The organism is Baia soyae, from assembly GCF_004341445.1.
Lineage (GTDB): Bacteria > Bacillota > Bacilli > Thermoactinomycetales > Thermoactinomycetaceae > Baia > Baia soyae.
In genome coordinates, this window is sequence record NZ_SLXV01000007.1 from 1 (window position 1) to 95,972 (window position 95,972).

86 protein-coding genes, 2 tRNA genes, 1 other RNA gene, 1 pseudogene and 1 other annotated feature are annotated in these 95,972 nt (G+C 42.4%); of the genes and pseudogenes, 24 read left to right on the plus strand and 66 right to left on the minus strand.

What is annotated here, in order from left to right:
- Nucleotides 1-119: 119 nt before the first annotated feature.
- On the minus strand, nt 120-1,745 hold the full coding sequence (locus tag EDD57_RS03645) for a long-chain fatty acid--CoA ligase (protein ID WP_207896797.1): 1,626 nt from the start codon (nt 1,743-1,745) through the stop codon (nt 120-122).
- 348 nt (nt 1,746-2,093) lie between these two features.
- Between EDD57_RS03645 and EDD57_RS03650 the strand changes: the two genes are divergently transcribed.
- Together EDD57_RS03650 and EDD57_RS03655 are read left to right on the plus strand one after the other, a co-directional pair.
- Complete coding sequence (locus EDD57_RS03650; RefSeq protein WP_131848133.1) at nt 2,094-2,849, plus strand: ABC transporter ATP-binding protein; 756 nt, start codon at nt 2,094-2,096, stop codon at nt 2,847-2,849.
- Nucleotides 2,839-4,797 (plus strand): ABC transporter permease, encoded by a 1,959-nt coding sequence (locus EDD57_RS03655; RefSeq protein WP_131848134.1) that lies wholly within the window; start codon nt 2,839-2,841, stop codon nt 4,795-4,797. Before EDD57_RS03650 ends, EDD57_RS03655 begins: the two co-directional genes overlap by 11 nt.
- A gap of 7 nt (nt 4,798-4,804) precedes the next feature.
- On the opposite strand, the gene EDD57_RS03660 is transcribed toward EDD57_RS03655, so the two are convergent.
- From EDD57_RS03660 to EDD57_RS03675, 4 genes are all read right to left on the minus strand, one after another.
- Nucleotides 4,805-5,788 carry a sensor histidine kinase gene (locus tag EDD57_RS03660; RefSeq protein WP_131848135.1) on the minus strand — a complete coding sequence of 328 codons (984 nt, stop codon included), beginning with the start codon at nt 5,786-5,788 and terminating at the stop codon, nt 4,805-4,807.
- Complete coding sequence (locus EDD57_RS03665) at nt 5,785-6,498, minus strand: response regulator transcription factor (protein WP_131848136.1); 714 nt, start codon at nt 6,496-6,498, stop codon at nt 5,785-5,787. The genes EDD57_RS03660 and EDD57_RS03665 overlap by 4 nt, the downstream gene beginning before the upstream one ends.
- A 95-nt stretch (nt 6,499-6,593) precedes the next feature.
- Nucleotides 6,594-7,355, minus strand: a complete 762-nt coding sequence (locus EDD57_RS03670; RefSeq protein ID WP_165873655.1) for an alpha/beta hydrolase — start codon at nt 7,353-7,355, stop codon at nt 6,594-6,596.
- A gap of 63 nt (nt 7,356-7,418) precedes the next feature.
- On the minus strand, nt 7,419-7,841 hold the full coding sequence (locus EDD57_RS03675; RefSeq protein ID WP_131848138.1) for a GNAT family N-acetyltransferase: 423 nt from the start codon (nt 7,839-7,841) through the stop codon (nt 7,419-7,421).
- A 163-nt stretch (nt 7,842-8,004) separates the two neighbouring features.
- Between EDD57_RS03675 and EDD57_RS03680 the strand changes: the two genes are divergently transcribed.
- Nucleotides 8,005-8,613, plus strand: a complete 609-nt coding sequence (locus EDD57_RS03680; protein WP_131848139.1) for a hypothetical protein — start codon at nt 8,005-8,007, stop codon at nt 8,611-8,613.
- A gap of 129 nt (nt 8,614-8,742) precedes the next feature.
- Here the strand turns inward: EDD57_RS03680 and EDD57_RS03685 are convergent.
- The 5 genes from EDD57_RS03685 to EDD57_RS03705 all read right to left on the minus strand — a co-directional run bounded on the left by EDD57_RS03685 (nt 8,743) and on the right by EDD57_RS03705 (nt 13,634).
- Nucleotides 8,743-8,818, minus strand: a tRNA-Thr gene (locus EDD57_RS03685).
- Between the two features lie 109 nt (nt 8,819-8,927).
- Nucleotides 8,928-9,291, minus strand: a transfer-messenger RNA (tmRNA) gene (gene ssrA, locus EDD57_RS03690).
- A gap of 82 nt (nt 9,292-9,373) precedes the next feature.
- Entirely contained in the window at nt 9,374-9,838 is a 465-nt protein-coding gene (gene smpB, locus EDD57_RS03695; protein WP_131848140.1) for an SsrA-binding protein SmpB, read from the minus strand.
- Nucleotides 9,839-10,015: 177 nt separating this feature from the next.
- Nucleotides 10,016-12,436: a ribonuclease R gene (rnr, locus tag EDD57_RS03700; RefSeq protein WP_131848141.1), complete on the minus strand. Its 2,421-nt coding sequence runs from the start codon at nt 12,434-12,436 to the stop codon at nt 10,016-10,018.
- A gap of 169 nt (nt 12,437-12,605) precedes the next feature.
- Entirely contained in the window at nt 12,606-13,634 is a 1,029-nt protein-coding gene (locus tag EDD57_RS03705) for a serine hydrolase domain-containing protein (RefSeq protein WP_165873656.1), read from the minus strand.
- Between the two features lie 280 nt (nt 13,635-13,914).
- Between EDD57_RS03705 and EDD57_RS03710 the strand changes: the two genes are divergently transcribed.
- Complete coding sequence (locus EDD57_RS03710) at nt 13,915-14,742, plus strand: DUF6612 family protein (protein ID WP_131848143.1); 828 nt, start codon at nt 13,915-13,917, stop codon at nt 14,740-14,742.
- 61 nt (nt 14,743-14,803) lie between these two features.
- Here EDD57_RS03710 and secG read toward each other — a convergent pair whose 3' ends face one another.
- The 8 genes from secG to rpoN all read right to left on the minus strand — a co-directional run bounded on the left by secG (nt 14,804) and on the right by rpoN (nt 24,085).
- Nucleotides 14,804-15,037 carry a preprotein translocase subunit SecG gene (gene secG / locus EDD57_RS03715; RefSeq protein WP_131848144.1) on the minus strand — a complete coding sequence of 78 codons (234 nt, stop codon included), beginning with the start codon at nt 15,035-15,037 and terminating at the stop codon, nt 14,804-14,806.
- A 185-nt stretch (nt 15,038-15,222) separates the two neighbouring features.
- On the minus strand, nt 15,223-16,512 hold the full coding sequence (gene eno / locus EDD57_RS03720; RefSeq protein WP_131848145.1) for a phosphopyruvate hydratase: 1,290 nt from the start codon (nt 16,510-16,512) through the stop codon (nt 15,223-15,225).
- A 24-nt stretch (nt 16,513-16,536) separates the two neighbouring features.
- The gene (gene gpmI, locus EDD57_RS03725; protein WP_131848146.1) at nt 16,537-18,075 is read right to left on the minus strand and encodes a 2,3-bisphosphoglycerate-independent phosphoglycerate mutase; all 1,539 of its coding nucleotides are present in this window, start codon (nt 18,073-18,075) and stop codon (nt 16,537-16,539) included.
- Nucleotides 18,072-18,842, minus strand: coding sequence for a triose-phosphate isomerase (gene tpiA, locus EDD57_RS03730; RefSeq protein ID WP_131848147.1), 771 nt, complete (start codon nt 18,840-18,842; stop codon nt 18,072-18,074). Before tpiA ends, gpmI begins: the two co-directional genes overlap by 4 nt.
- A gap of 8 nt (nt 18,843-18,850) precedes the next feature.
- Nucleotides 18,851-20,044 carry a phosphoglycerate kinase gene (locus tag EDD57_RS03735; protein ID WP_131848148.1) on the minus strand — a complete coding sequence of 398 codons (1,194 nt, stop codon included), beginning with the start codon at nt 20,042-20,044 and terminating at the stop codon, nt 18,851-18,853.
- A 78-nt stretch (nt 20,045-20,122) separates the two neighbouring features.
- Nucleotides 20,123-21,133, minus strand: coding sequence for a type I glyceraldehyde-3-phosphate dehydrogenase (gene gap / locus EDD57_RS03740; protein WP_131848149.1), 1,011 nt, complete (start codon nt 21,131-21,133; stop codon nt 20,123-20,125).
- 62 nt (nt 21,134-21,195) lie between these two features.
- Nucleotides 21,196-22,227, minus strand: coding sequence for a sugar-binding transcriptional regulator (locus EDD57_RS03745; protein ID WP_131848150.1), 1,032 nt, complete (start codon nt 22,225-22,227; stop codon nt 21,196-21,198).
- Nucleotides 22,228-22,759: 532 nt separating this feature from the next.
- Nucleotides 22,760-24,085: an RNA polymerase factor sigma-54 gene (rpoN, locus tag EDD57_RS03750; protein ID WP_131848151.1), complete on the minus strand. Its 1,326-nt coding sequence runs from the start codon at nt 24,083-24,085 to the stop codon at nt 22,760-22,762.
- 244 nt (nt 24,086-24,329) lie between these two features.
- Here rpoN and EDD57_RS03755 point away from each other — a divergent pair.
- The 4 genes from EDD57_RS03755 to EDD57_RS03770 all read left to right on the plus strand — a co-directional run bounded on the left by EDD57_RS03755 (nt 24,330) and on the right by EDD57_RS03770 (nt 30,223).
- Nucleotides 24,330-24,401, plus strand: a tRNA-Arg gene (locus EDD57_RS03755).
- A 225-nt stretch (nt 24,402-24,626) separates the two neighbouring features.
- Nucleotides 24,627-24,837, plus strand: a binding site (T-box leader).
- A gap of 41 nt (nt 24,838-24,878) precedes the next feature.
- Nucleotides 24,879-26,558, plus strand: a complete 1,680-nt coding sequence (argS, locus tag EDD57_RS03760) for an arginine--tRNA ligase (RefSeq protein ID WP_131848152.1) — start codon at nt 24,879-24,881, stop codon at nt 26,556-26,558.
- 382 nt (nt 26,559-26,940) lie between these two features.
- A complete protein-coding gene (locus tag EDD57_RS03765; protein ID WP_131848153.1) occupies nt 26,941-29,523 on the plus strand; it encodes a transglycosylase domain-containing protein in 2,583 nt (860 codons plus the stop codon).
- Between the two features lie 103 nt (nt 29,524-29,626).
- Nucleotides 29,627-30,223: a prolyl hydroxylase family protein gene (locus tag EDD57_RS03770; RefSeq protein WP_243649430.1), complete on the plus strand. Its 597-nt coding sequence runs from the start codon at nt 29,627-29,629 to the stop codon at nt 30,221-30,223.
- A 92-nt stretch (nt 30,224-30,315) separates the two neighbouring features.
- On the opposite strand, the gene EDD57_RS03775 is transcribed toward EDD57_RS03770, so the two are convergent.
- Complete coding sequence (locus EDD57_RS03775; RefSeq protein WP_131848154.1) at nt 30,316-31,029, minus strand: polysaccharide deacetylase family protein; 714 nt, start codon at nt 31,027-31,029, stop codon at nt 30,316-30,318.
- 235 nt (nt 31,030-31,264) lie between these two features.
- Here EDD57_RS03775 and clpP point away from each other — a divergent pair, with 235 nt between their 5' ends.
- Nucleotides 31,265-31,855: an ATP-dependent Clp endopeptidase proteolytic subunit ClpP gene (gene clpP, locus EDD57_RS03780; RefSeq protein WP_131848155.1), complete on the plus strand. Its 591-nt coding sequence runs from the start codon at nt 31,265-31,267 to the stop codon at nt 31,853-31,855.
- A 54-nt stretch (nt 31,856-31,909) separates the two neighbouring features.
- On the opposite strand, the gene EDD57_RS03785 is transcribed toward clpP, so the two are convergent.
- The 7 genes from EDD57_RS03785 to EDD57_RS03815 form a co-directional block, all read right to left on the minus strand.
- Nucleotides 31,910-32,170 carry an HPr family phosphocarrier protein gene (locus EDD57_RS03785; RefSeq protein ID WP_131848156.1) on the minus strand — a complete coding sequence of 87 codons (261 nt, stop codon included), beginning with the start codon at nt 32,168-32,170 and terminating at the stop codon, nt 31,910-31,912.
- 22 nt (nt 32,171-32,192) lie between these two features.
- A complete protein-coding gene (gene whiA, locus EDD57_RS03790; RefSeq protein ID WP_131848157.1) occupies nt 32,193-33,125 on the minus strand; it encodes a DNA-binding protein WhiA in 933 nt (310 codons plus the stop codon).
- Between the two features lie 15 nt (nt 33,126-33,140).
- Entirely contained in the window at nt 33,141-34,082 is a 942-nt protein-coding gene (locus EDD57_RS03795) for a gluconeogenesis factor YvcK family protein (protein ID WP_131848212.1), read from the minus strand.
- Nucleotides 34,083-34,113: 31 nt separating this feature from the next.
- Nucleotides 34,114-34,989 (minus strand): RNase adapter RapZ, encoded by an 876-nt coding sequence (gene rapZ / locus EDD57_RS03800; protein ID WP_131848158.1) that lies wholly within the window; start codon nt 34,987-34,989, stop codon nt 34,114-34,116.
- Nucleotides 34,990-35,074: 85 nt separating this feature from the next.
- Nucleotides 35,075-35,389, minus strand: a complete 315-nt coding sequence (locus tag EDD57_RS03805; protein WP_131848159.1) for a thioredoxin family protein — start codon at nt 35,387-35,389, stop codon at nt 35,075-35,077.
- Between the two features lie 15 nt (nt 35,390-35,404).
- Nucleotides 35,405-37,075: a tetratricopeptide repeat protein gene (locus EDD57_RS03810; RefSeq protein ID WP_131848160.1), complete on the minus strand. Its 1,671-nt coding sequence runs from the start codon at nt 37,073-37,075 to the stop codon at nt 35,405-35,407.
- 81 nt (nt 37,076-37,156) lie between these two features.
- Nucleotides 37,157-38,101, minus strand: coding sequence for a ribose-phosphate diphosphokinase (locus tag EDD57_RS03815; protein ID WP_131848161.1), 945 nt, complete (start codon nt 38,099-38,101; stop codon nt 37,157-37,159).
- Between the two features lie 97 nt (nt 38,102-38,198).
- Here EDD57_RS03815 and yknW point away from each other — a divergent pair, with 97 nt between their 5' ends.
- The gene (gene yknW, locus EDD57_RS03820; RefSeq protein WP_131848162.1) at nt 38,199-38,906 is read left to right on the plus strand and encodes a YknW family membrane protein; all 708 of its coding nucleotides are present in this window, start codon (nt 38,199-38,201) and stop codon (nt 38,904-38,906) included.
- Between the two features lie 54 nt (nt 38,907-38,960).
- Here yknW and hisH read toward each other — a convergent pair whose 3' ends face one another.
- Nucleotides 38,961-39,584 (minus strand): imidazole glycerol phosphate synthase subunit HisH, encoded by a 624-nt coding sequence (hisH, locus tag EDD57_RS03825; protein WP_131848163.1) that lies wholly within the window; start codon nt 39,582-39,584, stop codon nt 38,961-38,963.
- A 32-nt stretch (nt 39,585-39,616) separates the two neighbouring features.
- Nucleotides 39,617-40,195 carry a non-canonical purine NTP pyrophosphatase gene (locus tag EDD57_RS03830; protein WP_131848164.1) on the minus strand — a complete coding sequence of 193 codons (579 nt, stop codon included), beginning with the start codon at nt 40,193-40,195 and terminating at the stop codon, nt 39,617-39,619.
- Between the two features lie 163 nt (nt 40,196-40,358).
- On the opposite strand from EDD57_RS03830, the gene EDD57_RS03835 reads away from it, so the two are divergent.
- Complete coding sequence (locus EDD57_RS03835; protein WP_131848165.1) at nt 40,359-41,450, plus strand: quinone-dependent dihydroorotate dehydrogenase; 1,092 nt, start codon at nt 40,359-40,361, stop codon at nt 41,448-41,450.
- Here the strand turns inward: EDD57_RS03835 and EDD57_RS03840 are convergent.
- From EDD57_RS03840 to EDD57_RS03860, 5 genes are all read right to left on the minus strand, one after another.
- Nucleotides 41,443-41,934 (minus strand): acyltransferase, encoded by a 492-nt coding sequence (locus tag EDD57_RS03840; protein WP_131848166.1) that lies wholly within the window; start codon nt 41,932-41,934, stop codon nt 41,443-41,445. The two genes, EDD57_RS03835 and EDD57_RS03840, sit on opposite strands and share 8 nt — an antisense overlap.
- A gap of 54 nt (nt 41,935-41,988) precedes the next feature.
- Nucleotides 41,989-42,909, minus strand: coding sequence for a prolipoprotein diacylglyceryl transferase (gene lgt / locus EDD57_RS03845; RefSeq protein ID WP_131848167.1), 921 nt, complete (start codon nt 42,907-42,909; stop codon nt 41,989-41,991).
- Nucleotides 42,910-43,012: 103 nt separating this feature from the next.
- A complete protein-coding gene (gene hprK, locus EDD57_RS03850; RefSeq protein ID WP_131848168.1) occupies nt 43,013-43,960 on the minus strand; it encodes an HPr(Ser) kinase/phosphatase in 948 nt (315 codons plus the stop codon).
- A 63-nt stretch (nt 43,961-44,023) separates the two neighbouring features.
- Nucleotides 44,024-45,133, minus strand: coding sequence for an ABC transporter ATP-binding protein (locus EDD57_RS03855; RefSeq protein ID WP_131848169.1), 1,110 nt, complete (start codon nt 45,131-45,133; stop codon nt 44,024-44,026).
- Between the two features lie 85 nt (nt 45,134-45,218).
- On the minus strand, nt 45,219-45,893 hold the full coding sequence (locus EDD57_RS03860; RefSeq protein WP_165873657.1) for a PucR family transcriptional regulator: 675 nt from the start codon (nt 45,891-45,893) through the stop codon (nt 45,219-45,221).
- A gap of 470 nt (nt 45,894-46,363) precedes the next feature.
- Here EDD57_RS03860 and EDD57_RS03865 point away from each other — a divergent pair, with 470 nt between their 5' ends.
- The 5 genes from EDD57_RS03865 (at nt 46,364) to EDD57_RS03885 (ending at nt 51,860) form a co-directional block, all read left to right on the plus strand.
- On the plus strand, nt 46,364-47,473 hold the full coding sequence (locus tag EDD57_RS03865) for an LPXTG cell wall anchor domain-containing protein (protein WP_131848171.1): 1,110 nt from the start codon (nt 46,364-46,366) through the stop codon (nt 47,471-47,473).
- Between the two features lie 168 nt (nt 47,474-47,641).
- A complete protein-coding gene (locus tag EDD57_RS03870) occupies nt 47,642-48,715 on the plus strand; it encodes an LPXTG cell wall anchor domain-containing protein (RefSeq protein ID WP_131848172.1) in 1,074 nt (357 codons plus the stop codon).
- 224 nt (nt 48,716-48,939) lie between these two features.
- Complete coding sequence (locus EDD57_RS03875; protein ID WP_131848173.1) at nt 48,940-49,455, plus strand: sortase; 516 nt, start codon at nt 48,940-48,942, stop codon at nt 49,453-49,455.
- A 270-nt stretch (nt 49,456-49,725) separates the two neighbouring features.
- Nucleotides 49,726-50,661, plus strand: a complete 936-nt coding sequence (locus EDD57_RS03880; protein WP_131848174.1) for an LPXTG cell wall anchor domain-containing protein — start codon at nt 49,726-49,728, stop codon at nt 50,659-50,661.
- Between the two features lie 257 nt (nt 50,662-50,918).
- A complete protein-coding gene (locus tag EDD57_RS03885; RefSeq protein WP_131848175.1) occupies nt 50,919-51,860 on the plus strand; it encodes an LPXTG cell wall anchor domain-containing protein in 942 nt (313 codons plus the stop codon).
- Nucleotides 51,861-51,911: 51 nt separating this feature from the next.
- Here the strand turns inward: EDD57_RS03885 and EDD57_RS03890 are convergent, their stop codons facing one another.
- On the minus strand, nt 51,912-52,247 hold the full coding sequence (locus tag EDD57_RS03890; protein WP_131848176.1) for a phage holin family protein: 336 nt from the start codon (nt 52,245-52,247) through the stop codon (nt 51,912-51,914).
- Nucleotides 52,248-52,394: 147 nt separating this feature from the next.
- On the opposite strand from EDD57_RS03890, the gene gnd reads away from it, so the two are divergent.
- Nucleotides 52,395-53,294, plus strand: a complete 900-nt coding sequence (gene gnd / locus EDD57_RS03895; protein WP_131848177.1) for a phosphogluconate dehydrogenase (NAD(+)-dependent, decarboxylating) — start codon at nt 52,395-52,397, stop codon at nt 53,292-53,294.
- 116 nt (nt 53,295-53,410) lie between these two features.
- On the opposite strand, the gene uvrA is transcribed toward gnd, so the two are convergent.
- The 11 genes and pseudogenes from uvrA to ftsE form a co-directional block, all read right to left on the minus strand.
- The gene (gene uvrA, locus EDD57_RS03900; protein ID WP_131848178.1) at nt 53,411-56,299 is read right to left on the minus strand and encodes an excinuclease ABC subunit UvrA; all 2,889 of its coding nucleotides are present in this window, start codon (nt 56,297-56,299) and stop codon (nt 53,411-53,413) included.
- Between the two features lie 7 nt (nt 56,300-56,306).
- Nucleotides 56,307-58,292, minus strand: coding sequence for an excinuclease ABC subunit UvrB (uvrB, locus tag EDD57_RS03905; RefSeq protein ID WP_131848179.1), 1,986 nt, complete (start codon nt 58,290-58,292; stop codon nt 56,307-56,309).
- Nucleotides 58,293-58,466: 174 nt separating this feature from the next.
- Complete coding sequence (locus EDD57_RS03910) at nt 58,467-59,672, minus strand: PDZ domain-containing protein (protein ID WP_131848180.1); 1,206 nt, start codon at nt 59,670-59,672, stop codon at nt 58,467-58,469.
- A gap of 98 nt (nt 59,673-59,770) precedes the next feature.
- On the minus strand, nt 59,771-61,177 hold the full coding sequence (locus EDD57_RS03915; protein WP_481170250.1) for a S41 family peptidase: 1,407 nt from the start codon (nt 61,175-61,177) through the stop codon (nt 59,771-59,773).
- Nucleotides 61,178-61,404: 227 nt separating this feature from the next.
- Nucleotides 61,405-62,116: pseudogene (locus tag EDD57_RS03920) on the minus strand (LLM class flavin-dependent oxidoreductase); the annotation flags it as partial.
- Nucleotides 62,117-62,394: 278 nt separating this feature from the next.
- Complete coding sequence (locus EDD57_RS03925; RefSeq protein ID WP_131848182.1) at nt 62,395-63,504, minus strand: murein hydrolase activator EnvC family protein; 1,110 nt, start codon at nt 63,502-63,504, stop codon at nt 62,395-62,397.
- 139 nt (nt 63,505-63,643) lie between these two features.
- Nucleotides 63,644-64,702 carry a murein hydrolase activator EnvC family protein gene (locus EDD57_RS03930; protein ID WP_165873658.1) on the minus strand — a complete coding sequence of 353 codons (1,059 nt, stop codon included), beginning with the start codon at nt 64,700-64,702 and terminating at the stop codon, nt 63,644-63,646.
- Between the two features lie 69 nt (nt 64,703-64,771).
- Nucleotides 64,772-65,857, minus strand: a complete 1,086-nt coding sequence (locus tag EDD57_RS03935) for a M23 family metallopeptidase (protein WP_165873659.1) — start codon at nt 65,855-65,857, stop codon at nt 64,772-64,774.
- A gap of 69 nt (nt 65,858-65,926) precedes the next feature.
- Nucleotides 65,927-66,958, minus strand: a complete 1,032-nt coding sequence (locus EDD57_RS03940; RefSeq protein ID WP_131848185.1) for a murein hydrolase activator EnvC family protein — start codon at nt 66,956-66,958, stop codon at nt 65,927-65,929.
- Nucleotides 66,959-66,978: 20 nt separating this feature from the next.
- Complete coding sequence (gene ftsX / locus EDD57_RS03945; RefSeq protein WP_131848186.1) at nt 66,979-67,875, minus strand: permease-like cell division protein FtsX; 897 nt, start codon at nt 67,873-67,875, stop codon at nt 66,979-66,981.
- Nucleotides 67,865-68,551: a cell division ATP-binding protein FtsE gene (ftsE, locus tag EDD57_RS03950; RefSeq protein WP_093292740.1), complete on the minus strand. Its 687-nt coding sequence runs from the start codon at nt 68,549-68,551 to the stop codon at nt 67,865-67,867. Before ftsE ends, ftsX begins: the two co-directional genes overlap by 11 nt.
- Nucleotides 68,552-68,980: 429 nt before the next feature.
- Between ftsE and corA the strand changes: the two genes are divergently transcribed.
- Complete coding sequence (gene corA / locus EDD57_RS03955) at nt 68,981-69,937, plus strand: magnesium/cobalt transporter CorA (RefSeq protein ID WP_131848187.1); 957 nt, start codon at nt 68,981-68,983, stop codon at nt 69,935-69,937.
- On the plus strand, nt 69,930-70,808 hold the full coding sequence (locus tag EDD57_RS03960; RefSeq protein ID WP_131848188.1) for a polysaccharide deacetylase family protein: 879 nt from the start codon (nt 69,930-69,932) through the stop codon (nt 70,806-70,808). Before corA ends, EDD57_RS03960 begins: the two co-directional genes overlap by 8 nt.
- Here EDD57_RS03960 and EDD57_RS03965 read toward each other — a convergent pair.
- From EDD57_RS03965 to metK, 20 genes are all read right to left on the minus strand, one after another.
- On the minus strand, nt 70,796-71,248 hold the full coding sequence (locus tag EDD57_RS03965) for a hypothetical protein (protein ID WP_131848189.1): 453 nt from the start codon (nt 71,246-71,248) through the stop codon (nt 70,796-70,798). The two genes, EDD57_RS03960 and EDD57_RS03965, sit on opposite strands and share 13 nt — an antisense overlap.
- 13 nt (nt 71,249-71,261) lie before the next feature.
- On the minus strand, nt 71,262-71,696 hold the full coding sequence (locus tag EDD57_RS03970; protein ID WP_131848190.1) for a DUF350 domain-containing protein: 435 nt from the start codon (nt 71,694-71,696) through the stop codon (nt 71,262-71,264).
- A gap of 15 nt (nt 71,697-71,711) precedes the next feature.
- Nucleotides 71,712-72,953, minus strand: a complete 1,242-nt coding sequence (locus tag EDD57_RS03975) for a glutathionylspermidine synthase family protein (RefSeq protein ID WP_131848191.1) — start codon at nt 72,951-72,953, stop codon at nt 71,712-71,714.
- 14 nt (nt 72,954-72,967) lie between these two features.
- The gene (locus tag EDD57_RS03980; RefSeq protein WP_131848192.1) at nt 72,968-73,201 is read right to left on the minus strand and encodes a hypothetical protein; all 234 of its coding nucleotides are present in this window, start codon (nt 73,199-73,201) and stop codon (nt 72,968-72,970) included.
- A 49-nt stretch (nt 73,202-73,250) separates the two neighbouring features.
- On the minus strand, nt 73,251-73,940 hold the full coding sequence (locus EDD57_RS03985; RefSeq protein ID WP_131848193.1) for a TerC family protein: 690 nt from the start codon (nt 73,938-73,940) through the stop codon (nt 73,251-73,253).
- A gap of 268 nt (nt 73,941-74,208) precedes the next feature.
- A complete protein-coding gene (locus tag EDD57_RS03990; protein WP_131848194.1) occupies nt 74,209-75,036 on the minus strand; it encodes a hypothetical protein in 828 nt (275 codons plus the stop codon).
- A 20-nt stretch (nt 75,037-75,056) separates the two neighbouring features.
- On the minus strand, nt 75,057-75,845 hold the full coding sequence (locus EDD57_RS03995; protein WP_131848195.1) for an enoyl-CoA hydratase/isomerase family protein: 789 nt from the start codon (nt 75,843-75,845) through the stop codon (nt 75,057-75,059).
- 262 nt (nt 75,846-76,107) lie between these two features.
- A protein-coding gene (gene prfB, locus EDD57_RS04000) for a peptide chain release factor 2 (protein ID WP_131848196.1) occupies nt 76,108-77,209 on the minus strand; the annotation gives its coding sequence in 2 pieces (ribosomal slippage) (nt 76,108-77,136 and nt 77,138-77,209; 1,101 coding nt in all).
- 149 nt (nt 77,210-77,358) lie between these two features.
- A complete protein-coding gene (gene secA, locus EDD57_RS04005) occupies nt 77,359-79,899 on the minus strand; it encodes a preprotein translocase subunit SecA (RefSeq protein ID WP_131848197.1) in 2,541 nt (846 codons plus the stop codon).
- Nucleotides 79,900-80,112: 213 nt separating this feature from the next.
- The gene (locus EDD57_RS04010; protein ID WP_131848198.1) at nt 80,113-81,339 is read right to left on the minus strand and encodes a glycosyltransferase family 4 protein; all 1,227 of its coding nucleotides are present in this window, start codon (nt 81,337-81,339) and stop codon (nt 80,113-80,115) included.
- Between the two features lie 46 nt (nt 81,340-81,385).
- A complete protein-coding gene (wecB, locus tag EDD57_RS04015; protein ID WP_131848199.1) occupies nt 81,386-82,450 on the minus strand; it encodes a non-hydrolyzing UDP-N-acetylglucosamine 2-epimerase in 1,065 nt (354 codons plus the stop codon).
- Between the two features lie 184 nt (nt 82,451-82,634).
- Nucleotides 82,635-83,222, minus strand: coding sequence for a ribosome hibernation-promoting factor, HPF/YfiA family (gene hpf / locus EDD57_RS04020; protein WP_131848200.1), 588 nt, complete (start codon nt 83,220-83,222; stop codon nt 82,635-82,637).
- 89 nt (nt 83,223-83,311) lie between these two features.
- Nucleotides 83,312-84,232, minus strand: coding sequence for a GNAT family N-acetyltransferase (locus EDD57_RS04025; protein WP_131848201.1), 921 nt, complete (start codon nt 84,230-84,232; stop codon nt 83,312-83,314).
- Between the two features lie 103 nt (nt 84,233-84,335).
- Nucleotides 84,336-84,533: a cold shock domain-containing protein gene (locus tag EDD57_RS04030; RefSeq protein ID WP_072331382.1), complete on the minus strand. Its 198-nt coding sequence runs from the start codon at nt 84,531-84,533 to the stop codon at nt 84,336-84,338.
- A 197-nt stretch (nt 84,534-84,730) separates the two neighbouring features.
- Nucleotides 84,731-85,006 (minus strand): HU family DNA-binding protein, encoded by a 276-nt coding sequence (locus tag EDD57_RS04035; RefSeq protein WP_072331384.1) that lies wholly within the window; start codon nt 85,004-85,006, stop codon nt 84,731-84,733.
- Nucleotides 85,007-85,062: 56 nt separating this feature from the next.
- On the minus strand, nt 85,063-85,800 hold the full coding sequence (locus EDD57_RS04040; RefSeq protein ID WP_131848202.1) for a ComF family protein: 738 nt from the start codon (nt 85,798-85,800) through the stop codon (nt 85,063-85,065).
- Nucleotides 85,797-87,230, minus strand: a complete 1,434-nt coding sequence (locus EDD57_RS04045) for a helicase-related protein (RefSeq protein WP_243649432.1) — start codon at nt 87,228-87,230, stop codon at nt 85,797-85,799. The genes EDD57_RS04040 and EDD57_RS04045 overlap by 4 nt, the downstream gene beginning before the upstream one ends.
- A 65-nt stretch (nt 87,231-87,295) precedes the next feature.
- Nucleotides 87,296-87,724, minus strand: coding sequence for a hypothetical protein (locus EDD57_RS04050; protein ID WP_131848204.1), 429 nt, complete (start codon nt 87,722-87,724; stop codon nt 87,296-87,298).
- Nucleotides 87,725-87,757: 33 nt separating this feature from the next.
- Nucleotides 87,758-88,498 carry a LuxR C-terminal-related transcriptional regulator gene (locus EDD57_RS04055; RefSeq protein ID WP_131848205.1) on the minus strand — a complete coding sequence of 247 codons (741 nt, stop codon included), beginning with the start codon at nt 88,496-88,498 and terminating at the stop codon, nt 87,758-87,760.
- A 127-nt stretch (nt 88,499-88,625) separates the two neighbouring features.
- Nucleotides 88,626-89,825, minus strand: a complete 1,200-nt coding sequence (gene metK / locus EDD57_RS04060; RefSeq protein ID WP_131848206.1) for a methionine adenosyltransferase — start codon at nt 89,823-89,825, stop codon at nt 88,626-88,628.
- Between the two features lie 371 nt (nt 89,826-90,196).
- Here metK and EDD57_RS04065 point away from each other — a divergent pair, with 371 nt between their 5' ends.
- From EDD57_RS04065 to EDD57_RS04080, 4 genes are all read left to right on the plus strand, one after another.
- A complete protein-coding gene (locus tag EDD57_RS04065) occupies nt 90,197-91,306 on the plus strand; it encodes an LCP family protein (RefSeq protein ID WP_131848207.1) in 1,110 nt (369 codons plus the stop codon).
- 4 nt (nt 91,307-91,310) lie between these two features.
- Nucleotides 91,311-92,531, plus strand: coding sequence for an LCP family protein (locus EDD57_RS04070; protein ID WP_165873660.1), 1,221 nt, complete (start codon nt 91,311-91,313; stop codon nt 92,529-92,531).
- Between the two features lie 134 nt (nt 92,532-92,665).
- On the plus strand, nt 92,666-93,688 hold the full coding sequence (locus EDD57_RS04075) for an LCP family protein (protein ID WP_165873661.1): 1,023 nt from the start codon (nt 92,666-92,668) through the stop codon (nt 93,686-93,688).
- 61 nt (nt 93,689-93,749) lie between these two features.
- Nucleotides 93,750-94,376, plus strand: a complete 627-nt coding sequence (locus EDD57_RS04080) for a YigZ family protein (RefSeq protein ID WP_131848210.1) — start codon at nt 93,750-93,752, stop codon at nt 94,374-94,376.
- Nucleotides 94,377-95,253: 877 nt separating this feature from the next.
- Here EDD57_RS04080 and EDD57_RS14905 read toward each other — a convergent pair.
- Entirely contained in the window at nt 95,254-95,388 is a 135-nt protein-coding gene (locus EDD57_RS14905; RefSeq protein ID WP_279388932.1) for a hypothetical protein, read from the minus strand.
- A gap of 468 nt (nt 95,389-95,856) precedes the next feature.
- Here EDD57_RS14905 and EDD57_RS15285 point away from each other — a divergent pair.
- Nucleotides 95,857-95,972: alpha-helical endospore appendage domain-containing protein (locus EDD57_RS15285; RefSeq protein ID WP_481170251.1), on the plus strand; the 116-nt coding region annotated here is incomplete at its 3' end.

Sequence of the window (95,972 nt, forward strand, 5' to 3'; positions counted from 1 at the left end):
AAGATAAAACTAAAAGGTATGAGTCCAGTTCAATACCGAACACATACCCTGCAGGTTATTTAAACTTTTGTGTCTAACTTTTTGGGTTCACTTCAATGTCTCTGCCATGTCTTTTCACATTAATCAATAACAGTTGTGCTCCCTACATAGTAATCCTGCCACTGCTCACGAAGCTCTCGCTTGAGGAACTTTCCTACTCCTGATTTAGGAATCTCATCTACAAACACGATATCGTCTGGAATCCACCACTTAGCAAACTGAGTGTGTAAAAATTCGAGAATCTCTAATTTGAGATTTTGCCCCTTGTACAAATCCTTTAAGACGATACATGCTAATGGACGTTCTTCCCATTTTTCATGGGGAATCCCCACCACACAAGCTTCAAATACTGCCTCATGTGTCATAAGCGTATTCTCTAAATCAACGGATGAAATCCACTCCCCACCACTCTTAATTAAATCTTTCGTTCGATCCACTATTTTGATAGAACCTTCCTCATCAACGGTTACAACATCACCAGTGTGAAGCCATCCGTCTTTAAACGTGTCATCGCTTCGTTCATCACGATAATATTCGCTTGCAATCCACGGGCCGCGAAGTAACAACTCCCCCATCTCTTTGTCATCCCATTTTACTTCACCCTCTGCTCCCACTACTTTCATCTCGGTTCCCTGTACCATATACCCTTGTCTCGTCAATGATTGGATGCGATCTTCCTCAGAACCATCTTGATAGCTTTTTAACCTCGCAAATGATACCAGAGGGCTTGTCTCAGTCATACCATACGCATGATAAAAAGGAACTTTCCACTTTTCTTCAAAGGCTCGTACCATCGCAAGTGGGGCAGCTGAGCCACCGCATAACAAACCACGCAAGCTAGAGAGGTCATACACCTTCTGCTCCAATTCCTTTAGTAACCCTAACCAGATGGTCGGGACACCACCTGTGACGGTAACCTGCTCCGTTTCCATAAATTCAGCCAGTAATTGAGGAGTGAAATAAGGCCCCGGCAAGACTTGAGTACTCCCAAACCATACACATGCAAATGGTAAGCCCCACGCATTTACATGGAACATCGGTACGACGGTTAAAACCGTATCCCTTTCCGAAACGGCTGTACTATCTGCCAAACCAAGGGCCATCGCATGAAGGACGATACTACGATGGGTATAAACCACACCTTTGGGATTTCCTGTGGTAGCAGATGTATAGCACATGCCCGCCGCTTGATTCTCGTCTTCTATAGACGGAAACGAAAAAGCAGGGTCCGATTCGGCTAGAAGGGTCTCATAGGAATAGAGTGGCTTTAAGGGAGAATCCGGGAGATCCGTATTAGACATGAGCACAAACGCTTTTACAGTAGAAAGATAGGGTGCAATCGCCTCCACAAGGGGGAGAATATCTGGATCAATCAAGAGGACTTTATCTTCCGCATGATTAATGATATAAGCAATCTGCTGAGGAGACAGCCGAATATTAATGGTATGCAAAACAGCTCCCATGCTGGGAATCGCAAAGTATGCCTCCAGATGGCGATGATGATTCCAAGCGAGCGTCCCCACCCGCTCCCCTTTTTGAACTCCTAACTTTTCTAATGCATGAGCAAGACGACGTGTTCTTTGTGCAATTTCTCCATACGTAAAGCGATGAACCCCTCCAGCAGTTCGAGAAATTACTACCTTCTTAGAGAAATAACGCTCTGCATGTTCAAACATCATAGGTATTGTAAGTGGAACATTCATCATCATGTGCATCTGCTCCTTTGATTGGTTGTTAAAAGTCAGTTTAATCGGAAAATTAATGTCATATGAGAAAATACCCATAGAATTCGTACAAAAATGTATTTCTAATTCATTCCTGATTTGATACTCATGCAATAGTATTAATTCTATTCTTTAAATAAAAATTCCTCTTTGCAACGCGTATTTGAATGACAAGCTTACAAATGTGTAATCGATCTGTTATCGATTTCGATAGAAATGAGCTCCTGAATCCCTTACAGTGTATCTATATTTTGTGTTCCAGTGTAAAAATAGAAGAAAATGAGAAAAAATAAGATAGACACAGGTTCACAAGGAGAGTAGGGGACGAGCATGAATATACTAGAACTGAAAAAAGTATGCAAAATTTACGAAGGAACCGTCTCCTATCAAGCCCTCGACGATATGGACTTTACTGTGAAAAGTGGCGAATTCATAGGTGTGATGGGTCCCTCTGGGAGCGGAAAGTCAACCTTGCTTAATGTGATCTCCACCAACGATTTCCCGACTTCTGGACAAGTTTTCTTGTTAAATCAAGACCTTCACCGTCTATCAGAGGATTCGTTAGCCCAATTTCGCCGGTCCAATTTAGGATTCGTATTCCAAGATTTTAACTTGATGGACTCACTCACGATACGCGAAAATATCCTTCTACCCCTAGCACTGGAAGGAACCCGATTCTCTACTATGAATCAAGCGTTACAGAAAATAGCCATGCAATTAGGATTAACTGAGATCCTCGAACGATTTCCGTATGAGATTTCAGGTGGCCAGGCCCAACGGGTAGCCATCGCACGTGCCATTATTCATCGCCCTTCCCTGTTACTAGCAGATGAGCCTACAGGAAATCTAGATTCCCGTGCATCTCACGATGTATTAAACGTCCTAGAGCAGATGAATCAAGATTTCGGTGTAACGATTTTAATGGTTACGCATGATCCGATCGTAGCTAGCCATTGTCACCGAGTCATCTTTATTAAAGATGGGCGCATTTATAACGAAATGTACCGTGGCGCAAATCAACAAGCGTTTTACCAAGAAATTTTAAATGTACTTTCATTACTAGGAGGAGCCAGATATGACTTTTAAACAGTTTGCCCTGCGCAATGTACAACGAAATCTCTCCTCCTATTTGGCTTTTTTTATGGCAAGTACCATTTCCGTGATGGTCTTTTTTATCTTTTCAGTCGCTTATTTTCATCCCGATATGAATCTATCAAAAGATTCAGGACACTTAACCGTCATATTAACGGCTATCCTACCTTATCAATATGGATGTTCGTTAGTATTTATTCTGTACTCATTAGGAACGTTTCTCCATAGACGGTGGGGAGAATTTGGTGTACTTCGTCTGCTGGGCATTACAGATAGACAGTTCATCAAACTCATGTTTTTCGAAAATATCCTGATTGGTCTCATTTCGATTATCTCTGGAATTCTACTAGGGCTACTCTTTTCGAAGTACTTCTTTTTCGTCATATCCATGATCTTTCAGTTCCCTTTGGGATTCAGTTTATCTGCTTTTCCAATCGTGCTCACCTTTATCGCGTTCATCAGTTTATTTATGTTGGTGTCAATCCTATCGCCTTTTTTTGTTCGCTCCCAAAATATCTACTTCTTATTAACAAAAAGCCGAAAACAGAATCGTCAACCGAAAGCGCCTCTCCTAAAAGCAGTATGTGGTATAGGCATCATTTTGTTCCTATATGGGTTATTACTCAATGCCCTCCGAAATCCAGATGGACTAGATGACCTATTACTTGCAAAAATGGTGACATACTTAGAGTACGACAACATCCTCGCTGTATTTATCATACTTACCATTATTACGTACCTCATATTCTCTCACGCCAGCACTTTAGGTGTTACATTATTAAAACGAAATCTGCGCTTTTATTTTCATAGAACGAACTTACTCTGGATCTCCAGCCTAGCCCATCAAGCCAAACAAAATGCCCGAAACTTGTTTATCTCTACACTGCTAATCACGATTTCGATCGCGATTACAGCTAGTTTATACACAAGCTACCTGTATACAGCAGAAGGGATCATAAAAGACTTCGTCGGCCCTATCTCCTATGTATCGTATCCTCAAGACAAACAGCTTAAAGAAAATATAAATTATATTGATACGTATCTAAAAAAGAATGGATATGAATATAAGAAAGTCCAGATTCCTGTACTCGCTCTGAGCAAAATCGAAGATCATACAGGACAAAGGCCTGCCATAGCGCTTATATCTAACTCCCATTTTAATCAACTGGCTCGTTTTCTAGGTAGGGAAACGATTTCTCTAGAGGGAAATAATTCTCTTGTGCTGGTATGGAAAGGTTATGGAACGAAGATGGATCCCCTTGATGAGATTGAGTATCAAGAGATGGTACTAGGGGGCAGGAAGATAAATGTAATCGAAGTAACGTATAAACCCTTTTTAAATTTTGGAGCACTAATTTACTATGTAATTAGCGATTCATTGTATCATCAAGTGAAAACAAACTATCCAACATACACCTTTGTGGAGTATCAAATTCCAAATTGGACTCGTCTGGGAGACTTTAGTGCACAAATCACAGAACGATTTAATTATAATGAAGGACCTAGGCAAGTACACACGGCAGCGAATTATTTTCAATCCGATTTAATACACAATAAAACCTATTTCTTTCTTGGTTCCTTTATTAGTATGGTCTTCTTCATCGCGGCGATCAGCTTCCTCTACTTCCGCTTATTCGCAGACATCCAAGGAGAGAGGGAGAAGTATCACAACTTAACCAAAATTGGGCTCAAAAGGAGAGAAATCAAGCGGATTATCACCGGCCAATTAGCTATTTTCTTCTTTTCTCCTTTTGCAATCGCTTCTATCCATACTTACATGGTTCTCATTCTCTGGAACCATGAAAACGCAGAATCGGCACCATTTGATAAAATTCTTCAGGTCATTATCATCTTCGGCGTGATCCAAATTCTCTATTTCATATGGATTCGATCTAAGTACATTCGTACAATCTTTCACTACTTGGATCAAGGGAAAAGCTGACTTTGCTTTATTGCTGGAATACAATCGTTACCTGTGTCCCTTGGTTTAACTCCGAATGAATGTGTACTTCATGTGTTAATTCATCACAAATCTTTTTCACAAGAAATAGTCCAATACCCGTCGATTCACCAAATACACGTCCGTTTTTACCAGTAAAATATAAGTCAAATACGCGGGGAATGTCCTCAGGAGCAATCCCCACCCCCTGATCTGTTACAGATAAATAAACTTCCCTTCCCCTTTGCCCCATTCGAATCTTAATCCTTTTATTCTCACCCGACGTATAGCGAATCGCATTGGTCAACAATTGAAAGAGAACAAACTTCAACCATTTGCGATCTGTCGGAACCGTAAACTCTCCCTCTGCTTCGATCACAGGAAAAATTTCCTTTCGAATAAAGAGGCGTTTCATTTCATTGATCGTTTCCGTTGCAATTTGATTTAAAGAAACTTGTTCCACATAAAAATCATTCAGGAATGACTTGATGCGCGATAGATATAAAACCATATTTAAACTATGCTCGATCCGATCAATCTCCTCTTGCATATCATCAGCGCTGTCCAAGCCTTCTTCTGCTTGGACAGTTAGCTTCAATGCCGATAATGGCGTTTTTAATTGGTGTACCCAGTGATAGATAAAATCGATATGTTCCTGCTTCTTCTTAAGTTCCTCTTGCGAGGCTAGGCGAAGAAGACGGTGCTGTTTGGAAAATGTTTTTTTCACCTCATCTGTAAGGGGAGTTCGGTTCTGAATCCCTAAGAACTCATCCCCTTGCTCCCACTCCTTCTCTAACCTCTGATAAAACGATCTCTCCATCCCCAAGCGCACAAGCAGAAACATAGCAAATGGAAATAAGCTCACCAAAAATATATAAAGGACGTTTCCTGTGATCGTCACTTCATCTAAATACCGAAGCGTATAGTATAAGAGCAAAAACTGAATCACATAGATCAGGATAAAAGGGCTGTATACCTTAAAAAACAACCTCATTCAACGTCTTCCTCCCACGTAACATGGATTCGATAGCCAACTCCCTTTACCGTCTCGATCGCATGATCGATCTCTAATTCTTGTAGCTTCTTACGTAGCCTTGCTATGTATACATTTAATGTGTTTTCACCAATAAATATTTGTTCATCCCACACATGCTCAAGCAGTTTATTCCTTTTCACAGAGCGAGGATACACACTTATGAGAAGATCTAACATATCCATCTCTTTCTTCACTAGGAACAATTTCTGATCACGAAAATGTAACTCAAGCCGTTCTGGATACAAAATTAATCCGTGAAAACGAATTTCTCGCTCCTTATCCGAAGATGGGGTCACAGAGAATTCACCGTAGCTACGGCGAACTTGACTCTTAATCTTGGCCATGACGATATCATAGGAAAAAGGCTTCGTAATAAAGTCATCCGCTCCATATTCAATCGCCATCACCTGATCCATCTCCCCAATCCGTGCCGAAACAAAGATAATCGGGCATGAAGAAAGCTGTCGAATCTTTTTGCACCAATAATAGCCATCATACTTAGGAAGATTAATATCCAGTAAAACAACATGCGGAGAGTGCTTTAGAAATAGATCATCTATCTGGTCAAAGTCATCTACTAAAATCGGTTCATAACCAAATTTAAGCAAGTGATTGGATAAAAGTTGAGCAATTTTCTGATCGTCTTCTACGATAAGGATCTTATACAACTGCCGATCTCTCCCTCCCACAATATACGTTTATCGTTTATAAACAAAAAAATCCTTTACTCGTCCTAAAGAATTTCTTCTGATAAAAATGCCCCTTATTCCTTTTCAGTTCGTTTGATGAAATCCTCAACCTCATGGAATAAAGCTTTTCGCTCTCGATCCAGCGTAATAATATGACAAGATTTCTCAAACCAAGATAACGTTTTATCTTCGGATTTTATATGTGCATAAATATAGTCCGCGCTCTCAGGCCGAACAGTCTCATCGTTTGTAGATTGAACAACGTAAGCAGGTATCTTCACTTCATGAAGCTTACGCCTTACTTCTCGGATCAGCTTTAGAAGCTGGGCAATGCTACCTAATGGTGTTCGATTAAACGGAACCATCGCATTTTGAATTTGTGCGCTTCGCTTGCTTCTCTTCTGTGATGTATGGTATAAGTTCGGAGCAAAAAAATGAACGATCTCTACATATTTCGTCCGCTTGTCTTGTATCCAGATAGGCGAACACATCGTAATCACTCCAGCAAGTGAGCGATTCATGGCTAATTTTAAAGCCAATACTCCGCCCATAGATAGGCCAGCAACATATATCTTCTCTACGCCTGATTGCTTTAAATGATCGTACGCATTTAGAACATCTTGAAACCAGTCATGTCGATCCGACTTTTGTAAATCCTCTGGAGTTGTTCCATGCCCTTTTAAAAGGGGAGCACACACAGAATACCCTAACTCCTGGAAATATTGACCCATTGGTCGCATTTCTGATGCAGAACCTGTAAATCCATGTATAAGTAGAATGCCCGTTTTTCCACCTGGATAATAAAATGGCTCTGGAGAACGCTGAATCGTTTCCATCGTTGTTATCTTCCTCCATTTCCCGTAAACCTTTATCATTAGGATAACACAAAAATTTTTCCTTTAAACCTCATACACCATTACCCAGTACTTCTCTTCCAAATTACCTTCTTCCACCACTTTTCTCCAACCATGATCTTGATAGAACTTCATTGCTTTAAGATTTTTCGATACACATTTTAATCGTATCGGTTGTGTCATTTTTTCTATAGAAGCCTTAAGCAACTTAGTACCGACCCCTTTTCCGGAGAACTCGGGGTGGACAAATAGATTATGGATAAAGTTATCTGGTAAATACAATGAAGCAAATCCAAGAATGCTCTGATTCTCTTCTGCTACAATAATATGTTCTTCTAAAGTATGTTGGTCAAAATCCTCTAAAGTCATCTGTTCCACATTCGCCCAATAGAAGCTTTTGCAACGGGATTCTAGATATAAGTGCCTTAATTCAGGGAAGTCAGCCTTATTTGCTTCTCTAATGTTCAAACTCTCACTCTCACTTTCTTTCGTAAATAATTGGTTATAAAGTTAAAAACACTGCCACAAACCAAGTAAACCCAGTCACAACTTTAAATCTAGCATATAAATATTACACAACACTATAACTGTACATCATTTACTGTCTGCATAATCCATAGGGAGGGAAAACATGCAATTAAATGACTGTGCTAGGCCTCAGCCATGTCCTCCTTCTCCACCCCGTCTACGCCGAAACTTTCGATGGAGAGGTCGCTATATTGTTCCCGATCTAAACATCAATGTGCCTTTTACATGGCACGCAAACAATGGCAATGTCCAGATGATTGCTGGGAGCGAAAATCATCGTATTCACTTCACAAACCTCATCTACAACCATCATCTCTATACCTACACATATAAGTGGCCCGGACTTCAACCAGAATTCTTACCACCGCTGGAGAGTTGCGCCCCTCTCTTACGATTTAGTTTAAGAGACCTAAACGCCTTCTTTGCCACGTCACAGTATGTAGGACCAGAGATCTTATTAGGGAAAACAAACAGGCATGTCCATCATTTTCGAGCTACTGTAGTCATACCAGAGCTTCCCTCCGGATTCTATCCCCGTCTCCCAGTATCGTCGGCCGACATCTATGTAGATCAATCAGACTCCACTCAATTTGTACAAGTACTCCATTTCGGCCTTCAAAATATCTACGACCCATCACTCGACGAATGGATCGTCATCAACCAATTCTCCAACCGCCCAGGCAGAGTCGTTCTTCCTCCTGTTTGTACCTAAATGTAGCTTATTCATTTAAGGGCAACAACTGGACAACAAATACAATCTAATTATTAGTAAGCAAGTTTCCTATTACTTTAAACACAACGAAAAAATCCTGTAACATCAACACATACAGGATTTCTATCTTGGTGCTGATGACAGGATTCGAACCTGCGACCCCTTCATTACGAGTGAAGTGCGCTACCGACTGTGCCACATCAGCGTATGGAATTTTTGACAACATCATCATTATAGTAAGCGGTATCTTGTCCTGTCAATATAAAAAATGGCTCTGTTTGGTAGCAGAGCCATTTACTTGTCTTACATAAAGTTGGTGGAGGCGAGCGGAGTTGAACCGCTGTCCGAAGACCTCGCCACATAAGCTTCTCCGAGTGCAGTCGTCGTATTGGGTTGTTTCATCATTTGAACTGCCCAACGACAGGCCTCCCAAATGACTAGCTACTAATGCTTCGCCTTTTAGACAGTAGCCGTCTAAAACGCTAGCCTACTAAGTTATGAGACCCATCTACGCCACATAGGCGATGGAGCAGTGGATCCTAGCTGCAATTAAGCAGCTAGAGCAAAATTGTTTTGTTTGCCAGTTATAATTGGCGTCCGCGTGATTAACGAGAAACGCAGCCCCTCGACTCGCTACTTATGCTCGAACAATCCCCGTCGAATCCCATAAACGCCCCCATAATAGAAGGGTTTAGAGATGATATTCTAACAAGTTTCATCTTAACATGTAAGAATACGTCTACTCAATACCAAATGATACCTACTGATTTTGTTCTTTTAAACGACGTTGAATCTCACGCTGTGCATCGCGCTTAGCGGCGGTATGACGCTTGTCGTACAGCTTCTTACCACGTGCTAATCCTAAATCGACTTTGGCAAAACCACTACGCAGATGGACGTTAAGCGGAATCAAGGTAAGACCTTTCATCTTCGTTTGTCCAATCAATTTACTGATCTCTTTCTTGTGCAATAGTAGCTTCCGTGTACGTGTTGGATCCACATTAAAGCGATTCCCTTGCTCAAACGGGCTAATATGCATTCCAACGATCCATACTTCTCCTCTATCCACACGAGCATAGGCATCTTGCAGATTGACGCGGCCTTGGCGAATCGACTTGATCTCTGTACCAGTGAGCACAATGCCAGCTTCAAAAGTCTCTTCAATATGGTAATCATGTGTTGCTTTTTTATTGCGGGCAATCACTTTTGTCCCTTTGGAGCTCATTGTACCACCACCTACAGAAAAATATCCATTTAACATTTTACCAGATTTCTACTTCTAACGTCAAATGAGAAAGTTAGCATTATTTTTAAAAAAGATTACTCCACATTAAAATATACCCGCTCTTTGAGAATCGAAACCCAAGAGCAGGGGTGGGGAATCCCCGCTCTTATAAAGTTTTTATCGATTTCTCTTTCTACGAGTGTCCTGCTTCGGTCCTTTAGATGCAAATGATTGATCTGGACTCGTAGTACTAATTCGACCTTTTTTAGAACTAGAGCTTCTTTTTTCAGAACGCTTACCCTTTGAGCCTCTATTGCCAGTTGATGATTTTGGATCGGAAGATTTTGGTCTCCGTTTTCCTTGGCTTTTACCACGACGGCGATCTCCACCACGATCTTTTTCGCCCGGCTTCGATCTTCTCGCTTTTGACTTCTCTCGATGGAAGAAGCTCTCATCCAATTCATGTTGGGTGATGTGCTCCACTAATTCAAAGTCCACTTTTCGTTCCTCTAAACTAGCTCCACTTACCCGAATTTTGATCGGATCTCCCATTCGGAATATATGCTTCGTACGTTCACCAATCAAGAGATACGCCCGTTCATGGAAGTTGTAATAATCATCCGTTAGATTACTAACATGAATCAAGCCTTCCACGGTATTGGGCAGCTCTACAAAAATCCCGAAATTCGTGATACTGCTAATTACACCTTCAAACTCTTCTCCCACATGTGACTTCATATACTCTGCCATCTTCAGCGCATTCGTCTCACGTTCTGCATCAACCGCTACTCGCTCACGAATGGATGACTGCTCAGCCGCATCTGTTAAATAGGCTTGTAGATGCTCCATTCTCTCCAGTGAGATATGTCCATTCTCCAATACTTCACGAATGACGCGATGAATGAGTAAATCGGGATATCGGCGGATTGGCGAGGTGAAGTGAGAGTAAAATGTTGCCGCTAAGCCGAAGTGTCCAACGGATTCAGTAGAGTATTTCGCTTGCTTCATCGAACGTAGCAAAATCGTACTGATCACCATCTCTTCAGGACTACCTTCCACTCTACCTAATAAGCTTTGCAGAGCTCTCGGCTTTACTTTATCCGCTTTCCCTTTGACGTTATAACCAAAATTATTTACTAACTCGTAGAATGACATTAGCTTTTCCGGATCCGGATTTTCGTGAATCCGATAAACAAACGGGACATCTAGCCGATAAAAGTGTTCCGCTACTGTCTCGTTGGCTGCTAGCATGAATTCCTCGATCAATTGCTCAGCCGCTGTACGTGGTCGTTTAACAATATCAGTTGGCTTTCCGTGTTCATCCACCAAAATCTTCGCTTCCGAAAAGTTAAAATCAATCGCTCCACGGTTCATTCGTTTCTTCCGCAATGTATCTGCTAGGCTCGCCATCAAACGGAAATCTTCTACTAGATGCTGATATTTCGCGATCAATTCTGCGTCTTCATCAATCACAATTTTCTTTACGTCTCCATATGTCATCCGTTCATTCGTACAGATAACAGAGGCATAAATATCATGATTCACAACCTGACCTTCCGAGTTAATCTCCATATCACATGTCATCGTAAGCCGATCTACTTTCGGGTTCAAACTGCAAATCCCGTTGGATAAACGCTTAGGAAGCATCGGAATGACACGATCTACCAGATAAACACTACACCCGCGTTCATACGCTTCTCGATCTAGTGCGCTTCCTTCTCTAACATAATAGCTCACATCGGCAATATGGACTCCTAAGCGAACATTACCGTTTGGAAGGCGCTCTACCGAGACTGCATCGTCCAAATCCTTCGCATCTTCTCCATCGATCGTTACCATGACACGCTCTCGCAAATCACGACGATGTTTGATTTCTTCTTCACTGATCTGATCTGGAACGCCTTCTGCTTCTTGCTCCACTGCTTCCGGAAACTGCTCTGGCAAACCATGCTTACGAATAATGGACAGAATATCAATCCCAGGAGCATCTTTATCTCCCAAGATCTCTACAATCTCCCCTTCAATCGTAAATTTATCCGAAGTGTTAGGAACAATCCGTACTACGACGATCTGGCCATCCTGAGCATCTAACTGCTTTTCGGATGGAACAAAGATGTCTACATTCAGCCTTGATTCTTCGGGTAAGACAACTCCAAACAAAGGAGACGAGGCCTTAAAGCGTCCTACAATTTTTTCCCGCCCACGTTTCAAAACATCGATAATAATACCTTCTGGACGACGATCCCCTTTGCGAGGCTTATTTAGCCGAACTAATACGGTATCGCCATCAATCGCACCATTCATATCACTTCCATGGATGTAGATATCATTGATCTCTTCTGATTTTGGAAGCACAAATCCAAATCCTTTTGCACTTCCTTGCAACTTCCCTACAACCATGTTGTAATGTTTGGGGAGACCAAATTTTCCTCCTCGCGTCTGGACAATCTCACCTTCCGTCTCCAACCGGTTTAGTATGGAGACGAACTCTGCTTTGTCCTCTCCTGACACCTGAAGTTTGCGCATTAATTCCTCTGAACCAATTGGTTTATAGAGCGGATTTTTCAACATCTCTATTACTTGTTTTGCTGTGACCAAACTTTTAGCTCCTTTCAAAGCTACTTCCTTTTATCCAACCTATGGGATACATTTCAGAGGCTAAATTGATAATCATACATGAGTAGAATACCCGTTTTTCGATAAAGCTACTTAAATCAATCCTCAGAACCTAGCATATCACAATTTTTTCCTTTCCAACCTAAGTTAATCAATTTCGAATCAGCAGTTTCTGAAATGGCGATAACCGGTTTTCAAATAAAATTTCACCTAGTTCCGCTGCGATTAATTCAGCTCCATTCCATTTGGAATCAAACCAATTATATGGAACCACATTGTTGCTTAAAATAATGATCTCCGTGTCATGATTCATATTTAATTCCCATCTTGAAATGAAGCCAGATGGATGAGCCCCTGAATATCCAATACTCATCCCATGGATAAATTGATAAAACCATCCGCTCGCAATCAGCGATACATCCAACCACTTTTTACGCCGGAACGAAACCGTCTCCATTCTGTTTTTGCTATCACGATTTAGAAGCTCACATCTCTTGTAGCATTGCAAAAATTGATACAGATCCATCGCTGTAGAAACGATATCTCCACAACCATATCCCTTGTTAGCATTCCGCAAGTTCTGCTTTTTTCCTTTTATATGTCCTTGAGCTAATAGCGACAAATGCTCACCCTCAAATCCCGAACTCCCCATACCCGCCGGGGCAAATATCTTTTCTCTTACATAATCGCGATAAGGCCTACCGGTTACCTTTTCTAAAATCGTTGCTAACAAAAAAGTATTGGTATCATTGTAGGAAAACTTGCTTCCTGGTATAAAAGACAGATTTCGATCTTGAAACTGTCCCCAGATTTCATCCGGTTTCCGGCACCCTCTATCTGAGGTTTCATCCGAACCATTTTGATCATCTACGATTCCAGAGGTATGGTTAAGTAAATGTTGAATGGTTACTCCATCTAAAGGAGAACGGGAGAAAAATTTATCCAAAGAGTCAGATAAACATAGCTTTTTTTGCTCCATTAATTGAAAAATCGCCAGAGAAGTGAACGTTTCCGTAAGCGATGAAATTGGAAAACGAGTAACAAGGGTATTCTGAATCTCTGTATCAAAATCAGATTTACCAAAGGCTTCATGAAAAACAACTTTCCCTTTCTTTGCAATCAAAACCGTTCCAGAGAAATTAGTCCTTTTCTCTCGGAAATAGGTAGCAAGTCTTTCCATCTTAATCCCCCTCATGTAATTAGTTTACCGTATTTTCTTGTATTATATTCTAATTTAGATAAACATTGAACTAATTTTGAATATAATAACAACAATTCATTCTACATATAACAACTGCTCAATTAAATTAGATATCTTGTTTTAAGTAATTGTAATAATTTTACGATTATTTTTTCTAAAAAGTATGGTTTAAAATAAGCAGAAAAGTTAATATATAGTTGTTGCATCTTTCGATGCCTTCCGGAAACGGATGAAAAATTATCAAAGGAGAGTACATAACATGAAAACGTTGATTCGTTCTACTTCTATACTTATGTTAACCACAACATTGCTGATTGGGTGTCAACCCAAAGAAGCAGCAAAACCTGAGAAAGCGAAGGATACCCAAGCTACTGTTGAAACGAAAAAAGAAGAACTTACTACCGATGAGCTTATGGCCAAAATTGAAGCAAATAAAAAGGCCCACACTTATCAGCTAATGGTTAAAGGAGCTTTGTCAATTGCAGGTACACAAGTCCAATTTGAAGAGAATTCGATAGTTGAAGAAGCTGTAAATCCAAAAATCAAACACCAAGTAGGGACTTCAAAAACACTTGGATCAAGCGAGAAAGTAGAATCCTATGAAAAAGATGGCTTGACCTATTCTTATCAGGATAAAAAGAAAACATGGACCAAAACAAAATCAGCTAAGAAAGCAGATCCATTTTCCAATATGGATACTTCTCTTCAATCGTTCAAGTCGATGAAAGAGGCAGTATCTTCTTCACACGAAGGGAACCAATATAAAATTGTATTCGATATCTCAAAAGCAAAGAATCGCTCGGCACTGGAGAAAGAGTTAACAAGTAGCTTTACTCAAGATGCTGACTCTCAAATGAGGGCCGCATTTAAAGGAATCAAACTTAAAAGCTACACCCTAACTTTCACATTTGATGACAAAACGTTTGCTCAAACATCTCTAGAGGGTTCGCTGGAACTTTCAACTGATAGCAAGACAAAACCTACTTCTGTAAAAGCAACTGTTAAACAAAATCAGTTTGCACCGTTCAATGGAACAATTACGATTCCAGCTGATGTAGTGAAAAAGGCAAAACAAGTTAGCGAGTAAAGAAGGAAATTTTAATGAATATAAAAAAAGAACAAAGCCATTATGCCTTGTTCTTTTTTTACTATTTTAGAAAGAAAGCAACTACGATTGCCATGATCATAAACAATGTTGCGAAGACGGCTGTCAGTTTGTTTAGCAAGGCATCGATACCACGTGCTTTTGCTTTCCCCATTACTTGTTCAGCACCGCCACCGATTACACCAGAGAGACCTGGGCTTTTGCTGGACTGAAGCAAGACGACTACGATCAGTAAGACGCTAATAACTGCAAGGAATACTTTTGCAGCAAGTGCCATAATGTTGACCTCCCTTGCGCATAACTATCTAACCCTACTTTATCATAGAGTAGAATCGTGATCAATGAAGGAAAAGAAGGATCGTGCTTAGTAGAGAAGGAACCTGATGGAAATGTAGGAGTAGACGAAAAAAAAGCAATGCATAGGACTATCTCCATACATTGCTTTTTCCTTCCATTCGTTCCTTACTTGTTACGTAAGTTATAAAAAGCAGTCAATCCTGGATATTGAGAGGTGTAACCTAGTTCATCTTCGATACGGATTAATTGATTGTACTTCGCTACACGATCGGTACGGGATGGAGCACCTGTTTTGATTTGTCCAGCACCGGTTGCCACGGCGATGTCAGCAATCGTGGTATCTTCGGATTCTCCAGAACGATGGGAGATAACCGCTGTATAACCAGCACGTTTTGCCATCTCAATAGCATCAAATGTTTCCGTAAGTGTACCGATTTGGTTCACTTTTACAAGGATGGAGTTCCCGATCCCTTTCGTGATCCCTTCATGCAGACGTTCTGTGTTGGTTACGAAGAGGTCGTCGCCAACTAATTGAACTTTGCTACCTAGTCGCTCGGTAAGCAATTTCCAACCATCCCAATCGTCTTCAGCAAGGCCGTCTTCAATGGAGATAATCGGATATTTAGAGATCAATTCTTCGTAGTAGTCTACCATCTCAGCGGAAGTACGGGAAACACCTTCTGCTTCAAAGTGGTATTTACCATCTTTATAGATCTCTGTGGAGGCAACGTCAAGAGCAAGCTTAATTTCCTCGCCTACTTTGTAACCAGCATGTCCAATCGCTTCAACGATGGTGCTAAGAGCTTCTTCGTTAGAGGAAAGGTTTGGTGCAAATCCACCTTCGTCGCCTACTGCTGTATTTAGCCCTTTTGATTTTAATACTGATTTCAGGCTATGGAAAATTTCAGAACCCATGCGAACCGCTTCGGTAAAGGTTGGAGCTCCTACTGGCATTACCATAAACTCTTGAATATCCACGTTGTTATCCGCGTGAGCTCCTCCGTTTAAGATGTTCATCATCGGAACAGGAAGTGCTTTCGCATTAAACCCACCTAGATAGGTGTAGAGTGGAACACTAAGTGCTTCTGCTGCTGCACGAGCTACTGCCATGGATACACCTAAGATAGCGTTAGCGCCTAATTTACCTTTATTATGCATACCATCTAGTTGAATCATGAGCTGATCAATCTCCACTTGCTCCAATGCGTCCATGCCCTCGACCGCTTCTGCGATGACTGTATTCACGTTTTCTACTGCTTTCTTAACACCTTTACCGAGGTAGCGGCTTTTATCACCATCACGAAGTTCTACTGCTTCGTGAGCACCAGTCGATGCGCCAGATGGAACAATCGCACGACCTACTGCGCCACTTTCGAGTGTTACTTCCACTTCTACGGTGGGATTTCCTCTAGAATCGAGAACTTCGCGAGCGTATACATCCATAATGATCGTCATAGTTTCATTCTCCTCTGGTATTCCTTATTTTTGAACGAGAGACGTACCCGTCATCTCTGTTGGTTTCGATACTTGTAATAGATCCAAAAGGGTTGGAGTAAGATCGGCCAAGATTCCATCCTCACGTAGGGTTACTCCCTCTTTCGTAATAATACAAGGAACTGGGTTGGTGGTATGAGCGGTAAATGGCCTTTCGTTATCATCAATGACCATGTCGGCATTGCCGTGGTCCGCTGTGATGATGGCTACGCCGCCTTTCGCGATAACGAGGTCCACAATTTTACCTAGACACTCATCAACCGCTTCTACCGCTTTAATCGTTGGCTCTAGCTTGCCGGAATGCCCAACCATATCGGGATTGGCAAAGTTTAAGATGATCGTATCGTAGACATCTTTGTTGATCGCTTCGAGCAAGGAATCCGTCAGTTCGTAAGCACTCATCTCAGGCTTTAAATCATAAGTAGCTACGTTAGGAGATTTGATCAGGATACGATCCTCGCCTGGGTACGGCTCTTCCCGTCCACCGCTAAAGAAGAACGTAACGTGTGGGAATTTCTCTGTCTCCGCAATTCGAAGCTGACGCAGACCTTGTTGCGAAATCACTTCACCATACGTGTTATCTAAGTTCGTAGACTTATACGCCACATAGCCGCCTACTGTCTCGCTAAAATGAGTGAGACACACATAGTAGAGATCTTTCGGAGCACGCTCTCCCCGATCAAATCCACGAAAGTCAGTATTGGTGAAAGCGAGTGAGATCTGAATCGCACGATCAGGACGGAAGTTGTAAAAGATAACGGAATCGTGGTCTTTGATCGTACCGACTGGCTTTTGATCCTCATCTACAATCACAGTTGGCATCACAAACTCATCATAGACCGACTTATGATAGGATTCCTCAACCGCTTTAATCGGGTCAGTATAGGAAGGCCCCTCGCCGTATACCATCGCACGATACGATTTCTCCGTACGCTCCCAACGTTTATCACGATCCATCGCATAATAACGACCTTGCACAGTCGCAATTTGCCCGACACCCAGCTCTTTGATTTTATCTTCTAGGCGCTTGATATAGGACACAGCGCTATCAGGTGCCACATCCCGACCGTCCAAAAACGCGTGAATATAAACTTCTTTCACTTGTTCTTTAGCCGCTAGTTCGAGCAAGGCAAACAAGTGCTCAATGTGACTATGAACGCCGCCATCTGATAATAATCCGTACAAATGAAGGCGAGTATTATGCTCTTTTACGTGACGAATCGCTCCTAAGAAAGTTTCGTTTTCAAAAAAGCCTCCTTCGGAAATAGACTTCGTTACACGGGTAAGCTCCTGATACACAACACGACCTGCCCCGATGTTTAAATGCCCTACTTCCGAATTCCCCATCTGCCCATCAGGAAGCCCTACGGACAAGCCGCTTGCTCCTAGAGTAGTATGCGGATATTGATCCCAATAGCGATCAAAATTAGGTTTCTTTGCCTGAGCCACTGCATTGCCATGCTCCGAAGAACGTAAGCCAAATCCGTCTAAGATACATAATAACGCTGGTTTGGGATGGCTCATGCTAGGTCACCTTCCCCACTCGCAGCCTTCACAAGTCCTGCAAATGATTCTGGACTTAATGCAGCACCACCAACAAGCGCTCCATCAATATTGGGCTCTGCCATATAAGTAGCAATATTTTCAGGCTTCACGCTACCGCCATACTGAATCCTTACTTTCTCAGCGATCTCTCTACCAAACTCATGTGTCAACGTTTGGCGGATATAAGCGATCACTTCTTCCGCATCATTTGCTGAGGAAGCACGACCTGTTCCGATAGCCCACACAGGCTCATAAGCGAGAACCACTTTATTCAATTCGCTCGCATCGATTCCTTTTAACGCTTTCTTCACTTGAGAAGCAACCACGTCAAAAGTACGACCACTCTCACGTTCTTGAATGGTTTCACCTACACAAACAATCGGAGTGATTCCCGCGTTTAGGGACGCTATCGTTTTCTTGTTCACTTGTTCACACGTTTCCGCAAAGTAGGTACGACGTTCGGAGTGACCCAAGATCACATAGCCAACTCCGAGGTCTTGAAGCATATGAACACTTACTTCTCCTGTATATGCCCCTTCTTTTTCCCAATGGGCATTTTGTGCTCCAAGTCCAATCGAACTACCCGCTAGTTTGTCTTGCAAAGTAGGTAGAGTGAGAAACGGCGCACAAATTACCGCTTCTACATCTTGTGGAAGATGATTGGATTGGATAGTTTCTATAAATTGAATGGCTTCGCTTGCCGTTTTATACATTTTCCAATTTCCTGCTATGATTGGAGTGCGCATGAGCGTCATCACCTAACTTCTTTATCATTTAACACTGCTACACCAGGTAGTATTTTTCCTTCTAATAATTCTAGAGAGGCCCCACCACCTGTGGAAATATGATCTACTTCGTCCGCAAGTCCTGCCTTCTCAATCGCAGCTGCGGAATCCCCACCGCCAACGATGGATAATGCTTCAGAATCTGCGAGCGCCTTGGCAACGGTATTCGTCCCTAGTGCAAACTGATCAAATTCAAATACACCCATCGGGCCATTCCAGATGACAAGCTGAGAAGAACGAATAACATCGGCATATAACTCACGTGTTTTCGGACCAATATCAAGTGCCTCTAAATCAGCTGGAATTTGGTCAATATCCACTATCTTCACAATAGGTGGATGCGGAGAAAATTCATCGACTACCACAACATCGACAGGCAAATAGATGCGGACTCCTGCTTCCTCTGCTTGCCGTAGATATGAAGCAGCCAATTCAATCTTATCTTCTTCTAAAAGAGACTTTCCTATTTCAAGACCTTTTGCTTTGATGAAGGTATACGCAAGCCCTCCGCCAATGATTAAGTTATCCACTTTGGTCAATAAATTTTCGATCACACCGATTTTATCTTTAACCTTGGCTCCACCCACAATAGCGGTAAAGGGCCGTTTAGGAGTCTGGAGAGCACTGCCTAAAATCTCTAACTCTTTTTGTAATAAGAACCCTGCCACTGCTGGGATATAATCCGCAATTCCCGCAGTAGAAGCATGAGCACGATGAGAGGTGCCAAATGCATCATTTACAAATAAATCCGCTAAAGCGGCAAATTGACGAGATAGTTCAGCATCATTTTTTTCTTCGCGCGCATCAAAACGAACGTTTTCCAAGAGGAGAACGTCACCATTATGTAATCCAGCTACTTTTTGTATGACTTCTGGACCAATCACTTCATTTGTCTTCGTCACTTCTTTCTCTAGCAGTTGGCTTAAACGCTCAGCCACAGCCGTTAAACGCATCTCTTCTACTACTTTTCCCTTTGGTCGTCCCAAGTGGCTTGCTAGGATCAGCTTAGCCCCTTGATCTATCAGGTACTGAATCGTAGGTACTGCTGCTCGAATTCGCGTATCATCTGTAATCTTACCTTGCTCCATCGGAACATTAAAGTCTACCCGACAAAACACTCGCTTTCCATGAACATCAACATCTTTGATTGATTTTTTGTTCAAGGATGCCCCTCCTTATTTAAGAAGAAAGAGGAGAATTATTCTCCTCTTTCCAAATTTCCTACTCATTCATTCTAATTCTTAGATCCCACGTTTGGCAATATATACAGCCAAGTCAACAACGCGGCTCGAGTAGCCCCACTCATTGTCATACCAAGAAACGACTTTTACCATGTTTCCTTCTAAAACCATAGTAGAAAGGCCATCTACGATCGAGGAATGAGGATTACCGTTATAGTCAGAAGATACGAGAGGCTCGTCCGAGAATGCTAGGATTCCGCTTAGCTCATTATCTGCTGCATTTTTTAATACTTCGTTTACTTCTTCAATTGTTACAGACTTATCTAGCTCTGCTACTAAATCCACAACGGATACATTTGGTGTTGGAACACGCATGGAGAAACCGTTTAGTTTCCCAGCAAGCTCTGGAAGTACCAAGGAAACAGCCTTAGCCGCACCTGTAGAAGTAGGGATAATGTTTTCAGCTGCTGCACGCGCACGGCGTAAGTCTTTATGTGGCAAATCGAGAATTTGTTGGTCGTTGGTGTAGGAATGAACGGTTGTCATCAAACCACGACGGATCCCAAATGTATCATGTAGCACTTTTGCAAATGGTGCTAAACAGTTGGTGGTACAGGAAGCGTTGGAAATCACATCATGTTTGGTTGGGTCATAACTTTCGTGGTTCACACCCATTACAACAGTGATATCTTCGTTATTTGCTGGAGCAGAAATGATTACTTTCTTCGCTCCACCTACCATATGTTTCGCAGCGTCTTCACGTTTGGTAAAGCGGCCTGTCGACTCAACTACGATATCCACACCGTAGTCTGCCCATTTTAACTCCGCAGGGTCACGCTCTGCTAGTACTTTGATTTCGCGGCCGTTCACCACGATACTACCTTCGTTCGCTTCTACTTTTGCATCTAATTTTCCATGAACAGAGTCATATTTCAAAAGATGAGCAAGTGTTTTAGAATCGGTTAAATCGTTTACTGCGACTACTTCTAGTTCCGAATGATTCAACATCGCACGGAATACGTTACGTCCAATACGTCCAAAGCCGTTAATACCTATTTTTGTTTTTGCCATTTGAGTTTCCTCCTATGTTTCCTATTGTGTAGTATGACCCGGTAAGTTTTGTCTTATTTATTTCATAGCGGGTGATTTTGCGATAAAATTTTGCGTGCCGCAGCTTCGTCTGTAACCAGTGTGTCCTGCGGAAATACAGAACAAATCGCTGCGATCGCTTCCGCTTTACTAGCTCCACCTGCTACAGCAATCTTACGACCCACTTTCGGAAGATCGCGAAGACGTAATCCTGCTGTCTTAGTACGATGGACAATCGTTCCGTTTCGATCGAAATAATATCCGAAGCTTTCTCCAACTGCTTGTTTCTCTTCAAGTAGTTGCATAAACTCACGGCCATATTTTCTCCGGCCTGCCATCGTTTTTGCATCCCCAATACTATAAACCAACACGCTGGCTTCTTGAATCATGTGAAGCACATCTGAAATCTGTGTTTCCTGCGTTAATAGCTGGTATGCCTCTTCACTAATTTGGTCTGGAACGTGTAACATTCGATAGCGACCACCTGAGTTTTTCGCCATGCGGGAAGCGATGTAATTCGCTTCGTGTTCCACTGCATCGCCTACTCCTCCACGTGCTGGTACAAAGGTAGTCCGTTTGAACGTTGGAGTAGGACTCATCGATTCAGCAACAGCTTGCATGGTTGATCCACCTGCTACTGCTACCACTTGATCCTCTCGGACCCAGGATTTAATCAATTGAGCTCCAGCCCGTGCCAATTCTTTCTTGGCCCACTCATCATGTTCTGAGTCCCCTGGAACAATCCAAACTTCTTGGATATTGAGTCGCTCCTTTAGTTCCCCGGAAAGCTGTGAGTAGCCCAGATACTCTTCGATAAATGGCTGGAGTTTCTGCAAAACCTCCAACCCTTGCTCTGTTAGTGTCATCCCTGCTTGAGCGATATTCACCAATCCTTGCTCACGTAAAAAATCAACTTCTGAGCGGAGAATTCGTTCGGTCATCTGAAGGGATGAGGTAAGGGAACGCCTTCCAACGGGCTGAAGATAATAGATTCGTCTTAGAACCGTATATCTCTTATGCATGATGGAAAGTAAATCGGGACATAACTGACTTTGAAGAGTTAAAAGGGTTCGCATATTTTTTCCTCCAAGGGACTTATTATGTCCCTGTAATACAAATTAAGTCCCACATAGAGCAAAAAAATAGATCCAAGCTTTTCTCCTTCATTTTAACGGAAAGTCTGTTGAATGCAAAGGGTTTTTTTGTTTCTTTTTTTGCAAGCGGTTACAGTTGGGATAGGGCCTGCGGTAGATATTTTGTGGATTTATAATAGCAGGTTTGTTGATTAGCTATTGGGTGATCGAGAGCAGGAGAGTCTGGTCGATACCTGCTCAAATACCGATCCAAGCAGAGAAGTGGGAACTGTCCGCTTCGCTATTCTCCGCTAGGGCAGGTGCAAAACTCGCAAAGTACGCTCAGACATGTTGCACCAAAAGCGCCCTACACTACGGATTGCTACGCTAGGTAGGATCGCTAACATCGCAAGGATCGAACAGACCCTCCCTTCCCTCTGAACTTAATTTCTCGTAATCAACAGACTTGTTCATGTGTTGTGAGGATAGATAGATAGATATATGGCATAATTTATTCCCCATTACTCATCCATCTTTACACCCTACGTCTCTTAGTAGAAGAGGGAATCCCTAGCTCTTCGCGGTATTTGGTAACGGTTCTGCGGGAGATAACGATACCGATTTGCCGGAGCAAGTTAGAAATGAGTTGATCGGATAGGGGCTGGGCCCGATTTTCGTCTGTGATGAGTTCGGCTATTTGATTCTTCACCTTTGTTGTTGTCATCTCGACTCCATGTTGGTTGGTAATACCGTTGGGGAAGAAGTAACGAAATGGGAAGACACCTCGGTCTGTTTCAATAAATTTGTTTTGTGTGACACGACTTACTGTCGATTCGTGAACACCAATCTCCTCTGCCACTTCGCGTAGGTTAAGAGGGCGGAGATGGGATTCTCCTTGCTCAAAAAAGGCACGTTGATGCTCCATTACGGTTTGAGTAACAGATAAAATCGTTTTCCGGCGCTGTTCAATTGCTTTGCTTAACCAGATTGCACGTTGAATGGCACTCCGTACATACTCCTTAGATGAGTCATCCATTAGATGATAGGTGGCTTCGTCGTATCCGGAGTGAATCTCGATCTGCGGAATTAATCGCTCGTTTAGCTGAACTGTATATTCCTCTTGCTCCCAATGAATTCGAATATCGGGTTCAATATATCGTGGAGATTCCGTACTATAATTGGCTACAGGCCTAGGATTGCAACGTTTAATTTCGCTTACTGCGGATACGATCTCGTCCAATGTGCATTGATATCGTATCGAGAGCTCCTGGTACCGCTCTTCGGCCAATTCGATTAATTGATAAACTAATTGACAAGCAAGTTCAGTCGCCTTCATTCTCCGAAGCTGAAGTTCTAGGCACTCAGATACATTTCTGGCTCCGATTCCCGCCGGATCTAAAGACTGGATCGTATGTAGCGCGCGGGAAACAAGTGATTCAGAATTTTGTAAGCGCTTACATTCTTCTATGGAAAGGGAATCGATCATCCCACGTTCATCAAGTGAATGTATCAGAAACAGACAAGCATCTCGCTCTACAGCAGTCAAAGGAAGCAATCGAATCTGCTCCTCTAGTTCTTGTGTGAGAGACGGACTCGTTTCTACCTGATACAGTTCCTGATTGTGATGGTCGTAACGTTGCTTTTTAGATGTGTAGCGGGCTCCAAAAAGACCCACTGACTCCTCATTCTTTGGTTTTTCTTTAAGAGAAATAAGCGGATTTTCCTGTATTTGCTCATGAATATACAACGCTAATTCAGAAGCTGAGTATTGAAGGAGTTGAATGGATTGACGTAGTTCAGGGGTCATCGTCAATTGTAAACGCTGTTCTTGCTGTAAGTGAAACCCAAGTTCAAGAGCCAATTCTCCACCTCCGAGCCATAAATGAGTTCGAGTTCGTAATATATTTGTATTCAGATTATCTAGCAATGGGAATCATTACACTTCAGACAAAATGGAAAGCTATTTTCGTTATATTCATCTTATCATAAAGGGGACTTACTCGTATGTAACAAAAGTTAACAGCAAAACGATCTCCTGTCACTCAAACGAAAATATTCTTGTTTCTCAATAGATAGATATGATATAATTTCATTTGATTTGATGTGCGCCTATAGCTCAGGGGATAGAGCGTTGGTCTCCGGAACCAAGCGCCCAGGTTCGAATCCTGGTAGGCGCGTAAAATAGAATACCCTCAAACATGATATCACCAAGTGTGCCAACATGTTTGAGGGTATTTTTGTTATGAGGAAAATGTGGGATTTCTAACGAGTTTCTAACATCAAACTAGTCTCTATTTCCAAAAAAATCATCCTCAATTTCTAATTCATCGTACAATATTCACATAAAAAACTCCTTTACTTCCTAATTGTGATTTGATAAGATGCTTTTAAAATTTGATACAAAAAAATCAATGACCGAGAGAATAGATGTAGGGGTAGTTTTCCAGCAAGCTAGGGACGTTGCGAGCCTAGTAAACACCTTTCATTGAAGCGCACTCATGAGTTGTTACGTTGAAACAAAGTAGGCGTATCCGGGGCAATCCCGTTATCATAAATGAAAGTGGCAATTTATATTGCAACTGGAGTGGTACCACGGGAAAACTCGTCTCCTTTATGGAGATGGGTTTTTTATTTTTTACTTAGGAGGAATGAAATTGGACATTAAAACGATGGTAGTTCAAGCACTCGAACAAACGTTAAAAGATCATCTAACTGGCATAGAAATCACGGTGGAAAGGCCTAAAAATCCTACTTTTGGCGATTATGCAATCCCTTGTTTCAGTTGGGCTAAATCACTTAAGAAGTCTCCACAGGATATTGCACAGAATTTAGCTACAGTGATTAAACATTCTCTTTTTTCGAAGGTCACGGCAGTTGGTCCATATATCAATGTTTTTCTAGATAAGACGTACGTTAGCAAGAAAATTACCAATCAAATTATCTCATCGAAAGAAAAATTCGGTTCTAATTCGGATGGTCAAAAGAGCAATGTAACGATTGATTTATCTGCCCCGAATATAGCAAAGCCGTTTTCTATGGGGCATCTTCGCTCTACAGTTATCGGAAATGCCATCGCAAACCTTGCAGAAAAGAACGGTTATACTCCGATCCGTATTAACCATCTAGGCGATTGGGGTACACAGTTCGGAAAGTTGATTGTTGCCTATCTGAAATGGGGTAATGAAGAACGTGTAAAGGAACAGCCGATTTCAAAGCTTCTAAGCCTGTACATTAAATTCCATGATGAAGTTGAAAATCATCCCGAGTTAGCCGATGAGGGTCGTCGTTTCTTCAAAATGCTCGAAGATGGAGATCCTCAAGCTCGCCACCTATGGAACTGGTTTCGGGAAGAATCCTTGAAAGAGTTCTTTCGGATCTACAATCTACTAGGAGTCTCCTTCGACCATATACAAGGTGAAGCATTTTACAACGATAAAATGGATGAAGTTATCGAGATCCTTAACAGTAAAGGACTACTTGAATTAAGTGATGGCGCACTAGTAGTAACTTTAGATGAGTACGACTCTCCACCTTGCCTCATTCAAAAATCGGATGGAGCAACCATCTATGCGACTCGTGATCTTGCCACTGCATTATTCCGTAAGAGAAACTATGATTTTGCACGATCTTTGTATGTGGTAGGAAGTGAACAATCTCTACATTTCAAACAAGTAAAGCTAACTCTCCAGAAAGCAGGCTTTGAGTGGGAACGGGATATGGTTCATATCCCCTTTGGGATGATGTTGCAAGATGGCAAGAAAATGTCTACTAGAAAAGGTAGAGTTGTGTTGCTAGAAGAAGTTCTAAACGAAGCAACCGATCTCGCACATCAAATCATCAGCGAGAAGAATCCTAACCTCGAAAATAAAGAAGAAGTTGCCAAGCAAATCGGTATCGGAGCAGTTATCTTCCAAGACTTGAAAAACTTCCGAACCAACGATATTGACTTTTCTTTTGAGCAGATGCTTAATTTTGATGGGGAAACGGGACCCTATCTGCAATATACTCATGCTCGTTGCCACTCATTATTGCGTAAAGCTGGATGCTTCATCCCCAAAACAGGTTACTCTATTCGCGAGGAGGAAGCATGGCATACCATCTCCCACCTTACTCGCTTTTATGAAGTCGTAAAGCAAGCTTGGGAGGATTATGATCCGTCGAAAATTGCTCGGTATGCATTAGATCTAGCCCGTTACTTTAACAGTTACTATGCAAAGGTGCGAATTCTCGATTCAGAAGATCAAGATGCTCGTTTGTGCCTAGTGTACTCTGTTGCGATTGTAATCGAGGAGTGTCTAAGAATCTTAGGTATTCAATCCCCAAAATCAATGTAATAGAAGGATGCGGGCGGGATGCGTCTAGCACTTCCGAACAATAGAAGGTTATACAATCTAGATAATATACCTATGGGGAACGGAAGAAGTACTTGGAACGATGAAGCTTCTTCAACGATTGTTACGTTAGATTAATAGGACTAACTTCAGATCGAAAATCAAGACGAACCAATACGCCTCCTAATGTGTTTCGTGCTATTACCAACGAAATTTCACATTAGGGGGGCATATTTTTTTGTCTAGAAAAGGCAACACAATCTTTATGTGAAATCGATTCCTCCTTCATCTAATCTTTATCCCCCTCTTTTAAAATATTCAACAAAAAAGAAATCTCCACCATTTTTTGGGCAATACGATGTTGAGTTAAGGGGCTGGATACACTATGAAGAAACCAAAGCTATTAACTACTATGAAGAAGGGCAAGACAAGGACCCTAGAAGCACCTGTTACTCTTCCGCCTAACTCCGAACGTTTCCCTAAAAGAAAAGATCGGAGCCATTCGCGTTCTAAAGTTATAAAGAAACATGATGGTGGAAGCCGCAGTAAACATAAATGGAAAAAGATTTTGAATTGGAAGGTCATGCTAGCTGTAGTATGCCTTCCTGTTTTATGTGGTTCGATTTACCTTGCGTATCTTGTTTCTAAAGTACCTGATAATGCAAACGCGGAACTTCAAAAGCCAGACTCCCCCTCTACACTAGTAGATCGAAAAGATAACATCATAACGAAAATTGGTGCACAGAAGATTGAACCTATCAAACTAGATGAGCTTATGAAGGTGAATCCTAAACTGCCTGCTGCCTTAGTAAAAGTAGAAGATCAACGCTTCTGGAAGCATGATGGAGTCGATTTCTGGGGTCTTACTCGGGCCGTCTTCGATAACTTGCAAGGCCGTTCGGGGGGTGGAGGAACCATTCCCATGCAGGTCTCCCGGAACATGGTATTAGACTCGAAACAAAAAACCTTACAACGGAAGGTAAATGAAATCGCATCAGCCCGAAAGTTAATAAAGACGCATAAGCATGAAGGGGTGTTAGAAGCATATCTAAACTATATTGACTTTGGCCCGACCATCCAAGGGGTACAAGCGGCTTCGAAATTCTACTTTGGTAAAGATTTAACCAAGACTCCATTAACAGACGAAGAGGTTGCTTTGCTTGTGGCTATTCCAAACAATCCTACTCGACTTAATCCGAAGGGAAACGAAGAACAGAAGGTAAATGCCAAGGAGCGCCGTGATTGGGTTCTGAAGAAAAAGATGACTAGTAGCGAGGATACACCAGCGGTCATCTCGATGGAAGATGCGGATAAGGCTATTACAAAACCTCTTCAAGTTGCGAAAGACGAGCAAAATACATTCCTAAATGAATTTAAGCTAAAGAGCCATGCAGCTTATATTGATTTAGTGCGGACTGAATTAAAAGAACGATATGGAATTTCGAAAGAAGACTTACGTACCAAAGCGTATCAGATTAAAATTGCGATTGATCCCGAGATAGATAAAACGATAGAAAATGAGACAAAGAACACTACTGGAGGAGACTCTAAGACAGGGAAAAATAATGATTTAAATAGTAGCTTTACTGTACTGGAACGTAAAACAGGGCTCGTTCTCGCTTTATCTGGTGGGAAGGATTACATATCGGGAGGTCTGAATTGGGGAGTTACAAAACAACAGCCTGGCTCCGCGATTACGCCACTTGTTGTTTATAGCCCTTATGTGGAACTACATAAAGATGAAAAACCGGACCAAAATGAATATTCTCCTTTAGGGAACGTTACTCTTTCCCAAGCATTAGCTACTTCGTCTGGTTATGTAGCAACTAAGCTTTTCGTAGATGAAGTAAAAGTAGATCGAGGAGTTAAGTTCTTGCAAGATAAATTCCAGTTGCCTCTTGAAAAGAAAGATTTGGAATCACCGGATGCCATTGCGATCGGTGATGTAACCAAAGGCTTCTCCCCCATACAGATGGCTCAAGCTTATTCCACATTTCCTAATAACGGAAAATTTATAAAAACATACACTGTTCTAGAGGTGAAAGATAACAAACAAAATAAAATAGAACCATTGCCTAATCAGGAGATGGAAACAAATCAGAGTGGCGATCAAGCATTTTCTGCTAAAACTGCATACTATATGACACGAATGTTGAAAGAAGCAGTAGAAAGTCCTAAGGGAGATGATAAGGGAGCGAAAATACCAGAATTTGATGTAGCTGGTATAACAGGAACCACTCAGAATAAGAGATCAGGTTGGTTTGTAGGTTTTACACCCGATTATGTAGCATCTGCTGTAGTCTTTAATGAATATAAAGATGGGAAACAGGGCGATACAAAAGTTAGCGGTGACTCAGTAGCTGAAATGTGGGGTAAGGTCATGAAGAAAGTGGTGAAAAGTAGTGATACACGCCGCTTTGAAAAACCGTCTGGTGTCCCAGAACCGGTTCCTCCACCACGGTTAGAAAATTTTGATATCACTATCTCAACAGAAGGAGAGAGTAAAGATATCAAGATCAACATTATCGGTGGTTCTCGTGACCCTAATGTCACTTATAGAGTAGAAAGATTGGATTCAAAAGGTCAATACGTACTGGTCACAGAAGGGACAGCAGACTCGCTAAAAGATACATTTGCACCTGTGGATTCAAACACTCCAAACCAGAAGTTTACTTATAAGATTATTGCTAAATCAAAAGATAAATCCATTCTCCCAGCAGTCGTAGAGAAAGAGTTGACTCTTCAAAAATCGAAAGTACAATCGTCCGACAAACAGCAGAAACAACCAGATAGTCCACCAAATCCTAAGCCAAGCAAGCCAGATAATGATCAAAGTAAACCAGAACCTAATCCAAGTAAACCAGATAAAGAACCAGACTTAGGAGATCAAAATCAAGGAAAACCGGAGCCAGAAAACAAACGTCCAGAAGGGACAAAAGAGATAAGGCCTACAAACCCGACAAATTAGAAGGTACATTTTCTTCTCATTATAAGTTGTACACAGAATCAAAATTACATTGATCGAATACTTATGATGAGAATGATCAAAATCATGTATGGAGGCGATTTTATTGACAGGATTGACTACAAATCCGACCGTTCTACATGACGACCCTTTGGTGTCCTATTATGAACAAGTTATAACCCCAGAGGAATGTAATCATATTATTGAAGTCGCAAAGAAACATATTATTCCTGCCCAATCTTACGGTCATGGACCAGAGCGTACATCGGATTATACTTGGCTTAATCATTACTATGATGCCGTTTTCTCGAATGTATGTGTACGTGTAGCTGTTCTTGTAAATCAGCAGCTCAACCATTCGGAACCCCTGCAAGTAGCCACCTACCAGCCCGGGGGAGAGTTCCATTTTCATCATGATACTTATAATGTTCATACTGAATATGGAAAGGGTCAAGTAGAAAGAGGCGGGCAACGGATGTTTACAGCAATCCTCTACCTAAACGATGTTATCGAAGGGGGAGAAACTACTTTTGACTATCTAGATCTCAAATTTACTCCTCGCCAAGGTAATTTTCTATTCTTTGAAAATTGCATAAGAGGCACCAACGTTCCAAATGAACGTGCGATGCACGCAGGGCGCCCAGTGGTACAGGGCGATAAATGGATTGCCACACTATGGTTCCGTGAGAAACAGCAATATTAAGTAGAGTGAAGATATCCTATTCAAAATCAAAAACACTACCTAGTTAACAGTTCTTAGTTAGCTCTAGGTAGTGCTTTTTCGTATGATTTATCTTACTTTTTCTCAGCTAGTAGTTCGGAGACCGTCTTAAATGTGTAACCTTGCTTCCGCAAAGACTCTACGACTCCTTTTATCGATTTCAGGGATTCCTCCCTGTTCTTATACATAACATGCAGAAGGATAATCGATCCTGGCTTTACATTCTCTTTTACATGTTGAACTATTTTATCTGAATTTGAACCGATATCTGCATAGGAATCTGGTTCGATATCCCACATAATCGTTTTCCGGTTATGTTGGCTTAGATAGTAAGGTAGCAAGATCAGCTTTTTTCCATTTGGAGGTCTAAATAGGATCTCTTCTTGGTAACCTGCATCTCGAATGAGTTGATCTGTTTTCTCAATTTCATTCTTAATAAAACTAGGGGACTTTAATACCATTCGAGTGTGTGAGTATGAATGATTGCCTAATTCATGACCCGCTTGAACAATCTTTTTCCCTTCCTCTGGGTGTTGTTGTAACTCTGCTCCCGTCACAAAAAAAGTAGCTTTCACATCGGCCTCTTTGAGTACTTTTAATACTTCGTCGGTCTGCTCGGTCGGTCCATCGTCTAAGGTAAGGGCGATCACTTTCTGATTGGTATCAACCCGATCTGTTAGATCTCCAAATAGTTGGTAAGTTCTAGACTTAGAAAGCTGAAAGAGTGCATACATGATGATCAACAAAACAGCAAGGGTGAGCGTAACTCGAGTCGTCCATTTCTTCATAAAGTCCTCCATATCGTGTGAGTGGTTTTTGCCGATTAATCCACATATTTCTTTTTCAATTGATCAGCCCCTACTCCACCAATCAACATAAGTGAAAGAGGCAGGAAAATCCCTGAAAACACGGTTGAAATTAGGTTTACACTTTTTTATTGATTTCATTTGACCTTTTTTGACCTTTAGGTTATGATATATGTATTGAAATCCAATATTTTCTTTACATAAGGAGTGGCTTCGGATGAATTTAGTACCGATAGTTGTGGAACAGACATCTCGTGGAGAGCGCTCTTACGACATATATTCCCGCTTGCTAAAGGACCGCATTATCCTACTTGGGAGCCAAGTGGATGACCAAGTAGCGAATGCGATCGTAGCACAATTACTCTTCTTACAAGCGGACGATCCAGACAAAGATATTCATTTATATATCAATTCGCCTGGTGGTTCCATTACGGCAGGTATGGCGATCTATGATACGATGCAGTTTGTAAAACCTGATGTATCTACGATCTGTATCGGGATGGCGGCATCAATGGGGGCTTTCTTGCTTTCTGCTGGGGCAAAAGGTAAACGATACGCCCTCCCAAATAGTGAAGTGATGATTCACCAACCACTTGGTGGCGCGCAAGGTCAAGCGAGTGATATCGAAATTCGAGCACGCCGAATTCTGAAGATGCGTGACCAGTTGAACCATAAACTTGCTGAGTTTACAGGTCAGCCTCTTAAAAAGATCGAGAGAGACACCGATCGCGACAACTTTATGTCTGCACAAGAAGCACTAGACTATGGATTGATCGACAAAGTGATTACTTCGACCAATCAAACGTAAGTCCAAAAAGAACCCTTGTACACAATCGTGCTTGGGTTCTTCTTTTCGTCTAATCTATTCCGCTTTCATGACAATCGTAGCAAGCGCCTCTACCGCTTTCTCTTCATCGATCCCCTCGGCACTGATCACAATCTCTGTACCTTTCGCAACAGCTAAGCTCATCACACCCATAATGCTCTTGGCATTTACCTTACGACCTTCTTTTTCGATAAACACTTGAGAAGCATACTTATTCGCTTCTTGAACAAAGTAAGCCGCAGGACGCGCATGTAAGCCTGTCTCAAGTTGAACCTTTACTTTTTTCTCAACAGCCATTTGTCTTTTCCTCCCTTTACCTTTACTCTTCTTTTAATTGTTGGGCGATTTCATCCAATTTGCGAAGACGGTGATTTACAGCTGATTTACTTACTGGCTTAGGTAACAATTGTCCTAGTTCCGTAAGGTTTACTTCAGGATACTGTAGACGAGCCTCTGCGATCTCTCGAAGGCGATCTGGCAGCTCATCCAGTCCCATCTCTCGCTCTATCAGCTCTATGTTTTCCTTCTGTCTCATCGCCGCCAATATGGTTTTGTTTAAGTTAGCGGTTTCACAATTCACGAGTCGGTTCACTGAATTTCGCATGTCCTTTAATATTCGGATATTCTCAAAATGCAGTAGCGATGGGTGGGCCCCGATGACGTTTAAAAACTCGCCGATCTTGTCCCCTTCTTTAATATACACAACATAACCCTTTTTCCGCTCAATTAATTTCGCGTGAAGTTGAAACTCATTCATGAGTTCACATAAAGCTAAACTATGTTGGTAGTAGGTTGAGATAACCTCTAAGTGATAGGATGCACTATCTGGACTGTTCACAGAACCACATGCTAGAAATGCGCCTCGAAGATAGGCACGTTTGCAGCATGGATCTACAAAGAGAGCGGGCGAAATCCCTTCGATTCTCTCCCATGTATTCGGCCTCAAAATCTGTAAATCTGCTAGAATTTCTTGAGCACGTTCTGTTACACGAACCAAATAAACATTATTCTTCTTCAAACGAACTTTTCGTTGAACCAACACTTCCGGCTGAAGATGATAAATACTTTTGACTAACGTAAACATATAACGTGCTGTAGAAGGGTTTTCTGTGACCATGTCCATCACCAGATGCCTAGGCTTGAGATGAATCGTGCCATTCATTCGGACTAAGGCTGATAATTCCGCGCGTTTACAACAGATCTTCGACTCGACCTGTGTCAGTTCTTTTTTGGTTTCAGAGGTAAATGACATAGTTATTCCTTCCTATTAGCTCTTATCACACATGCGCTCTTGAATTAGGCGTAGAATGTGGCGGCTAATACGCTCTGCATCATGGCGCAAAACAGAGCGGTATAACAATAAGTTGTCGGCCAGTGGTTGACAGCCTAGTTGATGGACTAGCTCCAAATCTGGCAGAACCATGGTTTGATTTTGATTGGCGTATTGTTGTTGAATCACAGTAGGGGGAACTTCATTATTTAAAATGGCAACATCAAAAAAAGATTCACCCACATGGTCATAGATGGCACGAATATGATCGCTGGCGTGGAAGCCATCTGTTTCCCCTAGTTGCGTCATGATATTGCAGATGTAAATTTTTAGGGCTGGTGATTTTCGAATGGCCGTCGCCATATCTTTTACGAGTAGATTTGGAAGGATACTTGTATAAAGACTGCCTGGCCCTATTACCACCCCATCCGCTTCTAGGATTGCTTCAATCGCTTCGTCCAAAGGGAGCGGGGAAGAGGGTTCGAGATAGACTCGCCGAATGGGTTTGCCTATGTTTGGGATCTGTGATTCTCCTTTGACAACGGTTCCATCTATCATCTCAGCACATAGAGTAACATCTTGGACACTAGCAGGCAGAACTCTGCCACGGACCGAAAACACTCTACTTAGTTCTTTTACGGCCGTCGTAAAATCCCCCGTTATCTCCTTCATCGCGGCGAGCATCAAGTTCCCCAATGTATGCCCTGCCAGTCCCTCTCCTGTTTGAAAACGATACTGAAATACACTTTCTAATAAAGGTTCTGTATCAGCAAGAGAGATTAATACATTTCGAATATCACCAGGTGGAGGCATTTGAAGATCCGTGCGCAGACGACCGGAACTTCCCCCATCATCAGCCACTGTCACGATCGCTGTAATATCAACCGGGAATTTCTTTAGACCACGCAATATGACCGAAAGCCCCGTTCCACCACCCATGCACACGACTTTCGGTCTTTTGGATGACAATTTAGAAGCCGCCTTTCTCTATATCACGATGGAGCACTTGGCAACGCTCATCCTCTTTAAAATCCTCATAAAGAGCTTCTGCCATGGCTACGGAGCGATGCTGACCACCCGTACATCCAATTCCGACAACGAGCTGTCTCTTTCCTTCTTTTTCATACTTAGGAAGTAAAAACGTCAACATCTCTTTTAGTTGATCCAAAAAGCGATTGGTTTCTTCCCATTTCATCACATAATCGGCCACTTCTTTTTGCTTCCCTGTCAAAGGCCGCATGGACTCAACGTAATACGGATTTGGGACAAAACGAACATCAAACACCAGATCCGCATCAAGGGGAATCCCGTGCTTAAAACCAAATGACATAAAGCTAAGGTTTAATCCTGAATTATGTTGTTCCGAATACGTATGAACGATCTTTTCCTTTAATTCAGTGGGCTTCAAGTTACTCGTATCCAAAATTTGATGAGATCGGCCTCGCAGGTCACACAGTAGCTCCCGCTCTTGAAGAATCCCATCTAAAACCGTACCCTCTGGAGAGAGCGGATGAGTGCGACGCGTTAATTTATATCGACGAACGAGTGTTTCATCGTTTGCTTCGAGAAATAAGATTTGGTAGTTTACACCTCTTGATTCCTTTAATGATTCCAATGACTCTACTAAGGCACTAAAAAATTCACGTCCTCGTAAATCAATCACGAGTGCAACTTTCCGGAGTCCTCCATTGGTCTGCTCTAGGAGTTCAGCAAACTTGGATAACAAGATAGGGGGAAGGTTATCGATACAAAAATAGCCTAGATCCTCAAGACTCTGCACCGCAACCGTCTTCCCAGCACCGGACATACCCGTGATGACAACTAAATGTAACTCATTGCTTGGCATTGGTCATATCCCCCTTTGTTGTTAAGTATACAAAAAAGATGCAGAGAAAGCATCTGCATCTAACTTTGGACAAGAGCGGGTCTGGTTATTCCAACTCTCGTAAAAAGGTAACGACTTGCTCTTTTGTCTTTGCATTGCGAGATGGGAGACGTCCTACTTCTTTACCATTTTCAAAGACAATAAAGGTAGGGATTCCTTTTACCTGAAACTGCTGCGCAACCTCTTGGGATTCATCCACATCAATCATGGCAAAATCAAACGTAGAAGAAAACGTATTCTCAATCTCTGGAAGATCAGGCAAAATCCGTTTACAATCAATGCACCAATCTGCGCTAAATTCAACTACTTTGCGACCCGCGGTAATAAACTCAGGAAATGTATTTGTTTGAAGTTCTTTCATTGATATAACCCCCGTTTACGTAATCGGATATTTGTCAAACTCCTTCATCGCCTTGGTGATAGATGAAGGGGAGATCCCGTATTTTTGAGCAACATTTGCTTTTGAAAGCGGGCGATCTAATTGGTTGGAAACCCAATACTCTAGTGCCGCTGCCCATACTTCTAATTTGCGAGCCGATTGAAGAATGATCTGCGACTTGGGCTGAGTAGACCAAGTCCTCCAAAAATCCTCCATCGCCATCACGATCGGCTCTCCAACTTCCTGCAAATGGGGCAAGCAAATCTGCCATACCTGCCCAGATAGATCTGACTCTTCGTTTTGACAATCGGACCGCACACTCCCTTGGAGAATGACGGACAAGGCCTCATCTGGATTCATTTTCCGGACTTGCAAGATCGCAATCTCTTTTAACCAATCCGGCTCATCCGGACGCATTAAGAAGGCACGAAGAGCTCTCTCCGATTCAGCATCTTCAATCATTCCCAATGCGTAAATCACTTGCAACTTTGTATCCTCTTCGCCGTGCTTTAATCCCCATAACAGACTGGAGCGAATCAGAGGGCTTTCTTTTACCTGTTGCTGTAACTGTTTGGTATCGGTAATAGGTGCGCGCAACAACTGTTCCTCAAACGGAAGTTGCATCTGATAGCTCGCATAATGCAAGCTAGGATCTTCCCCGTCCAAGGCATTTAAAAAGAAAGAAGGAACCTCGGAATCTGGAGCCAATTGCTTTGCTTTATGCCAATATGAACGAGCACGGTCTAGCTTTCCAACACGATAGGAAGCAATCGCCGCGGCATGGTATAGTGCGGCATCTGGGCGATCTTCTAAACGAGCAATCCGGACAAACAGTTCATACGCCACCTCATGCTCACCTAGAATTCCCATCGTGGTTGCTAGTTTGTATGCCTGATCTTTTTGCAAAGGGATCAAATTACGTAACATCTCGATTAATTGTTCGTACTCTTCGTTCTTTCCTATATGGCTACATAGAACAGCCAAATTACAAAGAGCATGGATGTTATCTTCCTCAATCTCTAACACTTCCGTGACTGTACGGAAAGCTGAGTCCATCTGGCCCATATAGTAATAAGCTAATGCTAGATTATTCCGTGCAGGTAGAAAATCAGCATGTTCCTCTATGATCTCTTTTAACATCTCGGTTGCTTGCACAAACATACCTGTTTCTAGGAGTTGCCGTGCTGACTCATGCTTTTGGATATACGCCTCCGCAAAAAGTGGAACCACTTCTTTAGCTGGACGTCCTAATTCATAGGAAATTAGCATGAGAAGCTCTTCAGCCTCCTCTGCAAACTCACCTTCTGGATCACGTCCAAGATACTCCAACAAGTAGTCCTCAGCTAGCTCGAAATCTTCCATATTGGTAGCATTATTTGCTAGGTAAAACCAACACTCGGTGAGATTTGGATCTATTTCACGGACTACGCACTCCAATATATCGTTAGACTCTTGAAATTTACCCATCTCCGAAAGAAGCCCTGCTAGATTACAGTGGTTAACTGGGTTTGAAGGTTCTTTTTCGGTAGCAAAACGGAAATATTTTAGAGCCTTTTCATACTGCCGTCGATCTAACATTTTTAAAGCACGTTCAAAAAAGAAGCTGGCATCTAAATTAATGCTTACTACTTTCTTGCTCGTATTATCAAATTCTACTTGTCTCTTCATCATTTTCCTCCAACCAGCATGATTCAACCACAAAAGCTGGTGGTTTGGTAGCTTGGGCAAGTATACCACATTCTCCCTAATTTACACACCAGACTCCGAACGAAACAAGGTACTGATCGATCCACCCGAGATAATAATATGAATGGCCTGTCCTAATAAAGGAGCAATCGGAATCGTTTTATACTTGTCACTGTTTGGCGTAAAGGGGATACTATCTGTCACCACTACTTCGTGAATCCCTGGATGGTTAAGGCGTTCCAAGGCATTTGCAGAAAAGAGTGGGTGCGTGGCACAAATGTAGGCGGGATTGGCTCCCTTTTCCATAAGGCCCTCTACTACACTCACAATCGTCCCCCCTGTATCGATAATATCTTCAATAATGATCGGGGTGTACCCTTGGACGTCTCCGATAATATGGGTAATCTTAGCTGAGTTATGGGAAGGTCGCTTCTTCAACATGATGGCGAACGGTGCATCTAGATAAGTAGCTAGCTTCTCAGCCATTTTCGCCCGTCCTGCATCTGGAGAAACGACAACTGGATTTTTGATATCTTTTTCTTTTAGGTATTCCGTAATGTAGTCTAACGCGGTTAAATGATCCACAGGGATATTAAAAAAGCCTTGGATAGCAGGTGCATGTAAATCGACTGTTACAACGCGATCCACCCCTACTGTTTTAAAGATATCAGCGACCATTTTCGCAGTAATCGGTTCACGAGGTGCATCTTTTTTCTCTTGACGGGCATAAGGATAATAGGGAACAACTGCTGTCACACTTTTCGCAGATGCTCGATGTGCAGCATCTGCCATGATCAAAAGCTCCATTAGGTTTTCATGAACAGGAGCACCCATTGTCTGGATGAGGAACACATGACAATTACGAACTCCTTCTTCATAATGAACATAAATTTCCCCGCTTTTAAAACGGTTAATTCGAACCTCTCCCAGCGGTATCCCCAAATATGTACAAATGTTTTGTGCTAGTGTAGGATTAGAGGAACCAGTAAAGATTTTCACATTCTTCATATGGACAAGCAGCCCCTTTGGATGAGATCAGTCATTATGAGTTGATTACCCCCATTATAAACTAGAACGGTTCCAGATTAAAAATAGGTGATGAAAAATGTTAAAACAAATCGAGCGTATGAAGCCGTCCCTCTTTGGACTATTTACGAATCCGATCAGAGAATTTCGTTTGATTCGGGAGCAACCTCGTTTCGTTCTCTCTCTTCTCTTGCTCAGTTTCATCGTGTCGATAACATTCTATTATGTGGGAGAAACGATCGGTTCAAGCCCTGAAGCCATTGCCAATATTGAGAGACTCCAAGGACAAGCATTTCCTCCCGAAATAAAAGCCCAGGCGAATGTGTTCATGGGACTCTCTTACGGTTTCGCAGGATTCATGATTCCGTGGGTTACGTGTTTGCTAAACTCCCTTGTCCTTTTCCTACTTGTGAAGGCTTATCAAGGAAAAGCAACCTTTAAACAACTCTATGCTTTTTCCGCCCATTTGTATCTCTTAACCACGCTATCACTGATCGCTGACTTTTTAGTTAATCGACTGGCTGGACATCCTCTTGGTGCCCCTGTTACCAGCTTGGGTGTATTGTTTCCAGACCTCTCTGGAGGATTGCTATCTTCCTTACTAAGCTATCTCTCGCTATTTACCATTTGGTATGCAATCTGGCTCATCTCAGGCTTACAAGAGATCACTGGATTATCCAAACAACATTCTCAGATCGTCGCGATCCTGTTTCTGGTCATCGGATTCTTTGGACTTACCAATGTGACGATTTTTTATCCAGATATCGCAACGATGCTCATTCGTTAAAATAAATAAAGGTAGATCCAATCTCTCGGTTGGATCTACCTTTATTTTGACAAGCTACTTCTCTTGTCCATTGCCTCGATATACAACTTGTGTCAAAAACTGATTCAATAGCTGTGTTCCATAAGCACCACTTTTTTCAGGATGAAACTGCATCCCGACTAAATTTCCTCTCGACACTATAGCAGGAATGGACTCCTGATAGTTTGTATAACCGACTACATCATCTTCATTTTCCGCATCTACTAAGTATGAATGGGAAAAGTAAACCTTATTTTCTTCAAGGCCTTTGTAGAGACGATGTGGATGTCTAAACTTTAGCCAATTCCATCCCTTGTGAATCACACCATCCCCTTCTAATTTCTGTACATGACCCGGTAACAGATTCAAGCCTTGGTGGTAGCCTCCCTCATCACTACTTGTAAAGAAGAGTTGCATTCCTAAATTGATCCCCAAAATAGGCTTCCCTGAAAAAAACTCTTCCTTCACTACATGGTCCAATCCTGAGCTAGCTAAACCTGCCATTCCCTCACCAAACGTGCCGTCACCCGTTAGAATGATTCCCGTTGCCATTCGAACATCTGAGGCCTCTGTCGCGACTACATACGAACCCCCTAAATCATCCAACACTTTTAATAGGCCCTCTACATTATTTACACCGTAATCCAAGACAGCGATCATATCATCAAACTCCTCTCGTAACCGAACTCGATCTAGTCTCTTACATTTTCTTTCATCCAAAGAGCCATTTTATCGAGCATTTTTCGTCTATAAGAAAAGGATAATCGTTGTTCGATATCCATATCAGCCAACACTTGATTTCCACCATCAGGCACAAAAAGGGGATCGTAAGGGAATCCTACATTGGTCAGCGAATCGGTAGTAGGGATTCCTTCGACAATGGTTCCTTTTGTCATACCGGAAAATATTTTCTTCTGACCATGCGAATACAACGCAATCGCTCCTTCAAATCGAGCGCTGCGATCTTCCCCCGCTAATAACTTCTCAATCCCGTGGTATCCGATCCGTTGAAAGACCCGCTTCGCTAAGACCCCAGGGAATAAAGGATATGCTTGAAAAAATATACCCGCATCATCTACCATCACTCGTTGCAACTCAGGGTGAACTTGCAACACTTGCTCTAACTTTTGCATGGCAATCTCTTGCACAGTTCCTTCATCTGGCTCTATATAATTCACTTCTAGGCCCAAAACTTGATATCCTATCGGCTCTAGGACTTGCCTTGCTTCGTTTAACTTAGATTCGTTCATAGTAGCAAAATAGATCTTCATATTCTTCGACTCCTGATGAAATTTCGTCTCGAAAGAAAAAAGCAGGCGTTTTTTCTTGCAAAATCATGTACAATGAGGATAACCAACGCACAAATGACCGAAAGCCTCTTGTGACCAATTATGCACGAGAGGCTTTTGTATGACGTAAGGAGAGGATAACCAAATGTACCCAATCATGAAAAAAGTCTTATTTCGCATGGATCCTGAGGTAGCACATGAATGGACCGTTCGATCCTTACAAACCCTTCAACGAATGTCTTACCTAGCTAAAACCATCCAACAAAAATGGGAAGTAAAACATCCTTCACTATCCTCCCAAGTAGTTGGGGTATCATTTCCAAATCCAGTGGGGCTAGCCGCAGGTTTTGATAAACACGCCAACGTGTATCCTGCTTTGGCCCACTTGGGTTTTGGCTTTGTAGAAGTAGGCACTCTCACCCCGCGTCCTCAATCTGGAAACGATCGCCCCCGTTTGTTCCGTTTACCTGAAGACCAAGCGATTATTAATCGAATGGGCTTCAATAACCATGGGGTAGAAGATGCGGTTCGTTCTTTTCAGACGCTCTCACGTCCTACCATCCCGATCGGAATCAATCTCGGGAAAAACAAAAACACTCCCAATGAACAGGCTAGTCAGGACTATATCATTGGGCTTCAAACGCTCTATCTATATGGGGACTACTTCGTAATCAATATCAGTTCCCCTAATACACAGGGTTTACGAGATCTACAAGAGGCAAACGCACTTAAGAAATTGCTAACGGATATCTTGCAGACAAGAGATCACTGCATTCAATCGCATCAAGTGAAAAAGCCGATTTTCCTCAAGATCGCCCCTGATCTAACAGAGGAACAACTTACCGAAATCATAGAGATTGTTTTACATACAAACATCGACGGAATGATCGCAACCAACACTACCTTATCGCGAGAAGGGCTTCAGAATCAAGTATCCAGCCATGAAACAGGCGGATTAAGCGGACGCCCACTGACCAGTCGTTCTACTGAGTGGATCTCACAAATATACCGCATCACTCAAGGTAAGCTACCGATCATCGGCGTCGGCGGAATCTTTACCGCTGAAGATGCTTATGCCAAAATCCGCGCAGGTGCTAGTCTCGTTCAAATTTACACAGGCATGATTTACCAAGGGCCTGCTGTGGTGAAGCAGATTAATCAAGGGCTCGTACAGTTGCTAGAAAGAGATGGCTTTCCATCGGTAGAAGATGCGGTTGGAGTGGATGTTTCTATTTAGAGACATCCACTTTTTTTATCTCCCTCATCGGATTCCCCACTACAAACGTATAGGCTGGCACATCCTTACTTACCACTGTCCCCGCCCCCACGACTGCCCCATCACCGATCGTCACTCCAGGTAAAATCGTTACATTGGCACCGATCATCACGTTATCTCCAATATGTACCTCGCCCAACCGATACTCATCAATCAAATATTCATGTGTGAGAATCGTCGTATGATAGCCGATAATGGAGTTTCTCCCGATATAAATCATTTCTGGATAGAATAAATCCATCATCACTAAGAATGCTACAGCCGTCTGATCTCCTACTTTCATCCCCACTAGACGGTAAAGTCCATTCTTGATGCTCAAAAACGGCATATACCGAGCGATTAAAATCACAATCGTTTGGCGAAATACTTTCCAGAAGGAGATGGTATCGTATTGTTGCCATAAAGAATTACTACCTGTCACTGGATATCTCTTCGTATTTCTCACTCTAGCTAAACCCCTTATAGAAAATCCCTCTCCCGTGTAGAGAGAGGGTTCTCGTTAACCTTCTATCGCTTGTTCTTGTTCTTGATCTCGGTACGATTCTTTCGCAGTACCTTTTACGCGACGCCAGATGATCATTAAGATAGCCCCAAGCATCAACAGCAAGCTGATGAGCTGTGCAACACGAATGTTACCAGAATCCATAGCCCCTGCTTTAAACACTACTTTCATCGGGGACCAGAGCGCATTTAAAATACCCTCCAACCAGCCCGGCCCTGTAAAGGTTAAACTGTCCGTACGTAGCCCTTCGATAAAGAAGCGGCCTAACGAATACCAAGCAAAGTATGTAAAGAAAATTTCACCACGTTTTGGATTCCAACGACGCATGAGGAGAAGAAGAACCAAGCCAGCTAGATTCCAAAGGGATTCGTATAAAAAAGTAGGGTGATAATAAGTTCCATTTATCTGCATTTGATCGATGATGAAAGTAGGAAGGTGCAAATGCTCTAAGAAAGCTCTACCTACCTCACCGCCATGGGCTTCCTGATTTAAAAAGTTCCCCCATCGCCCGATCGTTTGTCCTAAAATAATACTCGGCGCAATAATATCTGCTACCTTTAGAAATGCTACATTTTTACGTTTCACATACCAGTATCCAACTATAATTGCTCCAATCAAACCACCGTGAATGGCTAAACCACCATTCCAAATCGCAATGATTTCACTTGGATGATCTTTATAATAACTCCATTCAAATAAAACATAATACAAGCGAGCTCCAATAATCGCCGCAGGAATGACCCAAAATACCAAATCAATGAGATCATCCTCTTTTACACCACGGCGCTTCCCTTCTCGAACAGCAAGCAACAATCCTAATAGCACAGCAGTCCCCATAATAATTCCATACCAATGGATTTTTAGAGGGCCGAGTTCCAATGCAACTGGATTGATTGCCGCCAAATATGAAGATAGCATGAATCCATATTCCTCCTAACCGAATCACGAACGTTATATTTCATAACCCTATTTTACCTGAAAACCCTTGGATATTATATGGTTTTCATCAACGGCTTCTCTATCAATCATAATCATCACCATCTGGATCTTGATCATCGATTGTTTCCCCTAGTTTTTGGACAAACTGCTGGGCGGCATCATATCCCATTTGCCTTAATCTCATATTCATCGCTGCTACTTCAATAATCACCGCTAAGTTTCGCCCAGGACGAACTGGCACAGTCAGAAGGGGTACATTGGTATCGATGATTTTCATTCGTTCCTCATCTAATCCCAGACGATCATACTGCCGATTTGCTTGCCATGTCTCTAGCTGGATGACAAAAGAGAGACGTTTTTTATTCCGTACCGCACCAGCACCAAACAGAGTCATAACGTTAATGATCCCTAGACCGCGAATTTCAAGAAGATGACGGATCAGTTCCGGTGCACTCCCGATCAGCATATTTTCTTCAGCCTGTTTGATCTCCACTGCATCATCCGCAACCAGCCGATGACCCCTCTTTACCAACTCTAGGGCTGTCTCACTTTTCCCAATCCCACTATCCCCCATTATGAGGACTCCCTCACCATATATATCAACTAAAACTCCATGAACCGTCGTGGTCGGAGCTAATACTTTTTCCAGATAGTTGGTTACTTTACTAGAGAAACGAGTCGTTGCAAGCCCCGTTCGCAGAAGCGGAACCCGGTGGCGTTTGGCAATCTGAATTAACTCTTCCGGTATCTCTATATTTCTCGTTATACAAATACAAGGAAGAAAGGGATGACAAAAACGTTCAAGCCGTTGCTTCCTAACATCAGGTGGGAGGCTTTCAATGAAGGTTAACTCCGTCTTCCCTAAAATCTGCAAACGTTCAATCGGATGATAGGTAAAAAAGCCAGATAGCTCTAGCCCAGGGCGATACAAGTCACTTACTGTAATATTTCGATCCAATTGTTCCTCACCACAAACAATTTCCAACTGGAAATGTTGCTGTAAATTACGGACGGACACCGTTTTCAACATTGAAATGAGTCCTTTCTGCGTAGCAAACGACCGATCCATTGATCAGTCGCCAGCTATTTTCATTTATACAACCGCTTCTTCGGTTTCTTTATCGAAAATATAAACTTGATCCATCTTCACTGATAGTGTCAACTGAGAACCCAAACGATATTCAGACGGCGACTTCACACGAGCTGTCATGCCACCCCGGCCCACACCTTTCAGGTAAAGGGTCATCTCGGAGCCTGTATGTTCCATCATCTCAATCTCTGCCTTAAAGGTGTTCGGTCGGCTTGGTGACTCCGGTTCATCCTGAAGCGCCTCGGGACGAAATCCTAAGATGATGCTTTTTCCAATGTATCCTTTTTCTCGAAGGCTACTTGCCTTTTCAGCTGGGATTTTCCATCTCGCACCTTCTGCTATGAAGAAGAGTAAACCATCCTCTTCGGAAAGAATTCCATCTAGTACATTCATCGTTGGGGAACCCATAAATCGTGCTACAAATAGGTTAGCAGGATGGTGATATAGTTCGTTTGGTATAGCAACTTGTTGAATGACCCCATCCTTCATCACCACAACGCGATCACCCATCGTCATCGCCTCTGTTTGATCGTGAGTCACATAGATCGTCGTGGTTCCTAATCGTTGATGTAACTTTCGAATTTCTGTTCGCATATGTACTCGTAGCGTTGCATCCAGATTAGAAAGAGGCTCGTCCAGCAAAAACAGCTCTGGCTCACGTACCATAGCACGACCAAGAGCCACCCGTTGATGCTGCCCGCCTGAGAGTGTCTTCGGCCTCTGATCTAGATAAGATTCCATATCTAACATCTGCGCCGCATGACGCACTCGCTGATCGATCTCTTTTTCATCCATTTTCTTCATTTTTAAACCAAATGCTATATTTTCATACACCGTCATATGTGGATAGAGGGCATGGTTTTGAAACACCATTGCGATATTACGGTCTTTAGGCTCTACATGATTCATGGTGCGATCATCAATGGATACAGTTCCATCCGAAATCTCTTCTAATCCAGCTATCATACGAAGAGTCGTCGACTTCCCACAGCCAGATGGACCTACTATTACGAGAAACTCCTTATCATGAATCTCGAGATGAAAATCTTGAATCGTTGGTTTATTATCTGAAGGATATTGTTTATAAATATGTTCAAGAACTACCTTGGCCATGTGGTCCGCAAACCCCTTTTCGCTTTTGTAGTACGCTTCTATTCTACTCTACCTTGACCATAAAAAAAATAACGCAGATGAGCACCTAACGGGCAACATCTGCTTTTCGACGGAGGATGAACTGCATAAGCTTCACCATCATCGCATCATCAAAAACACGTAAATCATAGCCAATCTCTTCGCGAATCTTTTCTAGGCGATAAAGTAACGTATTTCGATGAATATATAATTTACGAGCCGTCTCACTCACATTTAGATCTTCTTCCAGAAAGCACTGGATCGTCTTCATCATCTCTCCATCACTCCATAAAGGAGTTGTCGGGATCACAGCGCAAACTTGGTCTAGTTGATGCACTTGAAGACTATGAATGAGTTCATATAAAAAAGTGTTCCATGTCGTGACAATGGCTTGATCCGGATCGATCTTATATGACATTTTCTCTGCTCTTTTCATTCGATCCATCTCTTCAAACAGCGCTTCAGACGATACTACCTTTTCACCCACAATGATTCGTGCTTCTCCGCCTAACTCAGTTCGCACCCTTTCTAAAAAACCTCGCGCCTTTGAAAGCAACTCATTCCGCTGCGCCGTACGATCCCTCTGATCCAATTCACGATCTGGCTGCATCACAAGCCACTGTTCATAAGCAACTTCTACGAGAAGTAAATCTAGATCTACAAAATAGCTTTGTAGAAACTTCTCCCAATCCACTTCCATCTGCTCTCCGTGGATAGGTGCATCTACTTGAACATAGAACAAACACCATTTCTCTATTTTCTTAAAGAAATCGTGAGAAAGAGAGTTCCGAACTCCTTGTTGCCAAAACAGGACGACGCTATCTGAGTTAGAACAAGTTTGGGTTAATTCTTGAGATTTAGTCATTTATTATATAGAGAGCGTCTCATGTTTCTGCTAGATACACTCGCTCTCTCTCCCCTTCCTCTCACATTCCACTATCAAAATAGCCTACCATTTTTCAACACCATTCTCATATCTATTCACTCATACCAATACCGCAAAACATATGGGAAATCCTGCTACATTATCCTATCATCTTGCAATAAAAAATCGCAGTCTATTACAGACCCTATCTTAACTTTTTATCATATTAATATGAACAAAATGTGAAATTACCAAAACCACATCAAATCAGGACACAAAAACCAAGTTTATTTCGATATAGAGTATGAAAGAAATAATTATTTCTAGTTAATAGGAGATGACCATTCATGGTACGTATGACGAAACCGTTCGCAGTACTTGCGACACTAGCACTTTCCGTAACCGCTTTCCAAGGCGTTGTAGCGGCTCACGATGAAACAAAACCAACTACTAACCCAACCGCTACTACTGAGCAAAAACCGGCTGATAAAAAAGTAGAAGGTAACGCTGATACTAAAGTCGAGGATAAAAAAATAGAAAGCAAAATCGATGCTAAAGTTGAAGATAAAAAAGCAACTGAAGGCAAAACAACTACTCCTGCCGCTGAAAAAGGCAAGGTAGCTGATAAAAAAGAAGTAAAGAAAGTGGAAATCGGGGTAACTGAAACCGGATCAGTTCTAAAAGCGGAACTTAAGGGCACTAAAGAAGCAAAAGGTACCTGGAAGTTCTTTATTGGCAATAAAGAGGTCTTCTCTACACAAGGTGGAGCTTCTTTTGAATTTGACTTCTCAAATCCAGACCTCGCAAAGAAATTCATTGAAGCGAGTGCTGAAGCGAGTGCTGGATATGCTGTAATCCAATTTGAAGGAACTTCTAATGGAACTCCTATCAAAGGACAAGTTAGAAATGATTTGGCTAATGAACTTACTACAACAGCAACAGTAAAAAATAGTACTCTCACTGTGACTGGTAAACTCAATGGCGCTAAAAAAGCAAAAGGTACTTGGGTTGCTATAGTAAATACCAATATTCAGTTCTTTAAAAACGGAGAGCCTAATGAAACCATTGTTGATCACGAAATGATTGAAAACGGTGGCCTCTCAAGTAAATTTGCCTTCAAAGATCTAAAACCTGGTACTTACTTTGTACTTGTAGCTTTTGAAGGTACTGTTGACGGCAAAGATACAGATACTTATGACGTTATGAAAGTTGTAGTAAAAAAAGCAGGTAAAGCTGATTCGGGTAAGGATTCTGTAGAAGTTACTCCAGTTAAAAAGCCTGTTACAAAAGAAGCGACCAAGCAAGAAACGAAAAAAGCCATTGAAGATGCAAAAGGTGGTAAGTTACCAAAAACCTCTACTAGCTACCCAATCGCGACTGTTGCGGGTGCAGCTGTTCTGATGGTGGGAGCAGGTCTCTTCTTCGTAGCTCGTCGTCGCAAACAAAAACAACAATAATCTTTTTTAAGTAGAAAGCATACCTAACGTGGGTATGCTTTTTTATTTGAATGTGAATAAACAATGAATTCTATTTAAATTAATTGATTTTAGACACTAAAAAATAAGATGATTTCGATATATATTGTGTAAGCCTATTATTTGAAAGTACATAGGAGATGACCATTCATGAAACGTATGACAAAACCATTCGCAGTACTTGCGACACTAGCCCTTTCTGTAACTGCTTTTCAAGGCGTTGTAGCAGCGAACGAAACAAAGCCTGCTAATCCAACTGCTCCGGTCTCCACCGAGCAAAAGCCAGTCGATAAAAAAGTGGAAGGCACAATGGACTCTAAAGTCACAGACAACAAAAAGGATGGGAAAGCTACCAACACAACTCCTCCTCCAGCTAATGAAAAAAATAACAAACCAGCTAAAAACAAAGCACAAAAAGAAGTAGAAATCGACCTTACAGATACAGAAAAGGGTATCAAAGCTCAATTGAAAGGGGTAAAGGAAGCAAAAGGGACTTGGACATTGCTTGTTGGTGGTCAAGTAATCATCTCTGCACAAGGTGGAGCTTCTCACGAATTCGACCTCACTGATCCGAAAGTGGAAGCAAAACTAGCGGCTATCGACGAGCTCGCATGTTTGGAAGTTCAATTTGAAGGGACGACTACCGGAACTCCTGTAAAAGGGAACGGAAAGGATGAATCACCAGCTGATATTCCGGTTATCTCTGTCAAAACAGAAGTAAAAGATAGCACTCTTACTCTCAACACAAAAATCAAAGATGCAAAAGAAGCCAAAGGTCAATGGGTTGCTGTGGTAAGCAAAACTCGTGAGTTCAACAATAACGACCTCGTTGGTCATAAAAAAGAAGAGGGCGGGGCTTCTAAAACATTTACCTTTAAAGATTTGAAGCCAGGCACTTACTTTGTACTCCTTACCTTTAAAGGTACTGTGGATGGTAAAGAGAAAGAAACATGTACCGTTGTCAAAGTGGATGTCCCTAAGGGCGGAACACCTAGTACTGGTACCGGTACTGGCACCAATCCCTCTACTCCTGTAGAGCCTAAACCAGTTAGTAAGCCTGTTACAAAAGAACAAGCGAAAAAAGCGGTTGAAAAGGCAGAAGGTGGCCAGCTACCAAAAACGGCTACCAGCTATCCAATCGCTACCGTGGCGGGTGCGGCTATTCTAATGATAGGTGCAGGACTCTTCTTCGTAGCTCGTCGTCGTAAGCAAAAACAACAGTAGTACTTGATAAAAAAGCATGCCTAAGTCAGGTGTGCTTTTTCTTTCACTAGACAATCGATATAAAAATACATAACATAGAAAAAAACCACATAGAAAATGAGGGAGTGGTCATAATTCGAATATTATCTTGGTTATTAATCATAGCAGGAACTGTCGTTTTGGGATGGAACGCATATAATTGGTGGAGTGAAAGTGCTTCTTCCGTGCCCTATGAAGAGGCTACCATGAGCAAGATTGATAAAAAAGGAGACGATACTTCTCCACAACCAGCTCTTGCGAAAGGAATTCCATCCGATCTCAAACATAATAGGGGAGATATGATCGCTACTCTAAGCATTCACCGTTTAAAAAAGAATCTTGAAGTTGTGTATGGTGCAGACGCCGATTCACTTGAAAAAGGCGTGGGGAGCTATATAGAAGATAACGATCCTCAGACTAAAGATAAGACTGTAAAACCAGGTGAAACCGGACATGTTGTTCTATCTGGTCATCGTGATACCAAGTTCAAAGGGATGGGCGAACTAAAAGTCGGAGACCGATTAATTATTGACTACAACAATCACTACTTTATCTATCAGGTACGAAAGACGTGGGTAACACCCAAAGAAGACCGAAAGGTTATCGTCACAAAAGATAAACCAATCCTTACCTTAGTTACTTGTTATCCATTTAATATGCTAGGCAGTGCACCTAAACGATATATTATCGAATCTGAGTTAATCGAGATTCAAAATAAATAACAAAAGAGATTTCCTGCACTCCGTTGATATGCTCCCTAAAAGGTAGACAGTTGAAATAATAAAAACTGTTACCGAAGGGGAGTTTTTTCATGAGAAAAGGAATCCTTTTTTATAATATGGGACGCATTTATGTAATAAATTGGTCCATTAATGTGAACAAAATGTGAAATTAACTAAAATGACTCATTTTATGACACAAAAAAAGAAAAGTGTTTCGATATAAACTATGTAGAACTCATTTTATACATAATTCTTAGGAGATGACCATTCATGGCACGTATGACGAAACCGTTCGCAGTACTTGCGACACTAGCCCTTTCTGTTACCGCTTTTCAAGGCGTTGTAGCAGCAGAAGAAACAAAACCAGCCCCTACCACCCCACCTACTGAGCAAAAAACAACAGCTCCTGAAACCAAAGTAGAAGTGAAAGTGGAAGATAAAAAAGGTACAGAAGCTGATAAAAAAGCGGAAGTTAAACCAGAAGACAAAAAAGCAACCGAAACTGGTAATAAAACAGATGAAAAAACAGGTGACAAAGCGGACGGCAAAACAGATGGGAAGACGGATGGTAAAACAGGTGAAACACCTAATACCAATCCTTCAACACCTGGAACAAATAAACCAGCTGATAAAAAAGAAGACGAAGAAGAAGCTAAAGGACCTTACCTATATGCAGAAGCTTCATTGAAAAATGGGACTCTTACCATAACCGCTACCATTAAAAATGCAAAACATATTAAAGGTCTTTGGTATGCAGACGGATTCAAATCAGGTACAGAAAAGCGCGTATTTACAGATGAAATACAGAGTAAAAATGGTTTCTCTCAAACCTTTACCTTTAAAAATGTAAAGCCTGGTGTCTATAATTTGAATGTAGGCTTTATCGGAACAGTTGACGAGTTCCAGGCAGATGAAAGAAACTCCGTTCTACTAGAAATCGATACGAGAAAAGGCGGAGCTACAAAGCCAGCTAAGAAAGAAACTGCTGTTAAAAAAGCACCAGCCAAGAAAGAAGCTACTACAGAAAAAACCACCACTGATAAAAAAGAAACCCAAAAAGCAAAAGCTACAACAGATAGCAAAGGTGGTAACCTACCAAAAACCGCTACTAGCTACCCAATCGCTACCGCTGCGGGCGCGGCTGTCTTGATGGCAGGAGCAGGTCTATTCTTCATAGCACGTCGTCGTAAGCAAAACCAATCATAATATGAGATATGAAAGCATGCCTATACTAGGTGTGCTTTTTCTTACACTCGACACGTAAAGAAAAATGAATTAAACCGGCATTTTCTTATATCAAACCAAAGAATTCCGGTTTTAATAAAGTTGTCATTCTTTATTGAACGAACTGTGAAAGGAGCTAAAATGGCTCATTTTGAGACACAAAAAAAGAGAGTCCATCCGATATTAAATATGAGTAACGAAAAAACAAACGATTAATAACTAACTGGAGATGACTATTCATGAAACGTATGACGAAACCATTCGCAGTACTTGCGACACTAGCACTTTCTGTTACTGCTTTTCAAGGCGTTGTAGCAGCCGCTGAACCTCAAGTTAATCCTACACCGACTACCTCTACTACAGAGCAAAAAGCAACTCCTGAAACCAAGATTGATACAAAAGTAAACGACAAAACCAGTGAAAAAATGGACAGTAAAACAACTGACAAAAAAGAGAACCAAAATGACGGTAAAACCGCTGACAAAAAGGATGAACCAAAAGGGGATAAAGCGGATGGGAAGACAGGTGGACAACCTAACACCAACCCTCCAGCCGCTGGAACAAATAAGCCAGCTGACAAGAACGAAACAGTCAAAGAGCCGAAATTCCAAACATCCGCTGTAGTGAAAAATGGCACTCTTACTGTAACTGAAACCATTAAAAATGCAAAACATGCTAAAGGAGATTGGTACGTAATCGTATCAAAAGACTCTGAGCCAGATTGGAGCAAAGCAACACACAAGACTTCGAAAATGAACCGCAGTGGACTTACCCAGACATTCACATTTAAAAATGTAAAGCCGGGTCATTACAATGTGTTTGTTGGCTTCGTTGGAACGGTTGATGGTATAACCGGAGAAGGCTACTCTGAAGTGGCAATTGAAGTGAAAGGCGGAGCTGTCAAACAAGTTAAGAAGCAAACTAAGACACAAACTAAAAAACAAGCTACTGTAAAAAAATCTACAACTAAAACAAAAGTAAAAAGCACCACTACTAAAAAAGCAACGACTAAAGCTCCTACCAACGAAAAAACAACAAAACCAACTGTAAACGGCCAAGGGGGTAAATTACCGAAAACCGCGACTAGCTATCCAATCGCTACCGTCGCGGGGGCGGCTGTTCTAATGGCGGGGGCGGGTCTCTTCCTCGTAGCGCGTCGTCGTAAGCAAAATCAATCTTAGTCACAAAACAAAACAGGAGTCCTCGCTCAAAGCGGGAGTCCTGTTTTGTTTTCAATCTAATATAAGGCCAATGACCCAAGAAGTTACACTGATAATCAACGATGCTATTACAGCAGAGATAAAGTTTTGAATCTCAAATCCATCAACTAAAAATGCAGTTACGTATAACATCCCTACATTAATTAGTAAGGTAAACAAACCTAATGTTAAGATTTGAATTGGTAACGATAAAAATGAGATAATGGGACGAATGAAGATATTAGCCAGTCCCAAAACAATCGCTACCACTAATGCCGTTCCAGCTCCGCTGACGCTAATACCAGGCACATAGTGGGCGATGAGAAAGATCACAACGGCATTTAACACAAGCCTGAAAATCCAAGTCATAATACATACCCCATTTCATAGTGCTTGTATAGTTTTAAGGAAAAAGCAGACTCTATATAGAAGTACACTTCTTCTTTTTCCTACTTTTATGTTACTCTCTAATAATAAATGTTTCCATACATGAAATCGATTATGAGGTGAACGATTATGCAATTAGGAATGATTGGTCTTGGTAAGATGGGTTACAACTTAGTACGAAATATGTTAAGTCATCGTCATGAAGTAGTTGCTTACGATGTATCGCCAGAGCCTGCAAAGGAGTTAGCAAACTATGGTGCAGTCCCTGCTACTACGATTGAAGAACTCGTAAGCAAACTACACAAACCACGCACCGTTTGGATGATGGTTCCTGCTGGTAAGATCGTGGATCAAGTGATTGATCAAGTAATTCCTCATCTAGAACCAGGTGATATCGTCATCGATGGTGGTAACTCTCACTACAAAGACACCTTAGCACGGGGAGAACGGCTTCAAGCAAAAGGGATTCACTACATGGATGCAGGTACCTCCGGGGGCACCTCTGGCGCTCTAGAGGGCGGCTGTTTCATGATTGGAGGCTCTCCAGAAGCATGGGATCATGTAAAAGACATGTTCCACGATTTATCGGTTGAGAAAGGGTACTTATATACCGGAAAAGTAGGTAGCGGTCACTTCCTCAAAATGATACATAACGGAATTGAGTACGGCATGATGCAAGCCATTGCAGAAGGCTTTGAAATCCTAGACAAAAGCCAATTTGATTATAACTTTGAAGAAGTATCACGAGTATGGGCCAATGGTTCCGTCATACGTGGATGGCTGATGGATCTCATGGAAAACGCCTTCTCCAAAGATCCAAAACTAGACCAAATTCGCGGCGTAATGAACGCTTCCGGTGAAGGGCAATGGACAGTGGAAACCGCCCTTGACCTAAAAGCAAACGCCCCTGTCATTGCCCTATCCATGTTCATGCGCTTTCGCTCCCTTGAAGACGATACCTTCCACGGAAAAGTAGTCGCCGCCCTTCGCAACGAATTCGGTGGTCACGCAGTAGTCCGCAAGGAATAGATACATCAAAAATACTAACACCCCTATGATTAATCTCGATCATAGGGGTGTTTTCTATGAGAAGGCCTGATTACAGGTAAGGAACATTCTAGGGACAATGTATCTGTCCCGTATTCTCATGACAACGCAACCGCAGTCTCATCTTGCGTAGCCCGCTCATTCTTCTCTTGCTCCATCCGCTCTCGATCACGCCGCAATATTGGCTCTAGATACTGTCCAGTATAAGAACCCTTCACCTTCACTACTTCCTCAGGAGTCCCTTTCGCGATGATCTTACCACCACCGCTCCCCCCTTCTGGACCTAGATCAATAATATAATCGGCTGTTTTAATCACATCCAGATTATGCTCAATCACAAGCACGGAATCCCCATTTTGGCAGAGCCGTTGTAGCACAACCAGCAAGCGAGCAATATCATCGATATGAAGACCCGTTGTAGGCTCATCTAAAATATACAAGGTTCGTCCGGTACTCCGTTTATATAACTCAGAAGCTAACTTCACCCGCTGTGCTTCCCCACCCGATAAAGTAGTAGCTGGCTGGCCAAGCTTCATATAACCTAAGCCCACATCAAACAACGTTTGTAACTTCCTCTTGATACGAGGAATATTTTCAAAGAAAGTAAGCGCATCTTCAATCGTCATATCGAGGACGTCCGATACATTTTTCCCTTTATACTTGATCTCCAGCGTATCGCGATTATAACGCTTCCCTTTACACTCTTCACACGGAACATAGACATCGGGTAGGAAATGCATCTCAATTTTAATAATCCCGTCCCCACGACAAGCTTCACAACGTCCACCTTTTACGTTAAAACTAAAGCGTCCCTTCTGGTAGCCACGTACTTTGGCCTCTTGTGTAGCCGCAAATACATCCCTCACATCATCAAACACGCCTGTGTACGTAGCCGGATTGCTTCGTGGAGTACGACCAATAGGCGATTGGTCAATATTAATCACTTTATCCAGCTGTTTTAAACCCTTGATTTCTTTATACTGACCCGGAACCACCCTAGAACGATGTAGTTCGCGTGACAACGATTTCAGCAAGATCTCATTTATTAAGGTACTTTTTCCAGAGCCTGAAACCCCTGTGACAGCAGTAAACACACCAAGTGGAATTTTCACAGAGACATTACGCAAATTATTTTCACTTGCTCCTTTTATCTCTAACCACTTATCGCCCGTTTCTCTACGCTCCTCAGGTAAGGGGATAAACTTACGACCACTTAAATAAGCTCCTGTCAATGATTCAGGATTCTCCATCACTTCCTGGGGAGTCCCCTCGGCCGTTACGACGCCCCCATGGACTCCTGCACCTGGTCCAATATCGAGGATGTAATCAGCGGCTAGCATCGTATCTTCATCGTGTTCTACCACGATCAGCGTATTACCTAAGTCGCGCATCCTTTTTAAAGTCTCGATCAAACGGGTATTATCCCGTTGATGCAGTCCAATACTAGGCTCATCGAGAATATAGAGGACTCCCATCAAACTGGAACCGATCTGTGTAGCTAACCGGATTCGTTGTGCCTCTCCACCTGATAGAGTCCCGGCCGCACGATTTAAGGTTAAGTAATTTAATCCTACATTGACCAAGAAGCCAAGGCGATCCTTGATTTCTTTCATTACTTGACGGGCAATCTGCGTATCTTTCTCTGATAATTGCAGTTGATCAAAGAACTCCCACGCATCAGCGATCGACAAAGCGCCTACATAATGAATATTTTCTCCGCCAACGGTTACATGGAGGATTTCTTGACGAAGCCGCGCACCTTTACAGGTTGGACAAGGTTTCGTTGTCATATAAGACTCTAACTGTTCTCGAACCATTTCGGAGGATGTCTCTCGATAGCGGCGTTGCATATTCGTGATGACACCTTCGAAACGAGCGTCCATTTCCCGGGACATGCCCATCTCATTTTGATAGAGGAAGCGGAATTTCTCTTTTGATCCATATAAGATTAGATCTTGATGCTTTTTACTCAATTTCTCAAAAGCAATATCCATATTGATACCAAATGCCTCACAGGCTGCTGTTAACAACTTCTCGTAATAAGAATTCGGAGAGGAGTACCAAGGTTCAATAGCCCCTTCGCTCAGGGACAAGGAACGATCTGGAATCATGAGGTCTGGATCAATCTCCATTCGATTCCCCAATCCATCACAGGTAGTACAAGCCCCAAAAGGACTGTTAAAAGAAAACATTCTAGGCGATAACTCGTCCATACTAAATCCACAGGTAGGACAAGCCAGATTCTGACTAAACATTAATTCCTCGCCATCGATCACATCAATGAGTACTTCCCCATCTGATAATTGAAGCGCAGTCTCAATGGAATCTGTTAGCCTTGTTTCAATGCCTTCTTTGATCACAATACGATCCACAACCACTTCAATGGAGTGCTTTTTGTTTTTCTCCAGTTGAATTTCCTCGGAAATTTCCATCAGCTCTCCATTGACTCGTACCCTTACAAATCCCTGGCGCCCCACCTCTTGCAGGAGTTTGACATGCTCCCCTTTACGCCCTTTTACAATCGGCGCTAAAATTTGGATCCGTGTCCGCTCAGCTAGTTCCATAATTCGATCTACCATCATCGGTACGGTTTGGGAAGCAATTTCAATGCCGTGCTCAGGACAATGCGGATGGCCTACACGGGCAAAGAGAAGCCTTAGATAGTCGTAGATCTCCGTCACAGTCCCGACTGTAGAACGAGGGTTTCGACTGGTCGTTTTCTGGTCAATCGAGATAGCTGGCGAGAGACCTTCGATCGCCTCTACATCTGGTTTATCCATCTGCCCGAGAAATTGACGAGCATAAGCGGACAACGACTCCACATAGCGACGTTGTCCTTCTGCATAGATCGTATCAAATGCCAACGATGACTTTCCTGAACCACTTAAACCGGTTAGGACCACAAATTGATCACGTGGGATGGTAACATCGATATTTTTGAGATTATGCACCTTCGCCCCACGGATTACGATAGAATCTTGAGCCATATGCGTGTTATACTCCCTCTGCTTTTAATTCAATCAGCAAGTCACGCAATTCTGCAGCTCGTTCGAATTGCAGTTCCTTTGCTGCTTTTTTCATCTCATGCTCTGTCTGTTCAATTAGCTTCATTCGCTCTGCTTTAGATAATTTTTTAGCCGCTTTGCTGGTAGCATATGTTTCTTCACTCTCTGCTACTTTCGTCGCTTCGATCACATCACGAATCTTCTTCTGAATCGTGGTCGGCGTAACTCCATGCTTTTCGTTATAAGCCATCTGAATCGAACGGCGACGCTCTGTTTCTCGGATCGCGACATCCATCGATCGGGTCACTTTATCGGCATACATGATCACTTCACCATTTGCATTACGTGCTGCCCGGCCAATCGTCTGAATAAGAGACTTCTCTGCACGAAGGAATCCTTCTTTATCTGCATCGAGAATCGCAACTAATGAAACCTCTGGTAAATCTAAGCCTTCCCGTAATAAATTAATCCCAATCAGTACATCAAATTCACCGACGCGAAGATCCCGTAAAATTGCCATCCGTTCAATCGTCTTAATATCAGAATGAAGGTATCGCACCTTAATCCCAATCTCTTTTAGATAGTCCGTTAGGTCTTCTGACATCTTCTTGGTGAGTGTCGTAACCAACACACGTTCATTTCGCTTGATTCGCTTGTGAATCTCGCCAATCAAGTGATCAATCTGTCCTTTAATCGGATGAATGTGAATCACAGGATCAAGAAGGCCTGTCGGACGAATGATCTGCTCAATCACTTCAGGAGCTTTCTCTAGTTCATATCCTCCTGGAGTAGCGGAAACGAAGATTAACTGATGAATTTTTTGCTCAAACTCTGCAAACTTCAAAGGTCGGTTATCTTTGGCCGATGGTAAACGGAAGCCATGATCCACCAATACACCTTTTCGTGCTTGGTCACCGTTGTACATGGCATTAATTTGTGGAATGCTAACATGAGACTCGTCCGCCACAATTAAGAAATCATCTGGAAAAAAGTCGATCAACGTATACGGCGCTTCCCCCGGTTGATTCCCTATCAAATGACGTGAGTAGTTCTCAATCCCCGAACAAAAACCAATCTCTCTCATCATCTCAATATCGTAACGGGTGCGTTGTTCCAGTCTCTGTGCTTCCAATAGTTTATTATCAGCACGAAACTCTTCCAACCGTACCTCCAACTCTTCTTGAATCGTTCCAATCGCTCGTTCCATTACTTCCGCACTAGTTACATAGTGAGACGCCGGGAAAATCGCTACATGCTCACGGTCTCCTATGATTTCTCCTGTAATCACATCAATTTCACGAATACGCTCAATCTCATCGCCAAAAAACTCGACACGGACTGCTTGTTCACTCTTCGAAACAGGGAAAATCTCAATCACATCGCCCCGCACACGAAAGCTTCCCCGTGTAAAATTGATATCATTTCGCTCGTATTGGATATCCACGAGCTTGCGTAAAATCTCGTTGCGCTCCCGCTCCATCCCCACTCGGAGCGATAACACTAAATCCCCGTACTCCTTAGGAGACCCCAAACCATAAATACAGGAAACACTTGCCACGATAATCACATCTTGGCGCTCAAATAAAGCACTCGTAGCAGAGTGGCGTAATTTATCTATCTCGTCATTAATCGAAGAATCCTTTTCGATAAATGTATCCGTCGAAGGAACATATGCTTCAGGTTGATAATAATCGTAATAACTTACAAAGTACTCGACAGCATTATGAGGAAAAAACTCTTTTAGCTCCCCACATAACTGAGCTGCAAGTGTCTTATTATGGGCGATTACCAATGTCGGTTTGTTCACACGAGCAATGGTCTGGGCAATCGTAAACGTCTTCCCCGTCCCAGTTGCTCCTAACAGCGTTTGAAACTTTTTGCCAGATCGAATTCCTTCTGTCAACTGTTCAATCGCACGAGGCTGATCCCCTTGCGGCTGAAACTCTGACACAAGTTGGAACACATTCTCTTGCATGGTAGTCACCTCAATTTCCAAATCTCGTAAAAAATATTATATCATAATTTATATCAATACGAACATAAGTTCTTTTAATTCTTTACCATCATTCTCTAATCTAATCCATTTCATACCGTTAGAAGTAAAAAACGCTAGGAGCACACAACTCCTAACGTACGTGATAGAAAGACCTTACGTTCCCGTACTCATTTGCTCTTCCACTTCATGGCTAACCGTTTCTTGTCCCCTCTTAGAAATCGCTGGAATAGCTCCAATCATACCTAGATGCTTCGGCGTATCTTCATAAATCGCAGTATGCAAAATTTGATGATCATTTCGCTCATCTAGTAATTCAAACTTACTATACGCAGAAGTCGCCAGTGCACTTTCCATATCATCCATCGTATTCACGCGGATTCCGTTTACCTTTTGAATCGTATAGCCAGGGCGGATTCCCATCTCCGCAGCAGGGGTCTCTGGTACGACAGCGAGTACCTTCACTCCCCGTTCATCTGATACGAATACAGGCTCTTTTCGTTTCTCTCTATATTTTTCACTTAAATAGATCCATTCATGACCCACCAACGTTAGAACGGATGCGATCCAGATAAAAGGTTGCCATTGCAAAGAGATCCAGCTACTTACAAATAACAAGGTAGCAAGCATTAAAACATATGTAGACGTTAACCGTTGCTGACGGGCTAACGATTTTGTGCAATTATTACTGGCAAAGCTGAGTGGGATCGGTAATGGTAACCAACCACTTGAAGTTTGAACCATGGAAAAGATAGTCCATACACGACTTAAGAGATATCCACTTACAGCTTGTCCATGATTCTGTTTGAGTTCGATGGGAATCATACCTCGATTTCCCTCTAAACGAATAAGGGCCCACTCTATTAGTTGTGCACTTGCTACAATCATGATCCAATCTAAGACTGCAAAAGTCCGAATCGGCTCTAACCATGACTCATATTCAGCCGTCAAATGAAACTCCGGATTCGCCGCGAGGATAAGACTTACCACCGACAACAGGCCAACTGCATAAGACAAGCCTGCAAAACGGAAACGGAACAACGAAACAGCGAAACAGACAGCCCATACATACACAATCTGCTGGACTGTAATATCAAAAGAAAATGTCATCCAAGCAAGGGAAGCTACAAAGCCCCAGCCAATCCCGACGAAGCAAGTTCGCAATAACAAACGGATTGGGGATTCAATCGTTCTTCCATATAAACGATATTCACGCCACGCAAGAGAGAAAACTTGAATGAATGGTAACAAAAAGGCAACGAACCACCACGGCTGTTCCCACATCTGAACCCAAACTAACCCGACATCGCCAATTGATTTCAAAACATCTATTCCGTATTGTAACCAGACCGACCAATCCATGAGACTTCGCCCCCCAACCTCAAAAAAATTACCCCCAAAAAATATAGCTAAGGGGGTAATTTCGACGGGATTTCCATAAAATCCTTTTTATGACATCATCACTTCATATTCTTTTTTACAGTTTGAACGGCAACTTGTAATTGAGCATCTTGCTTCGGATCTTGTAAATGCTCACGGAACTTATTCAGAAGCTTCTCTGCTGTATTTTTATCAACCACACCTGAAGCAGATAAACCATTCGCCTTTTGGAATGCTGTAACAGAGGTTTCGGTTTTGCCATCAAAGTAGCCATCTGTTCTTCCTGGCGCAAAGCCAAGGGCATCCAGCATCCATTGTGCATTTTTCACTTGGAGATCATTGGAATCCTTTTTCCATGGTGTATCCGCATTAATCGGACCTGCCGCTGTATACGCAGGAGGCTTTACTTCAACATCTGGTTTAATTCCTTTTGTTCCTCCATGCTGATCCACCCAGTTGCCATTCGGTGTAAGCCATTTGGCAACCGTGATTTTAAGATTACTAGCATCTGCCAAATCAATCGCTGTCTGTACGGTTCCTTTGCCAAAAGTGGTTTCCCCGACTAACGGAACCCCTGCACTCTCTTTTAAGGCGCCTGCTAAGATCTCAGAAGCACTTGCGCTTCCTTTATTGATCAACATCGCAATCGGGTATGGCTTCCCTTCTGATACTTTGGAAGTAAATTTCTTTTTGGGTCCATCTTTTGCTTCCACTTGAAAGATCGGCTTCTTACTAGGAACGAGTTGTTCTGCCATCTGCTGAACAGCTGGAAGGAGCCCCCCTGGATTTTGGCGTACATCAATGATAAGCCCTTTCATGCCATCTTTCTCCAAGCTAGCAATACTCTTTAGAAACTCAGCTGCTGTGTCCTTCGAGAACTGGGTAACTTGAACATACCCAACTTGGTCAGGTAACATCTTCCCATGTACCGTGATCAATGGGATCTCATCACGAACCACACTTATTTTTTGAACAGTTGATACACCTGGACGAAGGATTTCTACGTTTACCTTCGAGCCTTTTGGACCTCGTATTTTGGCTACTGCCTCTTTCACACTGAGGCCCTCCATACTCATCTCATTTACACGTAAAATCTGATCATCCGGTCGAATCCCTGCACGCTCGGCAGGAGATCCCTTAATAGGCGACACAACGGTTAAACGACCATTTTTAATCGTAACCTCTGCTCCAATTCCGGAAAAAGAGGAATCCAAGTCTTGTAGAAACTCTTTTGCCTCTGTTTGGTTCATATAATCGGAGTAAGGATCGCCTAAAGCTTGAACCATTCCTTTCAAAGCTCCATCAATCAACTTATCATCCGCTACATCACGCACATACCGTTCTTTAATGATGCGATATGCTTCATCCATTTTCGCCTGATAGGGGGTACTATTTTTCCCGCTGGTCTGGACAAGGGATTCCTTCCCCCACGGGGTCATCATCACCGCTGATGTAACAACGCCACCTATTAGCATCGACCCAGCCATTAAAAGTGCGACTGTCTTTTTTCTAAACTCCACGTTCACTTCACCCTCATTCATCTGCGTTGCCGCTAAACTTGTCTCATAAAATATATGTTATCAGAAATCAAATCAGAACGTAATTGATATAGTTGAATTAAGCTAGACATATCAATTAGTTCAGCACCAAAGCACGAAAAATTTAGTTAATTGAAAATGGAATACAAACATGTTGTTAGGGAAGAAAACGAGAAACGGGCTTCTTCAGATGAGTCGGCTACAGTAGCTGACAATCCTACCATGACATATGGTTTATCCAATGTTTTAGAAGGGATAAAAGCACTCCGATACAACTCTAGCGCAGGGAGCAGATAGTCCGGAGCAAAATGGCTGGCAAACGCAAAGGGAAGACCAAGCCTTCCTGCCAACTGGGCAGTAAAGCCACCGGATCCTAGAAGCCAGATCGGAACATCCAGACCTTCTCCGGGATTAGCCCGAACCTTATTAACACCTATTTCTTCGGGATGAAAATAAGCATGTAACTCGTTTACCATCTCTGGGAAATCCTCACCGCTTCTCTCAGAGATTCCTCTGATTGCACGATTAGTAAGTATATCGCTTCCCGAAGCTCCTTCCCAAGCCCAAGTCAATACGGCCCGGAAATAGCGATTCTAGCGTTCCAAACTGTTCAGCAATAATTAATGGAGAATGGTTAGGTAGCATAATCCCTCCCGATCCTACACGTATTTTTTGCGTTCCGGCAGCTATATGGCCAATCAAGACTGAGGTGGCCGAACTGGCAATCCCGGGCATGTTATGATGCTCAGCAAACCAATATCGATGATAGCCTAGCTGTTCGGCATGACGAGCGAGTTCCAATGAATGTCGAAATGAATCCCTTGGAGTCCCACCTTTTAAAACAGGGGAAAGATCCAATACCGAAATTTTAGGACTAAGTGTATTCATCTTAATAACCTCCTATATCGTTTATATTATAGATTGAACGGTCCGAAAAGAGTAAATCATATATGAAGCATTCGAAATGCTCCTTAATTAGTCTAAAGTGGATTGGATGACGGCTACTATATCATCCCATACTTGCGGATTTGAAGTTATTTTGACCGCTTCAGTCAGGGCCATCTAAGTTCGCCTCCTTCTTGAGCTATCTTACCATTTACAGACCATTCAGGTTATATAGAAAAACGACTGTTACATATAAATGTAATAGCCGTTTTTTCTAGTTCTTATTGGAGAGGCGGCAACCACGAGCGTGGATTCACAGCACCTTCCTTATTTACATTGCCTACTCTTACTTCGAAATGCAGATGAGGGCCTGTTCCAACACCGTTATTCCCCACTGAGGAAATACGCTCGCCTCTCTTAACAGGGTCCCCAATCAGCTTCGTGATAACTTGCTGAGAAAAACTATGAGCATATGCACTATAGATCGCTTTTCCATCTTTATGGCCATGATAGATTACAATCAGCCAACCGTATCCACTAGAAGGCTTACTAGCCACCACAACTCCATCTGCCACTGCATTTACTGCCGCTCCATAGGAGGCATCTAAATCCAAACCATCATGCCTACTCCGTTTCTTCGTAACCGGATGGATTCGCACTCCAAATTCAGAATTCACCTTCGTACAATCACACGGCAAACTCATCGGACCTGTAAAAGGGAAGTTTAACTTGCCACTCTTTAATAAGTCTTGATTAATATCAATGATCTCATCTTCATAATGCTCTAATTCTTGATCGTATCCATCTACTTTCGTTTGACTAGCCTTCTGTTTCTCACGCAATTGATTTTGGGCCAGAGCAATCTTCTTCATTTTTTCCCCTAATTCATTTTGAATCCCTGAAAGCTTTTTTCTCTGTTGGTCCACTTGATCTGTTGCTTTTTTGTAGTGTTGAAAGTCTTCCACCATAAAGCCCATCACTGATTTTAATAGGTCAAATTGTTCTGCGAACTCGTTAAACCCATCCGATTGCAATAGATTCGCTAATGGACTATCTAAATATCCTTCTTCATATAAACCTTTCGTAGCCGCTATTACTTTCTTCATAGCCGCTGCCTCTTGCTCTCTGGCTTTCAACAAATCCTTCTCGACAGCTTGATATGTCTGACCTAGCTCGTCCATCTCTTTTTGATATCCAGCAACTTCGGACTCAAGCTGAGTCATTTGTCCATTCATATCATTTAACTTGACCTGTTCTTCTTTTTTCTTATTAGTAAGGTCATCTACTTTCTTCTTCGTATCCGTTGGTGACCCTGCATAAGCTGTAACAGCTGGTATGATCGCTACCTGTAGTACAAGCACCGCGAAGAATAAACGCTTCCACATACGCATAGATGTTGGATCTCCTATCGTTTAGGTATATGAAAATGAATCTACTAAAAGTAAAAAGTTTGAACCATCTTGTTAGTGAATCTACTATTTTCGTCCAATAACAAGATGGTTCAAATTTTATATCACAAACATATCTCTATCATTTAAGATAGTTTAATGGATTTACAGGAGTAGAACCTTTATGAACCTCAAAATGTAAATGCGGACCAGTAGAACGACCTTCATTTCCTGAGTAAGCAATCAATTGACCTTTTTGCACGGTTTGACCTACGCTTACATTAATTCCTGAACGTTTCATATGTGCATACAAAGTAGATAAATTGTTCCCATGGGCAATGACTACATAGTTCCCGTATCCACCTGGATTGGATTTAACTAATACCACTCTCCCAGAATCGGCTGCATAGATCGGTGTTCCTACTGGGACAGGGAAGTCAATTCCTTCGTGCATACGACCACCACGCGGACCAAACCCCGAAGACACTCTGTGGTTTTTCATTGGCCAACCAAGTTCACCTGAACCAGCTGGGCCATCATAAAATTGGGTTGCTTGTTGAACTTGTTTATTCTTCTCTGCGATTTCATCCTTGGCAACCTCTTCATCTGCTTCTAATTGCTTTACATCTTTCTTTAACTTCTCTTGTTCCTTGACTAACTCTTCATACTTCTTCTCTGCTTCTGCGAGTAACGGCTTTTGTGCTTCTAGCTTGACTTTCATCTCATCCTGCTGGCTCTCTAATTTTTTCTTCGAAGCAAGGTAGCGTTTAATTTGATCGTTTTGTGCATCTAGTACCAAACGAGTCTGATCTATCTTTTCAAAGAAGTTAGCAAAGTCTGCAGAGGAGAGTAATTGTTTAAAGAAGCTATATTCTCCTGATTCGTACATCTGACGAACCTGTCCTTGCAATGATTCTTTAGACTTATTCATCTTCTGCTCTTCTAATTGGATGTTCTTATTTAAATTGTTTAATTCTTCATCCAATTTCTCAATGTCTTTCTCTAGAGACTTCAGTTCCTTTTCTTTCTCTTCCATACTTTTGGAAGCATCCTTCAATTCATTCGTCGCCTTATCTTTCTCCTTTTGGATCTTATCCAACTTCGTCGCAGGATCAGTCTTAGCTGCATAGATATCCTGCACAGCAAACGGTGAAAAGACAAGACTTAGTGAAAATGTCCCCATTATAATCTGTTTCTTCATTTGGGCTCCTCTCCCTTTCATGTTGCTTCTCTATTCTATCTCTCTCAAGAAAAGGGGAATGGTCTTTCATCATTGAAGATAACTCGTTGGATTTACTGCATTATTTTCACCTGCATATACCTCGAAGTGAAGATGGGCACCTGTTACCTGGCCATTTGCACCTACGGAAGTCACTTGCTGACCCTTCATCACATGTTCTCCCACTCTAACTTTAATCTGATTTGGGTAACTATGGGCATATCGAGAGTAGATCGGAACTCCACTCTTATGACCGTGATAGATCGTTAGCAACCATCCATATCCGCCAGATGCTCTACTCGAAACGACCACTCCATCTGCGGCTGCATAGATTGGAGTCCCCGTAGGACTCGGATAATCGACGCCTTGGTGCATGATATATCTGCCGTAGATCGGATGTTTCCGCAATCCAAATGGAGAAGTCATGCTCGCATTAATCGGGCTCTTCATCGGACCTGTATAAGAGAAATTTAATTTACCGCTCGCAATCAGTGCTTTATTTACATCGATCATTTCTTCTGAATACTGCTCAATGATCTTATTTGCTTCTGCTAAAGCACTATCATCTTTCTTTTTCGCTTCTACTAGCTCTAAATAAAGCTTTTTTGCTTTATCGACTTCCTGTTGTTGCAGGTTTTGCCTAGCAACTAGCTCATCTCTTTGTTTCTTGACTTGGTTTCGACCCTCTTTGATCTTGTTAACGAGGTCATACTTTCGATCCGCAATCAATTTAACCGTATCCAGATTCGCTATAAATTCATCAAAGCCTTTTGATTGTAGAAGCATAGCAAGTGGTGAAAAAAACCCTTCTTCATACATGTTCGATACCAAATCAGCATACTGAGATTCCATCTTGTTTAATACAGTTGTTTCCTGATTGAACTTGTCTTCAATCGGGGTAATATCCTTTTGAATCTCACCAATTTTCCCCTCGATTTGCTTCATCTTTTGTTCAAACTCTTTTAACTCCGTATCCTTCACATCAATTTGAGATTGGAGTTTATTTTTTTCATCTTGAGCATCTTTAAATTTTTCTTGTATCTTACTAGCATTTTCAGCAGATACCTGAACTGAACATAGGATCGATGCGATGAGAACAGAAGCAGAAGACAAAGCGATCCATAACTGTTTCCTCAAAAGAGATGTCCCTCCCATATCGATAAAAGGAGAATCTTACAATACCAAAACTTCTTAACCCTCTAAATACTATCTCGATATATACCTCGATGGGTTTGTCGCAACGCCATTTATCATCACTTCAAAATGTAAGTGATATCCACCACGTGCTCCTCTTACGTTTCCTGTATTTCCAACACCTGCAATCTGTTGTCCCCTAGAAACGCTTTGCCCTGGCTTCACGAGGATCGTTCCGGAGGAAATATGGGCGTAACGAGTCTGTATCCCTCCACCATGACTGATGATAATACAGTTACCATACCCGCCACCGCTTGAAACCATCGAGACCACTCCGCTATCTGCGGCTAGAATCGGAGTTTTCGGAGGTGCAGCAATATCTAAGCCCTTATGACTACCACCACGAGTACCAAATGTATCCGTAATCGTCCCACCGCCTCCAACAGGCCACGTGTATTGTCCTGAACCTTTGGCAACCTTATCGTGAGGGGCGATCAACGTACGATCCTGCTCATTCAGCTCCGTTTGATCCTCTGTCTCTTTCAACGTGCGGATATCTTTACCCAATTGAGCTATCTTCTTCTCTAGTTCGTCTTGCTTTTGCTGCGTTTCTTTTAATACCTGATCCTGCTTCTCACCTAAATCAGCTAGCTTTTTTTTCTTTTCTTGAGCTACCTGTTTCGTCTCTTTCAGCTCTTCTACCGCCCGTTGCTGCTCATTTAAGAAGAACATCGTAAAATCGTACCGCTCTATAAAATCATTTAAATTGTTAGCATCGAAAAGTTGTGTGAGTGGGTACAGATAGTTTTCTGTATACATAGAGCGTAGGAGGTTCTTCACCTTTTTCTCTTGAAGCTCTAGCTTGTATTCCGTTCCAGCTAATAGAGAAGCCTGCTCGGTCATCTGTTTGTAATGATCGTCAAGCTTCTGCTCCAATTGCTGTACCTCTTGATCTTGCTTTCGAGCCTCTTCTTCTAGCGTCTTCTTTTCACTTTCTAGTTTGGTCTGTTCATTTTTGGACTTCTCTGCAAGCACAGGACTACCGAGCGTACTCATCACGGAAACACAAACAACAGCTACCGCTACTAAACGTTTATTGCCCAAAATGTTCTATTCCCCCCACCTTAGATTTTCAAGAAGCGACGGATAGATAAGACCGAACCAAATACTCCAATAAAAATTCCGATTCCAAGTATCGAACCAGTTAAGTACATGGCCATATCACCAAAGCCTACCATTTGTAATAGGTTTGCATTTTTGGAACCACCACTTATCATCTTCACAAAGCCTTGATACACAAGGAGTAGAACCCCAATTGGAAGAACCGAACCAACAAATCCGATAAAGCCTCCTTCAATAAAAAACGGCCAACGGATAAACCAGTTACTAGCCCCTACCAAACGTTGCACCTCAATTTCACGTCTCCGTGCAATAATGGTCAGTTTAATCGTATTCGAGATCAAAAAGGCAGCTAAAACAGCGAGTGCAACCCCAAATACAAGAATGATATTTTTAAACAGCAAAACAGAATCAAGAAGTTCTTTTGCTGTACTGCTATTCTTTACACCTTCAACCCCTTCAAGGCCTTTAACCGCATCCTCTACCTGCTTGGATACAGAGACATTTTTCGGTGTCACCTTGATCAAGTTTGGCAAGAAGTTGTTTTCCCCTTTTTGGAGAACACGTGTAAAATCAGCATCTTTCAAGTTCTTCTTAACTTCATCGACTCCCTCATCTTTCGAAATAAAGCGAGCCTCATTCACATTCGGTAATCCTTTGATTTTGGTCGTTAACGCAGTAGCCTGCTCTTTCGTAACCTCTTCCTTTAGGACCACATTCATCGATACGTTGTCCCCAACTTCATCGGTAATGCTTCCTAAGTTAACCGCAAAGATCACAAACACACCAAAGATCATCAACGTTACAGCAACCGCACCCACAGCTGCAAAGCTCATCCAAGAGTTCTTTACAATCCCTCGGTACGCTTCACGAAAATGGCGACGTAGGGTATCAATCTTCATAACCGTATTCGCCTCCTATTTCATCACGAACCACGATGCCTTGTTCAATCGCAATGACACGTTGACGCATCGTGTTCACAATTTCTTTGTTGTGAGTAGCCATTACAACAGTCGTGCCACGCATATTAATCTCTTCTAGCAAATACATGATATCCCATGAGTTTTCCGGGTCTAGGTTACCAGTAGGCTCGTCCGCAATAATAAATCCTGGATTGTTGACGATCGCTCTCGCAATCGATACCCGTTGCTGTTCTCCACCTGATAACTGCGAAGGTAGAGCCTTCATACGATCAGACAGACCCACAAGCTCCAGCGCTTCCTCTACTCTTGGCTGAATCTGTTTCGTTGGGACTTCAACCGCTTCCAGAGCAAAGGCCACATTATCATAAGCTGACATATGTGGTAATAACTTATAATCTTGGAATACAACTCCAATTTTTCTGCGCAAATGAGGGATTTTCCAGTCACGAACGCGCTTTACATTTACTCCGTTAATCAAAACAACACCCGAAGTAGGTTTTTCTTCCCGATACATCAACTTGATAAAAGAACTTTTACCAGCTCCACTCGGACCCACCACATAAACAAACTCACCCGTATCAATTGTGATGTTCACACCACGAAGAGCTTCGATTCCATTTGGATATACCTTCCACACATCATGCATTTCAATCACAGAATCACCTTCTTACGTTAATAACTTATTTGAATTCCTATCTCTACCATTACCGTTTTCACGTATGTATTCCTACTAACTTAATAGGATTTTGATCAACAACACTCCTATTATAGCATCCATCTGCTTGCTTTCTCGGACAACATTTTTCAAAATCATGATAGATCAGACACCGAAAATTACATAAATACCAGCCAAATGGAGAAAATATACTCCAAAGAACCTCTCTAAAACTAGTATTTAGATAATCATTCTACCAATAACTGGAATAACCTTTAATCCATATTGGGGCTATTCTATCAACTATCACTCTCTCTTTTTCTAACTTCTTCATTAAGTTATCATCTATCTTTACATACATTTTCCTATGAATCAATGACAAAAATGTAGATATTATTACCACTTTAAGACCAGAAAGGATGAGAAATCTTGATCCGAACGATGGTTATCACTAAGGAAGATAGACTCGTGTTAGATGCACCGATCGATGATATTTTAGCGAGAATTGACTTGAAATGGTACTGGATTGACTTCTCAAAACCTACTATAGAAGAACGTGATTCCTTACAAACATTTGGCTTTCATCCTTTAGCTATCGAGGATTGTCTACATTTAAAGCAACGCCCTAAAGTAGACTATTATGATCACTATCAATTCTATGTCATGAGTGGACTCTATCACAAAACATTAAAATCCCATGAAATCGGTGCCTTCTTAAGTTCCACTATGCTGGTAACGTTCCATACTTTGCCGCATGTCGAGATCGATGAAATATGGGACAATCTCGCATCGAATCAAGAAACGCCACGAAAAGATCCAAAATGGATTTTATATAAGATTATCGATAAAATGGTAGATGCTAGTTTTCCGCATCTAGAAAATATAGAAGAACAATTAAACCGCTTAGAAAGTAAGTCGTCTCGTTCCTATCAAATTCAAACGTTGATGGACGAATTGTTTGTGGTACGAAGAAAACTATCCCATATCCGCCACTTTGCCGTTCCTATGCGGGAATTGATCGATCGTATGATTCACTCCGAAAAACTAAACCATAATGAGGAAGAACGTAGACATTACCAAGATATCCATGATCATCTAGTAAAGCTTACCGGCATGATTGAAGCTAGTAGAGAGATCACTTCAGACATTCGGGATAACTATCTATCGATTAACTCAAACCGCATGAATACCGTTATGATGACCCTAACTGTCATTACAACCATTTTTATGCCCTTAACCTTTATTGTCGGGATCTATGGCATGAACTTCCAAAACATGCCTGAGCTCAAATGGCAGTATGGTTATTTTCTCGTTCTGGGTGTAATGGCCCTTTTAGGTTCTGCTATGTACCTATTATTTAAGAAAAAAGGATGGTTTGATGAATAAATCGAAGAAAATAGCAACTCTTGTCATGACTGTCGCTGTCTGCTCTATGATCGTGACTGCATGTCAATCGAAACAGACAAGTCCTACTGAGCCATCGGAACCAAAGAAGGCAGATGCTCAAACCAGCCCAAAAGATCAGACCACTTCCGACGAAAACCAAATCAAAGCAATCCGATCCCAATTTCAAAACGCTACCCCTACTCAGTGGGGCGAGAAAATGTCTGGGATCATCTCCAAGCTTCCCACTAACGAAAAAGTAATCGCACTCACTTTTGATGCATGCGGTGGCAAGCACGGAGATGGCTATGATGCGGAACTAATTCAATTTTTGCAAGAAAATCAAATCCCAGCCACTCTCTTTTTAAATGCCCGTTGGATCGAGTCCCATCCAGAACTAACCAAGCAACTAGCCAATAATCCATTATTTGAGATTGAAAATCACGGCTCTGAACATCGTCCACTTTCTATAAATGGACGTTCTGTTTATGGAATTCAAGGAACAAAAAATCTCGATGCCATCATCCAAGAAGTGATCGTCAATCATCGCCTCATTGAAAAAACGATAGGGAAAGCACCTCGATTCTTCCGTGCAGGCACTGCTTATTACGATGATATCGCCGTTCAGGTAGCCAAACAGTTGGGTGAGCAGATCGCCGGATTCCACATTACAGGAGACGCTGGCGCAACTTTCAATCAAGTACAAGTAAAAAATGCGGTGTTACAAGCTAAACCTGGGTCCATCATCCTATTACATATGAACCAACCGAAAGGCGACACAGCAGAAGGCGTAAAAGAAGCGATTCCCCTTCTAAAAAAGCAAGGATATCGCTTTGTAAAAATGGATCAGTACATTCCTGCTCAATCTTCATAAGGGATGACATAGATCACATATTTTTTTCGGTTTTCATCCACTTCTGTCGACTGCTTTTGCCAACAACGCCCTTGAATCAAATGCAATTCTGCTAACAAAGATAGCAACACATCCTGCGTAGAGGAATGCTTCTGTTCTTGTAAAACCGGATATTGAGTCCAATCTGGGTGGAAGTGCCGAAATTCTAATTTTACACCTCGCCAATTGGGCTCAAATACAATCCCCTTCTCCACAACCTGTTCCTCCAGATTGTGCTGTACATAAATCGAATAAATTATCCCATCTATCTCTGTCGATGTCTGCTCATATACTTTATGATCCTTCACCCAGTAATCACAAGCAAAGCGGAGGAGGATCTCTTCCTTAGAAATTCTCGGATAGTGGGCAATAACAGGGTATTTCTTATCTGAATCATCCAAAATATATTGCAAATAATGCACTCGAAAACTCTCCTTAATAGTAGATAGAAGCCGCTAGGATTAAACTACTAATGAGGCTGATTCGTGAAGAAAAGATCGCTACGGGAACATTTCCTTTGGGAATTTCTTTGATCACGCTAAAGGGAGTAATGAGATGGAAAAGATAGAATACCAGTACCTGAAAGACAACACCAATCACACCCCAAATGATGAAATCCACTAGATTTTGGGAACTTAAGATAGCAGAAGCTAATACGATGGTCAGCCCTAAAATCTTACCACTCAGATCATAAGCTGCTGCTTTACCCGCTGCCACCTTACTTGCATCATCCATCTGAGAAGCTTCTTTGAGCAACTGAAATTCTGGATACGGCGTCGTTACAGCAAAAACGACTACCCCTAGGATTAAAATAGGGATCGAAACCCCCAAATAAGTTAAAAAATTAATAAATGCCTCCCACTGCGTCATAACAAAATAACCTCCTTATTTATAACCAAATGGAAGGTAGTAAGCTAAATTGCCTGTGATCTCCTGATCCAAGCGAGTCACCAAGGCAGAAGCTTGACCTCCCACATAAAAACAACCCCATAATAATTTCCCACGATAGGAGCCTTTCATTGTCTCTACATCCATAGTGGGTAATTCAGCCAACTCTTGATAGATCATCATCTGATCTTGATATTCGCCCTCTCCATCCTTGGCTATAATCTCATCTTCAGCTGAATATAAGGTGACTGCTCCACCTTCCCGACCTAAGATCGGTTTTTTAACATATGGCTTTTCACCACGAAATTCATTATCTAAATAAGTAGGTAAAAAGTAAGTCTCAATCACTTCATGCTCTTCAGCGGTAAAAAATTGATTTTGCTCATGCAAGGACCATATGAGTGCCTGGAGCGCCTTAGTCTGAGCTACAAATGCGGATGGCGGGTTAATCATCGCAAGTCGCTTTTCCGCTACTAATTGTAGGGTGTGCGCACCAATGGGATAGCCTTGTTCCGTTTGGTCATTAGCGAAAAATTCCCCTGCATGTAACCGATACAATACATCTATTGAACTCCAATTTCCTTCATCTAGGTAACATAATTGATGGTTATCCAGAGAAATTCCTACTTGAGAGAGCGGGATATAGCGTCCGCCAATCCCACTATGTCTCATGAGAAATTTCGCTGTCCCCTCATCTTCTGCATGTCCGCCAATCGAAGTAAACACCTTTGTGTCTACACCGTATCCGGATTCCTGATAGGCCGCTACCGTTTGCCGAAAGGCTCTGGTGATATGAGCTTCCATGCCGTGATTTGGATTCTCCATTCCAAAAAAACGACAAACTTGTTCATTCACATAATAAGCCTCTACCACACTAGTTGGTGTATCGCTATTAAACTCCATCATCTTAACCCCTTGAGGAGTACAGGCAAAATCGAACCTTCCAATTGTGGTAATAAACGAAAGCGGGAGGGTCGTACGGCAAAACGGAAAGGCCGCACGAGGAATCCCTAGCTCGCTAAGTAATGGATCCGAACCTTGCTGAAGAAAATGCGTCAGCCGCCCGTAGAGATCTCCGATTCGCTGAGTTGCTTCCCGAATCTCATCGACAAACGACTCTGTTACAGTTTCACAATGCCCTAATGCATACTCTTGACCTTGCGTGAGATCCCAAGTGAAAATACCTTGTTTCCGAATGGGCTGGTACATTTGTTCTCGTGTTTGAATATATTTATTCATCTATCGTTCCATCCCTAACCACCAGACGAAACAGAGCTATCATTATATTTTACATACCCTGCTTTTTTCCCATCCATAATCAGGTACGAGTTGGGATTATACGTACTCTTCCCATCATCATCACAAAATTTATCTGCGTTCTGATCATCACAAAATTCCAAGTCGCTCCCACTACTACATCCAGAAAGCGGAACCATTGCCACAGAAGCAACAAACAGACCTACTAATTTGGCTGTTCTGCTTTTCATCTTACACCCCCTATAATTTTATTCATCGAATCCACTATTATCTAATCTACTATGAGGTTTGTACCCCATCCGATGCTTTTTTATTCTTCTGATTCTGAAGATATCCCCAAGCCAAAACACCAAGTACAGCTAATACTTGAACCCCGTAGCCACGCATAGAGCCTTCTGGGAAGTACGGTTTCATAAATTTCTCTCCTGTAAGCATCCCACCAGCTGTCCAAGCAACTACGCCAGCGCCCACATACAAGATCCATGGAAAACGATCCATCAAACGAAGGAAGATAGTACTTCCCCAAACAATAATCGGTATACTAATAACTAATCCTAAAATTACTAGTAGATAATCACCGTGAGCCACACCCGCCACTGCTATTACATTGTCCAAGCCCATTACTGTATCTGCGATGACAATTGTTTGAATTGCTTGAAATACCGTTTTCTTGGCTTCAATCTCATGACCTTTTCCGTCCACTAATAACTTGTATGCAATCCATAACAACAGAACGCCACCGACTAATAGTAGACCCGGGATTTTAAGCAACCATACTACTGCTGATGTCGCTACAATCCTCATGACAACTGCGCCTACAGTCCCCCAAAATATAACCGTTTTTTGTTGCTCTTTTGGAAGGTTTCTTGCTGCTAAACCAATGACAATTGCATTATCCCCTGCTAATACGAGGTCAATAATCACAATAGATATAAGTGCTGTTAGAAACTCAGTTGTAAAGAAATCCATATGAACCTTCTCCTTTTTTTAATTAAAATTACGTACCCACGAGAAAAGACCTTTATCCTACAAGGAAAAATTCCAAATAGGATAAAGGTCTTGCTAACAACGGTTACGTTGCCAACAAAGCCGGGGAATTCTCCCGTAATGACGACTTTGCTGTAACAGCTACTCCCCTTTATAACGTACATATAAGGTTTTTTGTTACTTCAATCATAATCGAGCAATCAAAATGCTGTCAATGTGTAATTCTTGTAAAACATGACACGAAATTCTATTAGTACAAACGCTTTTTCTTATTAGCTCTTTTTCTATCTTGAAACCCTTCGGGGTTTACTTTTTCCCGAGTAGCACTTGGCTCTTGTAGTTCCTTACTTTGAGAACGTTCTGGAGCAACCAGGGCCATTTTCACTGTCTCCATCGCTTCTACCACCGGGACCTGCATAGAGGAATCTAAACCTGTATCTTCCTCGGTAGAATCTACGCCTAGCAGATTTTGCTTATACAGTCGTCTCGTAATCGCTTTGGAATGAGTAGAAGACGATTGATCTTGATCCTGATCCAGCCCTAGCTCCGGTTTCACAACAGAATGGGCAGAAGTAGGTTCTTTTCTAGCAAAACGGCGACGTGCAAATGGTTGAGTTTGTGTTAGAAATTCTTCTTCATGATGATCATTCTGTATATTCTCTTTCCTGTCATCTTCCAGGAGGGTGTTTTGTGCATGTTGCTCTCTTCGACTTCTCCAAGAAGATGGCTGGCCAAATTCTGCTTTATCTACTTCTTTTTTCCTTACTAGTTTATGTTCAATTAACGAGGATGGTACATGATCTTTGTTAGTAAATTCTTCCTGCTCCTCGTCTTCTTGCTCTGTCTCTGATAAGTACTGTGCTTGTTGGAGTTTCCGTTCGCGTCTACGGGTGCTTCGACGCACTTTTTCCACCGATATGCTTGATGTTTCGAACTGCTCATCTTCTGGGAAAAATTGATTCAGCTCTTCCAATTCCTTGGCACGCTTTTTCCCAATGATGATACTAACTCCAACGATAATAACAATTATGATTACGCCAAGACCAACCCAAAGCATTGGTCCGTTAAGAAAAGACATAACGAAACCTCCATTGATCATTAATTTCCTTTAAAATGAGGACGACGTTTTTCGATAAACGCATCCATCCCTTCCATCCGGTCCTGCGAGTGGAAAGTGAGTCCGAAATAGGAGGCCTCCATACGCAAACCATTCTTGAGGTCTACTTCCACACCATTATGAATGGCTTTCTTTATAAAATGAAGTGCCAGCGGAGCCTGTTTCGATAACTGGCCAGCTAGACGCTTCGCTTCATCCATTAATTGGTCAGCAGGTACAACTTTCTGTACAAGCCCTAATTGATACGCTTCTTGCGCAGAAATACGCTCTCCCGTCATACAGAGATATTTGGCATGATTACGTCCAATCGCACGAGCAAGACGTTGCGTGCCCCCATAGCCTGGGATTACACCTAGATTAATCTCTGGTTGTCCAAATGAAGCTTGATCTGATGCTAGTATCATATCTCCACACATAGCAAGTTCGCAACCTCCACCTAGAGCAAATCCATTAATTGCCATGATAACCGGCTTTGTGAGATCCTCTATTTTTTGGAAGATAGCTTGCCCACGTAAAGCTTTCTGCTCCGCTTCAATCGATGTCTCGATTTGACGTAGCTCAGTAATATCTGCACCCGCTACAAAAGCTTTCTCGCCTGCACCGGTTATAATGACTGCGCGAACGGACTCTTCTTGCTGAATCCACGTAACAATCTGGTCTAACTCCTCTAACAATTCCACATTAAGTGCATTTAATACTTTCGGACGATTTAAGGTGACCATTACCACACCATCTGATTGCTCTACCAATAAATGTTTATATGTTTCCATCATATAAATCCACCCTTCTCCGTCTTTACCTATCATGCTTGATTCATCGCTTTCAAACAAGGGTTCTTTCAATTAGTTCAAGAAAGAGCAATATTCTCCTGCTGAATTATACAAAACGAACTATTCATTCATAAAAATATAAAAATTGGAAAATGTTTTCATCTGTCCCACTACTGTGAACCTCCTATATTGTAACATTTCACTGGGAGAAATGAAATCAAAGCGACCGAATTGTAAATCGGTCGCTTTGCGTAAGTTAACATTATTTCATTTTGCTACGTAGGTATCCTTCGATAAAGGAGGTAATTTCTCCATCCATGACAGCTTGGACATTCCCCATCTCCACCGAGGTACGATGATCTTTTACCATGCTGTAGGGGTGGAATACATAAGAACGAATTTGGCTTCCCCATCCGATCTCTGCTTGCTCCCCCTTTATAGCATTCATCTCTTTTTGTTGCTCTTCTAGCTGTCTTTCATATAAACGCGCTTTCAGGATCTTCATCGCTCGTTCACGGTTCTTAATTTGCGAGCGTTCCGATTGACAAGTTACCACCACGTTGGTAGGAACATGCGTGATCCGAACAGCGGAGTCCGTTGTATTTACGTGCTGACCACCTGCCCCACTCGAGCGATAAGTGTCAATCTTGAGATCTTCTGTGCGAATCTCGATTTCAATATCATTATCTACCTCAGGCATTACATTACAAGAAGCAAAAGAGGTATGACGACGTCCAGAAGAGTCGAACGGACTAATCCGTACTAAGCGATGGACACCTTTTTCTGCTTTTAGATAACCGTATGCGTTTACCCCTTTGATGAGTAAGGTAACACTTTTCACTCCTGCCTCATCTCCAGGCAGATAATCGAGGGTTTCCACTTTATATCCATTTCGTTCAGACCATCGTGTGTACATACGTAATAGCATCTCAGCCCAATCCTGAGACTCTGTGCCACCCGCTCCCGGATGTAACTCCAAGATGGCCGAATTTCGGTCATATGGCTCGCTCAGCATCATGTGAAGTTCAAAGGTATCGACATCTTTGACAAGTTGCTTAACTGCCTTCTTCTGTTCTTCTAACAAGTCTTCGTCTTGCTCTTCTACAATTAATTCCAACATCATATTTTGTTCTTCAAGCGCTTCATCGAGGGATGTGATTTGCTCCACTTGTTCCTTCAATGATTTCATCTCATCGATTACTTTTTGAGCGGCTTGCTGGTCGTTCCAAAATGTAGGGTCTGTCATTTGTGTTTCTAGTTCTTGTAGTCTTGCTTTTTTCTGGTCTAAGTCAAAGAGACCCCCGAATGTCCGCCAGTCGTTTGGCTGTATTCTGGAGCTCGTGTCGGATTTCTGATAGATCCAAAGCTCTCACCTCTTATGGTTGTGTCGATTAGTTTGTTCTGGGGCATGTATTCCCATTATAACGTATATAAGCAAGAAAACCCATGACTCCAATAAGATAGGGAAAAGGTAGCACGGTGGCTACCTTTTCTCTTGTTGGTTGGTTATAAGTTACTGTGGCTTTTTCATACAGCACTGTTTGTATTTCTTGCCGCTTCCACATGGGCAGAGGTCGTTACGGCCTGTTTTTTCCATGTTGCGGACAGGGCGTTTCTTTTTGGCTTGCTGGGAGCGTTCGGTGTCGTCGCCAGAGACTGCTTGCGCATTTACGACGATTTCGTTTGGCTCTACTTCAATTACTTCGTCTTCTTCAATGACAGTTTTCATCATATACTTCGCTACTTCTTCTTGAATCTCAGCGGTGAGGGCTTCAAACATGGCGAAGCCTTCCATTTGATAGCTACGAAGTGGGTTATCTTGGCCATAGGCACGAAGGTGAATCCCTTGACGCAATTGTTCCATCGCATCAATATGATCCATCCATTTGCGGTCTACTGTGCGCAGGATCACCACTTTTGAAAACTCTTGGAAACGATCATGACCGATTTCTTCGACACGTTGCTTATAGAATTTCTCAGCCTCTTCAGTAAGAATATCCATGATTTCTTGTGCCGTTTTATGCTCGAGATCGTCATCATCTAATGTATCATCTGGAAGCAAGTTACTATGGGCATAGTCGACAATTGCATCTAGATCCCATTCTTCCTCATCACTATCGGCTGTATGGATACTAACAACCCGCTCAATATCAGCCTTAATCATGTTAAGCACAACATCTTGTAGATCAGTCGAAGTTAAAATATCTTTCCGTTGTGTGTAGATAATTCCCCGTTGTTGGTTCATCACATCATCGTATTGAAGAACCCAACGACGTGTATCGAAGTTATTTCCTTCAACCTTCTTCTGAGCATTCTCTACAGCACGGCTAAACATGCCACCTTCAATCGGTTGATCTTCATCCATTCCCAGACGATTCATCAAACCTTCGATTCGCTCCGAACCGAAACGGCGCATTAAGTCATCAGAGAATGAAAGGAAGAATTGAGAGGTACCTGGATCTCCCTGACGCCCTGAACGACCGCGGAGCTGGTTATCAATCCGACGGCTTTCATGACGTTCTGTACCAATAATATGAAGGCCACCCAACTCACTTACACCTTCGCCTAGCTTGATGTCGGTACCACGGCCCGCCATATTGGTCGCAATGGTAACAGCGCCCATTTGACCTGCTTGTGCCACAATCTCAGCCTCTTGCGCATGGTTTTTCGCGTTAAGTACTTGATGCGCGATACCACGTTTCTTTAGTAGACGGGAAAGCTTCTCGGAGTTCTCAATCGATACCGTTCCCACCAGTACAGGACGTCCTGTTTGGTGGCTCAGTGCAATTTCCTCAACAACAGCACGGAACTTAGCTTCTTCTGTCTTATAAAGAACATCATTTCTATCATCACGGATCATTGGACGGTTCGTAGGAATTTGGATAACATCCATGTTGTAAATCTTGCGGAACTCCTCTTCCTCCGTCTTCGCAGTACCCGTCATACCGCCCAATTTATCGTACATCCGGAAATAGTTTTGGAGGGTAATCGTTGCTAGAGTCATGCTCTCTCTCTGTACTTCTAGGCCCTCTTTCGCCTCAATCGCTTGATGTAAGCCATCACTATAACGGCGACCTTGCATCAAACGCCCTGTGAATTCGTCAACGATGACCACTTCGCCCTCTTCAGTAACAACGTAATCTTGGTCACGTTTCATGATCACATGGGCTTTTAACGCCTGTTGAACATGGTGGTTTAAGGTAATGTGTTTCATGTCAAACAAGTTGTCAACACCTAAGAAAGACTCGACTTTCTTAACCCCATCATCCGTTAATGCCACTTGCTTCGTTTTAATATCCATCGAATAATCTTCTTCATCACGAAGGCGTTTGATAATTTGGTCCGCAGTATAATACAAATCAGTCGCTTTCGCCGCTTGTCCACTAATAATAAGCGGAGTACGAGCTTCGTCGACTAAAATACTGTCAACCTCATCGACAATTGCGAAATTTAATTCGCGTTGCGATAAACTATCCACATCCGAAACCATGTTGTCACGCAGATAGTCGAAGCCAAACTCATTGTTCGTACCAAATGTGATATCAGCGGCATACGCCTCTCGCTTCTCTTCTGGGGACATAAATGGCAAATTAAGTCCAACTGTTAATCCTAGGAACTCAAACACTTGCCCCATCCACTCTTTATCACGTTGGGCCAAGTAATCGTTCACGGTAATGATATGAACCCCTTTGCCTGAAATCGCATTAAGATACGCAGGTAGAGTAGACACTAAGGTTTTCCCTTCCCCTGTCTTCATCTCTGCGATATCACCGTTGTGAATCACCATTCCACCGATTAATTGCACTTCGAAGTGACGCATGCCTAGCACACGTTTCCCTGCTTCACGCATAACAGCAAACGCTTCTATCAAAAGATCATCTAACGTTTCCCCGTCTTGATGACGTTTCTGGAATTCTGCCGTCTTTGCTTGCAATGCTTCATCACTTAATGCAATCATCTGTTCTTCCAGCTCATCAACCTGCTTAGCAAGCTGAAAATACTTTTTCAACTGTCGTTCAGTCGGATCTAAAAACTTCTTCAGCGCTTTAATCATTTAAACACCCTCCAAGAGGTAGTCTCATACCGTTTTCAACATACTATTATTTATTCTATCAAATAACATACCGTTTTTCACTTTAATCCTTTAACAAACAGCAAATAGAAAGAAAACCATCCGGATGATTCAATAGAGAGAACAGATGCCGAAAAATGTTCAACTCCCCTTTCTCCCTATGAATCCCCACCATGGCCCTAGTACGAATCACTCTTATTTCTCTTTCGATACCAATTTTTTCAAACGCAAGTAAAACGCATGAGCCAGCTTCTTACGATCCCCTTCACGGTCGATATAATCAAGACCGTTTGCGGCAATCTGTGCCTTTCGCTCCTTCGAATATTGCCGTACCTGACCAATAGCAGTTGCTAGCCCTTCCGGATTCTCCGCACCAGCAAAAATCCCTACTTCGTTCTTCTCTACAATCTCGCGAACTTCCCCATCTACCGTGGATACGATGGGTTTTCCTAAGAAGGTATAGTCAAACAATTTATTGGGACGCGCACCGCGAAACACCTCGTTATCAGCTAGAGAAATGATGCCACAATCGGCCGCATACGTGTAATCAAAGATTTCCGACTTCGCAACAGGATCTAGTAGATGCACATTCGTTAACCCTAATTCCTCACGGAGGCGAACCAATTTCTCTTTTTCAGGCCCATCCCCGATCAATACAATCGACGTTCCTGGTTCGAGATGTTCTCCAGCGCGTACTACGTACTCCAAAGCATTTGCGGGTCCGTGTGCTCCCGTATAGACCGCCAAAAACTCATCTTCCGGAATTCCCATCCGCTTGCGAAACTCATCTCGTGTCTCCGGAGTAGGCTCCCATGAGCCGAGTATCACTCCATTAGGAATCAGTTCAATCTTGCATGGATCAATTCCCCGATCCATGATAAACGTACGTTGATGCTCAGTCAGAACGATAATCTGGTCCGCTTTTTGATACAGATGATTTTCCATCCAAGTCAAGATTCGAATAATATGTTTATTGTTAAGCCCGCCCATCTTGATCAAAGAATCGGGCCACAAATCCCGGACTTCAAACACAAACGGAACTCGCTTTAGTGCCGCTAACATCCAGCCGGAAAAGGCCAAAAAGAGATGCGGCGAGGAAGCGATCAACACATCCGGGCGCTTCTTAAATAAGCCCTGCAAGAAAAATACAACCGCAAAGCTGGCCATATTAATCATTCGACGAAAATCGTTTACCTTATGCGGAAACGACCATAACCAGTTTAAGCACAAACCTTTTACAGGAGGGATCGCTTGTTTCTCTTCTTCTGTTACCCAACTACGACGCGGGTGAACAAAACGAGACATCCACAGATCCACCTCTGCTCCCTCTTCTTCCGCCCATTCTTTCGCTAGCTCATAGTGCCTTGTAATCCCTGCTATATTAGGGGGAACAGCATAATGATTCGCCAACCAAATCTTCATCGCTCTTCACACTTCCTTGTAATAACGAAATCATTCTCGTCTCTCATCACAGTTCTTTTTCTAAGATATCCACGATTTGCGTAGCGGTTGTCCCATCTCCAAATGCAGCCGGTACCTCTGAGAAGTCTACCGTGAACTGCTCTACCATCTCTAAAATCTGTGCCGAATTGGCTCCAACTAATACATTAGTTCCAAGCTCTACTGTCTCCGTCCATTCGGTTTCATCGCGCATCGTAATACAAGGAACTTGTGCAAAAAACGCTTCCTTTTGTACGCCACCCGAATCGGTTAAAATCTTGCTCGCATGCACCTCTAACTGCAACATATCCAAGTAACCCACAGGCGGAATGACTCGCACGTTCGGATTGGTAATCTGTAAGCCGAACTGCTCTAACTTTCCAACTGTACGTGGATGTAGCGGGAGAATCGCCGTCATCGTAAGCTCGTTCAGTGCTGACACGATCGCTCCCAGACGAGCCGGGTCATCTGTATTTTCGGCACGATGCAAGGTAACCAATAGATACGATTTAGGAGTAATCGCTAACTCACTTAGTATATGAGATCGTTCCTCTGCTAACTTCCGATTAAAATTCACCACATCTAGCATGACATCCCCTACGAGAGAAATCCCTTCGGTCACTCCTTCAGAGGATAGGTGCCTCACAGCCGTCTCAGTCGGACAAAATAACCAACGAGATACATGGTCCGTAAGTACTCGGTTTATCTCTTCCGGCATGCGACGGTTAAAGCTTCTAAGTCCCGCTTCTACATGTGCTACTGGGATATGTAGCTTTGCCGCGGCAAGCGCTCCTGCCAGAGTGGAATTGGTATCTCCATATACGAGAAGTGCGTCCGGTTTCTCTTTCATCAACACTTCTTCGACTCTTGTTAACATCTCCCCTGTTTGTGCACCATGCGATTTCGAACCGACATGCAAATGGTATTCAGGATGAGGAATTTGCAGTTCTTCAAAGAAAATATCCGACATCGATTGATCATAATGTTGTCCCGTGTGTACAAGAACTTCTTGTCCACGCGCACGGATTGCTCGTGAGACAGGAGCTGCTTTTACAAATTGCGGACGAGCTCCTACCACTGTTACTACCTTCATCATCATTCCTCCAACGACCTAGAGCATAGTGTATGATGCCTATCTTAACACAGAACCCATTCCACTCTAAACCATCCAGACTAATCTGACATAAAACAGACGAAAGGCTAATGAGTACAACCCATTAGCCTTTCGTCTGTTTTACCATTCATTCTTTTATATCATCAATTCATTATCCAGCATCCTACTCCGGAGTAATGAGTCCATACTTACCATCTTTTCTGCGATAAACCACATTTACCTCATCTGTCTCTGCATTTTCAAAGACAAAGAAGTTGTGACTTAGCATGTCCATCTGTAACACGGCTTCGTCCATACCCATTGGCTTAAACTGAAAACGCTTCGTGCGGACAATCTCGACATCCGAGACTGCACTAGCATCCCAATCTTCTTCCACTGCTGTTGCTGCTACAGCTGAATAGGCGGCTAAAGCTTCTTCCATATATTGCGAACGGAGACTACCTTCCTGACGGGCTTTGCGATGAATTCGGGTCTTGTACTTACGAACCTGACGTTCTAGCTTCTCTACCACCAGATCAATGGATGCATACATATCCTCACCCTGATCTTCGGCTCGAAGAAGTAACCCTGGAAACGGAATCGTTACTTCCACCTTGTGCTGATCTTTGTTGCCTTGTACGGTTAACGATACATGCGCCTCAGAAGTATCATTACTTATGAGGTAACGCTCCAGTTTTGCTAAACGCTTTTCGACGTACTCTCTTAGTGCATCCGTCACCACAACATTATTGCCACGGACGATATAATCCATAAATTGAATCCTCCTTCCGCTTTATATCTATCTATTACCCTTTTACAGAAAAAATTCCTCCTAAATATTTACGAAAAAAGGAAGTTAAATTATCCCAAAAAGACTTGAGAAAAACGAAGTCCATGGAACAAGTCTCTCTTCATCGAAACTTGTTCCATGGACTTCGTAAAGCCATATTGCTCTAATGCTTGAAGGAACACCTGATTTTTCTCTGATAAATTGACCGTTGTATAAAGTAAAGATGAATCCTGATACGCAGCAAATAGATGATGAATGAGTTGTTCACTTGCCTTAGGGTGCGTTTGAAAATCAGTAGCAAATCCCACTTGATAAAGAGTTACAACTGTTTGAGCTTTCTCTTCATCTCGTACCAATCGATAAAGAGCATACGCAACAGGGCCGTGCCCAGTATGTTCAAGGACGATTCCTTTTGCTTCCGGGATGTGATCCCACTGTGTTTGCCAAGGAGCGAAATGCTGGTAAAAAGAAAGCTCACTCACTTCTTTTGGACTCACAGACCGAACTGCCCAATCCAGCAGGTCCCAAGTAGACCCTGTCCAAGATCCTTCTACCCGGAGGCTGTAAAAATGAAGGCGGTCCACTACTTGATAGCCCATGTTCTCATAGAGCCTGATAGCAGGCTTATTCTCTGCAAATGCCTCCAAATACGCGGTCTGGACGCCTTGTTCCTGATAGATTTCGAAGACCTTCTCCATAAAGAGACGGCCTAGCTTCTGATTCCGATATGTTGGCATGACCGCAGTACCGCCATTCCATGCAATCTTCTGACTTTTGATGATCTGAAAAGCATTTAGTACCAGCCCTACTGGCTCCGACTTCACATAGCCCACGATCGAATGTTCCAACGAAATTTGATCTCGTACGCATCTAGCTTGTAATTGGCTAGCTGTCATCGTCATATCTACAAAATAACCTTCAAAGCTTTGATTCCAGACTTGGAGGAGTTGATCAATTGATAACTCAGACGCTCTTTTCCATGTAAGATTCATTTGCTATGCCCTTTCCCTAGATAATAGAAAACTCCCTAGCCAATAGGCATAGGGAGTTGGACTAGCTTAGTATTAGACTTGAAGAAGTCCTCGAAAAAGCCAATTAAGCTCTTACTACGTTTGCTGCTTGAGGTCCACGTGGGCCATCAACGATTTCGAATTCTACTGTTTGACCTTCTTCAAGGGTTTTGAATCCGTCGGTTTGAATTGCGGTGAAATGTACGAATACGTCGTCTCCGCCTTCGCGCTCGATGAAGCCGTAGCCTTTATCAGCGTTAAACCATTTTACTTTGCCTTGCATGAAAACACTTCCTTCTTGGTTAAAAAATATTGCAGAAGAGTTACATCTTTGCGATTAAACTATATCACCAGAACTTTCATCATGTCAAGTTAACATGAGTATATACTCTCCACCGTACGTTGTCCAAAGCCCGTGCAAACTCGCGTATAGGAGAAAAAAATAAGGCACCCCCGCGAGGAAGTGTCTTATAGACGAAACTATACATTCACGGCATCTTTTAGTTGTTTGCCAGGTTTAAAAGCAGGAACCTTGCTCGCTTCAATCTGAATTTCTTCACCTGTCTGTGGATTGCGGCCCATACGAGCAGCGCGTTCTTTCACTTCAAAGTTTCCAAAGCCGACTAACGTCACTTTATCTCCACTTACGAGGGCTTCAGCAATGGCTTGTAGCACAGAGTCCACTACAGCACTTGCTTCTTTTTTTGATTTTCCAGTAGACTCTGCTACACGTTCCACTAATTCTGATTTATTCATACCTTACACTCTCCTCATTTTTTCTTATTCATCTGTCTTTCCAAAACCTACTCGCTTTATACATATTCGGAATTCGCTCTTGCAAATGTACACGCAACAGGCTGAAAGTTAGCCCTTCGCAAGAGCTTTGCGCACTCTCTCACAGTGGATCCAGTTGTATACACATCATCGACTAAAAGAACAGATTGACCGGATACATCCATCTGTTTCCCTTGGTAAGAAAAAGCGCCCACAAGTGCTTGAAGCCTTTGCTCTCGACTTCGTTTACTTTGTTGCTGATCTTGGTAACTCTGCCGAACTAACAAATCCATTACAGGAACATGTAATTGTGCACCGATGATATGAGCTAGCTGTTTTGCTTGATCAAACCCTCGTTCATATACTCGATTACGATGGCAGGGAACATATGTAATCAAAAAGCGATCCCTAGATAAAAAACGTTGCTTGATCAAAGAAGCCATCCAAAGCCCCATCGGTCTCGATAGTCGCTCATCACCCCGATACTTCCATTGCTGAACAACTAAGCGCGCCCAATGGTTATACTCGACACAGCTAATATTTACAACCCGTTCATACTCAGGAGTCCGCTGGCAATCGTAGCAAAAAGAATCATCGATCGAACTCGGTTTCCCACAAACCTTGCATTGTGGGTATGCTAAAATCTTGCGTTTCTCCATACAACCTGCACATAACTGTTCCCAAACATGATCGCCTATCACCCTAGGACGAGGGGACTGACAAAACCAACAGGATGCAGACGAATCACCAAATATTTTCGACCACCAACTCCTCATCCGCGAAACTCCTTGCAAGCCTCTCGATTTAAGAGTTGTATCTCCCGAATCGCTTGGCAAATATCTTCTGTTTTATGATTTGATATAAACCACACTTTTCCTGCTTGGTATTGCAAACTTCTTCCAACCCTACCTGCCATTTGGACCAAAGAAGCCCGATCATATACAGGGTGATCTGCACGAAGCACAATCACGCTACATTGCGGGACGGTAATACCACGCTCTAAAATAGTAGTAGCTACGAGATGATGAATACTTCCATCCCGAAATCGCAACATTTTTCTCGTTCGATTTTCGTCCGTACTGGATACAAAATCCACTTTTCCCTCATCACGAGGGAATTGTTTTTTTAACCACTCCGCTACCACCCTTACATCCTCGATGCGGGGTACAAACCACAATGCTTGTCCATCTGTACTCGTAATCTCATCCATGATTCGTTGCACCGTTCGATTCATCTGATGAGATTGGATCTGTCTCCACAGGGCCGTCTCTCTTTTCCAAATCGGGCACGGAATCGGTTTACCATGAAACCTACATGGCAGCAATACGGTAGGTAATACCCCTTTCCTCATCTTACGAATCCATGAATCCGTAGGCGTAGCGGTTAATAGAATCATCGTGCCACCCGTTCTTTTGGATCTTCGAATCGAATGTTCTAACGCCCGATTCCCCTCTAGCGGAAAAGCATCCGCTTCGTCCACGATGACTAGATCAAAGAGATGAGCCATTCGAATCGTCTGATGTGCCGTGGCAATCACCAGCGGGCTTAACATCCCTTTATCTGAGCTTCCGGCATAATGTTCCGAGACAATCCCACCTGGAAAAAACCGTTTCAACCGTGGGGCTAATTCCTTCACCACATCTTGCCTAGGCGTACACCATAGTACCGACTTCCCTTGACGAATTAACGGTTCGATCACCGGAATCATCGTCTCTGTCTTACCTGCTCCTGTAACAGCCCAAAACAGGACGGAAGGCACATGTTGTTTCACATAAGCAGATAATTCCTGCATAGCGGCCGACTGCTTCGCTGTTAATCCAATCGAAAGAGGCTTGACCACTCTCGGAATCTGCTCCCTGTCTCGTTCTTCTCGAACAAACTGGTACAGATACTGACAACTTCTTGCTCGTCCAAGTAGTAGGCAGTGTTTGCAACTGGCACACGTATCCCGTTCACACCTCCCACAAGGGGTGAAGAAGATAAACGCTTGATCTGCACCGCAACGAAGACACTTCCATCTCCCGTCCCGAAGCTGCACAGCTGGAAACACAGAAAGCCAGTTCTTCTCCTTCCATCGCTGAATCATTTCGCGCCACTCATCCTCTGATTGCTGTGGAAAATGAAGTGTTCGAAATCGTTCCACTTCCGGATCGAGTAGCAGACGCCCCTCCCAAAACGAATACACAGATTCGCTTTCTTGCTTCATATTCACTTATCACGTCACCCCACAACCCCCAAAAAAACCAGACCCGCACACGGAGTCTGGTGATATTACGATGCTGACCACTTTCCCTTTACTGTATCCTCTTCATATGAAACCCGTAGATCCATCACAATAAACCGCTCGCCGACCTTCTGATTCGCCTTCATCCATCGTTCGACCGCTCCATCATCCGAGGTCATATGAATAAACTCCAACTCCACATATCTACGGTTTAGCTTCTCTAGTAATCGATCCGCCTCTTCCGTATGGCCAATTAACAAGCAACTAACCTTTCCATGACTCCCTGAAATACGACGATTCGTATAATAAGATCGAATCCACCATTCTAATTGCTGTTCTGTATTATCTGCGATGACGACCAAGTGCGATGCTTTATTATGATAATAACTTCCGTATAGCCAATTTGACCTCTTTACTAACATCCAAATGGCAAAATAGGTCGCCACCCCTGCTAAACAAACCCATAGTAGCATCATCACAAACCCCCTTCTCCCATCTCAACTGGATTTCTATATTAGTTGAACCCATCCGTATTTGATGGCAAGCAATACAGCTTGTGTACGATCTTGGACGTCTAATTTATATAAGATCTTACTTACATGATTCTTAACAGTCTTCTCACTTATAAACAAATGCTCTCCAATCGCCCTGTTATTTTTTCCTTGTGATAGTAGGCGTAAGACCTCCATCTCACGATTGGTTAAAATCTCTTGCCAATTCACGATATGATACGAAGTATGAATTCGACTAAAGGCACCTTCTTGCCGACTCAATCGACGAAGTTCACTCGCCATTTTACCTACCAATACGGGATGGATATAAGTCCCACCACAAACAATTACTTTTAATGCCTCAATGAGTTGTTGTGGTTCCATCCCCTTTAGTAGATAGCCAGTAGCTCCATTACGGATCGCCTCCACAGCATATTGATCTGCTTGATCCGTTAGGATGAGGATTTTTGTTTGAGGAGTCACTCGATTTATGTGATATGTTACTTCTACTGCATCCATTCTGGGTAGATATAGATCCATCACAACTACTTGAGGGGTAAGGGTTTCGCATACATGCGCTACCTCTGATCCATCTATACAAGATGCTACAATTTGCAGCTCAGGATAATAAGAAAATATATTTTTATATCTATTCAGATAAATGTCGCTGGAATCTGCTAATAAGATACGGATCGGGGATATGTTGGAATGCTCGCCTAATTTGGCATTTCGCTGGTGAAGAAACGGACTCTCAATCAAAACGTTCACCTCACTCCCTTGATGAATATCCAAAATCGCCTGACATCTCTTTTTATTCTATCATGAATCCTTTTTTGTTTAAACAAAAAGAGCCATCCTTGTTGGATGACTCCTCTTCGTGTTCAGCTTATAAGCCTGCGTCTGTCTTTAGCACTTCTACTTTATCTGTGCGCTCCCATGGAAGATCGATATCGGTACGACCGAAGTGACCGTAAGCGGCAGTTTGGCGATAAAGTGGACGACGTAGGTCTAGTTGGCGAATGATTCCGGCTGGGCGGAGGTCGAAGTGTTTGTTGACCAATTCAACTAGAACCGCTTCATCTACCTTACCAGTGCCAAATGTCTCCACACGAACGGACATAGGGCGAGCTACTCCGATTGCGTAAGCCAATTGTACTTCACACTTCTCAGCAAGACCCGCTGCGACTAGGTTCTTCGCTACGTAACGAGCCGCATATGCAGCAGAACGGTCTACTTTCGTAGGATCTTTACCAGAGAATGCTCCCCCACCATGACGAGCATATCCACCATAGGTATCTACGATAATCTTACGACCAGTCAGTCCTGCGTCACCAAGAGGTCCACCGATTACAAATCGACCTGTTGGGTTGATAAAGTACTTTGTATTTTCATCAATCATATCTTTCGGAACGATTGGACCGAAGACATGTTCTCTGATGTCTCGTTGGATTTGCTCAAGTGTCGCTTCTTCAGCATGTTGAGTAGAGCATACAAGCGCATCAATCCTAACTGGCTTGTCGTCTTCATACTCAACTGTCACTTGGATTTTACCGTCAGGACGTAAGTAACTTAGCGTTCCATCGACACGTACTTCATGAAGCTTTCTAGCTAGTTTGTGTGCTAGAGAAATCGGAAGTGGCATCAATTCTGGAGTCTCATTACAAGCGAAGCCGAACATGAGCCCTTGGTCACCAGCACCAATCGCTTCAATTTCTTCTTCGGTCATCGAACCTTCACGGGCTTCTAACGCTTGATCGACACCTTGAGCAATATCAGCAGACTGCTCATCAATCGAGGTCAAAACAGCACACGTTTGAGCATCAAAGCCAAATTTTGCACGAGTATATCCGATATCACTTACCGTTTTACGTACAATTTTTGGGATATCAACATAGCAGTTGGTTGTAATTTCACCAGCAACTAAAACCAAACCAGTCGTAACAGACGTTTCTGCTGCGACACGAGCATTTGGATCTTTCTCTAAAATAGCATCCAAAATAGCATCCGAAATCTGGTCACAAATTTTATCTGGATGACCCGCCGTTACGGATTCAGAAGTAAACAACGCACGCTTCTTTTCAGACATGGATTTATTCCCCCTAGATAACCGTTATATGTAAATAAAAAAACCTCTCCTCTCTTGGAAAGGTGTTTCTACTCTTCAGCTTGATGACAAACTTCTCGTGTGAACACCTAAAAAAGAGGCTACTTGATTCCAGTCAATCTCTGTATCACCACTAAGAATACAAGATTATACACATAAACACAAGCAGTATTCGGTATTCGTATAGTTATATTTCTTAATTAAATAAATATTCCACCACCCCCTACACATATCTTTAACCGTCTTCACTCATTTTTGAGGATTTTGTGTAACTTGCACTGTAATAATGTTAAAAAAGTAGAAAAGATGATAGGATGTAGAAAAAATTATACAGAATAAGTGAGGGCTAGTTTATGCAAGATGGCTTTGAGCCCGTAAATCCGGACAAACAACCTACTCAGAAAAAGAGTCGGAAAAAAAAGGTCTTGATTTGGGCATCCGTTATTCTTTCTACTCTTCTTTGTACAGTTGGTATTTACGCCTATAACCTTTATACAACAGTAGCCAGCAGCCAAGACACTACGGCCGGAAAATCTTCCTTACGAGAAGAACAAGTAGATGTAAAGAAAGAGCCCTTTACTATCTTATTCATCGGTGCGGACCAATACAACTCCAAAAAAGAATCAAAAGAGGGTTGGCGTCCTGACGTGATGATGCTTGCCGTCGTCAATCCAGAAAAAAAGAATATTCACATGGTAAGTATCCCGCGTGATACCTTTTTCCAAATCCATGGAACAAAGACTCAGACGAAAATTAATGCTTCGGCAGCTTCCATATATACAAGCACAAACAAGCTTACCCCCATCAACTCCGTACGGGAAACTGCTCAAGATTTCCTGAATCGACAAATCCCTATTGATTATTATGCTAAAATCAACTTTAGTGGATTTATAGACCTTGTCGACCAAGTAGGTGGGATTGACGTAGAAGTTCCATATGACTTTAAAATGCAAACGTTTGGCGGGAAATATCTCCACTTTAAAAAAGGGAACCAGCATGTAAACGGTGAAGAAGCACTTGTTTTTGTACGACAACGAAAGCAGGACCCTGAGGGAGATCTCGGACGTAACAAACGACAACAACAAGCCGTACGGCAAGTTTTAGATAAAATGCTCAGCTTCAAAAGCTTAACGCAATTCACTGATATCACGAAAGTGATCGGGGACAACTTCCAGTACAGCTTTCAGGTTTCTGATATATTACCTCTAATGAGTATCTATGCAGATATCCCTAAAGAAAATAACCACATCATTAAATTAAATACTTACTCTAAAACTCTACCAGCACATGGGGACTGTCAGATCACGACAGACGGCGAACGCAAACGAGTCGTCGCAGAACTGCTAAAAGCAATGGATAAGCCGTACAATGAAGCAGATCTGACATACGATTTCGAACAAGATCTCAAAAACCCGAATCGTAAACAGAAGCCCGGAAAATCGATATCTCTGAAAGGAGAATGAAATGATGAACTCCCAACGTAGTCGACTAGATCGAGTAGAAATGCGTAAAAAGAAGAAGAAAAAGAGAGTCATTATTGTGAGTGCAATCCTAGCTCTCTTCATTGGGGTAGCTGGGTACTATGCAACGAATCTCCTGAGTGCATTTTCAAATTCGCATGATTCCAATTTAAAAACAGATGCTAAAAAAGTAGACGTAAAAGCGGAACCTTTTACCATGCTTTTAATGGGTATTGACCAATATAATATTGATAATGAATCCAAAAATGGATGGCGTCCCGACGTATTAATGGTAATTACGGTAAATCCAAAGGAAAAGTCCGTGCGAACCATGAGTATTCCTCGTGATACGTATGTGAAATTCTACAATTCAACCAGTAAAGGGAAGATTACCGAAACCCTATCTGCCCTTCAACATGGCTCGGATGCCCATGCAAAAAATCAGCAAGTCGTGAAACAGGTAGAACAATTCTTAGATAACAAAGTCCAAATCAATTACGTAGCGCAGATTAACTTCTCTGGATTTATGGATTTAGTAGATGCAGTCGGCGGCATTACGGTAGATAACAAATATAAATTCCAAGTTCCTTTCTACGCAGGGAAAATGTTGAAATACGAAAAAGGGCAGCAAAACCTAAATGGGGAAAAAGCTCTTATGTATGTACGGACTCGTAAAGACCATAAAGGCACTGGCTCAATTGTTCCTCCAGAAATGGAAAACGACAATGATCGAAATCGCCGTCAACAAGAAGTGATTGGTGCCATTTTAAGTAAAATGGTTGGTTTTACGGGTATTACCCAGTTTAGCGACATTACCAAAGCAGTCGGAAAGAACTTCCGTTATAGCTTTGATATGGGTGAGATTCTTCCACTGTTTAATGTGTATCGTGAATCACAAAACAATAAAGAATCGATTGCTCTGCATAACTACTCACTTAACCAAAATGGAAAATGGTTCCAAGTTGTTCCGGAAGGTGAGCGTCAACGTGGTATAGCTGAGTTGCTCAAGCATTTAGGAAAAGAGTACGACAAGCGTGCTATCACATATGATCATACGTTAGACCCTTACGAGGCAAAAACGATCGAACAAATCCCGAAACAAGTACCTTCTAAAGCATATCGAAATTCCGAAGGCACAGGGACTAGTCAATCGAACCAATCGAACCAATCGAATCAACCGTCTGGATCCACTCCTAATGGTGGTAAACCGACAACCAAAACTCCATAATTCCTTTTAGAAAATACCTGATCCCCATTCAGGTATTTTTCTTTTATCCCCGAAACTTGATCCTAATATTTCCCAAATGATAGTATAAGAGCAATTCGTTTTCCAAAGCTTCTAGTGAAATGAGGAATCATTTGGTGAAGAATCAACGCTCAGAACAACGAGCAGCTCGAAGGAAGAAGAGGAATCGAATACTCTTCGTATTCTTGGCGCTTTTCGCTCTAATCGGTAGCTTTTATATATATCAAATGTGGAATGCTCTAGCAAAAGGGCATGATTCCAATGCAACGAAGTCAGACCTTAGACAAAAGCAAGTGGAGATTGGGAAAGAACCTTTTACCGTCCTGCTCATGGGCGTCGATTCGAGAACTGCCAAGGGAGAAAAGGAGTCATGGCGCTCAGATGTACTCATGATTGCCGCCATTAATCCAGAAAAAAAATCGGCCTCCATCGTCAGTATCCCCCGCGATACGCGAACCACCATCGCCCATACCAATGGCTGGAAAGATAAGATTAACTCCGCCGCTACATGGGGGAGGGAAAAAGGAGTCGATCCCGTTGCCAATGTAAGACTCACCGTTGAGAGCTTTTTAGAAAGCGTCCCCATCGACTACTATGCGAAGATTAACTTCCAAGGCTTTATGGACGTAGTCGATCAACTGAATGGGGTCGATGTCGATGTCAAAAGAGCTTTCACATATCATTCCTTTAACGATAAAATCCTCAACTTCCGCCTCGGTCCTATGCATTTAAATGGAGAAGAAGCGTTAGCCTATGTCCGCATGAGAAAACAAGACCCTGAGGGAGATCACGGTCGCAATCGAAGACAACAAGAAGTAATCAATCAACTTTTAGACAAATTAACAGGCGTTCAAGTGCTGACCCAATTTACTTCGCTCACGGAAATCGTAGGGAACAACTTTTCCTATAGCTTTAGTCCCTCTGAAATCCCTACACTAGCTAACATCTACCGCAGCATTCCAAAAGAATCCTTAAAACACATCACGATTGAAGCTCCTTCTGAAAGAATCAACGGAATCTGGTATGATTTAGTTAGCCAAAAAGAGCGTGATCGCGTTAGCAATCTACTAAAAAAAGAGTTGGACCTACCATACGATCAAAATAAAATCGAGGTCCCTAAAGCGAAAAAGACAAATTAGAAGCATTCATCTCAAGACGGCTCCCATAGCCGTCTTTTCTTTGGGAGAGGAGCTCCATATCATGAAAACACCCTTGTCATACCAGACCATTGCCGGATATGGCGAAACAGAGATCATCATTCAAAAATCTCGTTTTATCTGCCAAGCTGGACCTGTCAAAACCGAAGAAGAAGCCCAGAAATTTATCGCTGACATCGCTAAAAAATACTGGGATGCGAGCCATAACTGCTCTGCCTACCTCGTCTCCGATCTCATCCAAAAAGCATCCGACGATGGCGAGCCCTCTGGAACAGCAGGCAAGCCCATGCTCGAAGTCCTACATGCTAAGAAAGTTCAATATACCGCAGTCGTTATTACGCGATACTTTGGGGGGATCAAACTAGGCGCTGGTGGTCTCGTCAGAGCTTATAGCCAAGGAACATCCGCTGCCTTAGAAGCTGCAGGGATCGTTCAGCCCATCCTCCATCAATCCATCACTATCACCTTTGACTACGCCCATATCGGAAAACTCGAACACGAACTACGCCAAAACTCCTATTTCCTCGAACAGCCCGTATTTACCGAGCATGTAAGCTGGACCTTGTGGGTGCCTGTTGATGAAACGAGCCAGATCCAATCACAGATCATCGATTGGACCCACGGTCAGGCAAACGTGGAACTAGGAGGGTTGGAGTACCGAGTGAAGTAGAAAAGATACAGAACCACTATGTTAACTCACATGGCTACAGCAACATGATGACCGTTATACCACACTGTGGTCTTGTTACCGCTGTTGCAGCCAAATTGGAAACAGTCACAAGTCCAGGACCTTCAATAATCGTTGATGCAGTATGAGGAGCATTCGAGTTATTGGTAACTTGCGTTTGCGTCCCTTGAACAAGATTCCCTTCGTAACAGGACCTACCGTATAAATGACTGCGTAAAAATGCCCTGCTGCTAAAGAAATCGCTCCAGTAGTGGCATCGAGCGTTATATTCGAGCCGGCCTGAGTTAGAACCGTATCGTAGGGTACAGTACTGTTTGCAGGTAGAACAGCGGTATTTCCAGTACCCCCTATGGTAGCATAGAAAAAGTTAGCTACCAGTGTTCCCGTAGCACCTGTAGATCCTGTGACCCCGTCAATTCCACTTGGTCCTCTAACTCCTTGAGGTCCTTGAGGTCCACAACGCTCAGGCTTTCGTCTACATCAGCTCATCTTCTCACTCCTAAACTTTTGATATTTATAGAATATGAATCTCTCAACGTAATGGTATAGGATAAAGAGACTATTTTGGATGCTTGCTCTTCCCGTCCATGCAGCGACCCAGATCCAAGCACATAAAAAAGGAATCCACATTATTGCGGATTCCTTTTTCTACTACAGCGATTATATTACTCTGGATCAAGAGAGTCATACAAGACAAAGACAGGAAAGAAGTTAGGAGTAGTCTGCAATCCCACTTGATCCAGTCGCAATTGCTTTTTGAACAAAGGGAATCTGCGCCAGAAGGATAACGATGATGAATGATAGGATAAACTCGACTGCCCTTTTCTCCATTTCATTACAAAGACCCTCACCCTAGACTCTAGCGATTCATCCAATATGCTATTTTCTTATAGTTTGCGCCGATGAATCGTGGTGACCATGCACCATCAGTTCCATTGTTACCCATGCTATTTAATCCAATCACACCTACATAGCCAGATTTTGAATTCCACATTGGTCCTCCACTCATACCAGCTTCGATATAGGCTGAGATTGTGAAATGTTGACTATATAGGCTATTAAGTAATCCCAGAGAGACTCTATAGAGCCATTCCTTCAAAATCTCTATGTGTAATGAATTTCCTAGCACCTTTATTTATATTACTGAGTAAGAATGTAGAGGAATGGATCATGGGACTATAGCTCAGTGAGGTCTTTAGGGATATCTGTGCCTAGGACATTTTCTAACTTCTCGTTTGAAATCCATTCTTTTTGTCATAAAACAAAGTTTGATTAAATTGAATCCAGTTGTTGAAAATGTAATCATTTCAACAACTGGATTCCTTTAGTTTTCGGATATGAAGATACGGAACAAAAAACAATCAGCCCATACCTTAAAATTAGGCTGTGAATAGGTTACTTATTCTTAGTAATAAGAATATTGATAACAAGATTAAGTATTATGTTTATAAGGAGTGAAAAAATGTCTCAAGCGAATATACCAAATATTTCACCCAATATTCAGATCACAAGGGAAGATGCCATTAACCTGTTGTTGTCCTCGATTGCGTTAGAAGAGTTAGGACTTAGCCATATTAT

What these genes read in the sequence shown, in the direction of transcription:
- EDD57_RS03645 (WP_207896797.1), bottom strand. Translation starts at nt 1,745, where the DNA reads ATGATGAATGTTCCACTTACAATACCTATGATGTTTGAACATGCAGAG.
- EDD57_RS03650 (WP_131848133.1), top strand. Translation starts at nt 2,094, where the DNA reads ATGAATATACTAGAACTGAAAAAAGTATGCAAAATTTACGAAGGAACC.
- EDD57_RS03655 (WP_131848134.1), top strand. Translation starts at nt 2,839, where the DNA reads ATGACTTTTAAACAGTTTGCCCTGCGCAATGTACAACGAAATCTCTCC.
- EDD57_RS03660 (WP_131848135.1), bottom strand. Translation starts at nt 5,788, where the DNA reads ATGAGGTTGTTTTTTAAGGTATACAGCCCTTTTATCCTGATCTATGTG.
- EDD57_RS03670 (WP_165873655.1), bottom strand. Translation starts at nt 7,355, where the DNA reads ATGGAAACGATTCAGCGTTCTCCAGAGCCATTTTATTATCCAGGTGGA.
- EDD57_RS03680 (WP_131848139.1), top strand. Translation starts at nt 8,005, where the DNA reads ATGCAATTAAATGACTGTGCTAGGCCTCAGCCATGTCCTCCTTCTCCA.
- smpB (WP_131848140.1), bottom strand. Translation starts at nt 9,838, where the DNA reads ATGAGCTCCAAAGGGACAAAAGTGATTGCCCGCAATAAAAAAGCAACA.
- EDD57_RS03705 (WP_165873656.1), bottom strand. Translation starts at nt 13,634, where the DNA reads ATGGAAAGACTTGCTACCTATTTCCGAGAGAAAAGGACTAATTTCTCT.
- EDD57_RS03710 (WP_131848143.1), top strand. Translation starts at nt 13,915, where the DNA reads ATGAAAACGTTGATTCGTTCTACTTCTATACTTATGTTAACCACAACA.
- secG (WP_131848144.1), bottom strand. Translation starts at nt 15,037, where the DNA reads ATGGCACTTGCTGCAAAAGTATTCCTTGCAGTTATTAGCGTCTTACTG.
- eno (WP_131848145.1), bottom strand. Translation starts at nt 16,512, where the DNA reads ATGACGATCATTATGGATGTATACGCTCGCGAAGTTCTCGATTCTAGA.
- gpmI (WP_131848146.1), bottom strand. Translation starts at nt 18,075, where the DNA reads ATGAGCCATCCCAAACCAGCGTTATTATGTATCTTAGACGGATTTGGC.
- tpiA (WP_131848147.1), bottom strand. Translation starts at nt 18,842, where the DNA reads ATGCGCACTCCAATCATAGCAGGAAATTGGAAAATGTATAAAACGGCA.
- gap (WP_131848149.1), bottom strand. Translation starts at nt 21,133, where the DNA reads ATGGCAAAAACAAAAATAGGTATTAACGGCTTTGGACGTATTGGACGT.
- EDD57_RS03745 (WP_131848150.1), bottom strand. Translation starts at nt 22,227, where the DNA reads ATGCGAACCCTTTTAACTCTTCAAAGTCAGTTATGTCCCGATTTACTT.
- EDD57_RS03765 (WP_131848153.1), top strand. Translation starts at nt 26,941, where the DNA reads ATGAAGAAACCAAAGCTATTAACTACTATGAAGAAGGGCAAGACAAGG.
- EDD57_RS03775 (WP_131848154.1), bottom strand. Translation starts at nt 31,029, where the DNA reads ATGAAGAAATGGACGACTCGAGTTACGCTCACCCTTGCTGTTTTGTTG.
- clpP (WP_131848155.1), top strand. Translation starts at nt 31,265, where the DNA reads ATGAATTTAGTACCGATAGTTGTGGAACAGACATCTCGTGGAGAGCGC.
- EDD57_RS03785 (WP_131848156.1), bottom strand. Translation starts at nt 32,170, where the DNA reads ATGGCTGTTGAGAAAAAAGTAAAGGTTCAACTTGAGACAGGCTTACAT.
- whiA (WP_131848157.1), bottom strand. Translation starts at nt 33,125, where the DNA reads ATGTCATTTACCTCTGAAACCAAAAAAGAACTGACACAGGTCGAGTCG.
- EDD57_RS03795 (WP_131848212.1), bottom strand. Translation starts at nt 34,082, where the DNA reads ATGGGTGGTGGAACGGGGCTTTCGGTCATATTGCGTGGTCTAAAGAAA.
- rapZ (WP_131848158.1), bottom strand. Translation starts at nt 34,989, where the DNA reads ATGCCAAGCAATGAGTTACATTTAGTTGTCATCACGGGTATGTCCGGT.
- EDD57_RS03805 (WP_131848159.1), bottom strand. Translation starts at nt 35,389, where the DNA reads ATGAAAGAACTTCAAACAAATACATTTCCTGAGTTTATTACCGCGGGT.
- EDD57_RS03810 (WP_131848160.1), bottom strand. Translation starts at nt 37,075, where the DNA reads ATGAAGAGACAAGTAGAATTTGATAATACGAGCAAGAAAGTAGTAAGC.
- EDD57_RS03815 (WP_131848161.1), bottom strand. Translation starts at nt 38,101, where the DNA reads ATGAAGAATGTGAAAATCTTTACTGGTTCCTCTAATCCTACACTAGCA.
- yknW (WP_131848162.1), top strand. Translation starts at nt 38,199, where the DNA reads ATGTTAAAACAAATCGAGCGTATGAAGCCGTCCCTCTTTGGACTATTT.
- hisH (WP_131848163.1), bottom strand. Translation starts at nt 39,584, where the DNA reads ATGATCGCTGTCTTGGATTACGGTGTAAATAATGTAGAGGGCCTATTA.
- EDD57_RS03830 (WP_131848164.1), bottom strand. Translation starts at nt 40,195, where the DNA reads ATGAAGATCTATTTTGCTACTATGAACGAATCTAAGTTAAACGAAGCA.
- EDD57_RS03835 (WP_131848165.1), top strand. Translation starts at nt 40,359, where the DNA reads ATGTACCCAATCATGAAAAAAGTCTTATTTCGCATGGATCCTGAGGTA.
- lgt (WP_131848167.1), bottom strand. Translation starts at nt 42,909, where the DNA reads ATGCTATCTTCATATTTGGCGGCAATCAATCCAGTTGCATTGGAACTC.
- hprK (WP_131848168.1), bottom strand. Translation starts at nt 43,960, where the DNA reads ATGTTGAAAACGGTGTCCGTCCGTAATTTACAGCAACATTTCCAGTTG.
- EDD57_RS03855 (WP_131848169.1), bottom strand. Translation starts at nt 45,133, where the DNA reads ATGGCCAAGGTAGTTCTTGAACATATTTATAAACAATATCCTTCAGAT.
- EDD57_RS03865 (WP_131848171.1), top strand. Translation starts at nt 46,364, where the DNA reads ATGGTACGTATGACGAAACCGTTCGCAGTACTTGCGACACTAGCACTT.
- EDD57_RS03870 (WP_131848172.1), top strand. Translation starts at nt 47,642, where the DNA reads ATGAAACGTATGACAAAACCATTCGCAGTACTTGCGACACTAGCCCTT.
- EDD57_RS03875 (WP_131848173.1), top strand. Translation starts at nt 48,940, where the DNA reads ATGAGCAAGATTGATAAAAAAGGAGACGATACTTCTCCACAACCAGCT.
- EDD57_RS03880 (WP_131848174.1), top strand. Translation starts at nt 49,726, where the DNA reads ATGGCACGTATGACGAAACCGTTCGCAGTACTTGCGACACTAGCCCTT.
- EDD57_RS03885 (WP_131848175.1), top strand. Translation starts at nt 50,919, where the DNA reads ATGAAACGTATGACGAAACCATTCGCAGTACTTGCGACACTAGCACTT.
- EDD57_RS03890 (WP_131848176.1), bottom strand. Translation starts at nt 52,247, where the DNA reads ATGACTTGGATTTTCAGGCTTGTGTTAAATGCCGTTGTGATCTTTCTC.
- gnd (WP_131848177.1), top strand. Translation starts at nt 52,395, where the DNA reads ATGCAATTAGGAATGATTGGTCTTGGTAAGATGGGTTACAACTTAGTA.
- uvrA (WP_131848178.1), bottom strand. Translation starts at nt 56,299, where the DNA reads ATGGCTCAAGATTCTATCGTAATCCGTGGGGCGAAGGTGCATAATCTC.
- uvrB (WP_131848179.1), bottom strand. Translation starts at nt 58,292, where the DNA reads ATGCAAGAGAATGTGTTCCAACTTGTGTCAGAGTTTCAGCCGCAAGGG.
- EDD57_RS03910 (WP_131848180.1), bottom strand. Translation starts at nt 59,672, where the DNA reads ATGGATTGGTCGGTCTGGTTACAATACGGAATAGATGTTTTGAAATCA.
- EDD57_RS03915 (WP_481170250.1), bottom strand. Translation starts at nt 61,177, where the DNA reads ATGGCTGGGTCGATGCTAATAGGTGGCGTTGTTACATCAGCGGTGATG.
- EDD57_RS03925 (WP_131848182.1), bottom strand. Translation starts at nt 63,504, where the DNA reads ATGCGTATGTGGAAGCGTTTATTCTTCGCGGTGCTTGTACTACAGGTA.
- EDD57_RS03930 (WP_165873658.1), bottom strand. Translation starts at nt 64,702, where the DNA reads ATGAAGAAACAGATTATAATGGGGACATTTTCACTAAGTCTTGTCTTT.
- ftsX (WP_131848186.1), bottom strand. Translation starts at nt 67,875, where the DNA reads ATGAAGATTGATACCCTACGTCGCCATTTTCGTGAAGCGTACCGAGGG.
- EDD57_RS03960 (WP_131848188.1), top strand. Translation starts at nt 69,930, where the DNA reads ATGAATAAATCGAAGAAAATAGCAACTCTTGTCATGACTGTCGCTGTC.
- EDD57_RS03970 (WP_131848190.1), bottom strand. Translation starts at nt 71,696, where the DNA reads ATGACGCAGTGGGAGGCATTTATTAATTTTTTAACTTATTTGGGGGTT.
- EDD57_RS03975 (WP_131848191.1), bottom strand. Translation starts at nt 72,953, where the DNA reads ATGAATAAATATATTCAAACACGAGAACAAATGTACCAGCCCATTCGG.
- EDD57_RS03980 (WP_131848192.1), bottom strand. Translation starts at nt 73,201, where the DNA reads ATGAAAAGCAGAACAGCCAAATTAGTAGGTCTGTTTGTTGCTTCTGTG.
- EDD57_RS03985 (WP_131848193.1), bottom strand. Translation starts at nt 73,940, where the DNA reads ATGGATTTCTTTACAACTGAGTTTCTAACAGCACTTATATCTATTGTG.
- EDD57_RS03990 (WP_131848194.1), bottom strand. Translation starts at nt 75,036, where the DNA reads ATGTCTTTTCTTAACGGACCAATGCTTTGGGTTGGTCTTGGCGTAATC.
- EDD57_RS03995 (WP_131848195.1), bottom strand. Translation starts at nt 75,845, where the DNA reads ATGGAAACATATAAACATTTATTGGTAGAGCAATCAGATGGTGTGGTA.
- secA (WP_131848197.1), bottom strand. Translation starts at nt 79,899, where the DNA reads ATGATTAAAGCGCTGAAGAAGTTTTTAGATCCGACTGAACGACAGTTG.
- EDD57_RS04010 (WP_131848198.1), bottom strand. Translation starts at nt 81,339, where the DNA reads ATGAAGATTTGGTTGGCGAATCATTATGCTGTTCCCCCTAATATAGCA.
- wecB (WP_131848199.1), bottom strand. Translation starts at nt 82,450, where the DNA reads ATGAAGGTAGTAACAGTGGTAGGAGCTCGTCCGCAATTTGTAAAAGCA.
- hpf (WP_131848200.1), bottom strand. Translation starts at nt 83,222, where the DNA reads ATGGATTATATCGTCCGTGGCAATAATGTTGTGGTGACGGATGCACTA.
- EDD57_RS04025 (WP_131848201.1), bottom strand. Translation starts at nt 84,232, where the DNA reads ATGAATCTTACATGGAAAAGAGCGTCTGAGTTATCAATTGATCAACTC.
- EDD57_RS04030 (WP_072331382.1), bottom strand. Translation starts at nt 84,533, where the DNA reads ATGCAAGGCAAAGTAAAATGGTTTAACGCTGATAAAGGCTACGGCTTC.
- EDD57_RS04035 (WP_072331384.1), bottom strand. Translation starts at nt 85,006, where the DNA reads ATGAATAAATCAGAATTAGTGGAACGTGTAGCAGAGTCTACTGGAAAA.
- EDD57_RS04040 (WP_131848202.1), bottom strand. Translation starts at nt 85,800, where the DNA reads ATGAGGAGTTGGTGGTCGAAAATATTTGGTGATTCGTCTGCATCCTGT.
- EDD57_RS04045 (WP_243649432.1), bottom strand. Translation starts at nt 87,230, where the DNA reads ATGAAGCAAGAAAGCGAATCTGTGTATTCGTTTTGGGAGGGGCGTCTG.
- EDD57_RS04050 (WP_131848204.1), bottom strand. Translation starts at nt 87,724, where the DNA reads ATGATGCTACTATGGGTTTGTTTAGCAGGGGTGGCGACCTATTTTGCC.
- metK (WP_131848206.1), bottom strand. Translation starts at nt 89,825, where the DNA reads ATGTCTGAAAAGAAGCGTGCGTTGTTTACTTCTGAATCCGTAACGGCG.
- EDD57_RS04065 (WP_131848207.1), top strand. Translation starts at nt 90,197, where the DNA reads ATGCAAGATGGCTTTGAGCCCGTAAATCCGGACAAACAACCTACTCAG.
- EDD57_RS04070 (WP_165873660.1), top strand. Translation starts at nt 91,311, where the DNA reads ATGAACTCCCAACGTAGTCGACTAGATCGAGTAGAAATGCGTAAAAAG.
- EDD57_RS04080 (WP_131848210.1), top strand. Translation starts at nt 93,750, where the DNA reads ATGAAAACACCCTTGTCATACCAGACCATTGCCGGATATGGCGAAACA.
- EDD57_RS14905 (WP_279388932.1), bottom strand. Translation starts at nt 95,388, where the DNA reads ATGTGGAATTCAAAATCTGGCTATGTAGGTGTGATTGGATTAAATAGC.